The sequence below is a fragment of the [Leptolyngbya] sp. PCC 7376 genome, from assembly GCF_000316605.1.
Taxonomy (GTDB): domain Bacteria; phylum Cyanobacteriota; class Cyanobacteriia; order Cyanobacteriales; family MRBY01; genus MRBY01.
In genome coordinates this window covers 4,725,759-4,841,101 of record NC_019683.1, presented here as the reverse complement: position 1 = coordinate 4,841,101, position 115,343 = coordinate 4,725,759, and the positions used below count along the sequence as shown (strand labels likewise).

The 115,343-nt window shown below is 44.5% G+C and carries 98 protein-coding genes, 1 tRNA gene, 5 pseudogenes and 1 riboswitch (2 of these 105 cut by a window edge); of the genes and pseudogenes, 55 read left to right on the top strand and 49 right to left on the bottom strand.

All coding sequences use genetic code 11. The features are described from left to right. From psaB to LEPTO7376_RS21675, 5 genes are all read left to right on the top strand, one after another. Positions 1-279 carry the final stretch of a photosystem I core protein PsaB gene (gene psaB / locus LEPTO7376_RS21695; protein ID WP_015136157.1) on the top strand. It extends 1,923 nt beyond the left edge of the window, so 279 of the gene's 2,202 nt are visible here — the last part of the coding sequence; its start codon lies off the left edge, out of view; the stop codon is at positions 277-279. A gap of 163 nt (positions 280-442) precedes the next feature. After that, complete coding sequence (locus LEPTO7376_RS21690; RefSeq protein ID WP_015136156.1) at positions 443-1,093, top strand: YdcF family protein; 651 nt, start codon at positions 443-445, stop codon at positions 1,091-1,093. 36 nt (positions 1,094-1,129) lie between these two features. Then, positions 1,130-1,591, top strand: coding sequence for an NADAR family protein (locus LEPTO7376_RS21685; protein ID WP_015136155.1), 462 nt, complete (start codon positions 1,130-1,132; stop codon positions 1,589-1,591). A 99-nt stretch (positions 1,592-1,690) separates the two neighbouring features. Continuing rightward, positions 1,691-2,155, top strand: a complete 465-nt coding sequence (locus tag LEPTO7376_RS21680; protein ID WP_015136154.1) for a hypothetical protein — start codon at positions 1,691-1,693, stop codon at positions 2,153-2,155. A 176-nt stretch (positions 2,156-2,331) separates the two neighbouring features. Further along, on the top strand, positions 2,332-2,697 hold the full coding sequence (locus tag LEPTO7376_RS21675) for a DUF2237 family protein (RefSeq protein WP_015136153.1): 366 nt from the start codon (positions 2,332-2,334) through the stop codon (positions 2,695-2,697). An 83-nt stretch (positions 2,698-2,780) separates the two neighbouring features. On the opposite strand, the gene LEPTO7376_RS21670 is transcribed toward LEPTO7376_RS21675, so the two are convergent. Beyond that, positions 2,781-3,185, bottom strand: a complete 405-nt coding sequence (locus LEPTO7376_RS21670; protein ID WP_015136152.1) for an NIL domain-containing protein — start codon at positions 3,183-3,185, stop codon at positions 2,781-2,783. 217 nt (positions 3,186-3,402) lie between these two features. Between LEPTO7376_RS21670 and hemC the strand changes: the two genes are divergently transcribed. Further along, positions 3,403-4,368 (top strand): hydroxymethylbilane synthase, encoded by a 966-nt coding sequence (gene hemC / locus LEPTO7376_RS21665; RefSeq protein WP_015136151.1) that lies wholly within the window; start codon positions 3,403-3,405, stop codon positions 4,366-4,368. A gap of 86 nt (positions 4,369-4,454) precedes the next feature. Here hemC and LEPTO7376_RS21660 read toward each other — a convergent pair whose 3' ends face one another. Together LEPTO7376_RS21660 and LEPTO7376_RS21655 are read right to left on the bottom strand one after the other, a co-directional pair. Continuing rightward, a complete protein-coding gene (locus LEPTO7376_RS21660; RefSeq protein ID WP_015136150.1) occupies positions 4,455-4,640 on the bottom strand; it encodes a hypothetical protein in 186 nt (61 codons plus the stop codon). Positions 4,641-4,648: 8 nt separating this feature from the next. Then, positions 4,649-6,862, bottom strand: a complete 2,214-nt coding sequence (locus LEPTO7376_RS21655) for a GAF domain-containing protein (protein WP_015136149.1) — start codon at positions 6,860-6,862, stop codon at positions 4,649-4,651. A gap of 521 nt (positions 6,863-7,383) precedes the next feature. Here LEPTO7376_RS21655 and LEPTO7376_RS21650 point away from each other — a divergent pair. From LEPTO7376_RS21650 to LEPTO7376_RS21630, 5 genes are all read left to right on the top strand, one after another. Continuing rightward, complete coding sequence (locus tag LEPTO7376_RS21650; RefSeq protein WP_225901145.1) at positions 7,384-7,899, top strand: N-acetyltransferase; 516 nt, start codon at positions 7,384-7,386, stop codon at positions 7,897-7,899. Between the two features lie 78 nt (positions 7,900-7,977). After that, entirely contained in the window at positions 7,978-8,457 is a 480-nt protein-coding gene (locus tag LEPTO7376_RS21645) for a hypothetical protein (RefSeq protein WP_015136147.1), read from the top strand. Between the two features lie 53 nt (positions 8,458-8,510). Next, entirely contained in the window at positions 8,511-8,987 is a 477-nt protein-coding gene (locus LEPTO7376_RS24060; protein WP_015136146.1) for a hypothetical protein, read from the top strand. Positions 8,988-9,079: 92 nt separating this feature from the next. Beyond that, positions 9,080-9,853: an ABC transporter permease gene (locus LEPTO7376_RS21635; protein ID WP_041766306.1), complete on the top strand. Its 774-nt coding sequence runs from the start codon at positions 9,080-9,082 to the stop codon at positions 9,851-9,853. A gap of 226 nt (positions 9,854-10,079) precedes the next feature. Beyond that, positions 10,080-12,593, top strand: a complete 2,514-nt coding sequence (locus tag LEPTO7376_RS21630) for an ATP-binding protein (protein WP_015136144.1) — start codon at positions 10,080-10,082, stop codon at positions 12,591-12,593. Between the two features lie 128 nt (positions 12,594-12,721). Here the strand turns inward: LEPTO7376_RS21630 and typA are convergent, their stop codons facing one another. Further along, positions 12,722-14,515, bottom strand: a complete 1,794-nt coding sequence (typA, locus tag LEPTO7376_RS21625; RefSeq protein ID WP_015136143.1) for a translational GTPase TypA — start codon at positions 14,513-14,515, stop codon at positions 12,722-12,724. A gap of 389 nt (positions 14,516-14,904) precedes the next feature. After that, positions 14,905-15,776, bottom strand: a pseudogene (locus tag LEPTO7376_RS29340) (IS630 family transposase). 657 nt (positions 15,777-16,433) lie between these two features. Here LEPTO7376_RS29340 and LEPTO7376_RS24050 point away from each other — a divergent pair. Beyond that, positions 16,434-16,766, top strand: coding sequence for a hypothetical protein (locus tag LEPTO7376_RS24050; protein ID WP_051188841.1), 333 nt, complete (start codon positions 16,434-16,436; stop codon positions 16,764-16,766). A gap of 363 nt (positions 16,767-17,129) precedes the next feature. Here LEPTO7376_RS24050 and LEPTO7376_RS21605 read toward each other — a convergent pair whose 3' ends face one another. From LEPTO7376_RS21605 to LEPTO7376_RS21590, 4 genes are all read right to left on the bottom strand, one after another. Further along, positions 17,130-18,113 carry an IS630 family transposase gene (locus LEPTO7376_RS21605; RefSeq protein ID WP_015132345.1) on the bottom strand — a complete coding sequence of 328 codons (984 nt, stop codon included), beginning with the start codon at positions 18,111-18,113 and terminating at the stop codon, positions 17,130-17,132. 156 nt (positions 18,114-18,269) lie between these two features. Beyond that, positions 18,270-20,147 carry a hypothetical protein gene (locus tag LEPTO7376_RS21600; RefSeq protein ID WP_015136142.1) on the bottom strand — a complete coding sequence of 626 codons (1,878 nt, stop codon included), beginning with the start codon at positions 20,145-20,147 and terminating at the stop codon, positions 18,270-18,272. A 142-nt stretch (positions 20,148-20,289) separates the two neighbouring features. After that, positions 20,290-22,179: a hypothetical protein gene (locus tag LEPTO7376_RS21595; RefSeq protein ID WP_160148547.1), complete on the bottom strand. Its 1,890-nt coding sequence runs from the start codon at positions 22,177-22,179 to the stop codon at positions 20,290-20,292. A gap of 86 nt (positions 22,180-22,265) precedes the next feature. Then, the gene (locus LEPTO7376_RS21590; protein ID WP_015136140.1) at positions 22,266-27,692 is read right to left on the bottom strand and encodes a TIR domain-containing protein; all 5,427 of its coding nucleotides are present in this window, start codon (positions 27,690-27,692) and stop codon (positions 22,266-22,268) included. Between the two features lie 275 nt (positions 27,693-27,967). On the opposite strand from LEPTO7376_RS21590, the gene LEPTO7376_RS21585 reads away from it, so the two are divergent. After that, complete coding sequence (locus tag LEPTO7376_RS21585) at positions 27,968-28,465, top strand: PH domain-containing protein (protein WP_015136139.1); 498 nt, start codon at positions 27,968-27,970, stop codon at positions 28,463-28,465. A 4-nt stretch (positions 28,466-28,469) separates the two neighbouring features. On the opposite strand, the gene LEPTO7376_RS21580 is transcribed toward LEPTO7376_RS21585, so the two are convergent. The 6 genes from LEPTO7376_RS21580 to LEPTO7376_RS21555 form a co-directional block, all read right to left on the bottom strand. Next, complete coding sequence (locus LEPTO7376_RS21580; protein WP_015136138.1) at positions 28,470-29,735, bottom strand: FAD-binding oxidoreductase; 1,266 nt, start codon at positions 29,733-29,735, stop codon at positions 28,470-28,472. 18 nt (positions 29,736-29,753) lie between these two features. Continuing rightward, a complete protein-coding gene (locus tag LEPTO7376_RS21575) occupies positions 29,754-29,933 on the bottom strand; it encodes a hypothetical protein (RefSeq protein ID WP_015136137.1) in 180 nt (59 codons plus the stop codon). 114 nt (positions 29,934-30,047) lie between these two features. After that, positions 30,048-30,860, bottom strand: a complete 813-nt coding sequence (locus LEPTO7376_RS24045; protein ID WP_015136136.1) for an ankyrin repeat domain-containing protein — start codon at positions 30,858-30,860, stop codon at positions 30,048-30,050. A gap of 123 nt (positions 30,861-30,983) precedes the next feature. Beyond that, entirely contained in the window at positions 30,984-31,841 is an 858-nt protein-coding gene (locus LEPTO7376_RS21565) for a methyltransferase domain-containing protein (RefSeq protein WP_015136135.1), read from the bottom strand. A 45-nt stretch (positions 31,842-31,886) separates the two neighbouring features. Further along, positions 31,887-32,633 carry a DUF2232 domain-containing protein gene (locus LEPTO7376_RS21560; protein WP_015136134.1) on the bottom strand — a complete coding sequence of 249 codons (747 nt, stop codon included), beginning with the start codon at positions 32,631-32,633 and terminating at the stop codon, positions 31,887-31,889. A 9-nt stretch (positions 32,634-32,642) separates the two neighbouring features. After that, the gene (locus LEPTO7376_RS21555; protein ID WP_015136133.1) at positions 32,643-33,353 is read right to left on the bottom strand and encodes a Crp/Fnr family transcriptional regulator; all 711 of its coding nucleotides are present in this window, start codon (positions 33,351-33,353) and stop codon (positions 32,643-32,645) included. Between the two features lie 304 nt (positions 33,354-33,657). Here LEPTO7376_RS21555 and LEPTO7376_RS21550 point away from each other — a divergent pair, with 304 nt between their 5' ends. Both LEPTO7376_RS21550 and LEPTO7376_RS21545 read left to right on the top strand, forming a co-directional pair. After that, complete coding sequence (locus LEPTO7376_RS21550; protein WP_015136132.1) at positions 33,658-35,241, top strand: hypothetical protein; 1,584 nt, start codon at positions 33,658-33,660, stop codon at positions 35,239-35,241. A 17-nt stretch (positions 35,242-35,258) separates the two neighbouring features. Next, on the top strand, positions 35,259-36,929 hold the full coding sequence (locus LEPTO7376_RS21545) for a hypothetical protein (RefSeq protein WP_015136131.1): 1,671 nt from the start codon (positions 35,259-35,261) through the stop codon (positions 36,927-36,929). Here the strand turns inward: LEPTO7376_RS21545 and LEPTO7376_RS21540 are convergent, their stop codons facing one another. Further along, positions 36,930-39,197: a PP2C family serine/threonine-protein phosphatase gene (locus LEPTO7376_RS21540; protein WP_015136130.1), complete on the bottom strand. Its 2,268-nt coding sequence runs from the start codon at positions 39,195-39,197 to the stop codon at positions 36,930-36,932. It abuts the gene before it with no gap. A gap of 82 nt (positions 39,198-39,279) precedes the next feature. On the opposite strand from LEPTO7376_RS21540, the gene LEPTO7376_RS21535 reads away from it, so the two are divergent. After that, positions 39,280-39,918 (top strand): class I SAM-dependent methyltransferase, encoded by a 639-nt coding sequence (locus tag LEPTO7376_RS21535; RefSeq protein ID WP_015136129.1) that lies wholly within the window; start codon positions 39,280-39,282, stop codon positions 39,916-39,918. Positions 39,919-40,109: 191 nt separating this feature from the next. Beyond that, positions 40,110-40,685, top strand: a complete 576-nt coding sequence (locus LEPTO7376_RS21530; protein WP_015136128.1) for a late competence development ComFB family protein — start codon at positions 40,110-40,112, stop codon at positions 40,683-40,685. Between the two features lie 49 nt (positions 40,686-40,734). Here the strand turns inward: LEPTO7376_RS21530 and LEPTO7376_RS21525 are convergent, their stop codons facing one another. The 3 genes from LEPTO7376_RS21525 to LEPTO7376_RS28530 all read right to left on the bottom strand — a co-directional run bounded on the left by LEPTO7376_RS21525 (position 40,735) and on the right by LEPTO7376_RS28530 (position 42,016). After that, positions 40,735-41,349, bottom strand: a complete 615-nt coding sequence (locus LEPTO7376_RS21525; protein WP_015136127.1) for a hypothetical protein — start codon at positions 41,347-41,349, stop codon at positions 40,735-40,737. 42 nt (positions 41,350-41,391) lie between these two features. Beyond that, the gene (locus LEPTO7376_RS21520) at positions 41,392-41,805 is read right to left on the bottom strand and encodes an N-acetyltransferase (RefSeq protein ID WP_264308934.1); all 414 of its coding nucleotides are present in this window, start codon (positions 41,803-41,805) and stop codon (positions 41,392-41,394) included. Positions 41,806-41,881: 76 nt separating this feature from the next. Continuing rightward, a complete protein-coding gene (locus LEPTO7376_RS28530) occupies positions 41,882-42,016 on the bottom strand; it encodes a hypothetical protein (protein ID WP_015136125.1) in 135 nt (44 codons plus the stop codon). Between the two features lie 106 nt (positions 42,017-42,122). Here LEPTO7376_RS28530 and LEPTO7376_RS21515 point away from each other — a divergent pair, with 106 nt between their 5' ends. Next, on the top strand, positions 42,123-43,169 hold the full coding sequence (locus LEPTO7376_RS21515; protein WP_015136124.1) for a folate-binding protein YgfZ: 1,047 nt from the start codon (positions 42,123-42,125) through the stop codon (positions 43,167-43,169). On the opposite strand, the gene LEPTO7376_RS21510 is transcribed toward LEPTO7376_RS21515, so the two are convergent. The 6 genes from LEPTO7376_RS21510 to LEPTO7376_RS21485 form a co-directional block, all read right to left on the bottom strand. Continuing rightward, positions 43,166-43,837 carry a 4'-phosphopantetheinyl transferase superfamily protein gene (locus LEPTO7376_RS21510; RefSeq protein WP_015136123.1) on the bottom strand — a complete coding sequence of 224 codons (672 nt, stop codon included), beginning with the start codon at positions 43,835-43,837 and terminating at the stop codon, positions 43,166-43,168. The two genes, LEPTO7376_RS21515 and LEPTO7376_RS21510, sit on opposite strands and share 4 nt — an antisense overlap. A 100-nt stretch (positions 43,838-43,937) precedes the next feature. Then, positions 43,938-44,036 (bottom strand): hypothetical protein, encoded by a 99-nt coding sequence (gene petL, locus LEPTO7376_RS28790; protein WP_015136122.1) that lies wholly within the window; start codon positions 44,034-44,036, stop codon positions 43,938-43,940. A 90-nt stretch (positions 44,037-44,126) separates the two neighbouring features. Continuing rightward, positions 44,127-46,364, bottom strand: a complete 2,238-nt coding sequence (locus LEPTO7376_RS21500; RefSeq protein ID WP_015136121.1) for an FdhF/YdeP family oxidoreductase — start codon at positions 46,362-46,364, stop codon at positions 44,127-44,129. A gap of 153 nt (positions 46,365-46,517) precedes the next feature. Then, on the bottom strand, positions 46,518-48,407 hold the full coding sequence (gene ftsH2, locus LEPTO7376_RS21495) for an ATP-dependent zinc metalloprotease FtsH2 (RefSeq protein WP_015136120.1): 1,890 nt from the start codon (positions 48,405-48,407) through the stop codon (positions 46,518-46,520). 328 nt (positions 48,408-48,735) lie between these two features. Then, entirely contained in the window at positions 48,736-51,237 is a 2,502-nt protein-coding gene (locus LEPTO7376_RS21490; protein ID WP_051188840.1) for an EAL domain-containing protein, read from the bottom strand. Positions 51,238-51,538: 301 nt separating this feature from the next. Next, positions 51,539-52,663, bottom strand: coding sequence for a histidinol-phosphate transaminase (locus LEPTO7376_RS21485; RefSeq protein WP_015136118.1), 1,125 nt, complete (start codon positions 52,661-52,663; stop codon positions 51,539-51,541). A gap of 239 nt (positions 52,664-52,902) precedes the next feature. On the opposite strand from LEPTO7376_RS21485, the gene LEPTO7376_RS21480 reads away from it, so the two are divergent. The 6 genes from LEPTO7376_RS21480 (at position 52,903) to LEPTO7376_RS21455 (ending at position 58,601) form a co-directional block, all read left to right on the top strand. Beyond that, positions 52,903-54,066, top strand: a complete 1,164-nt coding sequence (locus tag LEPTO7376_RS21480) for a pyridoxal phosphate-dependent aminotransferase (RefSeq protein ID WP_015136117.1) — start codon at positions 52,903-52,905, stop codon at positions 54,064-54,066. A gap of 91 nt (positions 54,067-54,157) precedes the next feature. Then, entirely contained in the window at positions 54,158-55,042 is an 885-nt protein-coding gene (locus LEPTO7376_RS21475; RefSeq protein ID WP_015136116.1) for a septum site-determining protein MinC, read from the top strand. Between the two features lie 103 nt (positions 55,043-55,145). Continuing rightward, positions 55,146-55,946, top strand: a complete 801-nt coding sequence (gene minD, locus LEPTO7376_RS21470) for a septum site-determining protein MinD (protein WP_015136115.1) — start codon at positions 55,146-55,148, stop codon at positions 55,944-55,946. A gap of 42 nt (positions 55,947-55,988) precedes the next feature. Continuing rightward, positions 55,989-56,270, top strand: coding sequence for a cell division topological specificity factor MinE (gene minE / locus LEPTO7376_RS21465; protein WP_015136114.1), 282 nt, complete (start codon positions 55,989-55,991; stop codon positions 56,268-56,270). Positions 56,271-56,357: 87 nt separating this feature from the next. After that, positions 56,358-57,323, top strand: coding sequence for a Ycf66 family protein (locus LEPTO7376_RS21460; RefSeq protein ID WP_015136113.1), 966 nt, complete (start codon positions 56,358-56,360; stop codon positions 57,321-57,323). Positions 57,324-57,389: 66 nt separating this feature from the next. Further along, positions 57,390-58,601: a 4-hydroxy-3-methylbut-2-enyl diphosphate reductase gene (locus LEPTO7376_RS21455; RefSeq protein ID WP_015136112.1), complete on the top strand. Its 1,212-nt coding sequence runs from the start codon at positions 57,390-57,392 to the stop codon at positions 58,599-58,601. A 62-nt stretch (positions 58,602-58,663) separates the two neighbouring features. On the opposite strand, the gene LEPTO7376_RS21450 is transcribed toward LEPTO7376_RS21455, so the two are convergent. The 3 genes from LEPTO7376_RS21450 to LEPTO7376_RS25360 all read right to left on the bottom strand — a co-directional run bounded on the left by LEPTO7376_RS21450 (position 58,664) and on the right by LEPTO7376_RS25360 (position 60,226). Next, positions 58,664-58,735: transfer RNA gene (locus LEPTO7376_RS21450), tRNA-Gly, on the bottom strand. 37 nt (positions 58,736-58,772) lie between these two features. Then, positions 58,773-59,834: an acyl-CoA dehydrogenase family protein gene (locus tag LEPTO7376_RS21445; RefSeq protein WP_015136111.1), complete on the bottom strand. Its 1,062-nt coding sequence runs from the start codon at positions 59,832-59,834 to the stop codon at positions 58,773-58,775. A 218-nt stretch (positions 59,835-60,052) separates the two neighbouring features. Further along, positions 60,053-60,226: a DUF4278 domain-containing protein gene (locus LEPTO7376_RS25360; RefSeq protein WP_015136110.1), complete on the bottom strand. Its 174-nt coding sequence runs from the start codon at positions 60,224-60,226 to the stop codon at positions 60,053-60,055. A 38-nt stretch (positions 60,227-60,264) separates the two neighbouring features. Then, positions 60,265-60,345: riboswitch (Glutamine riboswitch) on the bottom strand. Between the two features lie 201 nt (positions 60,346-60,546). On the opposite strand from LEPTO7376_RS25360, the gene smpB reads away from it, so the two are divergent. The 5 genes from smpB to LEPTO7376_RS21415 all read left to right on the top strand — a co-directional run bounded on the left by smpB (position 60,547) and on the right by LEPTO7376_RS21415 (position 65,345). Beyond that, the gene (gene smpB / locus LEPTO7376_RS21440) at positions 60,547-61,014 is read left to right on the top strand and encodes an SsrA-binding protein SmpB (RefSeq protein ID WP_015136109.1); all 468 of its coding nucleotides are present in this window, start codon (positions 60,547-60,549) and stop codon (positions 61,012-61,014) included. Positions 61,015-61,045: 31 nt separating this feature from the next. Then, the gene (locus LEPTO7376_RS21435; protein WP_160148545.1) at positions 61,046-62,032 is read left to right on the top strand and encodes an energy transducer TonB; all 987 of its coding nucleotides are present in this window, start codon (positions 61,046-61,048) and stop codon (positions 62,030-62,032) included. A 163-nt stretch (positions 62,033-62,195) separates the two neighbouring features. Beyond that, a complete protein-coding gene (fba, locus tag LEPTO7376_RS21430) occupies positions 62,196-63,269 on the top strand; it encodes a class II fructose-bisphosphate aldolase (protein ID WP_015136107.1) in 1,074 nt (357 codons plus the stop codon). Between the two features lie 233 nt (positions 63,270-63,502). Beyond that, a protein-coding gene (locus LEPTO7376_RS26085; protein ID WP_015136106.1) for an IS1 family transposase occupies positions 63,503-64,227 on the top strand; the annotation gives its coding sequence in 2 pieces (ribosomal slippage) (positions 63,503-63,830 and positions 63,830-64,227; 726 coding nt in all). Between the two features lie 212 nt (positions 64,228-64,439). Then, positions 64,440-65,345, top strand: a complete 906-nt coding sequence (locus LEPTO7376_RS21415) for a formylglycine-generating enzyme family protein (RefSeq protein WP_015136105.1) — start codon at positions 64,440-64,442, stop codon at positions 65,343-65,345. Between the two features lie 28 nt (positions 65,346-65,373). Here the strand turns inward: LEPTO7376_RS21415 and LEPTO7376_RS21410 are convergent, their stop codons facing one another. After that, positions 65,374-66,891 carry a SagB/ThcOx family dehydrogenase gene (locus LEPTO7376_RS21410; protein ID WP_015136104.1) on the bottom strand — a complete coding sequence of 506 codons (1,518 nt, stop codon included), beginning with the start codon at positions 66,889-66,891 and terminating at the stop codon, positions 65,374-65,376. 207 nt (positions 66,892-67,098) lie between these two features. Here LEPTO7376_RS21410 and LEPTO7376_RS26685 point away from each other — a divergent pair, with 207 nt between their 5' ends. The 6 genes from LEPTO7376_RS26685 to nadB all read left to right on the top strand — a co-directional run bounded on the left by LEPTO7376_RS26685 (position 67,099) and on the right by nadB (position 74,494). After that, complete coding sequence (locus LEPTO7376_RS26685; RefSeq protein ID WP_160148544.1) at positions 67,099-67,332, top strand: hypothetical protein; 234 nt, start codon at positions 67,099-67,101, stop codon at positions 67,330-67,332. Between the two features lie 371 nt (positions 67,333-67,703). Next, the gene (locus tag LEPTO7376_RS21405; RefSeq protein ID WP_015136103.1) at positions 67,704-69,998 is read left to right on the top strand and encodes a ribonucleoside-diphosphate reductase subunit alpha; all 2,295 of its coding nucleotides are present in this window, start codon (positions 67,704-67,706) and stop codon (positions 69,996-69,998) included. An 89-nt stretch (positions 69,999-70,087) separates the two neighbouring features. Then, complete coding sequence (locus tag LEPTO7376_RS21400) at positions 70,088-71,068, top strand: NAD(P)/FAD-dependent oxidoreductase (protein WP_015136102.1); 981 nt, start codon at positions 70,088-70,090, stop codon at positions 71,066-71,068. A gap of 275 nt (positions 71,069-71,343) precedes the next feature. After that, positions 71,344-72,396 (top strand): class 1 fructose-bisphosphatase, encoded by a 1,053-nt coding sequence (fbp, locus tag LEPTO7376_RS21395; RefSeq protein WP_015136101.1) that lies wholly within the window; start codon positions 71,344-71,346, stop codon positions 72,394-72,396. 89 nt (positions 72,397-72,485) lie between these two features. Beyond that, on the top strand, positions 72,486-72,704 hold the full coding sequence (locus LEPTO7376_RS21390) for a hypothetical protein (protein WP_015136100.1): 219 nt from the start codon (positions 72,486-72,488) through the stop codon (positions 72,702-72,704). Positions 72,705-72,835: 131 nt separating this feature from the next. Continuing rightward, positions 72,836-74,494: an L-aspartate oxidase gene (nadB, locus tag LEPTO7376_RS21385; RefSeq protein ID WP_015136099.1), complete on the top strand. Its 1,659-nt coding sequence runs from the start codon at positions 72,836-72,838 to the stop codon at positions 74,492-74,494. Between the two features lie 103 nt (positions 74,495-74,597). On the opposite strand, the gene LEPTO7376_RS21380 is transcribed toward nadB, so the two are convergent. Next, the gene (locus LEPTO7376_RS21380) at positions 74,598-75,485 is read right to left on the bottom strand and encodes a LysR family transcriptional regulator (protein WP_015136098.1); all 888 of its coding nucleotides are present in this window, start codon (positions 75,483-75,485) and stop codon (positions 74,598-74,600) included. A 106-nt stretch (positions 75,486-75,591) separates the two neighbouring features. Between LEPTO7376_RS21380 and LEPTO7376_RS21375 the strand changes: the two genes are divergently transcribed. Beyond that, a complete protein-coding gene (locus LEPTO7376_RS21375) occupies positions 75,592-75,915 on the top strand; it encodes a cupin domain-containing protein (RefSeq protein ID WP_015136097.1) in 324 nt (107 codons plus the stop codon). Positions 75,916-76,171: 256 nt separating this feature from the next. On the opposite strand, the gene LEPTO7376_RS21370 is transcribed toward LEPTO7376_RS21375, so the two are convergent. The 4 genes from LEPTO7376_RS21370 to LEPTO7376_RS21355 form a co-directional block, all read right to left on the bottom strand. After that, the gene (locus tag LEPTO7376_RS21370) at positions 76,172-77,305 is read right to left on the bottom strand and encodes a beta-ketoacyl-ACP synthase (RefSeq protein ID WP_160148667.1); all 1,134 of its coding nucleotides are present in this window, start codon (positions 77,303-77,305) and stop codon (positions 76,172-76,174) included. Positions 77,306-77,411: 106 nt separating this feature from the next. Then, on the bottom strand, positions 77,412-78,137 hold the full coding sequence (locus tag LEPTO7376_RS21365; protein ID WP_015136095.1) for a peptidylprolyl isomerase: 726 nt from the start codon (positions 78,135-78,137) through the stop codon (positions 77,412-77,414). A 139-nt stretch (positions 78,138-78,276) separates the two neighbouring features. Further along, positions 78,277-78,849 (bottom strand): photosystem I assembly protein Ycf4, encoded by a 573-nt coding sequence (locus LEPTO7376_RS21360; protein ID WP_015136094.1) that lies wholly within the window; start codon positions 78,847-78,849, stop codon positions 78,277-78,279. 46 nt (positions 78,850-78,895) lie between these two features. Next, on the bottom strand, positions 78,896-79,897 hold the full coding sequence (locus tag LEPTO7376_RS21355) for a succinate dehydrogenase/fumarate reductase iron-sulfur subunit (protein ID WP_015136093.1): 1,002 nt from the start codon (positions 79,895-79,897) through the stop codon (positions 78,896-78,898). A gap of 263 nt (positions 79,898-80,160) precedes the next feature. On the opposite strand from LEPTO7376_RS21355, the gene LEPTO7376_RS21350 reads away from it, so the two are divergent. The 5 genes from LEPTO7376_RS21350 to LEPTO7376_RS24035 all read left to right on the top strand — a co-directional run bounded on the left by LEPTO7376_RS21350 (position 80,161) and on the right by LEPTO7376_RS24035 (position 84,925). Continuing rightward, the gene (locus LEPTO7376_RS21350) at positions 80,161-80,529 is read left to right on the top strand and encodes an AbrB family transcriptional regulator (RefSeq protein ID WP_015136092.1); all 369 of its coding nucleotides are present in this window, start codon (positions 80,161-80,163) and stop codon (positions 80,527-80,529) included. Positions 80,530-80,714: 185 nt separating this feature from the next. Further along, positions 80,715-81,557: an archaeosortase/exosortase family protein gene (locus LEPTO7376_RS24040; RefSeq protein ID WP_051188839.1), complete on the top strand. Its 843-nt coding sequence runs from the start codon at positions 80,715-80,717 to the stop codon at positions 81,555-81,557. Beyond that, the gene (locus tag LEPTO7376_RS21340; protein ID WP_041764316.1) at positions 81,542-82,177 is read left to right on the top strand and encodes a hypothetical protein; all 636 of its coding nucleotides are present in this window, start codon (positions 81,542-81,544) and stop codon (positions 82,175-82,177) included. Before LEPTO7376_RS24040 ends, LEPTO7376_RS21340 begins: the two co-directional genes overlap by 16 nt. Positions 82,178-82,419: 242 nt before the next feature. Then, positions 82,420-83,355, top strand: a complete 936-nt coding sequence (locus LEPTO7376_RS21335) for an NAD-dependent epimerase/dehydratase family protein (protein WP_015136089.1) — start codon at positions 82,420-82,422, stop codon at positions 83,353-83,355. Between the two features lie 205 nt (positions 83,356-83,560). After that, positions 83,561-84,925, top strand: coding sequence for a carbonic anhydrase (locus tag LEPTO7376_RS24035; protein WP_015136088.1), 1,365 nt, complete (start codon positions 83,561-83,563; stop codon positions 84,923-84,925). 144 nt (positions 84,926-85,069) lie between these two features. Here LEPTO7376_RS24035 and LEPTO7376_RS21325 read toward each other — a convergent pair whose 3' ends face one another. Beyond that, complete coding sequence (locus LEPTO7376_RS21325; RefSeq protein ID WP_041766265.1) at positions 85,070-85,672, bottom strand: chorismate lyase; 603 nt, start codon at positions 85,670-85,672, stop codon at positions 85,070-85,072. Between the two features lie 226 nt (positions 85,673-85,898). On the opposite strand from LEPTO7376_RS21325, the gene rpsP reads away from it, so the two are divergent. Both rpsP and LEPTO7376_RS21315 read left to right on the top strand, forming a co-directional pair. After that, positions 85,899-86,147 (top strand): 30S ribosomal protein S16, encoded by a 249-nt coding sequence (gene rpsP, locus LEPTO7376_RS21320; protein WP_015136086.1) that lies wholly within the window; start codon positions 85,899-85,901, stop codon positions 86,145-86,147. Continuing rightward, entirely contained in the window at positions 86,140-86,580 is a 441-nt protein-coding gene (locus LEPTO7376_RS21315) for a KH domain-containing protein (protein WP_015136085.1), read from the top strand. Before rpsP ends, LEPTO7376_RS21315 begins: the two co-directional genes overlap by 8 nt. Before the next feature lie 121 nt (positions 86,581-86,701). Here LEPTO7376_RS21315 and era read toward each other — a convergent pair whose 3' ends face one another. After that, a complete protein-coding gene (era, locus tag LEPTO7376_RS21310) occupies positions 86,702-87,643 on the bottom strand; it encodes a GTPase Era (RefSeq protein WP_015136084.1) in 942 nt (313 codons plus the stop codon). Positions 87,644-87,665: 22 nt separating this feature from the next. Further along, positions 87,666-88,499, bottom strand: coding sequence for a phosphatase PAP2 family protein (locus LEPTO7376_RS21305; protein ID WP_015136083.1), 834 nt, complete (start codon positions 88,497-88,499; stop codon positions 87,666-87,668). Between the two features lie 57 nt (positions 88,500-88,556). Here LEPTO7376_RS21305 and LEPTO7376_RS21300 point away from each other — a divergent pair, with 57 nt between their 5' ends. The 4 genes and pseudogenes from LEPTO7376_RS21300 (at position 88,557) to LEPTO7376_RS28120 (ending at position 91,834) form a co-directional block, all read left to right on the top strand. Next, positions 88,557-89,843 carry a pitrilysin family protein gene (locus LEPTO7376_RS21300; protein ID WP_015136082.1) on the top strand — a complete coding sequence of 429 codons (1,287 nt, stop codon included), beginning with the start codon at positions 88,557-88,559 and terminating at the stop codon, positions 89,841-89,843. Between the two features lie 295 nt (positions 89,844-90,138). After that, positions 90,139-91,010 (top strand): annotated as a pseudogene (locus LEPTO7376_RS29335) (IS630 family transposase). Positions 91,011-91,134: 124 nt separating this feature from the next. Then, entirely contained in the window at positions 91,135-91,572 is a 438-nt protein-coding gene (locus LEPTO7376_RS28125) for a transposase family protein (protein ID WP_225901144.1), read from the top strand. 34 nt (positions 91,573-91,606) lie between these two features. Beyond that, positions 91,607-91,834 carry a transposase family protein gene (locus LEPTO7376_RS28120; protein ID WP_315861597.1) on the top strand — a complete coding sequence of 76 codons (228 nt, stop codon included), beginning with the start codon at positions 91,607-91,609 and terminating at the stop codon, positions 91,832-91,834. 6 nt (positions 91,835-91,840) lie between these two features. On the opposite strand, the gene LEPTO7376_RS28115 is transcribed toward LEPTO7376_RS28120, so the two are convergent. After that, a complete protein-coding gene (locus tag LEPTO7376_RS28115) occupies positions 91,841-92,413 on the bottom strand; it encodes an IS630 family transposase (protein ID WP_041763060.1) in 573 nt (190 codons plus the stop codon). 13 nt (positions 92,414-92,426) lie between these two features. Beyond that, positions 92,427-92,825 (bottom strand): transposase, encoded by a 399-nt coding sequence (locus LEPTO7376_RS28110; protein ID WP_225901096.1) that lies wholly within the window; start codon positions 92,823-92,825, stop codon positions 92,427-92,429. 44 nt (positions 92,826-92,869) lie between these two features. Here LEPTO7376_RS28110 and LEPTO7376_RS26680 point away from each other — a divergent pair. The 6 genes and pseudogenes from LEPTO7376_RS26680 to LEPTO7376_RS24025 all read left to right on the top strand — a co-directional run. Continuing rightward, positions 92,870-92,986: pseudogene (locus tag LEPTO7376_RS26680) on the top strand (IS5/IS1182 family transposase); the annotation flags it as partial. An 18-nt stretch (positions 92,987-93,004) separates the two neighbouring features. Next, positions 93,005-93,223, top strand: coding sequence for a hypothetical protein (locus LEPTO7376_RS21265; RefSeq protein ID WP_015136081.1), 219 nt, complete (start codon positions 93,005-93,007; stop codon positions 93,221-93,223). A gap of 142 nt (positions 93,224-93,365) precedes the next feature. Beyond that, entirely contained in the window at positions 93,366-94,400 is a 1,035-nt protein-coding gene (locus LEPTO7376_RS21260; protein ID WP_041764309.1) for a TrkA family potassium uptake protein, read from the top strand. Between the two features lie 53 nt (positions 94,401-94,453). Further along, complete coding sequence (locus tag LEPTO7376_RS21255) at positions 94,454-96,145, top strand: ammonium transporter (protein WP_015136079.1); 1,692 nt, start codon at positions 94,454-94,456, stop codon at positions 96,143-96,145. A gap of 143 nt (positions 96,146-96,288) precedes the next feature. Next, positions 96,289-99,918, top strand: a complete 3,630-nt coding sequence (gene smc, locus LEPTO7376_RS21250; protein ID WP_015136078.1) for a chromosome segregation protein SMC — start codon at positions 96,289-96,291, stop codon at positions 99,916-99,918. 282 nt (positions 99,919-100,200) lie between these two features. Further along, a complete protein-coding gene (locus tag LEPTO7376_RS24025) occupies positions 100,201-102,369 on the top strand; it encodes a TolC family protein (protein WP_015136077.1) in 2,169 nt (722 codons plus the stop codon). Between the two features lie 20 nt (positions 102,370-102,389). On the opposite strand, the gene LEPTO7376_RS21240 is transcribed toward LEPTO7376_RS24025, so the two are convergent. From LEPTO7376_RS21240 to LEPTO7376_RS21205, 9 genes and pseudogenes are all read right to left on the bottom strand, one after another. Further along, on the bottom strand, positions 102,390-102,920 hold the full coding sequence (locus tag LEPTO7376_RS21240; RefSeq protein WP_015136076.1) for an FcoT family thioesterase: 531 nt from the start codon (positions 102,918-102,920) through the stop codon (positions 102,390-102,392). A 56-nt stretch (positions 102,921-102,976) separates the two neighbouring features. Further along, a complete protein-coding gene (locus tag LEPTO7376_RS21235) occupies positions 102,977-104,743 on the bottom strand; it encodes an N-acetylmuramoyl-L-alanine amidase (RefSeq protein WP_015136075.1) in 1,767 nt (588 codons plus the stop codon). 36 nt (positions 104,744-104,779) lie between these two features. Continuing rightward, the gene (locus LEPTO7376_RS21230) at positions 104,780-106,057 is read right to left on the bottom strand and encodes a glutamate-5-semialdehyde dehydrogenase (RefSeq protein ID WP_015136074.1); all 1,278 of its coding nucleotides are present in this window, start codon (positions 106,055-106,057) and stop codon (positions 104,780-104,782) included. Positions 106,058-106,222: 165 nt separating this feature from the next. Then, positions 106,223-107,422 (bottom strand): homocysteine biosynthesis protein, encoded by a 1,200-nt coding sequence (locus LEPTO7376_RS21225; protein ID WP_015136073.1) that lies wholly within the window; start codon positions 107,420-107,422, stop codon positions 106,223-106,225. A 79-nt stretch (positions 107,423-107,501) separates the two neighbouring features. After that, the gene (locus LEPTO7376_RS25330; protein WP_225901232.1) at positions 107,502-107,933 is read right to left on the bottom strand and encodes a transposase family protein; all 432 of its coding nucleotides are present in this window, start codon (positions 107,931-107,933) and stop codon (positions 107,502-107,504) included. 14 nt (positions 107,934-107,947) lie between these two features. Beyond that, a pseudogene (locus LEPTO7376_RS21220) lies at positions 107,948-108,160 on the bottom strand (transposase); the annotation flags it as partial. A gap of 17 nt (positions 108,161-108,177) precedes the next feature. Further along, positions 108,178-109,029 (bottom strand): caspase family protein, encoded by an 852-nt coding sequence (locus LEPTO7376_RS21215; RefSeq protein ID WP_015136072.1) that lies wholly within the window; start codon positions 109,027-109,029, stop codon positions 108,178-108,180. 52 nt (positions 109,030-109,081) lie between these two features. After that, positions 109,082-109,875 (bottom strand): annotated as a pseudogene (locus LEPTO7376_RS21210) (IS5 family transposase). Between the two features lie 93 nt (positions 109,876-109,968). Continuing rightward, the gene (locus tag LEPTO7376_RS21205) at positions 109,969-110,523 is read right to left on the bottom strand and encodes a PadR family transcriptional regulator (protein WP_015136071.1); all 555 of its coding nucleotides are present in this window, start codon (positions 110,521-110,523) and stop codon (positions 109,969-109,971) included. A 130-nt stretch (positions 110,524-110,653) separates the two neighbouring features. Here LEPTO7376_RS21205 and LEPTO7376_RS21200 point away from each other — a divergent pair, with 130 nt between their 5' ends. Together LEPTO7376_RS21200 and LEPTO7376_RS21195 are read left to right on the top strand one after the other, a co-directional pair. Beyond that, complete coding sequence (locus LEPTO7376_RS21200) at positions 110,654-112,018, top strand: efflux RND transporter periplasmic adaptor subunit (protein ID WP_015136070.1); 1,365 nt, start codon at positions 110,654-110,656, stop codon at positions 112,016-112,018. Between the two features lie 54 nt (positions 112,019-112,072). After that, positions 112,073-115,198 carry an efflux RND transporter permease subunit gene (locus LEPTO7376_RS21195; RefSeq protein ID WP_015136069.1) on the top strand — a complete coding sequence of 1,042 codons (3,126 nt, stop codon included), beginning with the start codon at positions 112,073-112,075 and terminating at the stop codon, positions 115,196-115,198. Positions 115,199-115,228: 30 nt separating this feature from the next. On the opposite strand, the gene LEPTO7376_RS21190 is transcribed toward LEPTO7376_RS21195, so the two are convergent. Beyond that, on the bottom strand, positions 115,229-115,343 hold the 3' end of the coding sequence (locus LEPTO7376_RS21190; protein ID WP_015136068.1) for an MASE1 domain-containing protein. 2,243 nt of this gene lie beyond the right edge of the window; only the last 115 of its 2,358 coding nucleotides appear in the window; its start codon lies beyond the right edge, outside the window — the gene reads right to left on this strand; its stop codon occupies positions 115,229-115,231.

Genomic DNA, 115,343 nt, shown 5'->3' with positions numbered 1-115,343 from the left:
CTCTCTGTTTGGGCTTGGATGTTCCTCTTTGGACACCTCGTCTGGGCAACTGGTTTCATGTTCCTCATCTCTTGGCGTGGTTACTGGCAAGAGCTGATCGAGACTATTGTTTGGGCTCACGAGCGCACTCCTCTTGCGAACATCGTTCGCTGGAAGGACAAGCCCGTTGCTCTCTCCATCGTCCAAGCTCGTGTCGTTGGTTTAGCTCACTTCACGGTGGGTTATATCCTGACCTATGCGGCCTTCCTGATTGCCTCGACGTCCGGGAAATTTGGTTAGTTATCTCTCTGAAATTGAGTCCTAACTAAATAAAAAAAGTAGAAGCCTCTAGCGATTAACTAGGGGCTTTTGCTTTAGGTCATGGTTTCAGTTGAAAAAATATACGCCCAATCTAAAAAATGCTTGTTATGATAAGCGATGTTTGATTGCCTTTGGTCTCGATATGACTCTCTCCAATGGTAAGTTTGCCAGAAAACAAACGACTCGAATTAGGCGATCGCCTAATCGAAAAAAGAAGCATAAACGTCGATGGCTTTTAGCTCTGAGCATCGGCACCGCAATTAGTGCAGGAAGTATTGTTTATTACAAAGTTAAACAGATCTTACTTAAACCAGAAGCTATTTTTGTGTTGGGAGGCCATGAAGAGCGAGAGAAATTCGCAGCCCAGCTAGCTCAAAATAATCCAGCTTTAGAAGTTTGGGTTTCTTCGGGTAGTCCACCCGACTATGCCAAACAGATTTTTGAGCATTACGATGTCAGCGGCGATCGCCTGCATTTAGACTATAAAGCCCAAGATACTGTCACCAATTTCACCAGCATCGTCAATGACTTTAAACAGCAGAATATCGATAGTGTTTATCTGATCACCTCAGAAAACCATATGCATCGTGCCCAAGTGATTGCTCAGATTGTCTTCGGTAGCCAAGGCATTGTCGTAAAACCCATGCCTGTACCTTCCCAAAATCCCCCAGAGTCTAGGATCAAATGTTTTCGGGATGGATTGCGCTCTATCTGGTGGGTTTTTACTGGGGAAACAGGTGCAGAGTGGATGAATAAAAAATCAGCAACGGTAGTGACAACCAAAAATTTATAATATTAAGGCATTAAATTTAGCCATCGAAGAATTGTAATGGAGTCAACAGCTGAGACGATCTATTTCTATAAAGCTTATGACCCCTATGGTTGCTTCTCTAATTTTTCCCCCCATCCCATACAGTGCAAAGGTTTTCACTGGTCAACTGTTGAACATTTTTACCAAGCGCAAAAATTTGTCACGACACCCGATGCTGCCATTATTCCGATTATTCAGAACGCACCAACTCCCGATGCTGCTGCTGCCCTTGGTCGAAATCCCCAATATTCCCCTCGCCATGACTGGGAGAGAGTTAAACAATCGGTTATGTGGGAAGGTGTGCTTCAGAAATTTACAACTCACCCTAAAATTGCCACAGTACTCCTAAATACTGTAGATGCAGAAATTATTGAAGATTCCCCTGTCGATTATTATTGGGGTTGTGGTGCAGATGGAACAGGATATAACCATTTAGGTAAACTACTGATGAAAGTGCGTCAACATCTCAGGGATTCGTAAAGTAAAACGTCCTGTAACGAGTAAATCAAGATACAATAACATCGGAAATTTTCAAGCAGAATTAGCCTAGCAGAGCCGAAATTTTCTAAGTCAAGCCTTATGTCGGAAAATGTATCAGACTTGAATAAAATCATTGAACTTCCGATAGACTCGCTTAGATCGTTTGATGTCGTCGAGAAGCAATTTTCTGATTTAGGAGTTTTGTTTGCTAATACAGTTGTTTTACAACCATCAAATTCTCTTTACTTGCCAGAAGTTGGCAAGATGGTTTTGATGGGAGCTCCCCAGAATGGCTGGATTGAAGTGACGTTTACTATTCCGGTTCTTTATTTTGCCTGTAGCTTAACGAGCTCTCAGCATGCAACTATCCGTGCTTTTGATGATGTTGGTGAAGCCTTATGTGTCTTTGAAACTGAAAAGTGCGACCATGAAAATTCAGACCCTTTGGTAAGTAGCCCGCCTCCAAATCTCCCTATTTCTCTGCAAGCTCAGAATATTCAAAAGGTACTTTTAAGTTCTTTAGATGGCCAGCTTGTGATTCATAATGTCATGTTTGGTTTTTAGTTGATTCGTTAGTGGATATTTTTTGTCGTAAAGATACTCATTCGATTTGGCAAAATTTTTCATAAGCCAGCCTGTAAGTGAGTATGTAGCAGACATCAGCGAGTTTCTTCTGCTTCCTCGCTAGAGTAATTGAGCATAATAGGGAAGGAAATAAGCGCCAACCGCAAATTGAGATGATGACTGCTGCAAAGAATGTTTTGGGTACTGAGTTACAAAGTTGCTCTACTGATCCGATGACTGGCTTTTATCGGGATGGTTGTTGTACGACGGGAGCGAATGATTTTGGTCGCCATGTGGTGTGTGCAAAGATGACGCCAGCTTTTTTGGAGTTTACGAAAAATCAGGGAAATGACCTCAGTACGCCGATGCCAATGCATAACTTTCCAGGTCTAAAGCCGGGCGATCGCTGGTGTTTGTGTGCGGCTCGTTGGCAAGAGGCTTTTGAGATCGGTGTTGCCCCATCTGTTGTGCTGGAAGCAACCCATACCAAGGCTCTAGAGATTGTCGCACTTGAGGATTTGCAGCGTCACGCTATTGATTGATGGAAGTTCTATAAATTGGAATAGAAGGACAATTCGCGTGTATTCTCATCCAGAGTTTTTTGTGACGATTTAAATAAACAAGATTAGAAATTGGTGGCGATCGCCTGCACCGGACAAGTCGGCAAACATTGCTCGCACACCACACATTTCGAGCGTGTGAACTGGAGTCGAAAGGTTTTCGGATCTAATGATAAAGCACCTGTTGGGCAAACTCCTGTACAGAGTCCGCAGTCTACGCAAATATCTTCATTGATTGTGATTTCCTTGCTCGCGAGAGACACCACAATGCCCTTTCCTTTCATCCATTCAAGGGACATTTCAATCGCGTCAATATCCCCTTGAAGCTCCACTACTAATTTGCCGACTTGGTTTGGGGCAACCTGAGCGCGAATAATATTGGCTGCAATATTAAAATCTTTTGCCAGACGATAGGTTACCGGCATTTGTACTGTGTCCTGAGGGAAAGTGAGCGTCACTCGTTTTTTCATGGCATGGCTCCAGCCTAATCGTGCTCAAAAAAGATATTGACCTATGTTCTCCTAATCCTAAGAATTGCTTCGGGAATGGGTGGCGATCGCCCCTAGAGTGTGAACAGTTGTAACATTTCCCCACAGCACATTAAAGAAAAGGACGAATAAGGTCGGCCGACGCGATACCCTAGTTTGAGTCAAAATTTTAAGATTACTTTTATAAAACCGAACTAATATGACCGCTGTGACCACCCCTAAACGTACTGTAAAAATTGGTTCCCGTAAGAGTCAACTGGCGTTGGTTCAGACCTATTGGGTACGTGACGAATTGCAAAAAGCTTACCCTGACATCAAGTTTGAAGTACAGACCATGGAAACCCAGGGCGACAAAGTACTTGATGTTGCTCTCTCGAAAATTGGTGATAAGGGACTGTTTACCCAAGAACTTGAAGATGGAATGCTCAAGCGGGAAACTGATTTTGCGGTACATTCCCTCAAAGATTTGCCAACAAATCTTCCCGAAGGTTTGATGCTGGGTTGTGTCACAGAGCGCGTTGATCCCGCTGATGCCCTTGTAGTTCATGAAAAGCATAAGGACAAGAAGTTAGCGACCTTACCCGAAGGCGCAATTATTGGTACGTCTTCTCTCCGTCGCCTCGCACAACTCCGGCACCATTATCCTCATCTCGAATTTAAGGATATCCGTGGTAATGTCAACACTCGTCTTGCGAAGCTTGATAGCGGTGACTATGACGCGATTATTTTGGCCGCAGCGGGCCTACAACGTCTTGATTTTGGCGATCGCATCCACCAGATTATTCCCAGCGATATTTCCCTCCACGCTGTAGGTCAAGGGGCACTCGGTATTGAATGTCGTGATGGCGATACTGAAATCCTTGAATTGTTACGTCCTGTTCTCGAACATATTGAAAGCCGTGATCGTTGCTATGCAGAGCGAGCATTTTTGCGTGAACTTGAAGGTGGTTGTCAGGTACCGATTGGCGTAAATACAACAATTGATGGCGATAATATACTTCTCGTTGGTATGGTTGCAAGTCTTGATGGCAAGACCCTACTTCGCGATGAAGTTAGTGGTAGTCGCGCTGATGCTGAAAAGTTAGGTGTTCAGCTTGCTGAGAAAGTTGTTGCTCAGGGCGCGGATAAAATTCTCGCTGAAATTAATGAAGTTAACCGCTCTTAATTGATTGGTGACGCTTCAATCTAGTCGATAAATTTAATAACCCATCCAGTTCATGCTGGAGATCAATCCCGCAACCAATGCACTGCTTACAGTTGTGGTTCGGGACGATCTACTGGGACATCGGGCGATCGCAGCTGGTTATGTTTACCATAGCCAAGCCAATTGAGCGTTTCGATGTCTCCTTTTTTTTCAGGTAATGGTGGTAAACCCGCTTCTTTTTCAGCTGATTTTTTGGCTTTGCGTTGCTTTTTGAGTTTAGATTTACGTCCCATATAGACTCCTATGTTCCGTTGTGCAGTGGGAAAGAATAAGCCCGAATACTCTCATCGATACCCTTCAGGTGGAGATCGTCATTAAGAGTGAGGTTGTGGCTATCGTCGAGGTGCTTTGCGACCGTTTCTGAAATATAAACATGCATCGGTGTTGCCGTTTCCTGTAAACGAGCGGCCATATTCACTGCTGGACCAATCGCTGTGTAGTCAGAGCGTTGTCCTCCCCCAAACATTCCAACAACAGCGTTGCCTTGGTGAATGCCACAACGAACTTGCATGAGAGGTGGACGGTCATCTGTTCCTAAAATCCCCCTTGTTTGCCATTCGCGGTTGAGTTGGTGTAGGTTTTCGCCCATCGCTTTGGCGACGGCGATCGCCCGTTCTGCTTGCTCCTGTGGTGCCAATTCTTCCGGTGAACCAAATAAGGCGAGAACAGCATCCCCAATAAATTTATCGACAGTGCCGCGGTTATCAAAAACAGCTTGGGTCATTGCTTCCAGATATTCATTGAGAAGCTCAGCAATCAGCTGAGGTCCTAACTTACTAGATAAGGGCGTAAAACCCACAATGTCGCTAAATAGGATCGTTACTAAGCGAGGCTCTGGACGAAGGTCTAGGGTCAGCTCACCAGCGGCAGCTTTATTGACCATCGTTTCTGGTAAAAAACGCTTGAGAACGGATTCGGTGAGATATTTGTTGAGTTGTTTAACCTTTTGCTCTCGCTCTCGTAATTGCTCTGCTTGCAAACGGGTTTTTTCGTAGAGGCGGGATTGTTGCACGGCGATCGCCGCCTGAGCCGCAACAGATTGAGCCAGTTCAATATCTGAATTGAGCCAAATGCGAGGCCCATCCGTTTGGCGAAGACTAATGGTGCCGATTAATTGGCCATCCGTAACCATTGGTACAAGTAATAAAGCCCGTGCCGGAATTCGTAGAGGCAAATCATATTTCTCAAGATTCTCTTCCTTCTTCATGTCGTTATAAACGACTGGCTGTAAACTGTCCAAAACATCTTGCAAGACCGGATTTTGAGCAATCGGTACAGATGATTGAGGCATTTCGAGTGGATCATCATCGTCATTTGCATGGGCATCATAAAGACCAACACAAGTGACGACATCATCATCCTCAGTCCAGAGAGAAAGCGCACAACCATCGACATCTAATGCTTGACCTAGTTGCTTTGTAATGGCACGGAAAATCTCTTCTGGTTCGAGGCTAGAGCGAATTGCTGTAGTAATTGTGTTAATCAGGGTTTCGCGCTGAGCAAGATCCTGGACTTTTTCGTAGGCTCGGGCTTGGGATATAGCCAGTACAGCTTGATCCGCCACCATTTTAACGAGCTGAACCTCATCTTCTTCCCAACGATGGGGAATGTCACAGTGGTGTAGCGCTAACAAGGCGGATGTTTCATCTTGAAACATAAGCGGCACAATCAACGTTGATTCGATATCTGATAGCTCAAATGCAGCTTGACGGATTGGAGTTGACTGGAATAGTTCGTCTTGAGTCTTAATGTCATTGAGAATAGTTGGCTCTGTAACTTCCCAAAGTGTTTCTCCCCAAGCAATGGATTTTTCCTGAAATCTCGCTGGCGATCGCTGATATAGAAAATAAGGCGATGAGACACTCACCTCTGCATCCAGCGGCTTTAATAGAGCCACATCGACTTCCATTGCTTCACCCAATGTATTGACGATACTTTGCAGTACATCCTGTAAAGGAGAAGACTCTGGATTATCAAAACGACGGTTCCGAATTGTATTAAGAACCGAGTTTAAAAGGGATTCTCGTCGCAGACTACGACTTAGTTCTCTCGTTCGAATTTTTAGGAGATTATGAGTCTCTAAAGCCTGCTCAACGATGCTTTTTAGTTCCTCTGCATCCCAAGGCTTCGTTACATACTTATAAACCCGACCTTCATTGATCGCATCAACTAAATCTTCAACATCCGTATAGCCCGTCAGCATGATCCGCATGGTGTTGGGATAGGATGTTGCTGCAATTTTCAAAAACTCTGTTCCGCTCATTTGTGGCATTCGCTGATCTGAAATGATTACGGCAATTTCAGGATCTTCCGCCAAAATATTGAGCGCTTCTGGTGCACTATCACTCCGCACAACACGATAAAGCCGACGAAACGTGCGATAAAGTAGGTCGAGATTATCCGGCTCGTCGTCAACAACTAGGATTTTTGGTTTTGACTTGCGCATCAAGCTCATTCACTCAGTCTCCAGCTGAGACGAAACTGGCATTTGATTAGATTTTCCTAGTCCATGCATGTTGAGGATCACTAGTCTGATAAGACACGAAATGTTTAATTGGGACTTTCTCTCTAAAAGTTTAACTTTCGTCTGGTGGTTGTTTCCGTACAATTTACAAAAAAATTTTGTAAATTGATGCAAATTTAGGCGCGGCTAAGACTCTTTTCCCTGCAAACTATGGTCATCATAGCAATTTCCCCTGGAAAATCTGATTTTTAGGGCAGTTTTTATGATTTCAGTCTGAATCTTATGTCAATTTTGCTTATTGCTGGTGAATTTCAAGATTTCTTCCTCGACATCTAACTTTGCTTGTTGGCAGAATAGAAATTAATGTTTCGAGCGTAATCACATCGCTTGCTTAGTGTGTTGCCGATGGAGGCTTGGTGAACCCAGAACTTTCTGTCCCTCAATCCTTTCCCCAGAAACAAATTGGCGGTTTTTTTTGTGATTGTGAAAATCTGTTGATACGGTCAGCGACTGTGGATGATGCTCCTGCACTAGCGACGGTGATTACTCAGAGCTTTCATCGTTATTCTGGTGTCCGTCAGTGGTTTGTGCCGCTCCTGCGTTTAGGTGTTTGCGAAGATTTTCGCTATCGATTGCGTTCGAGCGAAATACATCATGTTTGTTTTGTAGCCTGTCTCTCAACTGATGGTTCTGGTGGTTCAGTGATCGTTGGTACGGTTGAGTTGGCTGTTAAATATTTGCATTCGATGGCGATCGCCCCGATGAAGTCACCTTATATTTCCAATTTAGCTGTTGATCTGCAATATCGTCGACTAGGCATTGCCCGTAAGCTATTAAATCGTTGTGAAGTGCAAGTTCGACGGTGGAATTATGGCAGTATTGCCCTCCATGTACTGGACAATAACGAAGGTGCGAAGGAACTTTACCGTCAATGTGGGTATGAAATTAAGCATTCCGAAAAAAATATTGGTTCATTATTGTTTAAGCAGCCACATCGTTTGTTTTTGCAAAAAAATTTATCGCCCTGAACAATTGCAGATATGATTGAATCCAGTATGTCATGGTCGCAAAAGTTCCTATTTTTCGTCTTGTTCTAAGCTTTCTATATGGGCAGTATTGCTAACAATTCATCTGACACCAATTCACCGATAGCGACATCAGAAATTTTGGCTGAGCTGCAACAGGGTAAATTGTGGATGATTAATGCCCGTCGGAAAAATGGCCTAATTCTCCGTAAGCCTTACCATGTGGACTTTGCAGGCCCTGGAGCAATTATTGGTGGCGTGTTTGACTCTGATGTAATTGGAATTATTCCGGTTGGAAATTTGTCGTTACTTCAACCCGAAAAGTCAGCAGAACGACAAAAAGCTTATTTAATTCGTCGTCAGTGGGTAAAGCTTCTCAAGCAAATTACTGATAAGCCAATGCCAGAACAACGGGCGCAAGTAATTTTAAATCAGTTTGAAAATTGGTTTGATTTAGAGACCGCAGAAGAATTATCTGATGAAACGTTTGCATTACTAATTGGTGTGTTACCTCAGACGATTAGCCGTGTCCGGAATCGTGTTGATCGCTCTGAAATTTAGTTTATAGTGAGCTTGAAGGCCATTTCCGGTGAGGTCTTGGTTTGGAGGGTGATATGGCTGATGATTTTGCGGTGGATGAGGGTATCGCTAAGGTAATCGTACTTTTAAAGTATTACGGTTTTGAGCTGGCTCTGGATAATGCTGTGGATGTAGTGAATAACTGGCAACAAGTGTACCCTGCGTCATGGTTACGGACCGCCGTGATTGAAGCATTATATAGAGGGCGTTATAAGCAAATCTCTGTGGAAGAGATTCTCCGAAGTTGGCAAAAGTGGGGCAAGATTCGTCAAAATTTTGATTTGGAGTTTGAATCGATTATTTGTTCTAAAGTGGAATCTGAACTTTTGTCTTCCTCCTCTGAGCTATCTAATGAAAGCGATCAAGACATAGATGCAAATATTGTGGTCTCTGAATCTGCAATTGAGAAGGAGTCTCCGAAGTTAAATGTGGCTGTTTCGGAGACTTACCAGAAGCTGAAGGCGATCGCCGCAGATCCAACACCTCTTCCAGCGGAAGAGGAAGAAGAGTAGATTAGCTGTAAATTTGAATATTTTTTATCACAACAATATCTAATTACGACTACATTGAAGAGCAGATGTATCGGCGCTTCCGGATTTTTTTGATGAGATATTGGCAAGAGACTATTGCAGTGACCCAACGTATTTTGTTGGAGTTGTGGCGGCGGCGGCGGAGTTTGGTATTTTGGTGTCTGTTTCCAGTCTCTTTGCTGTTTCTCAATGGCTTTATCTTGGCAGAACGGGCAAGTTTAACGTTGGCTGAGGCGATGGAATTTGCTGCTCCTTCGACGCTTGTGGGAGCAGCTCTATTTTTCAGTTGTTTGGGTGGCAGTGTTGCGACAGTCGTTTCGGAACGGGAACAGCACACATTAAAACGTTTATTTATTTCGCCCCTCAGCGGTACAGCCTATTTTCTCGGAATTTTCTTAGCTCATTGTGTCATCGGCATTGGTCAATCTCTACTGGTGTTGGCGATCGCCATTTTTATGGGGTCAGAGTTTGAAGGTTCACCAGTGCTGGGTATGGCCATTATCTTGCTTAGCATAATTGCGTATGTGGGAGTCGGGTTTATTTTAGGGACACAACTCGCGAAGCGAACGGAGGATGTGAATGCTCTGGTCGCAACCTTTGGCGTGCCGTTACTTATTCTTGGGGGGGCGTTTTTGCCTACATCTTTATTTCCAGACCGACTATTAGAAATTGCGCAATATAATCCGATTTTTCATATGAATGAATCCCTTGTCGGACTTTGGGCTGAAGGGGAAGATTTGGGGGCGATCGCCAATCATTTGTGGTTTTTGGGGATTTTTGCGATCGCCATGATTATCGGTGGTTGGCTATCCTATCGACGTATGCTCCAGACAGAACGCCAATTGTAAGCCTATAGCTTTGCCTATAAAAGCTTTTGAAAATATCAAAAAACTTCTTTGAATCTTAAATAAAAAAGTGTGTGTTTTCACCAAAAATCAAGTGCTTTTACGTTTAAATTAAAGTTAGTGAACCATTCAGCTTTTTATTTAATACTCTGGGTGCTTAGTGTTTTTTTGAGTCAAAAATAACATTGCCTTTCTTGCGATTAAATGGACAAAGAAGATTGTTGCATTTATGAAATTAGCTAGTTCCCGCTCTCGCCTATGGCCATTAAATCTCGTATTAATCGTGCCATTTTTAGTGGAAATTAGTCTTGCCGTCGGTCTAACGGGTTATCTTTCTCTACGTAATGGACAACGGACAGTTCAAGAATTAGCGACTCAACTCCAAGAAGAAGTCGGTCAAAGAATTGATGAGCACCTCAATAACTATTTAGAAATTTGTTTTCAAGTAAATCAGATTAATCTCGAGGCACTTCGTCTAGGATTAATTGATTTAAATGACCCTGATTCGTTGTCACTACATTTTTGGCAGCAACTGAGAACTTTTCCAACGTTGAAATATATCTATTTTGCCGATGAAGATCAGGGCGGATTTGTTGGTGCTGGGCAAACATCAACTCAGTGGCCAAACATTGAAATGACAGAAAATTATCAAGCTGGAGACTTTTTGATTTATCGTACAAATGATCGAGGTAAAAAGCAGGAGTTAATTAGGCAGGATCCTGATTATGATCCTCGTCGGCGTGATTGGTACAAAGCCTCTTTGCGTCGACAAAGAATGAATTGGAGCGATATATATAGTTTTTTTCCGCGACTTGATTTAGGCATTACTGCCTCAGTACCGTTATACGACGAAAATAATAATGTGTTGGGTGCCTTTGGTACTGACATTAGTTTAGATGGCTTACATCATTTTTTATCGGAGCTAAAGCCCCTCGACATTGGGGAAAGCTTCATTCTTGATGAGGATGGCCGTTTAATTGCCAGCTCTCACACCCGCGATATTTTTGAGGAGCTAGAGGCTTCTTCTAAGCAACCTCAACCAACTCGCTCGTTATTACGCCAGACGGATGATCCGTTGTTAAGGGCGAGTGGTGAAGCGTTTCATCATCATCAAATGGCTTCTGCACATCCACATGTGCCACAACATGACTTTGTTTATGATGGACAGCGCTATTTTGTTTATTTTCATGATGTCACCAATGACATGGGCTTGAAATGGATTGTTGGTGTTATTCTGCCAGAATCAGCTTTTGCGGCAGATATTCAACGAAATACAAGAATTACAATCGGTTTATGTATTCTTGCTCTTGTGATTGCGGTATTTGCTAGCATCTGGACGTCTTCATGGATCAAAAAACAGATTATCCAACTGGTTGATGTGTCTGATGCGATCGCCCAAGGAGAATTAGATAAATCGATCCCTTTAACACGTTGGCAAGAGTTGGATCGTCTTGGTCAATCTCTCGGTTCCATGGCACTCCAGTTAAAGCGATTTATTACCGATCTGCAGCAAACAAATAATCGCTTAGAAGAGCAAGTTGATGAACTTGATGAGGCACGCAATATAGCAGAGATCGCTAGTCACCATAAGAGTGTTTTTCTGGCAAATATGAGCCATGAAATTCGTACACCGATGAATGGAGTCTTGGGGATGTTATCTTTGCTAAGCGAAGATCAAATGTTGAATGTCGAACAACGATCGCGCGTGGAGGTGGCTCAATCTAGTGCTCAATCTCTTCTATTTTTGATTAACGATATTCTTGATTTTTCTAAAATTGAAGCAGGGAAATTAGCTCTTGAACATCTTGATTTTGATCTACACCGATTCTTTGAGCGTTTTATTCCGGCGATCGCCTTCCGTGCAGAAAAAAAACATTTAAAACTCACTTTAAATCTAAAAGATCTTGAGCCAGCGTTAGTGCGAGGTGATGAAGGACGATTTCAACAAATTCTAAATAATTTGGTTGGTAATGCGCTCAAATTTACTGAGCAAGGTGAGATTTATATTCAAGGTGAACTAACTCATACTGAACAAAACATAGTGTTCCATGGATTAGTTCGTGATACTGGCATTGGCATTGCCCCCGATAAACTCAACAGTTTATTTGATGCCTTTACCCAAGAGGATCGAAGCACCACTCGTAAATATGGTGGTACGGGATTAGGTTTGGCAATCACAAAGCAGTTGTGCGACTTAATGGGTGGCGAGATTCACGTGAAGAGTGAAGTTGGAATTGGTAGCGAGTTTTTCTTTCACGTAAATTTCCAACATCCTGTTTCAGAAGTTTTACAAGCTGAACCATCTACACATGTTAAGCAGTCTAAAATTGCTGATTTATCATCAGCTAAAACAAAGCGATTTTTATTGGCTGAAGACAATCAAGTGAATCAATTGGTGATGAGAGGTTTGTTTAAGAAGCGAGGATTGACGATTGAGATCGCGAATAATGGCCAGGAAGCGCTAGAACAACTCCAGTCTTCTGCAATAGATAATAAGCCCTATGATTTGATTTTTATGGATTGTCAGATGCCTGTGATGGATGGCTATGAGGCAACTCAGTTAATTCGTAATGGGCAAGCTGGGGAACAGTATCAAGCTGTGCCGATTATTGCGATTACTGCAAATGCGATGAAGGGCGATCGCGAAAAATGTTTAAGCAGTGGCATGAATGACTACATTAGCAAACCCATTAATCCGCAGGAATTAGAGCGGGTTGTAAAGGAATGGCTTTGTTCCGAATAAGGCTTTGTTTCATGGTGACTGAGCGAAGAAAATAGGCAACAAAAAAGTAGAGGCTTATTAAAGCAACCTCTACTTCAATTTTTTATTTAGATCTTTATGAATCTAACGAATGCGATTTGCGCTGGGATTTAGCGCTTAGCCATTTTTTTTGTTTCAAGCTTACGGAGACGAATCGACTCAGGCGTAATCTCAACAAGTTCACCAGGCCCAATGTACTCAAGAGCACGCTCAAGGTTCATTTCCATGGGTGATTGTAGTTGCACAAGTTCGTCACCACTAGCTGCACGGTGGTTTGTAAGTTGCTTTGCCTTACAAACATTTAGCGCGAGATCCTGAGGACGGTTGTGCTCACCGACAATCATGCCCTTATAAACTTTGGTACCTGGAGTAATGAAGAATTGACCACGGTCTTCAGCATTCTTGAGGGCGTAGAAGGTTGCAGTTCCTTCCTCAAAGGCAGTAATGATACCGTTGTAGCGCATTTCCAATTCGCCACAGATAGGACGATACTCAAGGAAGCTGTGGTTCATGATGCCAGCACCGCGAGTGATGCGGATAAAGTCACCACGGAAACCGATCAGACCACGGGCAGGAACAACAAATTCGAGTTGGGAGCGACCGCCAGCACCAGCTTGCATGTCTTGCATTTCGCCTTTACGCTGTCCGAGGCGCTCGATACAGCTACCAACAGATTCTTCTGGAACGTCAAGAACGAGGTACTCATAAGGCTCGCAAGGCTTCCCATTGACTTCGCGGTAAATCACTTTAGGCTGTGCCACTTGGAATTCATAGCCTTCGCGACGCATGGTCTCGATCAAAATACCGAGGTGCAGCTCACCACGACCCGCTACTTCAAAACTGTCGGAAGTGTCGCCATCTTCAACGCGTAATGCCACGTTAGTTTCGAGCTCTCTTTCGAGGCGATCGCGAATCTGACGAGAGGTCACAAACTTACCTTCTTGACCAGCAAAAGGAGAGTTATTTACAGAGAAAGTCATCTGCAATGTTGGCTCGTCTACCTTGATCAGAGGCAATGCCTGAGGATCATCAGGAGATGTAATTGTTTCACCGATGTTTGCATCCGCAAATCCGGCGATCGCCACAATCTGACCAGCAGAAGCTTCTTTCAGCTCAACCCGTGCTAAACCTTCAAAACCGAGAAGCTTGGCAATTTTTGCCTTTACAATACTGCCATCTTCTTTAACAAGCGCAGCCTGTTGACCCGCTTGGATAGTGCCGTTATGAATACGACCAATCACAATACGTCCGAGATAATCGGAATAGTCAAGGGTTGTGACCTGAAGTTGAATTTGCTTCTCCGGATCACCTGCTGGTGGGGGAACATGCTGAAGAATCGCATGAAACAAAGGCTCCATGTCCTTATCTTCATCCTCTAGATTTTCCTTCGCGAAACCAGAGAGACCAGAAGCATAAAGCGTTGTGAAATCACACTGGTCGTCGTCAGCACCCAGCTCTACGAAAAGGTCAAATACTTTATCAACAGCAGTTTCGGGGTGAACATTAGGGCGATCAATCTTGTTAACAACAACGATTGGACGTAGACCTTTTTCAAGTGCTTTTTTTAGTACGAAACGCGTTTGAGGCATAGGGCCTTCGTTTGCGTCGACGATCAAGATACAGCCGTCAACCATGCCGAGGACTCGCTCTACTTCACCACCAAAGTCGGCGTGGCCAGGAGTATCAACTATATTGATGTGAATGCCGTCGTACTTAACCGCAGTGTTCTTTGAAAGGATAGTGATACCGCGTTCACGTTCAAGGTCATTGGAATCCATCACGCAATCAGGAATGTCTTCGCCTTCTCGGAAAATGCCAGACTGGTGCAACAAAGCATCGACTAGTGTCGTTTTACCGTGGTCAACGTGGGCAATAATCGCAACGTTACGAATGGGAAGAGACATAAATTTTTTGGATGGTTCCTAAGACCTGTAAATTTTCTTGACGATTTCTACACAATTGTAGCCTAACTAGCATCTTTCTTAATACTGAGATTGTTTTGGCCAGTTCTAGGCTGTGCGAGAAATCAAGGTTAGCATTCGTATTCTCAGATGGCAGTGTTTTAATGTCTGTGAATCTTGAAAATTAGGTTTAAAGGGTTGGCGATCGCCTCTAGAGTCAAGATTGAAATACATAAAAAAGAGGACTCGATTATCCAGTGCCACACTAAATGCTTATTTTGATGCTGTTATGTGGTGATCGCCCGATAATTGATTTTTTTGAAATATCCTTGTCTGGATAAATATTGGATACCAGCGATCAGAAATTGCTTATATAGCAGCGAAGGAGAAGGTTAGGACATAGAACAGAAGGCTATTCTGATGGCATCGAACAAATCCTCAGTCTTCTTGATGAGCTTACTTACCTCCTTCTTTAACCTCCCCCAAAACTTCTCTATCTTGTTCAGGTGTGGTGAGTAGGGTGGCAAAAATATCACTTCACATCCTGCCTTCGCCACCAATGTTTGTATTCTTTCCTTTGGATGAACACTGGCATTATCCAGAATAATAATTTGACCCGGAATCAACTCTGGCACTAAGCAATCCTCTACCCATTGGCAAACTAAGGCGCTGTTGGCATAGCCCTCAAATACCATCGGTGCTATCTGCTCTCCCTCTCGCCATCCTCCAATCACGCTAACTCGTTCTGTACGATGACCTAACTTCTCTGCGATAAACCTCTCTGACTTATGGCAGTAGCCATACCCATAATCTAAGGTATTATCAAATCCACTTTCATCGATATATACGAGTCGTTCTTGGACATACTGCTTCAGTTGTGCCACAAATGCTTTTTCTAATTCTTTATCTCTCTCTTGATATCGATAGGTCTTTTTTTTCGAGTAAATTCAATTTTCCGTAGAGCTTCACGTCTGGATGCATCACTAATAGACTCTGGCCATTTCTCCGCCATTTCCTTCTGGGTTAGATGCCCATATTTCTCTGCAAAAGCACGAAAAGCATCTAGATCATTAATCTTCGGTTGAGGGCCTCGACGGTAATCTGTCTTCGGAGCGACTGAACCGATTTTCTCTCGTCGTTTCAGCCACAGGTCTAGCGTATTTCGGCTAATACCAAAGAAGCGACAGATATCACTTTTTCGTTCACCTTTATCGAAGGCGGCAACAGCTTTTAGGCGTAAATCAAGACTATGGGGAGCAGGCATGGCATCTATGTTTATTGCTTCTATCCTATTCTGTCTTAACCCACTCCTTGCCTGCTATAGTCTCAAAGTTTATAAGCTCAGTTGTTTTGGCTGAGAATTTTAGTGCCAAAATTAAATATCAAACTTCATGGACATGGGTGACTATGAAAGGTACTAATTCCATCTACCAAGACAACAGTGATGATTTGCGTTTTGAGCTTTATCGAGGGCGTTTGGTAAGCCACTCAATTCCCAGTGGTATTAAAAGCAAGATTTGCTAATTCTTGTTTTTTAAATTGCAGCACTATTTCTCAATTAAAGAAGATCTCGAACTTACAACCCTATTCAATGTTGGGGTTCGTACAGGTTTGGATACGTCTCGCGTTCCGGATCTGATGGTCTGCCCACAAGAGCTATGGAAAACTGTTGGCGATCACCCGGGAGCCGCAGTATTTAATTTTGGTGAAACTCCCCGCTTGGCTATTGAGATCTTAGAAAATCGCGCTGATTATCTAATGAAAAAAAACAGAGTATGCGCTGATTGAAATTCCTGAAGTGTGGATGATTGAACCAAATCAGGAGCGAGTTAGGATTTTGACACATCCAATACGTGAAGATGGTTATATTCACGTTGATTACTTCGGTACAGACTATATTCACTAAGAACAATTTTCTAGCTTGAAACTAACTGCTAACGATATTCTGAATCCACCTTCCCATGTTCAATTAATTCAGGAAGCTCAACCAACTCAGAACACAGCTCAAACCGATTCTGAGCTAGAACAAGTACTAAATAAATCACGTAACGTGATAAATGCTCTACAAAGATTATTAGAAGAAAAAAATATTGACCTTGAAACAGAACTAACCTCTGAAGACTTTGCTCGTTTTCAGAATGATATCAGAGCCATCAAATCAGAAAGCCTTGGGGATTATACAGACTGTTTCTTTGATTATAAAACAGGCGAAACAACCTCCAAACGCGATGACGGAACAGTTAGTAAGTGTTAATCTCTATAATCCTGTAATCTCAGGAACAAGAACCAAAGGCCGTTAAAGTAAGCAACGTGAGTTCGGGATAAGAACAACAGGAAAAAAGTCTTTCCCAATCTGGGTTTGAGGCTTCTTGATTCTTTATTGAGCAGCGATTATTTTATGCAATATTCTACTGATTGAGCTCAATCAATACGATATTTTCAATTAGAATGCTTTGTTGCGAATCAGTACATAGATAAAATTCCAAACAAACTCTTGATTTATAGGAGTTTCAGGCTAACTTGTCGGAATTTCATCCTAATTCCTTAACCCGAACTCACGTTAAGCAGTGTTTGATATTTCCTTTTTTCTAAAAATGTTACTGACATATAGCAATTTCTAGTCGAGTGAGGTGCAATAGCAGCAATGTGTAAACCAGCATCGAATATCATCAAGGGTAATCTTGGAAAAAGCTACCTCAATTGCCTTGTCTAGAGCTAGATAAGTTCTTGCCCCGATACTTTTCAAGGTACTTTTCAACTTTGACCAGCAATTTTCAATGGGTGAAAAATCTGGAGAATAGGGAGGAAGGTAAATCAACTTAGCTCCCACGGCCTCAATCATTGTGCGTACTGACTCTCCTAAATGAATCGAACAGTTATCCATCACCACACATGCTCCCGCCCATAAGTTTGGTATTAACTTCTGGCTGATGAATGCTTCAAAGGTTAATCCATCCGTACTCCCCAGCAGATGATAATTAGCGACCATTCCCTTGAAGCCTAATGCTCCAATCAAAGAAACATTCTTGCCTCGTTTACTGGATTTCGGACTATAAGCTCGTTTCCCTTTCTCAGAACGTGCCCTCAGTCTTGTCATGGCTAAGTTCACGCCCGATTCATCGATAAAAATCAAGTTTTTCGCTAGAGTCGCTTGCATTTTCTGCCAAAAATCATATCTGGCTTGTTGCACTCGTTTTGTCGCCTTAAGGTCTGGATAGAATGTTTTTTTGAGGCTATATCCCATTCTTCTTAAGGTGCGATGCATGGTGCTATTGGCCACACGGAGACCAGTGCGTTTCTCCATCTCATCACATAGTTCCGCTAGCGTCGCATCGTTTTTCTTGGTGAGCAACTGGCGCAATATTGTTTGATGCTCTTCGTTTAATTTGGGAGGTGTTTGTTGGCTTCGTTTTTTCGGAGCAATCGACCCTGTCAGTCGTTTTTGGTCGAGGAGCTTTTGTACAAAACTTTTCGCCACTCCAAATTGTCGGGCAAGACTACTTTGACTCACACCACCCCTTTCGTAGGCATCCACTATTTTCTGTCTTAAGTCTAATGAGTAGGCTTTCGGCAAGATGCTACTTTCTTCCTCACCAGTCAACTCACCTATACTACTTCATACACCTTGCTAGGCTGAAATTTGCTGTAAATATTGGCCTTCTAGAATTAAAAGGCCAATATTTGCTGAATGAAAACGAGCAAGGAGATAATGATTTCCTGTTCTGAAAGATGAAATAGATGGAGAGCTAGAAGAATATTAGCGACCCTTACGTCTCGTTCCTCTAGTTACACGGTTCTCTGCTGTAGAAGCGTTTTGAGTGATATTTTGAAGCTTGTTAGTTTCAAAGCTCAAATAAGAAACTTTTGTGTTTTTTAAATCAGTTTGACTGACGAGATAAAAAGTTAAATTTTCACTGTCTTTTTCCCAGCTACCATAGTCAAAAATAAGGGCTTGATCTGCTGGAACTGTAATTTCAGCATAGATTTCTTCTTCGGAAGATTTGCTGTTGTTATCGTTAAGGCTGGTACGGGCTAAATCAATAATGTAGATATCTTCCTTGCCATTATCATCAGCTAAATAGATAAACTGTTCGGAAGAATCTACACGCATCAAGATACTATTATTCGGATTTAGTTCAATAGGTTCAACCAAAATGTCATAGCTTGTATTCGCTTCATCTAAGGCACTAAACATCGCTGGTGAGTCCCCACTTGTACTTGCTTGAAGTGTAAATTCTACTTGGTTAGTCGGTATGCTGTTTGTATTATTATTTTGACGGCTGTTTACAAAAATCTCTGCCTTTTCCCCAGTATCTAAATCGAGTTCTTCTGCACCAATAGAGATATTTGCTCCGGTTACAACCAGATCGCTACTGGATAAAAAATCTGTGTCGTTGTAGTAGCTTTCGCCTTCGAAGAATTCATCGATATTAGTTGCTGTTTTGCCAATTAAGCTGATCTGATATGAACCGTTAGCATTTAGAACATACAAAGGTGGCACATCGAGATCTAGTCCGCCTTTGAAGGGAATTGTATTGCTGTTATCGACAGGACGGTTTGTTGCTAGATTCTTCACTGTCATATTTGCAGAGCCGAGTAGATCAATTTCAAAAGCACCAATGCCGCTACGGCAGAATGCGCAGTCATGAAACCCACTGGCTGGATCTCGTTTAGAAAGTAGAGAAATGTCTAGGTTTTTTGTATTTTTATCACCACGATAGGCTGTTTTTAATCCTGGCGGTGCGTAACTCCACTGATTGCCATTGAACTCGATAAAGGTTGAGTTAGGGTCGGTTTGTTTTTTGCTGATGTCGTTACCGTAAGTGTAGTTACTGTCATAGACGAAAAGCTTGGCTATGCCGTCTCCTGTCTGTTCAATTTTGTAGGGTAGGAGGGTGTGCCCTTGAGAGAGTTTGTTGTCTGTATCAACTTTGTAGATCCCAATCGTGTAGAGAGGATCGCTCACTACATTGAAGGTGCTTTTGGTTGTGAAACTATTTTTGATTGCTGTCAAAAGTTGAGATGGAGTTTGGCTGGTGCGATTTGTGTTCGCATTTTTATAAACAGCCTTTAGGGATTGCATCGAAAAGAGTAAGGAGGTGTAAGTATGCAGGCTGGGATTAGTGAGTGCGATATCCTTAGCTCGGGATGTACCCTCTTTTCCATCGGTGAAAAGACCTGCCATTGGAATAATTACTGTATTTGGTCGATCCCAATTACTGGCGTCATTACGTCCCAGCCATAGAAATAGGCTGGAGAGGGCAATGCCTTCACAAACCCCATTTTTCATGCTGCCAATATTTTGGGAAAGCCATCGTTTGGCTGCAGCGGTGAGGACACAATTATCTGTACTGTTTTCTCTGATTGAGCCTGCTAAACAGACTTCAGGGCCAAACATGAAAATCATTGCTTCGGTATTAATCGCATTCTGAGCTGCTCTATCGGTTTTGTAAGTTTCTTTTATTTGTTGGGTCAGGGCCACATTCGTAAAAGAAAAGCCGTCGGTTACTGGGTTAAAGTTACCGAGGCTTTCAGATATTGCATTTTCGGATGTTTGGGCGATCGCCGCAGGTAGAGCGAAAATAAATGGCGTAATTGATAGAGCAGCAATGGTAGAACGCAAAAATAATTTCATAGGAATAAACGAAAAAAGAAAAAAATAGATCACCCGGAAAATGAACTGGGAAGTAAGACCCAAACTGGTTACGGGCTTTGGGCAAAAAGTAGAGGATTTTTTTGATGACGACCCAGTTCTTATTAGTGGTTAGTTCTGCGCCTTATCTCCCTTTCTTTCTTGTCCCTCTATGGGGACGCTGTTCATAATTAGGCTCAATGTCTTTTTCAAGTTCTGTTCTCCAATAATCACTTAAACGAACGTAGTTCAATGCATTCATATTAGGATCGTATTTATTCTCAGGAAAATACTTTAGTAAGTCAACGACGTCGATATTGATGTCGTGAGCTGTTACATCTTGAGCGAGTTTGTCCCAAGGCTGATTAACTAAACTAAATGAACTGAATTCTGTTACCTTGCGTTGTAAATTTTCGACGGCTAGTTGTGTTTTTGTGCCATCAGAGTTGATACGTGTAATTTCAATGTTGAAGAAAACATCAGCCTCATCCTCATACTCATTTTGACCCCCAAAATCTACTCGCATAGTACCTTTGTCAACTCTAAAATATTGATTACTCGATTTTTTCTTACTTTCCTCGTTACTCCAGTCGATATTTTCGCCGACAAAAGTGACTTGGTAGCTTACTTGATTAGTCTCGTCATCAACTGTGAATGAAACATCTTCATAATTTAAATTCTTAAATTTGAGAACTTTAGGGTTTGGATTATAAATGAGCTGCCGTCGGTGGGCATAGTCTAAGCTCGCCAAGAAAGGGACTACTTTTGATTTATTAAGCTGTGCTGTGATGCCGGGCTTAGTTAATGAGATATAGCCATCTAAACCACTTTCTGGCAGGCCAATGTAAGAAACTGAATAGCCTTCGAGATCTCCCGGGACAGTATAGTTACGGGCAACACTTTGCCCAAGTCCTCCTTGGGTTGCAATCATGGATGCACCAGGTAAAGTGTCAACATATTCCTTCTTGTCTGGATCAAAGCCAATTCCTTCAGTTTCTGACTCCCCATCAAATCCAAATGGAACGATAAATAATTCACCTACACCAACGAAAGAAACTTCGAGTTCGCTGTTTCCAGTTGCACAGAATGGACAGGAAGCGAAAGGTTCATCAATGTAGGGTATTGCACGTTCAGCAAGGCTGACAACTCCTAAGCTTTTGGTCTCTGCATTTCCTTCATACGCAGTATCTCCCTCTGGCTGATATCGCCATGTTTCTGCAGCAGCATCAATTTCGAGATATTGAGTTGTATTGGGATGGTTAACATCGTAAACGTGGACTCGGGCTAGGAGTTTTTCTGCGTCGATTATTTCTGCGGCAAAGGGAACAAGGGTATGGCCATCGATGAGGCGTCCGTCGGGGGCGATACGATTAATTCCAATTGTTAATAATCCTTGCCATTTGGAAGGATCTTCTGCGTAGTCCCCGATGCTATCTGCAATATTTTCAAGGAGTTCACTCGGAAGTTTTTGGCGACTAGCAGTAATACTTTCGTAAATTTCGTCAGCTGTTTGGCTAGCATAGGCTTCTAAAATTAATTCTTGTAGTCTGGAGTTACTCGGTGAGAGAGAGTTGGCTGCAATATCGGTTTGTCCACCGAGGAGATTACTCAGGTTTTGACTGCGATCGCTGAATGGGTTTTCATCTTGGTTCTCGATGAGCCAAAGTAGTTGGCTAGCGACAGCCATACCATCACAAACACCATAGTTTGCTGCTAGAAGAGCTTGGTCAGACATCCATTGGCGAGCTTGGAACGAGGTATAACATTCGCCATTTTCGTCGTACCCTTGGCAAACGGCTTTTTCTCCAAACAAAAACTTGAGGGTGTCAGCGTAGCCAGTGGCATAGTTGCGAATAATGCTTGACTTTAGATCGGCACTAGATTCTAGGCTATTTGCCATGGTTTGGTTAGAAAACTGAAAGCCGTCATCACTGGGGTCAAATCCCGGCAAGCTAACTGTTGTTTGACTCGAAGCTGGCTGGGAGATATTGAGACCTGCGGCGATCGCCATCGTGAGAACTGTTGTATTTTGCAAAAAAGACCGTTGATTAAAAAACATAGGTTTAGGTGTTGAGCTAAAAATAGTGTGAAAGAACAAAGAAGGGTAGTAGGTGCAAAAACTTAAAGGTCTGGCTCGCATAGAAGGCGATCACTATCGGAGACATCTGGGTTAAAGGTCAGATAATTTCGGGCAACACCGCATGCATGGTCTACTAAAGCATTCAGATCTAATTGCCAAATTTCCGTGGCTTTTTCCGACACTTTGGGTTGGTATGACCATAGTCGGGCTGTCGAGTCATAACTGCCAGTCACAAATTGTTTGCCATCAGAACTGAGGGCAAAACCGTAAATGATATCGTTATGGGCGGCGATTGTTTGGAGTAAACGTCCTTCTAGATCCCAAAACTTCACGGTTTGTCCCCCGACTGTAATCAGATTTTTGCCATCAGGACTGAGAGTTGCTTTATTGACTTCGGCTCCATGATTAACCGTTAAAGTCGGCGAGCCTGAAGCGCCATCTAATTGCCAAATTTGGGCAGTCTGATCGTTGCTGGCAGAAATGATTGTTTGAGCATCATTCCCAAAGGCCAAACCATTAATGGAATCAGGGTGTGCTTCCCAACTATTTAGGAGGTTACCCTCTAAATCCCAAAGGCTAATCATCTGATCCCAGCCACCAGAAATTAAAAATTCTCCATCTGGACTAAAGGCAATCGAGTTGGTCCAATCTGCCACCTCTGAGACGAATACGGATTCCCCATCAAGTGTCCACAATTGAACTGTGACACCATCTCCTGCCGTTGCTAGATATTTCCCTTCAGGGTGGAAGGCGATCGCCCGCATTTTCCCTGCATCCTCATTTTGGACGGTCTGTACAAGCTTAAAATTATCGCCAGTCCATTCCCAGATCTTCACGACACCATTTTCTTCGCCTGTCGCAAGATACCTACCATCCTGACTAAAGGCGAGATCACGCATTGCATTATTTTCCCCGTCGAGATCCGAAATTAAATTCCCTTCTAGATCCCAAATTCGCGCGCCACTATCTCCTGCGCTACCAATCCACTTTTCATCAGGGGAAAATTCTACTTCGAAAATATCGGCTGTTTGATCTTCAAAAGTTTTGACATTGGGTAAAGATGAAATGTCCCAAACCCTTGCTGTTCCGTCTAAGCTTGTTGTTTTAACTGTGGAAGAATCCTTACTAATTGCGACACCTAAAACGCCATCTTCATGGCCACGAATTGTATGAAGTAACTCACCTTCACGTGACCAAACTTTGGCGAGATTATCGTAGCTTGTCGTGACTAAAAATTCACCGTCGTCACTAAAGAAAAGATGATTAACCTCGTCAGTATGGCCTTGGAGTGTAACAACTGATTCACCATCAATTGTCCAGAGTTTTGCGGTCTGATCCCAGCTACCCGTTGCGACTAAATCTCCCTTGGGACTAAAAGCAACGGTGCTAATGCCATTTTCATGGGCTTCGACTTCATTTCGCAATTCTCCTTCTAAATCCCAAAACCGTAAAATACCATCTTCGCTAGCTGTGGCGATCGCCGATCCATCAGCATTAAAACTGACATCATAATTTTCAAGATCTATCTCTAAAGTTTGTAAGAGCTGACCTTCGACTGAATATATGTTGACGGTTCCATCAACGCTGGCAGTAGCAATTATCTGACTGTCTGGACTGAAACTGACACCATAAATCGAATTGTCATGATCTTCAAAAGTCCGCAACAGTTCTCCTGTCTCAGGATCCCAAAGCCTTGCCGTAAAATCTTCACTACCAGAGAGTAAAAACTTGCCATTAGGACTAAACTCCATTTCGTAAATTGGAGCCTCATGGTCTTCCAGGGTGCGTATAGACTCACCTTCAGCAGACCAGAGACGAATATTTCCATCGGCACCACCTGTTGCAACCATGGATTCGTCAGGACTATAGGCCACTGCGTTAATCCCTTGAGCTGAAGGGTGTCCTGTAATCCGATTTACTTCTTCAATATTGAGTAAGGCATCGCGCAAAGTCGTCGTGACGGCATCAACGGTCGATTGGTCTACCGTTTTAAGCTGGAGTTGTAGTTGTCGGCCAGCACGAATCGCCTCAATCAAACTCTGTAGATCTTGATGGTTTTCGAGGAGAGAAACCGAATAATCGCTCAAGGCGTTGATCTGTCCTTCCTGAACTCTTTCTGCCCGTTTACGTTGAAAATTCGCTTGGCGGTATTGGATAAATGCAATCACGCAAGCCACACTTACGACTCCGAGTAATGTTCGAATAATCATCGAAATGCGTTTTTCTCGGCGGATTGCAGCTTCTATGGCTTCTTTACTCGCGATTAAAAAGTCCCGCTGTAGAGTTGTCGGCTTTGGTGTTTTCTTGCCGTCATCTGCTTCTTTTAGCCAGTTTTCGGCGATCGCAAACTCATTACCTCTCAGCAATAGATCTTTACCACGTTTTTTATTGACCCAATCTAGAGCACGCTGCGACCATTTTGTGTGGCTGCGGACATGTTCACGATCTGTGTCGAGAGTACGAATTAATTCACTAAAGTTTGCGTAGAAATCACCATCATTTTTGTTGAAATCAATCCACTGCACTTTCTCAAGTTCTGGATGGAGCGATGCTGAACTGACTGACTGGTGAAGCACTGTCACAAAACGCTTACCGAGTTTCGCTGCGTGCTCTACTTCCCCAGCGCAGTAAGGCGAATTAACAGAATTTGGAGAAATCACAAACAGAAAGTTATCGCAGGTTTCAATTCCTTGGAAAATTTCTGCCTGAAAATCAGTCCCTGACGCAATATTTTCTTGATCAAACCAAGTCGTTTTCCCTTGAACTTGTAGCGCATCATTGAGTTGGCGCACAAAGTCTGAGTCTGAGCGGGAATAGGATACAAATACATCAAGAGCAACATCTTCTAGTTGGTCTAGACTCGCCTGAATAAATTCTTGGTGGAGGGGAGTTGCAGCATATTCTGATCGTTTGGCTGCAAGCTTGAGCCATGCTTCTGCTTCCCGGAGATTGTGCCCACGTAATAAAATACTGTTGTTTTTTTGTTGGGCTTGCCATTTGAGACCTCGTACCAAAATCGCTTTGTGTTCTTCAAAGTACGCTTTGTCTTGGTTGAGGATTTTCAGCAACTCATTAAGACGAGCTTGATAAGTTTCGTCTTCAATGCCATTGGTTAAATCAATGTATTGCAATGATTGAATGGCTGCTGGAAGATTAGTTTCATCGACGGCCGCAATATTTAACGGGATAATTCGTTTATTTAGCGATAGAGCGTAGTCAATTTCTTTTTGACAATATTCCGAAGCAAGAGAATTTGGAGAGAGCAAATAGACGATATTATCAGTCGTTTCAATGCCTCGGTTAATCGCGGCGTTAAAATCGACTCCAGCCTCAATATCTCTTTGACTGCTCCAGACTGTGTAACCTTCCCGCATTAAACTGCGGCGCACTTTGTCTTCAATTTCTTGATCCTCATCCGAATGGGAGAGGAACACTTGAGTCATCAAATTATTCGCATTTTTGATGCTTTCGGTGATGTATTCGCAGTGAAGATCGGTCGGAAAGCAAGGTGCTTGGGTTTCCGTGAAGCGAGTGAGGAGCCATTTTTCAGCTTCGATCCGATTCTCACCAACTAATAAATATTGAGATTGTTTTTGATGGCTCTCCCAAGACAGAGCCTTCGCCAAGATTTCGGTGTGCTGTTTGACGTAGTCTTCATGCTGACGACATAGGGTCATCAACCCTTCAAAGGAAGCCTCAAAATCGTCCTGTTCGCGGCAATAAACCCAATTAATCTTGCCGATCTCTGGGTTCATGTTGTTGAAGCTGGAATGTGCGCCTTGTTTCTGTGCTTCTTCCCAATCTGATTCTTCAGTTTTGTAAGGGTTGCGCTGTTGCCATGTTTCTTTGCTAATTTCCTCGACATGCAAGATGGGGATAATGCGTTTGTTGAGGTCAAGTGCGAGATCGACTTCTTTGCCACAGTAGGGAGAATTGACAGAGTGGGGCGCAATGATGAAAAGGAAGTTGTGGGCTTTTTCGATACCGGCATTAATCTGCTCCTGAAAGTCAACGCCTAGAGGAATATCGTTTTGATCGAACCAAACATTAAAGCCCTGTTCTACTAGCCGATCATGGAGAATGGTCGCAAAGTCTTTACTGTCAGCGCGTCCGTAGGAAATGAAGACATCAAAAAATTGGTTCATCTCCTGGCTAGCTTTGATGTAGATTTGCTGGAGATCCGTGGCGCGGGAACTCTGCTCTGTCTTACTGAGGGCAAGCCATTGTTCCGCGAGGGTAAAGTCCTGCCCCTGTAGGAGCAATGATTTGGGTCGTTTTTGGCGATCCCAGCTTAGAGCTTTTACTAAAATTTGGCGGTGTTGTTCGTAAAAGCTGGATTCTTCTTTAATTGCTTTTAAGACTTGGGCAATCGCCAACTGTTTGCTGGCAGCCTCATCACTAGTGCAATCAATCCACGAAAATTTTTGTTGATTAGCTGGGAGTGTATCAGACCCTATGGACTCTAGCCTGATGGGAATAATCCGTTTTTTGAGGGTTTGGGCATACTGTAGCTGTGACTGACAGTCCGATGATTCAAGAGATTGGGATGACATCAAATAAATAAAACTATCTGCCCCTTCGATGCCTCGCAATATTTCTGCTTGCACATCTTGCCCTGACTGAATATCCGCTTCCGGAGTCCAAACGCTATAACCTGCCCGCCGCATTTGCTGCCGCAGAGATTGCATCGTTTCAGTATCCGAATTCGCATGGGCAAAAAAGAGCTGCGACATGCCATTCGGTAATCGTTTCAAGCTCTCCGTAATGAATTCGCAGTGGAGATCCGTTGGCACACAAGGGGGCTGTTCTCCGTGAAATTTAGTTTGGAGCCAATGTTGTGCCCGGAGAGTTTGTTCCTCATCCAGCAATAGTTGCGATTGTTTTTGCCCCCGCTCCCATTTCAGGGCACCATCAAGAAATTCGGTGTGCTGGCGGACATAGTTACTCTGTCGTTCGAAGATATCGACGAGTGCCTGAAAAGACTGCTCGTAGTCGTTAACGCCTTCTTTAAAACTGACTTGGTTCCAATTAATCTTGCCCAGCTCAGGATGTAGATTCGTAAAACAAGAATGGAGTCCCTCTGTTTTGTAAGCTTCCCACTGTTCGTCGGTGCCATTAGGATTTCGTCCCTGCCAAGTTTCTCGCGAAATTTCTTCCACATGCATGATCGGCACAAGGCGTTTATTCAGGGCGATCGCCAACTCAACTTCTTTGCGACAGTAGGGAGAATTTGTGGCGTGGGGCGCGATTACAAAAATGAAATTGTCAGCATTTTCGATGCCCGCATCAATTTGCTTCTGGTAATCGACACCCTGAGGAATATTTTCAAAATCAAACCAAATGTCATAGCCTTGGTCGACAAGTTTGTCGTTGAGCCATTTTGCAAAGTCTAGGCTGTCCGCTCGTCCATAGGATATAAAAGCATTTTTGAAAGATTTACTAGCCGAAGGAGAGACTGTGTTGGACATTGGGAAAAAAATCCAAAGGATGACACTTACTTCACAGAATTATAGATTCTGAATTCTAGAGTAAATGCAAAGTTTTGATATGAATTTCCTGAAATTTCTTGAAGAATTAATAGTCTTAAAAAAGTACTGAGTATATATTCTGCTTCACCACTCAAATAGCTATATTCTTAGGCTTAGACTTTTTATTGACAGTTATTATTTTATTAAATTGGGCAAAATTTTAGAGCCTATTTACTAAAGCTTAGCTACCGTGAAAGTAGCATTTGGAAAAAGCAATGACAAAGGCATTATTTTTTAAAGCTCCGTGGTGTCAGGCCCTGACTTATATAACTGCAGGAACAGGGGTTTTGCTGGTGGCAGCAGTCATTGTTTTACTCGTGGTGGCGCAGCTGAACCCGAATCCTTTTTTCTATTTTACGGCTGCTCTCTTGATTGTAGTGATTGTGCTGTCAGCGGCATTTATGGTGCGAGGCTATGAGATAGCAGGCGATCGCCTCGTCATTCAGCGATTGGGTTGGCAGACTGAAATTGCTCTTAATGATTTAACCAGTGCGACCTATGATCCAGAAGCCATGGATAAGTCATTACGACTGTTTGGGAATGGTGGTTTCTTTGCATTTGTCGGCAAGTTCCGGAATAAAAAATTGGGGAACTATGATGCTTATGCCACTGCGCCACGTCTATCGGTTGTGCTAGAAATTGGCGACAAAAAAACGGTTGTCATTACTCCTGAAAAGCCAGAGCAGTTTGTTGAAAATTTGCCTGTAACCTAAAGCTCTAAATCCCGCCGACAAAACGCCCAGGACTGAAAAGTTGTTGTGGATCAAATTGCGCTTTGATTTTTTTCATAAGAGGTAGAGCATTGCCGCCATAACCCCAAGGATCAAATTGTATTTTTGTACTGTAGGGGGCATCGAGCATCGTTAAAAAGCCTTGATGTTGTTCACAATAACGACGTAGATCCTGGAATTGTCGCAGAAATTTTTCGTGAGGAAATGCGACTAATCCTAAGCCGCTTTTGCAATGGATGCTGGCGATCGCCTGGCCATCAGTTAAACGTTCAACAGTCGCTAAAAAATTACAGGCTTGATGCGGTAAAAGACCTATTTTGCAAGACACCGGATAACTATAAATCTGTTCAGTCAAGGTGTCCCAAAGTGTTTCGGGGTGATGTTCTATGCCAAGTCCACAATCGTTGGCGATCGCCCCAAGCTCTGCAATTTGTGCGTCAACACTTTCTGGAATAGCTGCAAATCGGACGAGCATCCCGAAATTCTCTGTGAGATCCAGTTTTTGCATCAGTGCCGGGGCCAAAAGATCGGCGCGACTTGGAGTCAACACAGAATTTAAAAGTCGGCGTTGGGCTGTGTCGATTTGAGTTTGGTTGCCCGTCAGTAAGACCGTTTTAATGAGTTGCTGTTGCGGGTAAAGGCGAAACGTGAGTTCGGTGGCGATCGCCAAACTGCCGTATGAACCTGTAAAAAGTTTCATGAGGTCATAGCCCGCCACATTTTTGACGACTTTGCCTCCTGCTTTGGCTAGTTGACCATCGGCACGAACTACCGTGATGCCGAGCAATAAATCTTTGACACCGCCATACCGTTGTCGCCAACTACCTGCATTCGCGGTGGCGACAATGCCACCCATTGTTGCCTCGTCGGGGAAAGCTGGATCAAAGGGTAAGAACTGATTGTGTTGGCGGAGATGAGTTTGTAAGGTTTTGAGAGTGACCCCAGCCTCTACGGTAATCGTCAAATCATCGACGGCATGATCCACAATGCGATTGAGTTTTTGAGTGCTGACCAGCCAGTCAATCTGTTTTGCGACGCCGCCCCACGCTAATTTTGTACCGTTGCCGCAGGGGATGAGACGTTTCTGTTTCTGCTGGGCATCCTGGATTATGCGACACAGAGCCCCTTGGTTATGGGGTACCAGTAGAGCTTCTGGCTCCAGACGAGAAACCCGCTGAAACGTTTCGTGCCAGCGGGGATGACAATCTTGCCATTGTTTAATATCGATGTCGGGAGCTGCGGTCAAGGTCATAGTTACGTGTTTACGCGCTTATGCTTCGGTGTCAGCAGTGACGGCGATCGCCTCGACAGTGGCTTTATCGTCTTTTACGTCGGTAATAGCCCAACGAAGTGTTTCGCCGCGTTTTTCGAGTTCTTTTTCGATTTCTTTTTGGAGTTCTGCCGGGTTTTCCTGAAGATCAATCTCAGCAGTGATGAAGTGAGTCGTCATGGGCGATCGCCTCTCTAAACTTTGAATTGCTACATCATACCAAGGCTTGGGTTGCCTCCGCTCACCCCGTTTTATCTCTTAAATTCTGTCTCGAACTTGGGCTAGATCTGGCAATTATAGCGATTCCAAAAAGCTCACAATAGTGTCATAGTTTTTAGATTTCGCAATGTCCAGGGGCGTTTCGTCAAATTCGGATTTAAGGTCTATCTTTGCGCCAGCTTCTACTAAAGTTTCGGCGATCGCCAGAATTTCGGCCTCATCAGTATTCTCAATATTGCCTTCCCGATAACTCAGTAAATGGTGCAGAGCGGTTCGTTCATAATCATCTTGGACATTTACATCCACCCCTTGCCCAATCAAAAAATCAGTCGCCGTTGACGGAAAATACAGTACAGCACTTTGTAAAAGCGTCGTATTAAATTCACCGCGTCGATGTTCTAAATCTGCACCTTTGGCCACCATCGCTTTGGTCAACTCAAAATCCTCATATTTGAGCGACCAGTAAATCAAATCATTCAGCACTTCCGCTGGATAATCACGCTGTTCCAAAAGCTCCATCGCTTTTTCTTCATCGCTACTCTGGACGGCTAATTCTAATGGTAAATGCGGCGCAAAATTTGCGAGGCTAATCACACTTGCGGCGATCGCCACCACAACTCCTGCAAACACTGGCCAACGATATTTTTTGAGAAATGCCCCTGTGCGTTTGAGATCTGCAATGGCGTAAAAGAATCCACTGAGTAAAAGTAGGGCGATCGCCAATGCGATAACCGTGGTGAAATCGTCAGGGAGAGCCATTGTCGGTACCGTTGACCTCACACTAATGGCTAAATTCCAACCAAAAAGCGCATTTAGGCCACCTGTAATCACGACGAGGATAGCCATAAATAGGAGCGAAATACTGATTAGATCCAGAAAAACTTGCATGGGCGACGCGACGAATTCAACTCAGACAACCATCAGTATTGCGCCTACTGAGACGAATTCTGACGCCAGATCAAAATTTGAAACGCGGCTAATTTTTCCATGCTCAGCTCTTATTGGCTGGGATTATTTGAAAGGCTTGGTCGCTTGCAATAGGCCGTATCGAATTAAGCCACGTCGAAATCCACTCTTCATCAGATCAAGCGCCAAGGCTCCCTGGACTGTTTTCCAGCCTGCCTTGAGCACTCCAAAAATAGCATCGGGTTTTACCGCAGAGTCAATTACTTGATCCCAAAATGGTGCAACCGCCGTTGACCAATCCGCCGTAACAATATTTTCTAAACCGCACTCTGTGGCGATCGCCGCATAATCTGGCAGCGAAATCACGTAAGGCAGACAATACACCCGATAGAGATCTTCGAGCTGTTTTTGTTCTTGAGGAGTGAGACTGCCCGCCACAGAATCAGTCGGACGATGACACCAAGTCGCCATAAGCAATTTGCCACCCGGCTTCAGGACGCGAGTACATTCCTGCAAAAACTGGCGCTTATTGGGCATATGTTCCCCACTTTCGAGCGTCCAAACCAAATCAAATTCCCCGTCCCGAAACGGCATATTGAGGGCATCTGCCACTTTAAATTCTGCTTGAGTTTGTAGATTCTGCTCCGTTGCCCTTTCTGTTGCACGATTGGCTTGCACTGGCGAGAGCGTAATCCCAACTCCTTTTGCGCCAAATTTATCTGCTAGATACAGAGTGCTACCGCCGATACCGCAGCCAACATCGACAAAATTTTCGACTGCTTTGACATTGCCCCAAGCTAAAAACTCTTCGATGAGATCAATTTGAGCTTGCCGACGGTTAACCTGAATTGTGCCGCCCTGACCGTAATAGCCGTGGTGCATATGCTCTCCCCAGATTGATTCCCAAAGCCCACTGGACTCATCATAAAATTCGCGGATCTGTTGATAAAGCTTTGAGGACATAGCCAAAACCACTCACATTTAAAAATTATTGGAGCAAATAAAAAATTATTCTTCGTACTCAATCAAAACCTGCACCCAGTAGGGAGGCCGCGGAATCGGATTTCCAAGACGATCTAGCATTACTAGCGCCACCAGATGCACCACGAAGAGATACAACACACTGTTTAAAAGCAACATGGCGATCGCCAAGAGCTGAATAAACATCAAATTTGGTTGTACTAATAACCCTAGATGTAAAAATATCCAGTCTGCCAACTCCGAAATTTGAGAGATGACGTAAACCCATAAATCCTCGCCGAGTAGAAAAGACAGTAGCCAAACCCGAAAGAAAAAGCCAATTGTGCCCAATACTGTTCCGAGGGCGATCGACCATTCCCAGCCGACCTGTTTACGCCACATCCACCCCAGCTGCACACCCATAATTCCATAGGGAATTACGTAAATAATGCTGCGGGTTGGCCCCATCAAAATCGAGAGTAGTAACCCTGATACGAGCGTTGCCATCCATGCTGCCCGTGATCCCCACCGTAAAAAGACAAGGGCGATCGGCAACGGAAAAAATAACCTCAACAGTGGCCCGATCGGAAAATAAAAATTAATCAGCCAAATTAGACTTGCTGTACTCGCCAAAAAAGCCGTTTCCACTAGCACAAGGGTACGGCGATGCTTCGATGAAGATGCCGGTGTTGGTGGCGAAATAACTTCTGTCGGGCTACCGGGAGCTAATTCATCTAAGTCAACCCAATTAATCTCTTCGGGAGTTCCTGTCGCTTCAGAAGAATACTCAGTCACAACACACCGTTAGTTGATCATGTCATCAAGGGCATTAATGTCAGGGATGCAGAGAGTATCTGCCGTGCGCTTAATGAGATTTTTCTTTTCAAGCTTGGTTAGCACTCGGGTTACTGTTTCTCGTGCAAGACCACTAAGGCTACTGAGTTCACGGTGAGGTAAGTTCGGCATTTCTAGACCTTCTTTGCCAATAGGCTTACCTTGACCATCTGCGAGGAAGAGTAATGTATCAGCCACTCGCGAAACACTATCAGCTTCTCGTAGACGTAATCTTCTGTTAACTTGGCGCAAACGTTTTGCCATCAGCTGAGCTAGGCGCACTCCAGCAATCGGCTCTCCATAAATGAGGTCAACAAAGTCCTGAGCTGGAATACTACTAATTTTTGTGGGAGTCAGGGTGATAACGTCGGTAGAACGGGGAACTTCATCTAAGGCTGCCATTTCACCAAAGACTTCGCCACGCCCCAAAATGTTGAGCGTAATTTCTTTTCCGTCGATATTATAAGTTCGAATTTTCGCCCAGCCATCGAGGATGAAATACACAGATCCACCCCAATCATTTTCAAGTAAAATTACTTGGTTTGCAGGGTGGGTACGGGTCACAACGTGACTAGCAGCCTTCTTTAGGCTCTCTGCAGGTAATCCTTGAAAAAAGAGAGCGGATGCAATGAGATCCTGAAAATCGCTGTCGAGTTCTCGATTACCGTAGCGGTCGTCCATAGTTCTGTCTGTGCAAAATCTTCTAATAAATAGGCTGTAAACAGCAGTGTCGTCAGTTCAAATTACCAGCTTTACTATAGTCTGTTCTAAATGAAACGGAAATACTTTTAACTGATGTGTTGGTAACTTGTAATCAAGTTATCTGGTTTCAGCGGCGATAATCTAACAAATTTAGCCATTTTGACACATAGATTAACAGTTTCATGATGTTTTGGTGCTCTTCTCAGGGTTAAACTTTATGATAAAAATGCCCATCTTGTTTTGGGCTAGTTGATGGTTCTGAATTTTGGACAGGTTACCCATTGTGAACTTTGCTACCGATTTACCGCCTTTAATTAGTGATTTGGAAAGGGTTTGTGATCTACCAGAGACAGATCAACTGGCTGAACTTCAGCAGAATCTAAATCATCAGCAGGAAGTGCTGCTTAAGGTTAAGGATTATTTGGTTTATCTCTACGACCAACGAGATAAGGAGGGTGGTGGTGACCTTGTCGTCAGTGGTGGTGATGCTGGGGCGATCGCCGCAGCAGTGATCCAGGAGCTACAGCTGAAGAAAACGGAATGGGTCGCTCCGATTAGCCAAGAGCTTGATCAGTTAACGGCACAAAAACAAATTTTAGAGCGAGAAATTTATCGACTTAACCAGCAATATGAAGCAGCGCTTGGAGAGTTCCCTCAGCAGTTGCTCTCACGTTTTCAAGGACTATTACAGACCCATCTGGGTAAAGCTGTTGAGTTATTTGAGCAGCGACTCCGCTATATCAGTTCGGTCACTCATCCAATGCAAGGTTTGGAGGATGCAGGTTTTGCAGCGAGTGAAGCGCAAACGGATCCCGGGCGATCGCCAACGGAACATCTCCAAGCAGTGCAAAACAATTTAGATAAGTCTGTTTCAGATTTAGATAGCACCATTCACACAGTATTTACAGCCCTTGAACAAGACATTGCAGCCTATGGCATAAGTTTGACGGGAAATTTAAGGCAGCTCAATGGCGTGCAAGCCGTGATGGATAAAGCTGATCTTTCGACCTCGACGATTCCTCGCAGTCCCGATCCAGTAGAACCAAAAGATAATATTCCAGCGGAGCCAGACTCCCCCGAGTTAGATTCTTTGATGAATTTGACGAGAGACGAAGCTGAGGATGTTGCTCCAGATTCCCAAGAACCACCAGAAACGGCATCTCTGTTTGGTGCGGATAGTTTCGATTACCAAGCAGAACAGGCAGCAGGTGAATCGAATGATTCGGACAATACTGCTCAAACTCCAGAAGAGAGAGGGTCTGAATCCTATCTGGATTTTGCGGCATCGGTAGCTGAAGAAGGTCTATTTGGTGATGGTGATGACTCGTCATCTTCAACGACAGATAATGAGGCTGGTTCAGAGGCGATCGCTGCCGAAACATTTCTCTTTGGTGATGCGGTAGCGTCTACGGATTCCCCAGAGTCGCAGGCACAGACCCCTGACTTGAAATCTGTGATTGCAACGCCACCACCAACCACTTCAGAAACAAGTGGCGAGGGCACAGAAAAGACTACAGTGAAAACGATTCAGCTACTGACAGACTTGCTCGAAGATGGTGCGCTGAATGTTCAGGAAACTGAGGCTGAGCAAGGGGAAGAGGTTGCTGATGTTGATGCTGATGCAGAGCCGACAACGACAGAAGATCTCAATCCTGATTTAGATACGGATGAAGGCTCAGTAACGCCCGTGGATGTGACTGTGCTCGACCCGGAAAAGATGAATCAGCTAGCTGAGGATTTGGTGCAATTTGAAACGACAACAGACACTTCAGAGTCTTCTGGAGAAGCCATTGAAGTCGACGTAGTGGCGAATGAAACGCCTGATAATCCTTGGGATGATAACAACGACACATCACAAGGGACTTAGACTAGGGCTAGATATATATGAATCAACAGTGGTATCTAGGCTTAGATATTAGTACGTCCCATTTGAGCGCGGTACTGATTAATGGCGATCGCCAGCAACAATACCCGTTATTTTGGCAGAACGGTGATCAGCAACAATTTTCTTTGCCGATGACAGTTACCGCTTCTGATAGCCTCTCTCAACCTTGGCAAATTGCTGTAGAGAGTGGACTCGTTTCTGGTAAAACACTTAACGGTTGGCTCCCTTTTTTACGATTGGCTCCTACCTACCAAGCTGAGGTGGATGGGACATGGCTGCCCACTTTGCCTTGGTCAACGCCACCTGAATTGCCTTTAAAGTCATTGAGCGATGCCCTCGTCTTTTTGCTCTGTGTTTTGCGGGATCGAAGTGTCGTGTCTGAACTTTCGCCAACGCGGGTGCGAGATATCTTCGGCCGTTTAGCTGGAGTGATTGTAAGTCTGCCCAGTAATTGGGGAGATACCTACCGCCTCAATATTCGTGAGGTACTGCGCCAAGTTTCCTTGGTGAATCGAGGTGAGCAAGTGCTGTTTGTCTCTGGGGCGATCGCCACATTATTGGGTTTTCAGGCTCAGTTGCCCCACACCGAAGGCGGCACGCTGATTATCCATAGTGATGAGAGCCATACTGATTTAGCTGTTGTGGATTTGCCTTCCTATTTACCGCAGCTCAAAGCCTCACAAATCCATAGCCACAGCTTTGATTATGGTGGGAGCGCGCTTCAGCAAGATATTTTATGTCAACTTATTTATCCGCAATGGTTGCCGCAATTGCAGGATGCTCTGAGTAAGCTCGCGAAAATTATGCCCCGCGCCGGTGAAATCGATTTAGAGCGTCGACTGTTGGCGGCATGGCAATGGCGAAATTCTCCAGTGGGGCGATCGCTCCTACAGGCGGCTAATCAAACAAAAATGCTGCTCCAGCAACGTGCAGAGTTTGCAGCCCATCTTGGTCAACAGGAATGGCGAGTTATCCGCCCGGAACTAGAGCGAAAAGTGATTTATCCGTTTCAGCAGCAGCTCAATCAACAGATTAATCACCTCTTTGCGAAAGCTGGAGTAATGTCCCAAGGCATTCAGCAAATTATTTGTAGCGGTTCAAATTTTGAATATTGTGACCAATGGCTGACGGCATCACTCCAACAAAAATTTCCCCAAGCTGAGCTGATTCGTAATACTGCCCCCTCTCAGATTAGTCGGATTGCAGTGGGATTGGGTCTTGTACCTTTGATGCCTCAAGTTATTGATAATGATCGCCACCGGTACCATGATTATTTTCTGCTCGGCATTTTGCTCAAGATTTTGCCCAGTGAGCCTTTTCGCCTTGATACCCTCCATCGTCTATTCCAAGCTGAAGGAATTAATGACCGTAATTTTGGCGATCGCCTACAAGGATTACTGTTTAGTCAACGTCCAGCGGGATTAGCACCAGAACTGGACGAACAGCAAGGTAATGTTTTTCGGCAATATCCTATGGGAAATACACCTGCTACAGCTCTTTGTTGGCAAGATGATGACGGTTTTTACCATCTCAACGAAGCCCAGCGCGATCATTTTTTAGAATTTTGGGGTTATCTACAGCAGAGCTACGATATTGAGATTCTTGAGCCCTACGGTCTGCCCTTTGGGCGATCGCCGCTACAACTGAGTTCTCCAGATGTCCCTCGATAATTAATTTGCGAGTACTGGAGCTTCTTGAGTTTGGCAGAGGGTTTCTATATCTGAAGTGACTACAAAATTTAGATCTTGCTGGGTTTCTACTTGATCGGGTTGGCTCCAACCTCGGTTACCCTTCGCCAAAATCTTCGTGCTTGTATCAGGTGGTGTTTGTTCTCCTACTAAACAGACCTCTAAAAGCAAATTGCCATCAGTGTTGACCTGTTTAATCTGTGCCACACTACCGCCGGGAATCCAAACTGTTGGAGCTTCCGTATCGGCGATCGCCTGAGGAGTATAAGTCGCAATAACGGGAGCTGTGGATTGGAGACGCACAATTTGATTTTTGGTGAGCGCATCCGCTGTTTCTTCTTCTGGTTCCAGCTCATCAGGATCTGGAATGGCAATAGTGGGCGTTTCGACTGGCTCCTCAGAAATCGGTTTGGGTTCAATAATGGGCGTATCTGGCTCTGGAGGCGTGACAATAATATCGGTACTTTGCAGTCGTCGCCACATCTCATAGGACAACAACCCAATTCCCCCAATACCTAATAGACCAATACATAGCAATAGCCAATTTGCTTTCTGTTTCCGGCGAGGTGCCACAGAAGGTTGGGTTTGTGGAGGAGGTGCATTATTACTTTTGTTGCTGGTCTCGTAGGGCGCATTTTGCTGCTGTGAGGTGACAGGCAAATTTAAGATGCCCTCGAGATCTTCAGGGAAACTTATCGGTACAGCTTTTTGTCGTTTCAGTTGAATATGCAAAAGGGCAATAGTCGAATTGTCATGTCCATTTTTTGTGTTGGCAATTTCGATGAGATTTTCACCAACGTCGTTAATGGCTTTGTTACCGGAGAGCAAAGGAACAATTTCAGACTGCCAATACTGTTCGACCTTGCCATAATCACTAAGACCGTCGGAACATAGCAGATAAACAGTATCGCAATCGACCGCAAAGGTTTGGGTTGTTGGGTGGAGCGATTGCGAAGGATTCATACCTAGTGCCTGTACTAAAGCACCAGCAGAAGGATAGGACAATACATCTTGATATAAGGCATAGCCGAGGCGCACTTCGCGGGAACCGAGATCATCGTCGTAGGTTACTTGGTGGCAACTCTCAGATGTGACGCGATAAATACGAGAGTCGCCCACATGGCAGAGGTGAATATTTGGTTTTTGGGTCAGAGCAAGAACAACGGTGGTTCCCATTCGTTCGCGTTCACGGCGATTCTCCTCGTCATTGCAAGCCGTAATGGCATCGTTGGCTGCATAGACTGCTTCTGTAATTCCGGCGGGGTTAAGAGTGCTGGGATCTTCTATGAGTAGCTGTTCTGCAAGGGTTGAGATGGCGATCGCCGACGCGACTTCCCCTTTATCATGGCCTCCAATCCCGTCACAGACGATGGCTAATGGAAAATTGCTATGTACTTTCCCTGATTCTGGAAAACAAGCATCTTCATTGTGATCGCGAGTTGGCCCAGAATCGGTTTGGGTGTAAAGACTGTATTTGTATTTGTAGTGCGATCGCCCTAGCTCCTCGATACCAGCGGTCAAAATATTTTGGAGCTGTTGCGGTTTGTTGATTTTGCCTTGGATTAGCTCTTTGTATAAACGGCGGCAAAATTTCTCAATACTTTTGTCAGCAGTGCCTAATAACTCTTGCCAAGCTTGTGCCAACTCTTGAAAATCAAGTTTGCGATTCCGGTCAAAGAGTAGCTGACGGATTTGAACAACGCCACCATTCACTCCAAGCAAAGACAAATCATCGAAAGTTCCAGCGACTCCTTCTGTTAAAAAAGTGGGCAACATACCAGCCATTTGCCCGAGCCAATTTAGTTGCTGTAGTGGTTCTGCTGAGGGCCAAGCTTCTCTGATCGATAGAAATAATGCGGGATATTGTGGTAAACCCTCTGCTGTGAGGGTAACAGAGGGATATTCGAGGAGCCAGTGGCCGTTTTCTTTTTGGGTCAGTCCGAAGACCTTAGGGCAGTGCAGAAGATGGGTCGATAATTTGAGATATGTCTCAATTTCAGCAGGTAGATTATCGGTGACAACTGGCAAATAATGGGGTTGGGTGTCTAGAACGATATTAGGGATGTCCGTGACCAAATATCGGTCTGCCAAAAATGTTTGGGGGGCTAATAAATCCTCTGGTGCAGCGAGAACATGGAGATAACGCTTTAAGACAGGTGTCTGACAAATATTGCAGTGAGAGTGGTGTAGAGGGGACCTGCCTGAACAGTCGCTTTTCGTGCAAGAAATCGTTACCTTAGAAATATCCATATCTGTGCCTGATTGGGGCAGATAGCGTGGGTAAATGCCCTGATTATTCCCAATTTAACTTATTCTCTGTACTTCATTGCCGATGATTCTCGCTGCTGAGCAACGCCAAAAATTAGATATCAGTGATGATGTCTTTTTCTATGACTATCCAAGGTTTGTCACCCATGTTGATGATGGTTTTATTGAACAGTTAACGGCTCTGTATGAAGAGCTTTTAACGCCAGATAGTCGGATCTTGGATTTGATGAGTAGTTGGGTCTCTCATTTGCCGGATATGACGTTTAGCCACGTGGAAGGTCATGGCATGAATGAGGATGAACTGGCCAAAAATCCCCGTTTAGACCATTTTTTTGTGCAGAACCTCAATGAAAATCTGAAGTTGCCCCTTGATGATCAGAGTTTCGATGCAGTGTTAATTGCAGTGTCAGTACAGTACTTGCAAAATCCTGAGGCGATTTTTTCCGAGATTCAACGGATCTTGGCTCCAGGTGGGCTCTGTATTGTCAGTTTCTCGAATCGTATGTTTTATCAGAAGGCGATCGCCGCGTGGCGAGACAGTTCAGATTCGGATCATATCCGACTAGTAAAGCGTTATTTTTCGAGTACCGAGGGCTTTTCTGATCCTCAGGCGATCGCCAAATCTGCTCAGCCCAATATTTTGCAGATGATCGGTATGGGCAATCGTGATCCGTTTTATGCTGTCGTTGCCCAGAAAAACTAAATTAAGTTAGACGAATAGTAACTAAACACAACGTTTTCTGTGACTAATGTACGGAATTCCTAAGTAAGCACAGTAAGATAAAAAATATGTCTGGCATCCGTAAGTTCCCCGGAACCCTTTTAGCCATGCCTGACTTCTGAGCTGGGATACACGCATCCGCACTTTTAAACCTTTCTCTGTCTGAATCGATCATGGGTCAACCAAAAAAATCCTCCCCCGGCAAAGGCAATCTCCGCGCCTACCAAAATATTATGGAGACCTTGGTGCATCAAGAGATTCATCGACAGCTGAAGGCGATGCCCGCTAAGTTGGTGAAATATATTGATATCTCTGAAGTCGCAACTTTTGCACTGAATCGGTTGCCCCCTCTATATGCCTCTAGCGAGCAAGGGAAAGAAAGACAGGCTGCGAAAGGCCAATTGAAATTAAAACAAGAAGTAGCGACGTCAGTACGACAGGCTTTAGCTGCGGTACAACGGGATCCACTACGGAATTCAACACCACTCCCCCCTGACCGTGATCCGCGCTACCAAACGGCAGAAAGCACTCTAGTTCAGCTAGAAGAATTGCTCCGTCGGGCTCATCTCCTAGATCCTGAAACTCCTACATTGAGTTGGGATAACTTGCAGTTGGTGATTGCAAAAGCGCTAAAACGTACCGCTGAACGAGGGATTGTTGATCGTCGAATCGAGCAAATTCTCTCTGAAAATGATTACGGACGATATACTTCTTCGGTACATGATTGGACTGATCACCAGTACCATTAAGACTTTTAAGTTGATTTAGCCGTATTTTAATTGCGGTGCTTTATTAGAATTACTGTGCTTGAATCGGCGGATCAATCTGTTTGCCAGAGGGTTCTGATACGGTTTGCTCTGAAGGATTGCTGGAGTATATAACCTCAGCTGCAAGGATTGGTGGTTCGCTCTCGTCTTGAGTCGGGGTGGCGATCGCCGCGTTATCAGTTTGTAAAGATTGCGCCATGATTGGTGGATCGATTTTTTTCCCTGTTGGAATAGAAATCTTAAGCTCGGGTGGCTCCTCAAGGGACTGAATGTCAGCAGCTAGCTTCGGTGGGTCAAGGGTTAAAGATTGGCTCGATGATTTCGGTATGGCGAAATCGAGCTTCGGGATTTCTTCAGTGGGAGCAACTTTTCGTAGTTTTGCTTTGAGCAATTGGATTTTTTCATTAAAGTCGAGGGTTAGGGACTGAACCTCTAACTCTCGTTTTTGTTGATAGTTCGTCTGTAGTTCGGCGATCGCCTGTTTAAGTCTAGCCTCGTGATCTGCTTCCGCATCGACAAGGGCACGACGGGACTTTTTGAGTTCAAATTCAGCCTCATCTAATCGGTCTAAATCTTTCATTTGCATGAGATACAGCGCTGCTGCCCCCAAGATAAAACCAATGATGATAAAGATGACAATATTCACTGCATTACACTCCAAAAGCCCAACTAAACCTAGTGACTGATCTTACCCTGACTTCGGAGGGGAGGACTTGTCGGATAAAGATTTTGACATCAGTAGTGAATGGGGCTGAAAATCGCGGTTTTCATATAAGGTTTGGGCTATTTTATTGACCGTGAAAACTTGCAGCGTAATCTGGCGATCGCCCCTAGCCTTGGCATATTCCTCTGCCGTTTGCATCAGGGTGGAACCGATTCCCTGACGACGATAATCTGGCAATACATAAATCAAAAAAATATGGCTGTGGCGATCGCCTGTAATTTGATCAATACTTGTGCCTAGCCAGAGACAACCCACTGCAACTCCAGCTTGATTGCGCGCCCACCATAAAGGCGTTTCAGTAGTGAAATAACTCTGGAGTGTTTTTTGTAAATGTTCGAAGCCCGCATCCGGATAAGATTCTCGGTAACTGCGGTGCAAAAATTTGAGGAGTATAGCCCGATCTGTTGTGCTCCCGCGATCTAACCTAAACCCCTCTGGCAACATCAAAAATGCCTTAACCTAAAAAGCCAATTGGTGCGGGTGCCATCATATCCATCGGCAAAAAGATTCTCGCGCTCACGATGCCTAGGGCAAGTAAGAAAATGAGCAAAATGAGGAACGGTAAAATCTGCTGACGAAATAAATCCATGGGTGGCGATCGCAAATAAAATACGGCAAAAAAGAATTTATGACAGTGTAACCTCTCTTCTTGTCATAATGTAAGCTTGTGACGCTTTCCCCTCCGTGCAACCAATATGACTCCACTGCTCACCTATCACCAACAGCAAGGTGCAACTCTCAATGACGCTGGCAATGCGGTTCTTAGTTTTGGCGCTGATGATCAAATTACTGCGGCTCTAAAAACAGGTTGTGTTGTGGGCGATCGCAGCCATTGGGGATTGATTAAATTTACCGGAGCCGACCGCCAAAGATATCTGCATAATCAGAGCACCAATCAAATCCAGCAACTCCAGCCCGGACAGAGTTGCGATACGGTTCTGGTGAATTCCACTGCCCGCACGATTGATCTCGCCACAGTTCATATTTTCAAAGACGAATTGTGGGTATCCGTATCCCCCAGCAAAACTGAATTTTTAATGGAGTGGTTTGATCGATTTCTTTTCCCAATGGATAAGGTGGAAATTAGTGATATCACTGGGCAATTTAGTATCTTGACGCTTTATGGATCTGAGTCGCGAAAAACGCTAGAACAGCTCACCGAAACACCATTACAAATATTCCCCGATAAAGGACATCAGGCGATCGCCATCGGTGAGGCAGAAATTATTTGCGCGACGGGTACTGACCTTGGCTTTGAAGGCTTCACCCTATTTGTGCCGATTGAAAATGCCGTTGAACTTTGGCAAAAAATCATTGATTTAGGCGCTGTACCGATGGGCGAAACTGCTTGGGAAAAGCAGCGTATCCATCAGGGGAGACCTGCCCCTGATACTGAATTGGCAGACGATTATAATCCCCTTGAAGCTGGCCTTTGGCACTGTATTTCTTTCGATAAAGGCTGTTATATCGGTCAAGAGACTATTGCGCGACTTAATACTTATAAAGGTGTCAAACAACGATTATTCGGACTCAAATTAGCTGAAGCTGTCGAACCAGGTACAAAACTGACGGTGGATGGCGAACGGGCTGGGATTGTTACTAGTGTTGACGCTGAGAATAAATTCGCGATTGGTTATGTACGTACCAAAAGCGGTGATGTTGGCGATGTGGTAACTGCCGGAGATGTTATGGCTGAAGTTGTTGCTTTGCCCTATGTAAGCCACGAATATCCAGAGCTTTAGGTTGCTCCCCAAATACCCCGATCAATATGGTGGCACTGAGCAGAATTTACGGCGATCGCCCCCTGATGATTTGTATTGATCTGAAACATTTTTAGTGACCAATTTTCTGCATCAGAGCAAATGATGTGTGGAGTTGATTCGAGCTGAATTTGAAATTGATCTAAGCCACCTTGCAAACCAATACCCTTCGCTTTTAAATAAGCTTCTTTCGCTGTCCAGAATTGCAGAAAAATATCCTGCTGTTTATCGACTGGCACAGTTTGAAGGTAGCTATATTCGTCGGGATGAAAAAAGCGTTGAGCTAAAGCTAAAGCCTGTGTGCCGCGATCTTGTGTTTCGATGTCAACACCAACGGCGATCGCCTCTTCCTGGGAGACAACACAAAGGGCATATTCTTTTGTGTGGGAAAAATTGAAAGAGAGTTTTTCGACAAAAGGTTTGCCATACTCACCATAGGAAAACTCGATCTCTGCGGGATGTTGCTGGAGGTAAGAGCCTAAAATTTGTCGTAAACTGCCGCGACCGACAATAAATCGATCCTGTAATTCCGTAAACTTAAATCGTTTTGCCCGTTCTTGTTCATCTACGGATAAAAGCGTAATAAGCTCTTTGGATTTCTGAGCCGTATCTTGAAAAGAAATGAGCCAGCGTTCCACAGAAAAAGACATTGACGGTGATTTTCCCTAACCTTTTTTGCCAATAAAAAAGCTGCCAACCCATTGCAGAAAGAACGAGGTTAAACAGCTCAAGAAAATAAATATTTTTTTCTTAGATGATGTTCGCAGCGCGGAGACCAAGAAAGCCACCGAGGGCAAGTCCTGTGAAAACAAGAATATAGCCAGCGAAAGGAATAATTGCGGACGCCATAATATTAAACTCTGATAAAAACGCTCTCGTCATTATAAGTGAAAGGGCTGTCACTGTCAGTAAAACAGGCAGTGCTCAACCTCTAGATGCTTAGGGAGCATAAACGGCAATGGGAACGCGCTTAAAGGCCGGAATCCCACTTTTGGGATCTGTGTTGGCACCAAATAGGCAATTCGATTCTGGATAAAACATAAATGTTGCTCCCTCTCGAATAGCTCCAGGAATGATTTCAATATTTTCTAGTTCGTGGCGATCGCCCTGCACTGTCACCTTTTGATTGGGCGTAAAACCCGCTTTTTTTATGTCATCCATATTCATCAAAATGCAATGACGATGGGGCATGCCACGATACTTATCTCCCTCTTGGTAAACCACTGTATTATGTTGTCCGTAGCTTCGGCCTGATCCTAAAATCAAGGCGATCGCCGGAGTATTTTCGGGTATTTGAAAATCTTGAAGTGTTGGCTCTGTCAATGTTGGCAGGGCGATCGCCTCCATCTGAGCCAAACCAGATTCTGTCGCAAACTTTGGCTCCTCGAAAATGCGGTTTTCAATCAGAAATTCTGTGCTGGGCTGATTCTCTTTTTTTAGAGGATGATAATCAGAAATCGTTTGGGCAATGAGTTCCCGCACGTATTCTGTATCCTTCAATTTTCGCCAAGCAATCGTCCCTTCCCCGTGGATACGATGGGCAATTTCAGTGATTAAATCCACCTCGGAAATTAAATCTCCCTTGAGATGGGTTTTGCCCACATCATTCAACCGCACAAAATTATTGCCCGATTCTGTGGTGGTTTTATGGGGATTTTCAAAGCGATTAAAAACTGGCAAAATTAACGTTTGCTTACTGCCTAAACCGTGAAAATGGCCTTGATTGGGCTTCGTTGAAACATAAAAAATTGTCTCCACTTTACCCAAAGCTCTTTTCCCCTGAAGATGATCTGGATTTGCCCCATAAAAATTTCCCCCCAGACAAAACAAACTATCAACTTTTCCTGCATCGGCAGCTTCCATCAAGCCCCGCGCATCATAACCCTCGTTCAATTTCAGCGGACGATCCAACAATTTTTCGAGAGCTGCTTTCAATTCTTTGCTTAAGCGAATCGTCACCCCCATCGATCCAAAACCTTGCACATTGGAATGGCCACGAATCGGCATTGTTCCTGCCCCTTCTCGGCCAGCATTACCTGTCATCAACGCCGTGTTGGCGATCACCTTGACGTTATCTGTACCATTTTTCTGCTGAGTGATACCCATTGCCCAAGCAAACACCACATTTTTTGCACTGCCAATGGTATAAGCGACCTCTTCTATTTCTTCACGAGATAAACCGCATACCTCGGTTAATGTTTCCCAGCTTGTTGTCTTTGCAAAACTGATGACATCCTGCCAGCCTTCTGTATATTTTTTGAGATAATCAAACTCAACAAGATCTTGTTCAATTAAAGATTTTTGAATGGCAATTAATAACACAGCATCACTACCAGGAATTGGCTGTAAATAAAGATTAGAAATATCTGATCCTTTTTTGAGCATCGATTTAATCGGAAAAGCTGGCGATGCAAATTTCACTAAACCAATTTCAATTTGAGGATTAATAATAATTACTTGGCCACCTCGCTCACGAATTTCAATCAATTCATTCATTAAACGAGGATGATTTGCAGGCGCATTAGAACCAATTAAAACAACACAGTCACTTTTCTTTAAATTCTCCAAGCTCACCATCGAAGTTCCAGACCCAAAAACCTGCTTTAAAGCCACACTGGAAGGGACATGGCAGAGGTCGGAACAATCGGCTAAATTATTACTATCCATTGCTCGCATCATCAGTTGCAGTAGGTAAGCTGCTTCATTGGATGAACGACCAGAACTATAGCTGGCGACCCGCTCCGGAGGTTGTTTGAAAGCTACCTCTGTAACCTCAAAAACCTCTTTCCAAGAAATTCTTTCGTAATGTTCAGAACCTTTTCGCAGAATCATTGGGTATTGCAAACGTCCCAATTTATCGCATTCTTTAGAGGTTAATTGTTGCAACTCAGAAATTGTTTTTTGTTTAAAAATATCTTCTTTAATTCCTGACTGCAATTCTGCGGCGATCGCCTCAACACTTTTTGCACAGCGTTGTAAATATTCCCCTGCTTCGTTTACAAAGCCACCATTCTGACCACCTGTTCCCCAGGCACAGGATAAACAGGCACTTTTATGATTTAGAGTTTGCCAAAGCTTGATCCCATTCGGCGCTACACTCTTTCTCGCCCAATAATCAATGATTGGTAAACCACCGCCAGACTCAGGCAAATTCGTATCAGAGGGAAGTTGCGACATTGATTGATTGGGGTTGAGAGAGCTTGTCTAAATTGTAATGGGATTAGACTGGCAATAAGGTTTGAAATTCAGATGAAACCAATAAAAAAGAGTAGGCGATCGCCTACTCTTAGGAATTTAGAGATTAAATTTGTGCAGCAGATTTAAAGAGCCTTAAAACTGAGGTACAAACTGTTCTTTTTCAGGAACTTCAGTGTATTCAGAAACAATCTGACGTAACTCTTCACCACCGATTGTTTCACGCTCGATTAAGAGATCGACGAGGCGGTCAACGACTTCACGGTTATCACGAACAATCTGGCGTGCAATGCCGTGAGCTTGCTCAGCAATAACACGCACCTGATCATCAATGCGAGAAGCCACTTCTTCAGAATACTCAGAACGACTGGTCAAACCACCACCAAGGAAAACTTCACCTTGCTGACTTTCGAGGGAAAGAGGGCCAAGGTCACTCATTCCGAAGCGAGTTACCATTTGGCGGGCCATGCCACTGACTTGTTGTAAGTCGCCACCAGCACCCGTTGTCACTTCATCATGACCAAAGATTTCTTCCTCAGCTGCACGACCACCGAGCGCGCCGGCGATACGAGCCATCAATTCAGATTTTGTTGTGAGACCTTGCTCTTCGTTAGGGGTAAACCAGGTTAAACCTTGAGCTTGGCCGCGAGGAATCAAGGTGACCTTCTGGACAGGATCATGATCTTTGAGCATTGTGCCGACGATTGCGTGACCAATTTCGTGATACGCAATTAGGCGCTTACTCTTACTGTCAACAAGGGGAGTCCCTTCCATACCAGCGATAACGCGATCAACCGCATCATCAATCTCAAACATTGTGATCGCTTCTTTGCGGCGGCGAGCTGTAAGAATAGCAGCTTCATTAAGAAGGTTTGCAAGATCAGCACCACTGAAACCGGGAGTACGGCGGGCAATAACTTCGAGAGAAATCTCTTCAGCTAGCTTTTTGTTGCGAGCGTGAACTTCAAGAATTTCTAGACGGCCGTTAATGTCAGGGGTATCAACGGTAACTTGACGGTCAAAACGACCAGGACGCATGAGTGCAGAGTCGAGAACATCAGGACGGTTAGTTGCCGCGATGATGATGATACCTGTGTTGCCTTCGAAACCATCCATCTCAGTGAGGAGTTGGTTCAAAGTTTGTTCACGCTCATCATTACCGCCACCAATACCAGCGCCACGCTGACGACCAACGGCATCAATCTCATCAATAAAGATTAGGCAAGGCGCATTTTCTTTTGCTTTTTTGAAAAGGTCGCGGACGCGGGATGCACCAACACCGACGAACATCTCAACAAATTCAGAACCAGAAATACTGAAGAACGGTACACCCGCTTCACCGGCGATCGCCTTAGCGAGGAGAGTCTTACCGGTTCCGGGAGGGCCCACAAGAAGGACACCCTTAGGAATACGCGCACCAACAGCAGTGAACTTTTCAGGCTGCTTGAGGAAAGTCACAACCTCTTGCAGTTCTTCCTTCGCTTCTTCAATACCAGCGACATCATCGAACATAATGCCAGTCTCAGCTTCCATCATGAACTTCGCCTTGGACTTACCAAAGTTCATTGCTTGACCAGGTCCACCGGGCATATTGCTGGAGCGGCGGAACAGAAGGAATAGAGCGGAAATTAAAAGAACAGGGAAGATTAAATTACCCAAAATGCCCCACACAGCACCATTATTGCTAACGGGGTGAGAATCAAAGTCAACCCTTGCGTCACGAAGCTTCGTGATCAATTCAGGCGAATTCCCTGGGAGATCGACACGGAGTTGCTGAGCACGATTATCGAGATCAGGATCAACAGCCGAAACAATTGCCGTACGTCCACCTTCGTACAAATCAACACTTGTCACACGACCAGCATCGAGATATTCCAAGAAGCGACCATAGCTCATGCGGATATTCGCAGTATTGCCGTTAGAGAGATTCGCAGGATTTGATGAGAAAGCCCCCTGCCAGACAAAAAAGCCGATGACAAGCAGCGGCAATGCCCATAGGACAATGGTTTTCCAAGATGATTTCATGGGTTAATCTTCGCTATTTTTTATTCAATACTTCGTATCTAAAATTTAGCCAACTGTCCGTACTATATTTAATGGCAAATGACTTTGCCTAATACACTAAACAATTGCTGTCAAGGTTTTGATTAAAGATTACGCTTTTTATGACGATGTCTTAACTAAATTTAACTTAGTTCTCATTTTTATCGCAACTCTTTCTTGTGCAAGCTGCGGATATTGATCAATATGTTCCTTCGGGCAGCCTGAAATGAAACGAACTAGTCTGTCTTTAGGATGAGTCTAAAGTTAATCCTTGTCGCTAGCCGCAATAAAGAATTCTAGTCAAAAAAACCTATTTGCTGTTTGTGACAAAAATATCGGGGTCAAAAGGGTGATTATTCCATTTTTTGAGGAATGGCGTTACTGCTTTTCGCTCTAATGGTTTAGCGAAGAAGAAACCCTGACCATATTCACAATTCAGGCTTTTAAGGATTTGAAACTGCGAGATATTTTCGATGCCTTCTGCCACGATATCCATCCCTAAGTTATGGCCGAGGGCGATAACTGCACTTGGGATAGCAAGACTACTCGCTTTTTCTGAAATCTTACTAACGAAGGAGCGGTCTATTTTTAAGGTGTCAACTGGAAAGTCGTTGAGGTAACTCAATGAAGAATAGCCTGTTCCAAAATCGTCAATGCTCAATTTTACATTTAGAGTCTTGAGCTCATTCAGCGTTTTAATCGTTTCTTTTATGTCATCCATCACCATGCTTTCGGTGACTTCTAGTTTGAGCGAGGAGGCATCTAACCCTGTGTTTTTCAGGATGGTTTCGACGCTTTTTTTTAGATTGCTTTGACTAAATTGTCGACTGGAGAGGTTGATGCTCAAGACTAATCTTTCATCGAGATTGAGTGTTTCTTGCCATTCTTTAAATTGTCGACAACCTTCTTCGAGTACCCACTGGCCGATAGGAAGAATAAGGTCTGTTTCTTCGGCGATGGAAATAAAGCGATTGGGTGAGACGAGCCCTCTGGTGGGGCTATGCCATCGTACTAAGGCTTCAAATCCTTGTAGAAGTCCAGTGTCCATAGCAAAGATGGGTTGATAAACAAGCTGGAATTCATCTTGTTCAATTGCTTGGCGAAGATCACTTTCAAGGGTGAGGCGATTTAATGATTGGGTTTGCATCCCTGCCGCAAAAATCTCGTAGTTGCCACGTCTTGATGTTTTGGCGCGATTCATGGCTGTGTGTGCCTGTAGCCATAAATCTTCAGCTGTAATGCAAGTTTCGCTGGTGTGGAGCGCAACACCTGTGCTGCAAGTTAGATAGAGTTTTTGCTCGTTGATCTGAAACGGCTCTTTGAGTTTGCGCTTAATGTTGTCAACGATATCGATAACGGCAGTGTCTGTGGTGAGATTGGAGACGAGAATACCGAATTCATTTGCTCCCATCCGAGCCAATTGGCGATCTTGAGGAAGCTGTGAGCGAAGGCGTTGGACAACTTGTTTGAGGATCGCGTCGCCATGGTAATGACCGTAGCTCTCATTAATGGATTTAAATCGGTCAATGTCTACGGATAAGACGGCGATCGCCCCTGTATTAGATGGGTCTGTAAGGCTTGCATTACTGAGAGATACTTGTTGCAAAAAGGAATCGCGGTTCTGCAGTCCAGTGAGGACATCATATTTTTCTTCATAAAATAAACGATATGCGAGGACACTACTCCAGCTGACAAATAAGGCAATTATTGGTGCTGCCACTGGAATCCAAACATTACTTAAAAAGAGCAAGTAGCTACTGCCGCAGAGGATAGTTACATTCCCAATACTGACTCCCACAAACAGTTTGGTGCGGTAAAACAGCCAAGTTGTTGCTCCGCCAATGGATGCCCAGATAAAAATCCAAACAAATTCTTGACCTTCAGTCCAGTAAGAGAAAAAATGATCGCCGTCCGTCGCCGTATCTAAAATTTTCTGAATGGCTTGAGCATGGAGAAAGACACCCGGCGTGAGATGACCATCCGTCTTGCTGACGCTGTAGGGGGTCATAAAGGTATCTTTCTGGGTTTTTGCTGTGCTGCCAATTAAGACAATACGATCTTGAACAAGCTCTGGGTCAAAAGTTTCAGCAACAATGTCGCTGATGGTGACACTTTGAGCGATTTGTTGTTGAGCAGAAAATTGAAGCAAAGTTTGCCAGCCGCGAGCTTCTGATGCTGGTAAACGATATCCTCCAGAATGTTGATTGATGGCAGGAATATAATGGCTACCTAGTTTCAAGCCATTGTCTTCGAGCTCGATCGGATGATCGGATTCGCCTAGATAAACTTGGCTGACTAGTAAACCGAAAGAGTATAGAGGACGATTTTCACTACGGAGAGCTAGTAATTTGCGACGCTGGATATTATCTGAATCGATGATGACAAGATTAAATCCTTGGTTTTCTTGAATATTTTCTCCAGATGAGTCCAGCGGTAAACCATGTTGGGGATTGTAAATTGCAATCAGGTTCTCTTTGGCGAGCTGTGTGGCGAGACGTTTAGTGCCAGGAGGGTTGGGAATATTGCGATAGATATCGAGTCCGATAACTTTAGGGTCATGCTTCTGCAAGTTTTCGAGGGCAGTCGCAACAATGTCATCGGTTAGGGGAATTTGTTGGAAATTTTGTAGGTCTTGATCATCAATTTCGACAATTAGAAAACGATCATCGAGAGTTGTTGGGCGATCGCCAACCATTGCTTGCAAGCGGATCATCCGATCAAGGGCATTCAGCTCAATGGTCTGGAGCCAACCCAAATATTTCGCGCCAAGTACACCTCCGGTAATACTCAGACTTGCCACCAGAGCCGGCATAATTAAACGCGGCAGAAGGTGGTCAGACCATTTCAGAGAGGGCTTCGAAATCATTACGGGGTGATGGCAGATTAATGCTGATACTCAAAACTACACTGAGAAAACATAATTCCTCAATATCCACACGAGAAAATGTGTGGGCATCAAAGAGTGATGTTAAAAGATGCTTGTTAATGCTATACGCAGCAGCAGCAGAGCAATCCGCAAGAAATACGCACGTGTCTCCTGTAATGTAAAGCGATAGATACAGTATGCTGACCCGGAGCAATCATGCTTATGCTTTTTCTGGTGTGAGATGAGGTTACGAGAGCAGCTCTATTGACTTCGTTAGACGCACCAACGTCCGTTGATTTTCCTGTACAGCACCCACGCTGATCCGTAATCCCCCTCCAGTATGCCGAATTAATGTGCCTTGTGTCTTCAGTGTTTCTACGAGTTGGGCTAATTTCTCATCTTGGGGTTGCCTAATTGGCTGTAGACGAGCATGGATAAAGTTAGCATCGCTATGCCAAAGTTTGAGCTTGTCTACATTTCGGAGTTGGGTAAAGAGTTTTTCTCGCTCTGCTTGAATTTCGGGAACTGTGGCCAGTAAATAATCTTTATGTTCAAGGGCAAGAATCGCAGCTGCTTGGGAAAAACTCGGTAGGTTATAAGGCAGTCGGACTTTCTCTAGAGCCGTAATCACTTCTGGTTGGGCGATCGCATATCCCACTCGCAAAGCAGCTAATCGAAAAGCTTTAGAGAAGGTGCGCATAATCAACCAGTTCGGACGATTTAAGACCTCGGCGAGAAGAGTCTGCTGACTAAATTCGTAATAAGCTTCGTCGACAACCACCAAAATATCTTCAGGGAGCGATCGCAGCCAATCGATTTCGGCTGGTGTGAGGCATTGTCCAGTGGGAGAGTTCGGGTGAACGACAAATACAACTCTGACGGGTGGTCGTTTTGTTTGGGCGATCGCCTGTTGCGCTGCGTCGAGATCCATCGAAAAATCACTGAGGTGACGATTGACTGTGATGGTCGGAATCCCGAGGGTGGTCGCCAAAATGCGATACATCGAAAACGTTGGGTCTGCAACAAGAATTGACCCTTCGCCTCCGAGACAAGTGGCGATTAAAATTGACCGAATTAATTCATCAGAGCCATTACCCACAGAAACATTTTGGGTTCCCAAACTCGCAGTTAATCTCGCCGACTGCTGGACGTAGGAGGCTATTAACGTTTTGAGGTGGTGCTGGCTGCCATCTGGATAGCGATTTGTGGCGATCGCATTGACATAATGATCCGCCAGTTTCTCTTTAAGTTCCGTAGGCAGGTCATAAGGACTTTCATTGGTATCGAGGATGTCGACTTGCTGCGTTGTTGCGCCACCAGGGTGTGAAACGTAGGCTTTTAGTTGGTCAAGATCGGCACGAAGAAAAGACATATAACCACCACAAAAAGAGTGTTAGAGCGAAATGTATGGAGAACTGAAAAAAGCCGCCAAAAGGTAAATAGTAATCTAGTTCAAATCGAGCATAAGTTTAAGATTGCATTATGTAAAAATAACGGCTGTGCGATCTAGCTGCGCTCTACTGTTAAAGGTTAATGCGAGCGGTAGGTACGCGCTACGGTTGGCACCTTACCCCTAAATTTTAGTCTCACCTAATTTACAGAAACATCACCATGAATTTGGCATCAAGAGTTGGTCAAGTAAAGCCCTCTATCACTTTAACAATTTCAGCAAAAGCAAAGGCAATGAAGGCTGATGGGATCGATGTCTGTAGCTTTAGTGCTGGAGAACCAGATTTTGCAACGCCAGCTCATATTGTTGCCGCAGCGAAACAGGCGCTGGATGATGGAAAAACTCGTTATGGTGCAGCTGCAGGAGAACCTTTATTACGGCAGGCGATCGCCCGTAAATTTAACGAAGAAAATAATCTCCCTTACGAAAAAGAAAATATTATCGTCACCAACGGGGGCAAACATTCTCTGTACAACCTGATGATGGCGCTCATTGAGCCAGGGGATGAGGTGATTATTCCGGCGCCCTATTGGGTGAGTTATCCCGAGATGGTGATCCTTGCTGGTGGGACACCCGTTTATATTGATGCGACGGCGGAAAATCAATACAAAATTACGCCTGATCAGTTGCGCGCTGCGATTACGGACAAGACAAAATTATTTGTTTTTAATTCGCCGTCTAATCCCACAGGTTCTGTCTATAACCCTGCTGAAGTGGCGGTGATCGCCGAGGTTTTAGTGGAACATCAGCTCTTAGTTGTTTCCGATGAAATCTACGAAAAAATTCTGTATGACGGGACTGTTCATCAGAGTATTGGGTCTGTCAGTGACGCAATCTTTCCGCTAACGATTACTTGTAATGGCTTTGCAAAAGCGTTTTCGATGACGGGTTGGCGACTAGGTTATATTGGTGCGCCCCTCGAAATTATTAAGGCGATGACCACGATCCAGAGCCACAGCACCTCTAATGTTTGTACCTTTGCGCAATTTGGGGCGATCGCCGCGTTAGAGGGTGGTTTAGATTGTGTGAATGAAATGCTCTCGGCATTCGCGAAACGTCGGACATTTGTGCTCGATGCTGTGCGCAGTATTGATGGCCTGAGTTGCCCAGCTCCCGATGGCGCCTTTTATATTTTTGTCGATGTCAGTAAAAGCGGCTTAGATTCATTGACCTTCTGCAAAAGATTTCTTGATGAGCAAAAAGTTGCCACAATTCCGGGCGTCGCCTTTGGCAATGACAACTGTATTCGTCTCTCCTATGCCACTGATCTCGCAACTTTGGAGAAAGGTATGGAACGTCTCAATCAATTTATGGGAAGCCTGTAAAGCATCTCAATTTACTCATCACAGCCACGATTTTTTTGGCGCAATCCCCAAAGTGCTGCTATAAATCAGTGAAGACTGCCGGATGTCACGAATGGATGAGCAACAGAACCAACCCGCCTCAAAATCTAAACAAACCCCTGATGACCCTGGACAGAATATAGAGTCAGAGTCGACTTCTGCTGAGAATGTTATCGTCGAAGATACTTCCCCCCTCGAAATTCAACTGGGTTTAGAGGAGGAACAGCTGACCCTTGTGTTACCGACAACAGCGCGGCGACCGATTGAGGACTGGGATGCCACTTGGGAGTTATTAGCCCAACACCTCGATCAGCACCAAGAATTTCCGGTGTTAAATGTGAGTTTACTGGCCCAAAATCAGCTGCTTGGTGGTCGTCAGCTCCAACAGTTAGCTGAGCTACTCGCGCAACATCAATTGCAGTTAAAACGAGTTCGCACAAGCCGCAGACAAACGGCGATCGCCGCCGCCACCGCTGGTTATGGTGTCGAACAAGAACCCCTGGCCAAATTGCTCGCGGATATTCCGAGTAAATTGGAGCCGATTAAGCCTGTGAGTGATGGTAGTGATGCGTTGTATGTGTCGCAAACGATTCGCTCTGGTGTGGAAATTCGCCATAAAGGATCGATTGTGGTGGTCGGTGATGTGAATCCAGGTGGTGTCATTATTGCGGAGCGAAATATCATAATTTGGGGCTGTCTGCGTGGGGTTGCCCATGCTGGATCTGATGGCGATCGCTCCTGCCGGATTATGGCGCTACAGATGCAACCGACCCAATTACGAATTGCGGATATGGTGGCACGATCTTCACTGAAAAACCCTGATCATTTACAACCAGAGACTGCCTATCTCACAACAGAAGGGATTCGCCTTGCCTCAGCCTTAAAATTTTCTAAAAATTATTTTTACGAAGAAGATGGGCAAATTTGGGAGGAAATGCCAGATCCCCTTAATCTATAAACTACATTGGCACACCTTTCCCACTGCATCACAGGCTAAGATTTTGGAATCTGTGCTTTGCATTTAATTTTTTATAAATCCAGTTTATTTATCCGAGAACTATATGAGTCGCGTTATCGTTGTAACCTCCGGCAAAGGGGGCGTTGGCAAAACTACCTGTACGGCAAACTTAGGTTCAGCCCTCGTTAAGTTGGGGAAGAAAGTTGCCCTTGTTGATGCGGATTTTGGTCTCCGAAATCTCGATCTACTCCTCGGTTTAGAAAATCGTGTAGTTTATACTGCTGTGGAGGCGATCGCCGGAGAATGTCGCCTAGAGCAGGCCCTCGTGAAGGATAAGCGACAAAATGGATTGGTTCTTTTACCCGCCGCCCAGAACCGTAACAAAGAATCCGTTACGCCGACCCAGATGAAGCAGCTCATTATGAAGCTGAACAAAGCATTTGACTATATTTTGGTGGATAGCCCTGCTGGGATTGAAATGGGTTTCCGCAATGCGATTTCTGCGGCCCGTGAGGCTTTGGTTGTTACAACGCCTGAGATTACCGCTGTGCGTGACGCAGATCGGGTTGTTGGGTTACTCGAAGCCTATGGCATCAAACGCACTCGCCTGATTGTGAACCGTCTGAAGCCAGACATGATTAAGCAGAATGAGATGATGAGTGTTGAGGATGTCCTAGAAATTCTCGCGATTCCGCTGTTGGGAATTGTCCCAGACGATAAAAATGTGATTGTTGCGAGTAATAAGGGTGAACCCCTTGTTCTCGGTGAGAAAAAGACATCGGTGCCTGCTACTGCGTTCCTCAATATTGCCCGTCGTCTCGAAGGAGAAAAAGTACCACTTCTTGATCTGATGTCTGATCAAGAGGGGCTTCTTTCTAAAATCCGTCGGTTTTTTGCCGGCTAACCCGAAAATATTATTACTAGCAAAGTAAACACCGCAGAACCCATGATTCAGGATTTACTGGAAAAACTGCTGAACTGGCAGGGAAATGATAGCAGTAGTGATGAGGCGAAACGTCGCCTGAAGCTTGTGATTGCTCATGATCGGGTTGGTCTCAGTGCTGAGAAGGTTGAGGAAATGCGCCAAGAGATTTTGGCTGTAGTCGCAAAATATGTCGAGATTGATCCGTCAGAGATGGAATTCGATCTATCGAGTAGCGATCGCATGACAGCCTTAGTTGCAAATCTGCCAATTCGACGCATCAAAGACGACAATGCCCCAGAGTAGTTTTTTGTTTTTTAACTAACTGGCTCGAAGACTCAACAAGTCTGGCACAATAGGTCAAGCACTTAGCATCACAGGAGTAGAGATTTCATGTTGGCACAGGGTTTGGCGATCGCCGTTGCCATTGGGAGTACATTTCTGTTTTTGACGGCCTTTATTTTCCCGAAGCTCCACCGCCAAGATGACTTTTTTTGGAGTGCTGTGGGGTTATTTTATGCGCTTATCCTTTGGGTTTGTGCAGGACAAATGGCGGGTGCTGTGCTCTTGGGTCAACTAGCCAGTGTGATTTTATTAGGTTGGTTTGCGTGGGAAACGCTTCGTCTTCGTCAAGCGATTATTGACCCGACAAAAATTCCAAATCTCGATCAGGTTTCGCTTGTGGGCTATGTGAAAGAGCAACTTAATCGATCGCCTGCCCCTCCAAAAGCAAAACAGCCTGTTGCTGCTGACCCCAGATCTGAAGTCACACCCGAAGAAGCAACTCAAACTGCTGACGATCCTGAAGTAACGGAAACAGAAGCATCTCCCGAATCTGAGGCCATTATTGAACCGGTGCAACCTGAAACTGAAGAGGAGGTTACAACACCTGAAGTGACTGCTGAATCTGATGTTGCAGTTGCAGAAGCCACAGATGCTGAAACTGAGCCTGAAGAAGCATCAGAAGCAATATCAGGTGAACCTGAATCTGAGGTGATCGCCACTCCCGAAACAACGGAAGCTGAACCGGAAACTGCTGAGCTAGAGGCAGAACAGACAGAGTCTGAGCCTGAAGTTCCCGCTGACAAAATTGATAAAAAGGGTTTTTCCTTTGGTCGTTTGTTTGGCCGCAAAGAAAAAACGACTGAAGAAGCTGTAAATCCCCAGAATCTCGATGATATTTTTGAAGGTGATGGAGAAGAGGAAAGCTCCACAAATTCTGATGCTGAATCTGCATCTGTAACAACGGATGAGCTTGAAACTGTCTCAATTGATGAAATCGAAGTGTCATTAGATGTTATTGATGAAGCCTCGACAGAAGATTCTGACGTAGAGACAGAAAAGGAAGCTGACAAGTAAATATTACGGATAGGGTCGAGAATTCGTTATGATCTTTTCTGAAAGTTTGTAGTTGATTGTTGCCCTATGGATACCAGAGCCTTTAAACGTTCCCTTAACCATTCCGATAATTATCACCGTCGTGGCTTTGGGCATGAAGATGAAGTCGCTGACATGATGAACAGCGAGTATCAAAGTGGCTTAATCCAAGAAATTCGAGACAATAATTACAGTCTTACGCGTGGTGATGCAACGATTTACCTTGCTGAAGCTTTTGGCTTTTGCTGGGGTGTGGAACGAGCAGTGGCAATGGCCTATGAAACACGCAAACATTTCCCCACGGAGAAAATTTGGGTCACAAATGAAATCATTCATAATCCCTCCGTTAATAACCGTCTGCGGGATATGAATGTGCATTTTATTGATGTGATCAATGGCGAAAAAGATTTTAGTGGTGTGACGCAGGGTGATGTCGTGATTCTGCCTGCTTTCGGTGCAACGGTTCAGGAAATGGAACTGCTTAATAACCGTGGTTGTACGATTGTCGATACAACTTGTCCTTGGGTATCCAAGGTTTGGACTTCTGTCGAAAAGCATAAAAAACAAGACTATACGTCTCTCATCCATGGTAAATACAAGCATGAAGAAACGGTTGCTACCAGCTCTTTTGCTGGAAAATATCTCGTTTTGCTTAATCTCGACGAAGCCAATTATGTGCGTGATTACATCCTGAATGGCGGCGATCGCCAAGCGTTTTTAGACAAATTCAAAAATGCCTATTCTGAAGGCTTTGACCCTGAGATTGATTTAGAACGTGTGGGCGTAGCGAATCAAACGACGATGCTCAAGAGCGAAACTGAGCAGATGGGTAAACTTTTTGAACAGACAATGCTTGAAAAGTTTGGGCCAACGGAATTGAATCAACATTTTATGAGCTTTAATACGATCTGTGATGCCACCCAAGAGCGTCAGGATGCGATGTTCGATCTCGTTAAAGAAGACCTTGATCTGATGGTTGTGATCGGTGGTTTTAATTCTTCTAATACAACTCACCTCCAGGAAATTGCCGTTGACTACAAAATTCCGTCCTATCACATCGATAGTGGCGATCGCCTCCTCGCGGATAATCGCATTGAGCACAAACCGTTAGGCGAAGACATTACGACCCAAGATAATTGGTTACCTTCTGGCAAGCTCAAAATTGGTATCACCTCTGGTGCGTCAACCCCCGACAAAGTGGTTGAAGATGTCATTGCTCATATCTTTACAGAGAAAGCTGAACCTGCTGTTCTTGCCTAAAACCAGCTCAGCTGTAGGAATTCTCTCCTTGAATTTCTACGGGAGCAATAAAGAATTTTGGAAGCGGATGATGGGATTCGAACCCACGACATTCAGCTTGGGAAGCTGACGTTCTACCACTGAACTACACCCGCGTTAATTTGCTGGATACTCAGTATATCGTGGGATTTTTTAGCCGATCAATGTTTGTAATGTTGCGTTGCGAATTGTTGAAGTTTGCCCAAAAACACTAAACATTAGGGCTTCTCGGTACAGTCGTTGTGCGGGATGACTCAGGAGATTTCCGGCTCCCCCAGAACTAATGAGAGCAATCTGGGCATATTCTTGGGCGATTGCCACCACCTGAATTCTCAGTGCCAGTTGTTGTTCAAAATTAGAGTCTAATTCTTGACTCGCTTTAACCATCTCGTCTCGTAGTTGAGTTAGGCGAGTTTTTAAAGGATTGAATTGGGAAGGTTCTAATTTTTGTTGAAGGAAATCTAAGCAGCCATAGGCACAGCCGAGGGCAAAAAAGCCATGCTTTAATACATTTTTGCGATCGCCTTTCTGGATACTGCCAGCAGGTTTAATGACTAAAATCTCATCTTTAGTGAGTTGCCATTGGTCTAGCATTACCACCACTGTTTGGCTCATCCCCATCGCCGCTAAAGGTAATGGTTCACCGCAGTCGATTTTTCCGCCAGTGTTTTGTTTTGTTTGTTTGAGAGGGATAAAGCCGTATAGTTCATCGCCGTTCGGTAAAGTGGCTCCGGCGATCGCCCTTTCAAAGAAACCATATCCTGTAATCCATGGAATTGTGCCCGTAAGCAGGTAGCCATCATCAGTTGGGATTGCCTGTACCATTGGTTCTCCCGAACGACGTAGATGGGAAAATCCAACCCCAATTTTTATCGCTCCAGTAACTAATTGCGGCAACCATTGCCGTTGGGAATCTGATCCGAATCGAGCAATCATGCCAGCGGCACTTTGATGTTGCGTTTGCAAAAAAGCCAGCATCCCCGATGCTCTTGCAATTTCAGTGACAGCTAATCCATATTCGAGTGAGGAAAATCCCGACCCACCAAATTCCGTCGTTACTTTTAACCCAAGGAGGTGGCGATCGCCTAATCTCTGTAAACATTCCCCGAGCACCTGAGGATTTTGATCAAGCTCTTCTGCTATAGGGGTGACGACATTATGTAGATATGTTTGTAACTTTAGCCAATCCTTTTGATTCTCAAACGTTTGACCCAACAGAATATCCCTTAAAAATCAGAAAGATTTATTGTATAAAAAAGCTGAACGATAGCGGAAAAAAATAAACTGCGGCGATCGCCATGATTCCTAAACTTTCGCTTCCATCATAAATCACTAAATTCGCATAAAAAATGAGAGCAAGAATTTATCTTCCTACTCTCTAAAACTTAAATTTTCTCTTTTTTTCTAAACGTCTTTCGAGACTGCTTCAGAATCTAGTAGCTTGCGCCACGGTACTTGAGATTTTTGTGGTGAACAACATTCAAGCGCTTCTTCGGAGTGTGAGCATGGAGTTCAGAACCACGGTATTTGCCGATAGTCTTGCCTTCTTCCGCTTCAACAGTCACTGGGTTACGGTCGAAATGAATGCCTCTGTAAGAGAATTTCATGATATTAGCTCCTCAAAATTATGTTTAGTTGTTGATGAGGTGCGTTCCTTCGGGATGTTTCCTTACTTCCGTCTCTTCTCGCGAATTCAAAAAATCATTAGCAAAGAGAGATGAACGTCTTATTTTGCTTTCTGTATAAAATAATACAAAATAAAATTGAATATGTCAAATATGCAACTGTTTGATGCTTTGCTTTTTTGTCTTCAGGGTTCTTGTGAATCTACAAAGTCTTGTATTGGCGATAGAGTCCTAGCAAAGGAATTTGTTAGGATTGATAATCGCGTATTTTTTTTGCGTCGTTGTCCATTTTCCGAGTACCTATGGCAGAGTCGAAAAAAGCAATTAAATTAGTCAGTGATAATCGCCAGGCTCGGTTCAGATACGAAATTCTCGAAACGCTAGAGGCTGGTATTAGCTTAGTGGGGACAGAGGTAAAGTCTATTCGCGCTGGGAAAGTTAATTTACGAGATGGCTATGTCCTCATTCGTAATAGTGAGGCTTGGTTACTGAATGTGCATATTTCGCCCTACAACATGAGTGCGCAATATTTTAATCATGAGCCGAAGCGTGATCGGAAGTTGTTATTACATAAGAAAGAAATTCGGCGTCTGATTGGTCAGCTGGAGCAGAAAGGTTTATCTTTGATTCCTTTAAAGATGTATATGAAGGGAAGCTTGGTCAAACTGAGTTTAGGTTTAGGACGTGGTAAAAAGCTCCACGATAAGCGCGAAACCATTAAGCGTCGTCAGGATAAGCGGGATATGGCACGAGCTCTTAAACATCGTTAGGGTCTTCTTTTGTCTGATATAAAGGGTGCTGGTGCTTAGAGCTAAAAAGAAAGAGCTGACTGCAATGGGGGAATTTCGCCATCCTTTTGGGCTGGTGGGTGGTTTGGCGTTTTCTTTTATTGTCCATGGTGGATTGATTGGTCTCTATGTGGCGATCGCTTCAACTCGACAAGAACTAAAACAAAAACAAGTGGAGCTACAACCTATTGAGGTGGTGTTGTGGCAGGAAGAAGTTTTGACCCCTTCTCCTTCGCCAGTTCCACCAGACTCTCCCCTCGCTCCGACATCTCAACCGCAGCAGGCGATCGCCGAACCACAATCCTCGCCAACTCCTTCCCGACAAACATCTCAGAACTCCAGCTCTGCTCGCTCTAAATCTCCTGCGACACAGACACCTAGTACCACTCAGAATCGGCGATCTCCATCCCCGCAGCCATTCCCTAATCCAGCTCCAACAAAAAAACAGACTGTTAGTCCTAGCCCCTCACCATCCCGAGTGCCAACGCCAACACCTCCCTCGGTACCGACTCCATCACCTCCAGCCTCAGCCACTCCGACCCCTTCACCAAAACCAGCTTCTCCATCTCCAAGACCCAGTCCTCCCTCGCCTAAGCCTGTTCCTGCTTCGCCAGTACCAAGTCCACCAGCACCATCACCGAAGCCCTCTCCATCACCACGTCCTCCAAGTTCAGCTTCTCCGCCTGCGCCTAGACCCGCTCCACCAGCACCTCGTCCTGCTCCTCCGCCACCAGCTCCACCTCCACCGGCTCCCGCACCAATTAATTGCGTTCAAGGTTGTGGCGATCGCCGTGGTGATCTCAATGGCCAAAGTGGCGTGGTGATCGTGCGTGTGGAAATTAGTCAGTCCGGCTCAGTTGTTGCAGCCAGTATTGTCTCTTCCAGTGGGAATGGCGCTCTCGATAATAAGGCGATCGCTGCCGCTCGACAGATGCGATTTAGCGCCCATAATTTGGCTGGAAATCAATCTCGCCAAGTCAGAATTAATCTTGGGTCTTGAAATAACCAAAATTTATGGACTTGAGGCGATCGCTAACAAATCTACCAAACTGTATAAATCCATTCGTCAAAAAGGTAAATGTATCTTAATATTGACAAATAAGAGAATTAACTTTCTTGACAATAAAAAGCCAAAAATAAGCAAGTAATATAGGAGGACATCTATGGCACTCGTCCCAATGCGTCTGCTCTTAGATCACGCGGCAGAGAACGGCTACGGCATTCCTGCATTCAACGTCAACAACATGGAACAGATTCTGTCCATCATGCAGGCTGCTGATGAGACAAATAGCCCTGTTATTCTCCAAGCTTCCCGTGGTGCGCGTAAGTATGCTGGCGAAAACTTCCTCCGCCACCTCGTTCTCGCAGCAGTAGAAAGCTACCCCCACATCCCCGTAGCAATGCACCAGGATCACGGCAACAGCCCTGCGACTTGCTACTCTGCTATCCGTAACGGTTTTACTTCCGTAATGATGGATGGTTCTCTCGAAGCAGATGCGAAGACTCCCGCAAGCTTCGACTACAACGTTAGCGTTACCGCTGAAGTTGTGAAGGTTGCTCACTCCGTTGGTGCATCTGTAGAAGGTGAACTCGGTTGTCTCGGCTCCCTCGAAACTGGCATGGGTGAAGCAGAAGACGGCCATGGTTTTGAAGGCGCACTCAGCAAAGACCAACTTCTCACTGATCCTGATGAAGCTGTTGAATTCGTAGAGCGTACTCAGGTTGATGCCCTTGCGGTTGCAATTGGTACTAGCCACGGTGCATACAAGTTTACTCGTAAGCCTACTGGTGAAATTCTTGCTATCAGCCGTATCGCTGAGATTCACGATCGTCTCCCCAACACTCACTTGGTAATGCACGGTTCTTCTTCCGTACCCCAAGAGTGGTTGGACATGATCAATGCTCATGGCGGTGCAATCCCTGAAACTTATGGTGTACCTGTAGAAGAAATCCAAAAGGGTATCAAGAGCGGTGTTCGCAAAGTTAACATCGACACTGACAACCGTTTGGCAATCACTGCTGCAATTCGTGAAGCTGCTACTAAGGATCCTAAGAACTTCGATCCTCGCCACTTCCTCAAGCCTTCTATCAAGTACATGCAACAAGTTTGTAGCGATCGCTATCAACAGTTCTGGTGTGCTGGTCAAGGTACTAAGATCAAGCAAATCGCTCTTGATGACTTTGCTGCGAAGTATGCAAGCGGTGAACTCACTGCTAAAGCTGCTGTTAAAGCGTAATTAAGAATTATGTTGAACTGAAGCTATTAATCTTCAGCTTCTTTTGGAAATTACATGATTATGTTGAGCCGAGGAATTAAATTCCTCGGTTTTTTATTTATCTGAGCGATCCTTTCTGTAGCAGTGGCCGGATAGTTTTAGAATGAAGAGAGAAGTCTATATCTAGATTAGAGAGTTTCAAGTAGGTAATGCTATAGCAAAATGGGGGGAGTCGTTTCCTTAAAATTCTCTCTATGACAATTCATTGTCCTCAATGTAACGCTCAAAACATTATCAAAAGTGGATTTGCTAAAAATCGTCAACGATTTAAGTGTAAGCAGTGTAATTATCAATTTACGAACTTCTCGAAAGAACGAGGGAAGCCTCTCTGGATGAAATTAGAAGCTGTATTGATGTATATGAGTGGTATGTCCATGAATGCGACAGCCAAGATTCTCGGTGTATCAGCTCAATCAGTGCTCAATTGGGTAAGAGATTTCGGTGAAGCCAATTATGAAAAGCCCACTCCTGAGTCTGCTGTCGTGGTGGAGCTAGATGAGCTATGGCATTTTATCCAAGAGAAAAAAACAAACTTTGGGTCTGGAAAGCATATGACCGTAATACTGGGCGACTCATTGACTGGGAATTGGGAAGTCGTGATAGTCGAACTTTAGGTCATTTACTAGAGCGGTTCTCGCAATGGCAAATCACTGTCTATTGCACCGATAATTGGAAACCCTATCAACAGCTATTAGAGAATCACCCAGATGCTTTTCATGTCATTAGCAAGAAAGAGACAATAGCAATTGAGAGAAACAATTCAGATAATCGCCATTGGTTCGCTAGGTTTCATCGCAGGACGAAAGTTGTCTCAAAATCGAGACAGATGGTTGACTTGACTATGGCATTGTTTGCAAAATTCAGAGTCAATGGAAGCATTAATTTACTGCGCAACTGGCGTATAGCATTACTGAATTGAAACTCTCCTAGATTAAAAGGCATGGTCAACTTAAGTGAAAACCTTTCACTTAAGTTGACCATGCCCTTAGACAAACATTTGTTTAACCAAAACTGCATAAGCTTGCTGATCAAGAAAGCAAATTTATGTAAAGTCACTCATTACATTTTCTTGATTACAGCACTGAAGAGTTCGATATGCTGAGAGAGTATGCTTGTTACTTCTGAGACTCCATGTTAGAAATCATCCACTACAAAGAAATCCTCGTAGAGGAGCCAGAGGAAATCGCCATTGATATGACAAAGATCGATGGAGGTGGATTCTGGATGGGCACCTCAGAAGCCGAAATAGACAGACTTCGGAAAGAATATGGCAATGACTGGTACCAAAACGAATCTCCCCAGCACTGGGTTGAAGTGCCTGAATTTTTTCTTGGTAAGTACCCAATAACCCAAGCTCAGTGGAAAGTTGTGGCAGGCTGGAGACCGATTGAGCGAGAACTTGACGCAAAGCCATCAAAGTTTGAGGGAGATAATCTACCCGTTGAACAAGTGTCATGGCTAGATGCGAAGGAATTTTGTGCGCGCTTAAGTAAAGAATCCAAAATCCAATATCGTTTACCGACCGAGGCGGAGTGGGAATACTCCTGTCGTGGGGTTGTAGGCAAACATATGGCTGCGGAAATGACCCCAGAAAACTGGAACAAGCATTACTATAAATCTTTCCATTTCGGCCAAACGATAAATGGCGAAATTGCGAACTTCAATGCGAACGAAGTTTACGGTAATAACACTATAGAAAAATTTCGCGGACGAACAACACCCGTAGGATCTTTCGACTCAAACAATTTTCAACTCTACGATATGCACGGTAATGTCTGGGAGTGGTGTGAAGACGATTATCACAGAAATTATGAAGAGGCTCCACAGGACGCTAGCGCATGGCAACACTCAGAAAATCAAGAGGCAAAAGTGCTCCGTGGCGGCTCCTGGTTCAATCACCCTAGATATTGTCGGTCAGCATTTCGATACGTTATCGATCTCGACTTTCAGGTAGATTCGGTTGGTTTTCGAATTGCTTGTGCGCCACCTCAGGTCTCTGTCAACACCTATTCTTTAAATATTCCACGACTTTTTTAGACTTCAATGGATGCCCACATCCTATGTTTTACTGATCACGTGGAACGCCCAAAGTCGTGATATATAGCACCGCTTCATCATCAGGAATGCCCAACACATCATTCACTTGATCATCAAAGAAACCCGCAATGCCACTCACACCTAAGCCCAACTGAATCGCAGCCAGATTAAACCTTTGTCCGAGTTGACCTGCATCAAGATGAAGATATCGATACGCGCGATCGCCATACCGAGAGACAGCCAAGGCAAGATCTGCTGTATGGAAAACTAAGGCGCCAGCATCCCGCCCAAGATTTTGGCCGAGACAAAGATAATGCAACTCTTCGCGGAAGTTTTTAAACCGAATTTGCCTTAATTCTTGAGCCTTTGGCGCGTAATAATAACAACCCGAATCGAGCCCTTCCACACCGGAAACTGCCACAAATGTTTCGATTAAACTCAGGTCAAAATAATCTGGGTCATCCATCAAACCCTGCTCACCATAATCTTCAGGGTGGTAAGTAAAGTTCAGAAGTTGTTTTAGTTCATCAAAGGTTAATGCTTCTCCGGTATAACCTCGCGTCGAACGGCGTTTGAGTATTGTTTCCTCAAGCTCTTCTAAGTCCTCTCCCCAATCAATGCGAGTACTGTAGCGAGTCTCAGCAGAGATACTGGCGAGGGAAACCTTTAATCCAAAGGGAAAATTATATTTATCTTCGAGGGCATCAGGTTGCCGGGGCGGGACAGATGCCTTGGTGATAATTTTTGAGGCTTGGTGAAGCGCAGATAATAACTCCCCATCATCCAACTCTGGATAATCCAGCATGGCGGGTGACGGCAAAGTTGTGCGACCAAAACTAGAGTTTTGGGGATTGGTATTCAAGGCGAGCACACTAGTAACCGATTCCGCTTCACCGTCGAGATATAACAACTCATCCATGAGGCGATCGCTAAACCCACCGATGAGATGGGGTCGAAATCCATGAATCGACGCTGCCAGATTGAAATTACCGAGGAGATGACCCGTATCAAGAAAAACGCGACGATAGGCTCGATCTTCATAACGCCAAGCTGACCGATAAAAGATTGCAGTGGTCACCAGAGCCAATTGTGTTTTTTCGAGAGCTGGATGAAGAAAACAGGCTTCCCGGAGTTCTGCCCAGCAGTGATCATCCCAAAACCGCAAGAGATTATGGGTTTGGGGTTGGTAATGATAAAGACCAGCGGGTAAAAGCTCAGTCCCTCTGGAGATGAGATAAACCTCAGCGGGATACAGTCCCCCAGCAGAGGGAGCCGACCGGAGATACATGGATTGGCCGCCACCTGTCGCAATTTTGGCAGTCAGTCCGTAGCTGAGCAGAAGAAAAAATGACAGGGCTTCCCACTCTGGTTCGTTCTTATCGAGTTCTAAGTAAGGCTTGAGATCGTAGCTTGTACCAATTTTGTAAGCTTTAAATGGGCTGGGTTGCTTTGACCAATCCAGTTGTTTGCCACGCTGGGCGATCGTTTCGGGGTCGTATTTTGTACGTTGGTGATAATAAGCGGAGATTGGCAGCGAACGGCTCATATTGTCCCCAAAGCGAATAAAACGTCTCTATCTTACAGTTTAGACAAGTAAATATATAGAACTCATTTGAGAGCTCTGAGAAAGGCTAGAATGGGAAGAAACGCCATATTCTAGTAGCTTGACGGACAGTGAGCGAGATATAGCAATGGACGGCATTGTCAACTTAAGTGAAAGGTTCTCATTGCGAAGATTCTGTAGGATGAGCTAATGAATCATTTCTACAAAAGACATCGCTATCCGAGCGAGATAATCTGCCATTGCATCTGGCTCTACTACACATTTTCCTTGAGCTACTGCGATATCCAAAAGATGATGCAATACCGCGGCATTGATATCACTTATGAAACTATCCGCCAATGGTGTCATAAGTTTGCTCAAACCTCTGCCAACCACCTTCGTCGTAGGCAAGTTAAGCCAGCAGATATAGCAGTAGCCATTTAGTTTGATACGTCATGTGAATCTCAATTCTGAGCCTGTCTGCAAAACCATTATGGAGTGTCTTAATCTATCTGGCGACTGAGCCAACGGATAGAGAGTTGGCAGGAAGTAACACGCTTAGAGAGAGCTGCCTAAATGAGAAACAGCCGCTCTTACAGAAAAATAGTAGCTACATTCCTAGCATCTTCAGTTAAGTTGACAATGCCGTATGGCGTTTAATATCGGGACTTTTTATTAGAATATTTACTAATCTTATCAGTACAGGATTATTGATACTTTATGTAGGGGCAAAGAATAAAAAATCTGTTCATTTAGCACTACCAATATGGTATTTTCCGCTAAACTGATTACTGGAATCACTAACAGTCAGTTTTATGCTTAAGACCACGCAACCCTACACTAGCGAGAGCGTAACCCATTCACCACAGCCTTCTACCCCCGCTAAAGAGGCTACTATTTACGTTGTCAAGCGCAATGGGAAGCGATCGCCCCTCGATGTGTCTCGAATTCGCGATGTTGTGGAATGGGCTTGTCAAGGTCTTGATGCGAATACGATTGAATTAGAAGCTGGCCTCAAAACGCGTCTCAAGGATGGGGTTACCACCAGAGAAATTCAAGAAAATTTGATCCAATGTGCGTTGGAAATGTGTAGCCCAGAAGAACCAGATTGGCGATACGTTGCAGGCCGTTTGCATATCTGGAGTTTGTGGAAAGATACTTTAGTTGAGCGCGGCTATCAATATGGCAACTACGCTCAGTTGGTCACGGATAAAGTGGCAGAAGGTGCTTATGATGACCGCCTGTTGCAATATTCCGCCACAGAATTAGAGGAAGCGAATAGTTGGCTAAAATCCGATTGGGATATGGACTATGACTATGCGGGCGCGGTACTCCTCACGAAGCGTTATCTGCTGGATCATGAGTTGCCTCAGGAAGCATTTTTAACCTGTGCATTGCTTCTTGCACTGCCTGAAAAGCCAGAGAATCGATTGAAGTGGGCGAAGAAATTTTATGAGGCGATCGCCACTCGGAAGGTTTCTCTAGCGACGCCAATCTTAGCGAATTTACGCGTTCCGAATGGTTCTCTATCGAGCTGTTTCATCATTGCGATGGAGGACAACCTCGAAAGTATTTTCCGCGAAATCACCAATGCTGCCCGCATCTCTAAAAATGGTGGTGGCGTTGGCTGTAATGTCAGTCGAATTCGCGCGACTGGCAGTAAAGTGATGGGCAAAGAGAATGCCTCTGGCGGTGTGATTCCTTGGATTAAGTTACTCAATGACACGGCGATCGCCGTCAATCAGGGTGGCAGACGAGCAGGGGCGATTACAGTCTCTCTCGATGTTTGGCATTTAGATGTGCCGGAATTTTTGGAGATGCAGACCGAAAATGGTGATCAGCGTCGCAAAGCCTATGATGTCTTCCCACAGATTGTCGCGACTGATGAATTTATGCGTCGCGTCGAAAATGAAGAATCTTGGACACTAGTGGATCCCTTCGAAGTTCAGCAAAAACTAGGCATTGAGTTAGCAGAGCTTTGGGGTGAAAAATTTGATGCGGCCTACCGTCAGATCGAGGCCAGTCTCGACAAAGAAATTAAGCTCTACAAACGTATTGATGCCCGTCACCTGTTTAAAGAAATCATGCGATCGCAGATCGAGACAGGGATGCCCTATGTTGCCTTTAAGGACACAATCAATCGCGCTAACCCGAACCAACATGAAGGCTATATTCCCGGCGTTAACCTCTGTGTCGAATCTTTTTCTAATGTTGTCCCCGGTAAATTTGCCCATACCTGTAATTTAGATTCTCTAAATCTCGCCAATATTAGCGATGAGGAACTAGGTGAAGTCTGTGAAATTGCGGTACGGCTCCTCGATAACACCATCGAAATTACCAATACGCCTTTCGAAGACAGCAGTATTCACAACAAGCGTTACCGCACAATCGGTGTTGGTGCGATGGGTCTAGCGGATTGGCTCGCAAAACGGAAACTCCGTTACAGCAACATTGATGAAATTGACCGTTTATTTGAAGATATTGGTTACTATTGCACTCGTACTTCTGTAGACCTGGCGAAAGAGCGGGGTGCTTATGCCGCATTTGAGGGGAGCGAATGGAGTAAGGGCAATTTGATTGGAGCAAAACCAATCGAATGGTATCGCGAAAATACTTACAAGACTGACCGTTGGGAAGCCCTCAGCGTTGATGTCAAAGAATATGGTATTCGTAATTCTCACATTACGGCGATCGCCCCGAATACTTCTTCTTCTCTAGTGCAGGGTTGTACCGCAAGTATTTTGCCAGCCTACAGCAAATTCTTTTATGACAAATGGGCGAAGGGCACTGTACCTATTGCACCGCCTTATATTGCCGATTCTTTCTGGTTCTATCAAGAGAATAAGAGTCTTGATCAAAAGACCGTTGTAAAAGCTGTTGCCACGATGCAAAAGTGGATTGATACCGGTATTTCGATGGAGTTAATTTTCAACCTCAACCAAGGTGTTTATTTTGCTGATGAGCCCGAGCGATCACTTAAAGCAAAAGATATTTTCGACACACTGGTTATGGCTTGGAAAGAAGGCTGTAAGGCAATTTACTATATTCGCACCGTCCAAAAAGATGACTTCAAAGAAGGTTCTGATGGCTGTGTTGCTTGTGCAAACTAAGCAGAAATTTCATACCTTATAAAATTGTTGGCGGCTTTTTGAAGAAGTCGCTTTTTTATTGCTCAAAATTGTGAGAGCTTGTGAAACCTATGTTGGATGTGGCGGTTATTGGTGTTGGTTTAGCCGGAATTTCTGCGGCAGTGGAATGTCAGAAAAAGGGTCTCAAGATCGGGTTATTTGATAAGTCTCGCGGTGTCGGCGGTCGTTTGGCGACGCGACGAGTGAATGATATTCGGCTCGATCATGGTCTCCCCAGTTGGAATATTCAAGGGCCACATACGCAAGCACTAACTGAAAAGCTTCTGGCAGAACAAATCATCTCACCTTGGAAAGTGGCGCATAGTGATTCTAATTCTGTTGATGCTTGGCAGACTTTAGAGACTGAAAATTTTTATGCTGCCCCAAATGGTATGACGGCGATCGCCAAATATCTTGCTCGTGACCTAACGATTAATCGTTCATTCCATCTCGACAAAATTATTCCAGCAGAAAACCATTGGCAGCTTCACTTTAAAAATAATGAAACAGTAGAAGCGAAAGCTATTATTCTTGCGATTCCAGCATCTCAAGCCGTACCCTTAGTCGAAAATTTCGTGACAAGAGAGTTGGGCGATCGCCTCCAGTCTGTCACCTATGAACCAGCCATATCCCTAATGCTCGGTTTTGAAGAATTGAATTTAAACTTTCCATGGCAAGAATTATGTTTAAGTGATCACCCTAGTTTTAAGAAAATTATTCTCGATGGCAAGAAGCGATCGCCCCAAGCCCAGACCCTCGTACTCCAAACGAATGCCACTTTTACCGAAAAATATTTAGATGCCGATAATCTTCAGCCAATCGCCCAAACTTTAATCAGAGAAATCCGACAATTACTCAACCTGTCCCAACCAAGTTGGCATCAAATTCATCGTTGGCGATATGCTCTCCCTGACAAAACATTCAGTGAAAGTCATCTCTATCTCCCATTAGAGTTACCGCTTATTCTTTGTGGAGACTGGTGTTTAGGTAATGGTGCCGAAGGGGCGATCGCCTCAGGACTTGCTGCTGCCACTTATTTTGATGGGCGTTAGTCGCCAACAAAAATAGACTTTTATTGAGCAGAATTAAAGATAGTTTTTATATTTGTTATTTTCATGCTTTTGGCATCTCTCTTTTGCTGAGAGAGAGCCAGGTGAAATTAGAAAGAGATTCTGAATAACGATATATTTTTTATTCTTTTTAAACGTAAATTACTATGCTCAAACTGTTAATAAATTCTCCAAACTGTTAACTAATCCCGTCTCCTAACCTAATTGATAAATCCGCTCGTTAGCATGGAGATTGCAGGCACAGGAGCAGAATGCATATGACAGTACCATCCACAAGCTTTGTTGAAAGTCCCAGCCTTAATCGCGATTGCATGACCCTCTCGCGCCATATCCTCCAACAACTTCAGAGTTTTGATGCTGAGGCACAAGATATCAGTGCCATCATGAATCGCATCGCCCTCGCTGGAAAATTGATCGCTCGCCGTCTCAGTCGTGCTGGTCTGATGGAAGGGGTTTTAGGCTTTACTGGGGAGGAAAATGTCCAAGGTGAATCCGTTAAAAAAATGGATGTTTATGCCAATGATGTTTTTATTTCTGTCTTTAAAGAAAGTGGATTAGTTTGTCGCCTTGCTTCCGAAGAAATGGAGAAGCCTTACTATATTCCTGAGAATTGTCCCGTTGGCCGCTACACGCTACTTTACGATCCGATTGATGGCTCTTCAAATGTTGATATTAATCTCAATGTTGGGTCAATTTTTGCGATTCGACAGCAAGAAGGAGAAGACCTTAATGGCGAGGCTGATGACCTACTTCAGAATGGCCACAAACAGTTAGCGGCTGGCTATATTCTCTATGGCCCTTCGACCATGTTGGTCTATTCCATCGGGAAAGGAGTACATTCATTTATTCTCGACCCGAGTTTGGGAGAATTCATTCTTGCTGAAGAAAATATTGTGATGCCAAAACACGGCAAGATTTACAGCGTTAATGAAGGGAATTTCTGGCAGTGGGAAGAATCTATTCGTGAATATATTCGCTACATGCACCGCCATGAAGGTTATACGGCTCGCTACAGTGGTGCTTTAGTGGGAGATTTACATCGGATTTTGACTCAAGGTGGTGTGTTTCTCTATCCCGGCACGCAGAAAAAACCTGAGGGTAAATTGCGCTTGCTTTATGAAACTGCACCGTTGGCATGGCTTGTGGAGCAGGCTGGTGGAAAAGCGAGTACTGGTACAAAACCTTTGCTCGATTTTATTCCGACAAAGCTACACCAAAGAACGCCAGCAATTCTTGGTAGTACTGAAGATGTGGAGCTGGTGGAATCGTTTATTAGTGAAGGCCAACGGCAATTACTGGAAGTGGTTTAGCCGGATGAGAATTGCATAAATTTAAGAGGAAGGGGCGATCACCTCTTTCTTTTCTTGTTTTGCTAAGTAGGAATGGAGCATAAATAACGATGGCAGAACTTACTGGAAAAATTGAAAAGCGAAATGTTGGTGTTGGTACGTGGGCATTGGTGGCGACGGACTCCCAAGTTTATGAATTGCGGAAGTTGTCTTCAGAATTTCAGCAGCCAGACTTAAATGTGACGGTTACGGGTCAAGTGTTAGAAAATGCGATGTCTATTGCCATGATTGGCCCTATCTTCGAGGTGCAAAGTTGCACCAAAATTTAGACTGAGTCTCTGCTGATTTTTTCTGGTCGAGGGGTGATCGCCTATCCGAGAGGAGTAGAGCATTAACGGAACTTTAAGGCTATAGTGATTAGAATTTATGCCCTAAACTGCCCTACCGCCCCCGCAAACGCATGACCAGTGAGACAACTTTGCCGAACCAATTTGATGTTGTGGTGATTGGGAGTGGTGCGGCTGGTCTGTATGCGGCATTATCATTACCCAGTCATTTACGGGTCGGTTTAATCACAAAGGCGAAGCTCCGCACGGGATCGAGTAAATGGGCACAAGGTGGCATTGCGGCGGCGATCGCCCCAACAGATTCACCAGACCTACATTTTAAGGATACGCTTACCGCTGGCGCTGGTCTTTGTGACCCCGCAGCGGTGAGGTTTCTAGTTGATAATGCCAAGGATGCTATTCATCACTTGGTGCAGATGGGAGTGGACTTTGATCGGAAAAATGGTCAGTTGGCGATGACCCTTGAAGCTGCCCATTCTCGACCACGGGTGTTGCACTCGAAGGACACGACAGGTAAAGCGATTATTACCACCCTGATTGAGCAAGTGCTTGATCGCCCCAATATTCACGTGGTGCCCCAAGCTTTTGCGTTGCAGTTACGCCGAGATGAAGACGGCAAATGCCAAGGGGTCAGTGTTTTACATGATGGTCAAATCCGCTGGATTGCCTCGGGATCGATAATTTTAGCAACCGGTGGTGGCGGACAGGTTTTTGCCCAAACCACGAATCCGACCGTCAGTACAGGGGATGGCGTCGCTCTGGCATGGCGTTTGGGGGCGCAATTACGAGATCTTGAATTTTTCCAATTTCATCCGACAGCATTATCGAAACCCGGTGCACCCAGATTTTTAATTAGTGAAGCAGTGCGGGGCGAAGGAGCACATCTGCTCGGTTTTAATGGTGATCGCTTTGCCTTTGATTACCATCCAGACGGGGAATTAGCGCCGCGAGATGTGGTGAGCCGTGCCATTTTTAGTTATCTCGCTGAAAATGCAGGCGATCCAGCCAATGCCAATGTTTATCTTGATTTAAGCGTTATTCCCGAAGAAAAAGTGCGGCGACGTTTTCCCAATATCATTCGATTTTGTGCAGAGTATGGCGTAGATGTTTTTTCGGAACCGATTCCTGTTGCTCCGGCGGCGCACTATTGGATGGGTGGCATTAAAACTGACGCAATCTGTGAGACCTCCATTTCAGGACTGTATGCTATTGGCGAAACGTCGAGCACTGGGGTGCATGGCGCGAATCGATTAGCGAGTAATTCTTTGTTGGAATGTTTGGTTTTTGCGGCACAGTTACAGAATTTTGAACCTGCAGCTCCCAGTGAGCTTACAGAGAATATAGTACCTAAGGTGATAACAGAGCATTGGCGACGAGAGACTGTTAAAGCCCAAACCATTCGGGCAGATTTACCTTTTTTACTGTGGCAAAGTGCAGGGATTTGTCGTGATCAGCAAACCCTCGATGAGGCGATCGCCCAGGTGTCGGCATGGCGTGATCAGTTGCATAGGATGCCTTTTGCGCAATTTTTGAATTTGGCAGAAGATGCTGAAATTCAATTGGAACATCCCGATGCAGAAACGGAGATTCGCCTCTATGCAGAAACATGTAACTTGGCAGATGTTGCTTTTCTCATCCTCAAAAGTGCAGCATGGCGAACTGAGAGTCGAGGAGGCCATTACCGCCTAGATTATGCGGCGACTCAACCGGATTGGCAGGTGCATACTTTGATCGAAAATGATCAGTTTCGGCGATCGCCATTACTTGAGTAACGTGAGTTCAAGTTGAGCAAATTCTCTTAAACAGACGTAGGCTAAAAGTTCTAGCTAATCTAAGCACTGATGACTTCGAGCAAATCATCTTGAGTGGCATCTATCAAGCTATATTAAAATGATTTTTTATAGCGGTGGCCAAAGATGCGAGAGCTGAACCTGGCACAACAATATCTGGATTTATTGCTAAGCCGATAGAGAGATACAAGTCCAGATCACTTAAATGACGCTCAACAGTTTTATTTGGTAATGGATTGATCGCTGCTGTTGGTAAAATACCAATACCAAGCCCATGACAAACCATCTGCTTGAGAGCACCCGAACTCATACTCTCAACACCTGAATATGGATTGATATTATGAGAAAGCAATGCTTTTTCTAAGACATCACGGTAGGGACAGTGCTCTTCAGTTAAGATCAAACGTTCTTCTGAAAGATCAGTGATGGCAATATTTTGACTTGTAGTAAGCATGTGAGATTTTGGCAAAAGTAAAGAGATTGGGTCTTGGAATAACATATGGAAGTCTAAACCTAGGTTTGCTGCTGGTGGCGAGCAAATCGCCAAATCTAACTTCCCAGAAGCAACCCTACGACTAATGGTTCGTGTCACACCGACTTCGAGTGTAAGCCTCACTTTCGGGTATTGACGACAAAACTCAACTAGGACAGTCGGTAGATGAACACTAGCTACAGGTTCGACAGAACCAATTCGTAGCTGCCCGGCTTCACCTGTGACTAATCCAGTCATTGTTTGTTGAAGCTGTTCTGCCCTATAGAGCAGGTGCTCAGCATGACTCTGTAGTGTTCTCCCTGCAACTGTCAGCTCGGTTCGTCTATTTTGGCGAGAGAAGAGTTGAACACCCAATTCTTTTTCTAGCTTTTGAATGTGCAGCGTAATCGTAGATTGTGCGTATTTCAACTTTTCAGCAGCTTTGAGAAAACTACCTTCAGTTGCAACTGCTTGGAAAGTTTGGAGATGCTTAAATTCCATTTTGATTGATATCGAAGAAAATGAATTAATAGTTCACATAATTCATTTTAATAAATAAGCCATGAATGATAATCTCCAAATGTAGTGAGAAAAAGAACCTTAATTCATGACAGAAATTGTTTGGAAGCGCTTAGAAGATGTCACTCCCCAATATGTGACAGAAGGAATATCTGTTTGTCTTTTGTGGCAAGGCAAGTCAAATTCACAAGCAATGGTTGTTGAGATTGCTCCCGGTGCGAAATGGAATGGCATCGACTCTCATGATGACAACTCAGAGGAGATTTTTGTCATTAGTGGCATCTTCAATGATGGTCTGAGAGACTACCCTGCAGGCACATTCATCCACCATCCAATTGGCTCAAGCCATATTCCTCAATCTATGACAGGCTGTAAGCTATTCATTTTCTATCCTGCAAAACTCTCTAAATAACGTGAGTTCGGGTTAAGCAATTGGGATGAAGCTTATAGAAGTTAGGCTGTAATTCTTATAAATCAAGAGTTTGTTTAGAGTCTTGTATCTTTTTTGATTTGCAACAAGGCATTTTGATTGAAAGTATTTTGCTTTATTTAGCTTAATCGCTAGAGGATTGCATAAAATAATTGCTGGTTAATAGAAAAAATAAGCCTTAACCCTAGATTAGGAACAACTTTTGCATATTTTTCTTATCCCGAACTCATGTTAATAATTAGTTCGTCAAGGATTTGAAGGCGATCGCCCCATTTTGTCCACCGAACCCAAAACTTAAACAGAGGGCATGACGGAGAGATTGGGGTTGAGATTGCCAGACAAAATTGAGATCAAACTCAGGATTTCTAAGACCCACGCAAGGAAATAACCGTTGCGATCGCAACATCATTAGCGAAAAAGCAGCGCTGAGAATACCTGATGCACCAAGGCTATGACCCGTTGCTCCTTTACTGCCACTTACCCATGGACGATGGGAAAATGAATCTGTGATCATCGCGGCTTCGGCTTGGTCATTGAGTGTCGTGCTCGTGCCGTGGGGATGAATATGATCAATGTCATCTGGACTTAAACTTGACCGTTCCAAACATTGGGCGATCGCCCGTAATGCAGGTTGATGGGACTTTTGGGGCGCGCTGACATGGTGAGCATCACAAGTGAAACTCCAACCGAGAACTTCCCCATAAATTTTGGCTTGCCGCTTTTTCGCTGAATCCAAATTTTCGAGCATCATCATCGCGCCGTTTTCCCCGAGCACTAACCCTTCGCGATGTTTATCAAACGGAAAACAACCTTGTTCTGCCATCGCACCCATTTTCTGAAACCCAGCAATACTTAGCTGTGTAATGGGTGATTCAATGGCTCCAACCAAAACTTGCGGACATTCGCCTCGCTGTAATAGTTCAAATCCCTGACATAGCGACCATAAACCCGTTGTACAAGCACCCATCGGCGCAAGTAAACCGCTTTGCGAGCCAATTTGCTTGGCGGTGGCGATCGCCAACTGTTGCGGTAAAAGCTCTAACCAGTTTGATAAATACCCATCACCTTGATGAAAACGCTGATTGAGGGTTTCAATTCTGCCCTGAAAACCGCGGCTTGAACCCACTACCACGGCACAATTTTTTAATGGCCCAGTTAATTTCGCATCTGCCAAAACTTCAGTCACGAGTTGTGATCGCCAAGCCTCCAGATCGAGAGGATATTTCCCGAGCATCGCCACTGGAATAACAGGCAATTCAAGAAAAGGTTGTCGCAACTGAATCGCCGTTTGACCATCAAGTAGACTTTGCCATGACTGGGCAAGATTTCCTAGACCCGAACACAAACTAATGCCAGTGACGACAACGCGCACCATGAGCTAACTCCAACGACTCCCAACAAATAAAAAAGGGCAATCTCTTTCAGATTACCCCGACATTTCGGTCTATTTAATTAACCTAAATAAAATTCAGCAAGACTTATTTAATGAGGTTGTCTAGACCTTCAATAATTGTTGCTGATTCGATGCGATCGCCCATTTGGATATTATCAACCACATCAATTCCTTCGACGACTTTACCGAAGACTGCATAATTGCCATCAAGGAAAGCAAGTTCAGCCAACGTGAAATAAAACTGTGCCGATGCCGAATTAGGCGCTTGGGAACGGGCCATGGCGATCGTCCCCTTTTCGTGTTTGAGGACAACCTTAGTTGGATCAAGACTAGCGCGGCCATACACAGGCTCTTCACTATCCTTCAGCTTGATTTCTAGCGGTAAATCCCGACGAACTCCTGTTTCTGGCTCGGTATAGCCACCTCGTCCTAACTGAGCGATAGGTACATCTGGATCCTTACCAACTGGATCCCCACCCTGTGCGACAAAAGGCTCAGGATCACGAATGACGCGGTGGAAAGCGAGGCCATCATAGACGCCGCGTTCTACCAAATCCGCAAAATTACCCGCTGTAATCGGTGCTTCTTCACCATTTAGCTCAATGATAATTGACTCACCATTGACGAGCATTTCCACCTTAGCCATACCTTCTAAACGGGGCGTATACTCAGCAAACGGGTTAACCGTTGTGGTTGATTCAGTCGTTGTCGTAGAGTCACTACTCTCAGAAGTTGGAGTCGGTGCACAACCTACTAGCGTTAAACTTCCGACCAAAATGGCGATGCACAAAACTTGCCACGGATGTCTCATTTGGATTTTTTTCCTCTGTAAACTTAAAAACGGCAACAATAAAAAAAAGGAGGGAACTCGACGTGACGTGTCGATCACATCATAAAGTTCCCAAAAATAGCTTTCGAACTAAAACACTAAGGGTGTAAACATCACTGTTTTAGAGTCCTTCGAGAGGTAGGCTTAAAAATCTCGCTAATTCAGCACCTTGATTTTCGAGCTTAGAAAGGGCAATGGGTTCACCCACGCGAGTAATCGGAATATCGCCTTTATTTTTAACGCGTAGATAAAGGACACGGCGGGGATTTAAACCCTCTTTAATTTCGGCTCGAATTGCGACAATATCGGAGAGTTTATAGTTCAAATCAATGATGCGATTTTTGCCGACAAAACCATAGCGAAAGATTGTCACTTTGCCAGTGTCTTTATTAAATTCGTTGTAGCCACCGCCGACGTTTAAAAACGAAACGAACCAAAGGTAAAGGGAGAGAGAAGTTCCAGCTAGACCATAAAAACTGAGGGCAGCGCCCTGAGGAATAAACTGGAGAGCGCTCGGATCACTAACAATTAAAAAATTAGTATGGAAATAGCTCGATAAACCAGCTAAAAGAAAACCAACGCCACCAATTGCGGAGACTGTTGCCCAGAGGAAATTACTAAAACGGCGGGAACCGAGAATAGATTGACGCAAAACTGCATCCGTGTCAGTCGAAGCCATTGCCTTTGCTGCCATAGGATTTATATCTAAGAATTTTTAGAAGATGTTTATTTTAGAATCCTTATTTTACTGGATTATCAGAACTGGACTCGATAAGGGTTTCCACTTGTTTAATTAAACTTTTTACTTCTGCTGTTCCTTCCGATGCTTCGAAAGATACAGGGAGTTTTCCGTGGGTGAGCATCCGCCAACCGAGCGGGAAAATTTCACTAACATTCTGTAGACCCATTACAAGAAAGGCAAAGCGTCGTTCATCAATCCAACCGCCTTGTTTAACGAGGTTAATCAATGTTTTACGGTGACGGATTGTCCGGTTTGTATTAGGGTTTTGGCGTTGAAGTAGTTGACTTTTTATCTTGGTAATCTGATCCATCGGTGCTACGTCTTGGGGACAAACGCTATTGCATTGATAGCAACGGGTACAGGCCCAGACGCCAGATTCAGAATCGTGATAATTTTCGAGTCGTTCATCGGTGCGGCGATCGCGGGAATCGGCAACCATTCGCTGAGCTTTAGCAAGGGCATGGGGACCGGCAAATTTCGGATTAACGGCAACGGCATTACATTCCGAATAACAAGCGCCACAAAGAATACAATTACCAGTTTGATTTAATTGTTCGCGTTCCGCTGGCGTCTGTAAAAATTCGCGTTCTGGAATTTGGCGAGCTCCGGTACTGACATAGGGTTCAACGTTTTCGAGGTTATCCCAAAACCCTTTCATATCAACGACTAAATCTTTGATAATCGGCATATTTTTTAATGGGGCGATCGCCAAAATAGGATCTTTGGCCGCATCAGGATCAATTTTCTGTAAACGTTTGATCTCTGACCCAACATTTTCTTTACAAGCCAAAGCAGAGCGACCATTAATCGTTATCGCACAACTTCCACAGATGGTATTGCGACAGTTTTTACGAAAAGCAAGGCTCCCATCCTGTTGCCATTTAATCTGATTTAAACAATCTAAAATTGTTGTGCTCTCAGGTACAGATAATCGATAAGACTTAAATTTTGGCGCTATATTTCTCTCTGACTGACGCTGGATTTGTAATGTAATATCCATTGTGCTTGCCTAATTTTGTGGCGATTCTCTTCAACCCTAGTTTAAAATGCCCGCTTAAAAGATCGGACTCTAAGCAGTAAAGTTCAATAAACTTGACATTTATTTCAGTATTGCTTAGTGATTATAAAAAAATAGAAAATGATTTTTTGAAAAAGATTTTTATTTTTTTGATCAAAATTATTTTTTTGCGGTTATATTTACATATGTGATAAATTTATCACTGAGAAAAACGTCGACACAAAACATAAAAAGTTCGAGAGATTATGAGCGAAACAGCAACAGCTCCCCTAAAAGGGAAAGCGCTTCTTAGTAAAGTAAAAGAATTATCTCATTTGCCTCGTCGCGAAACAGCAAAACTTTGTGGCTATAGCACTACAAAAAATGGTCAAACTCGTGTGAATTTGACAGGCTTCTATGATGCCGTTCTTGAGGCAAAAGGTTTACCTTTGGATCCCGGTGGTAGCCAAGATGGTCGCGGGCGCGAACCAACTTATCGCGTTAGTGTTCACAAAAATGGTCAGATTGTAATTGGTTCAACTTATACGAATCAAATGAATCTTAAACCCGGCGATGAGTTTGAAATCAAAATTGGTTACAAGCATATTCACTTGAAGCAAATTAGTGAAGGGTAAATTGCTTAAATGAACTAGAGTGCTGTATTGGGTTTAAGTCAATCTTAATGTGAGACTTAACTGTATCTATCGCTAGTTCTGACCCCTTTGACACTTTTAATTAGCTATTACATTTTCCGTAAAAAGCTTTATTTATATTGGAGTTGTGAGAGATTCATGACTCTTTTTTTGTTGTTTGAAATTTGTTGTCCCAAACCTGTACTGATGCTGTGGCACTTTCTCTGAAACGATTAAAACAGAATATGCCATTGTTCCTTGGCAGTAGCTATCTTGCTCTTTTATTCGTCCTGCTACGACAGAGCGATCGCCCAGAAGTTAGTAGTGTGACAGGTCTATTTTTAGTTACACTACTCTATTGCTGGTGGGACACTGGACAATTAACGAATAATCCTAAATCTGAAATTGGAGCGATCGCCACTGCAATTGGGATTAATTTATGGCTAATTCTGAAAGCATGGGGATATGGCGAAGATGAAGCCTTTTTACGGCTACTGCCATTTTTAAGTCTTACGAATTGGGGATTACTTTGCTATGGTTGGCAAAGTTTTCGAATCTTCAGGTCAGGCTTCTTTTTATTAGGATTTTTAGCATTTCCCTGGGAAATTATTTATGTAATTGTTGATTTATCATTATTGACAGCAAAATTCACCCATCTAATTCTCTTCTCTGTTGGTTTACAAGCAGAAAGAATTGGTACTTTGATTCGTCTAGGGACTGGAACAATCGAAGTTTATCATGGCTGTTCTGGTCTAAAAATGATCTTGCAGTTAGTCGGTTTTAGTCTGATTTATCTTGTACTAAATCCATTTCACTGGCGCAAAACTAGCATTTTTCTAGGTGGGGCGATCGCCATTGGTTTTCTGCTAAATGGGATGCGAGTTGCAATGATGGCGGTTTTGGTTTCCCTTGGAGATGAAGCTGCATTTGACTATTGGCATTTAGGAACCGGATCACTGATTTTTAGTGTGATTGGTTTGGGTGCTTTAGCATTATGGGGATGGCAAGTCCAGCAATGGCAAAACGTTTAAATCTGTGGCATCAAAAATTTATCTTTTTACAGGTGATCGCCCTTTGCGCTGTGAGCTTAAAACTTCTCTTAAATTCTTTGAGTGAGGTTCATACACTTTCTGCTATTAACTATGATCCAAAGCAGATTGATGGATGGCAAAATATTGCGACTCATGTGCTCACCGAAGCGGAAATAAACCAGATTATTCCCGGGTATTTTCAAGATGGAATGAAACAAACACTAACTCAGCAGGCATTTACCTTAACGCTTCAACGAGCAACTATATCGCAATCGAATGGAGATTTGAAAAAATATCTAAAAAATTATAGTGATGATCTCTCCTCTACTCTGAAATACCATGCAGATATTGGCCATTACAGTGTGTTTACTCAAGATGATCACCTCACTATGATGGCTTGTTTAACTGCATCCCACCGAGCAACGGTTACCGCAGATCAATTTAAAGTTGCACAAATTAAAGCCAGTTTCAGCCTCACTCAGTTGGGGCAATGGTTTATAAACCAAGAGAATTTGATTCCCCATACCTGTCAGTGGCGATCGCTCAGTCTTTTTCCCGTTACCTCTGACTCCACTGAAACGCTATTGGCAATTTGGCAAACCCTGGATTTGGAGGAATGATCAACTCATCACAAATGGAGAATCTGAATTTGCTGCAAAAATGTCAACCTTGTATTCCCTAGATGAAGCTGAGAATTGAAGAGACGATATTTTTATTCAATCAACTTTGCTGGAACTTAGATTTTCCTTAACTTTGAACACAATGTTTTGTTAGGCTACTCACCCTGGAAATTGAACTGTCAGGGCTTGATACGACTAGGAATAGTTTGTCCCCCTCAATTTTTTTGAAACAGATTTATCGTATGAATATTTTGGTCGTTGGTGGCGCTGGTTTTATCGGCTCTCATTTGGTAGATCTTCTGATTCAGAATGAGTGTGATGTGACTGTTGTTGATAATTTAGCGACTGGGAATTTGAAAAATCTTCCTGAACACCCTCGACTCAAGTTCATTTACAAGGATATTTTAGAATGTGATTTAAAGGATTTTCCTGATTCTTTTGATGGAGTTGTACATTTGGTGGCAAATGCCTCCATTAGTGCTTCATGGGAAAAACCTTTGTCGGCTCACAACGCTAATCTTTCTAGCACGATAAAGATTATTGAGTTCTGCAAAAAGCTTCGTATTCCTAGATTAGTGTATGCAAGTTCGGCTGCAGTATATGGTGAATCGAAAGAAACACCGATTAATGAACGCTTTGAGGTAAACCCTTTATCTCCCTATGGTCTGCAAAAGTTGAGTGGAGAAAAATATGGCGCTTTATTTGCTAAAGAATTTGGGTTTTCTTTTGTTGCATTAAGGTTTTTTAATGTTTTTGGAGAAAGACAAAGCCCAGACTCTGATTATTCTGGGGTTATCTCTATTTTTTCAAATGCGATGAAGTCGAATCTGCCAATCACTATCTATGGTGATGGTAGGCAGACAAGGGATTTTATCTATGTGAGGGATGTGGCTAGGGCGATATATAAAAGTTTAGTTGTCACTTTGAAAGTTGGATCAACATCAATTATCAATGTTGGTTCTGGCAATCAGACCTCTTTACTGAAATTGATTGATCTGTTGAAACGTCAATTTCCAGATTGGCAACAGGAAAAAATCTTTAAGGATCCTAGAATTGGCGATGTCTTACATTCTCAAGCTGATATCGCTAAAGCATCTCAAGAGCTAGACTTTATCTCAAAATGGCCTATCGATATTGCATTTGAGACAATGCTGAAGACACATGATGTTGGCAAATAACGAAGAAGGAAAAATAAGTTGCTTCTAATGCTGAATGTCGACTTTCCAGGATGTAAGTCATAGTACTCCACACCCAATTATCTTGGCATGAATACAAAATAGCTCCACAAGCTGTTTTGTATGGATTTTTATTTAAACTTGTCTCTCTCGCAAAATCTTTTTCATAATTTGGGTGTGGTATTAGCTCAAACTTAAGTTTTCTCTCATGATGAAAAAAACACTGGCGATCGCAACTCTGTCTCTAATTGGTCTTTCTGCTCTCGCTCCCTTTGCAAACGCAGCAGAAGAAGATGTAATCAATGATCTTGAGAATATGCTGTCCACAGATGCAGAAGAAGAGGTAATACCCGAACCGTCTGTAACGTCTGATGACGCAATGGTTCTGGATGCGGATGTTGAACCTGAGATGGTATCTGATGATATCGAAGATATGACAACATCTGAGATCGACATGGAAACACCAGAAATAATATCTGACGATGTTGCGGAAGATGCCATAACCTCTGAAATGGAAGTGGAAGAATTGGAAATGACTGCTGGTGACTCTGAGGAAGAGATGACTTCTGAGGAAGAGATGGCTTCTGAGGAAGAGTTGGAAATGATCTCCGAAGATACCGATGATGCTGTGGAAGAGGTGATGGCACCTGAAATGGAAGTGGAAGAATTGGAAATGACTGCTGGTGACTCTGAGGAAGAGATGGCTTCTGAGGAAGAGCTGGAAGTGATCTCCGAAGATACCGAAAACATGACAACATCCGAAATTGAGATGGAAGAAACCGACATGATGTCTGATGATCCTGAAGACATGATGATGACAGATATGGACGATCCTGTAATAGAAGAAGATGAGGATATATCCTCTTCATCGTCTTGGGATTATAGTGGCTCTGAATCCCCTGATAGTTGGGATGATTTGAGTGAAGATTCCAAGCTTTGTAAGACAGGCGAGATGCAGTCCGCAATGGATTTTGAGATGTCAGATTTTGATTCTGATGTATCTGTCAGCCTGAATTATGCAACGACCACATTTGAAGTTGTTAATAATGAACATTCTGTTCAGGTCAACTATCCGAAAGGAAGTACCGCAACCATTGGTGACGAAATCTATAATCTGTTGCAATTCCATTTCCATACTCCGAGCGAACATACGGTTGATGGTGAGTATGCTGAGATGGAAGTTCACTTCATACATTCCAATGACGACGGAGACATTGCTGTTATTAGCTCAATGATTGAAGCTGGAGCGGAAAATTACGATGTCAGTAAAATTTGGCGCAATATACCAGCGATGGGAGAAAGTCGTCGTAGTGGATTAGCGGTAAATCCAGAAAGTCTACTCCCGGAATCTATGACACATGCAACTTATTCGAGAGCTCTAACGACGCCTCCCTGCGACGAAAATGTGAGTTGGATTGTGATGGCTGAACCAATCACATTATCTCAGGAGCAAATTGAGACATTTCAAGGGTTATATCCAATGGATGTCCGTTCAGGTCAAGGATATGGAGAATCTTCCTACGAAGACTACGATGCTCAGCCCAAAACTGATGATGCTCGTTGGTTTTATTAAGTCGATTTGGATTCTGAAATAGCTCCAGGGCGATCATGGTTTGGCGATCGCCCCACTTCTAACAAATCAAAAATCTTGCATATAAATCAAACATCGCTATCCTTTCCGTATTAATCGAGAGGGTAGCTTTTTTCTTTTTGAAAATTAAGACTGCAATTCTCCGAGATACTTGCAGAGATAGGGAGAAAAGACTTCATAGATCAAAGTGAGAGGTTTCCCATCATGCCAAAAGAGATAATGCCTACCCCAAAATGGCCCTTTCTGTTGGAATGCTGTTTCTAGCTCAGGCGATCGCCCATAATAAATACCTTGAATATCCCGATAAAGTTCTGTATGAAGACGCGTCAAACTTTCCCAAATCGGTAGATTCCTATTTTGCAAATAGTCATCCACATGGTTCGCATCCCACCAAGATGTAGCATAGGCAAGCCTTTGACCGGAAGCCGTACGCAGCCAAACCTGACGACGTAAATGAGGATTTGGAATTGCTGAGATCAAACTAGGTGCCCCATCATCCCCCGCACCAATCGGCGACATATCAATGACATCTACCTCGATTTTTTCCCGAGTCAATAATCCCAGATGCCTTGTCGGAGAGCCGTCTCCCAACAGTAAAATCTGCCATGCAGGCGGAAGTTGGCTGTGAGGTAAACCAGCTTGCACCTGTTCAACACCACCCTGCCAAATTGGCGCAAGACGATGCCATTGATGCTGAATAGAAGTCGGCGGTGTAAGTGCTGTAGTCAAGGTTCTTAAACAAACTTCAACAATAATTAACATGGATCATAAACAATTCTGGAAAACCTTGCCGTTTCAATGCTGTCAGATATGGATCCCTGTCACCTCAAGACCACCAACATACGCAAACCATAATTACATTGACAGCCCTATACGCCTGTGCTTAGATTGTATATTGGCTATATAGTCAAATATTTTTATCTTTAGTCACTATAGACATTTCTTAGAAATCCCAATGGTAAAGCTACGTTTAAAGCGTTTCGGTAAAAAAAGAGAAGTTAGCTATCGTATTGTCGCTGCTCAAAGTACAAGCCGTCGCGATGGTCGTCCCCTCGAAGAACTTGGTTTCTACAACCCCCGCACTGACGAGACTCGCCTCAACGTTCCTGCAATTGTTAAGCGTCTTAAAGACGGTGCTCAGCCTACAGATACAGTTCGCAGTATCCTAGAGAAAGCTAAAGTATTCGACCAAGTTAATGCCTAATTCCGATAATTCCTCTGATTCCGCAGCGCAATTGACACCTGATTACGGAAAGATCGTTAAATTCCTGCTTGAGCCTTTGGTTGACGATCCCTCTTCTTTAAAGGTTGATTGTGAACTACTCAGCAGTAGTAACAAAGTTTGGGTGCGTGTTGCGTTTGAGCAAGAGGATAAAGGAAAAGTGTTTGGCCGGGGCGGTCGTAATTTAAAAGCGATTCAAACCGTCCTCAATACCTCCGCTGCTGAGACAGAGCATCAGGTTTATCTTGATGTATATGGCAGTAGTCGTGATGATGGGTCTGGTTCGAGAGGCGGCCGTTCTGGTGGCTCGCGTGGCAGAAATGGTGATGGTCGCCGTAGTCGTTCATCGTCCTCATCCCGTCGTCCCCGCTCTCGTAAGCCTTCTCCGCAATTACGTTCTAGTAATGATGGTTAGAGATTTAGAAAAATCCTAATCCTCAAAACAAAATTTTAATGAATTCGAATATGATGAAAGACCTTGCTGAGACAAGGTTTTTTTATTGGCAAAGTTAAGTCGCCCTATTGTTTGATTTGCTTTAGCCTTCTTCAACGCGATATCCAAGTTCAGCTAGGCTCGCACGGGATTGCCGCCATTTCGGTTGGACTTTCACGAAAAGCTCTAGGTAAACTTTTCCTGCGATCAGTTTTTGGATTTGCTGACGAGCGGCGGTGCCAATGGTTTTGAGCATGGAACCTTTTTTGCCAATCAGAATGCCTTTTTGGGATGAGCGTTCGACATTAATCGCAGCTCGGACTTCGGTGATGTCTGGGGTTTCGTTGACTTGTTCAATGGCGATCGCCACAGAGTGAGGAATTTCTTGGCGGGTGTGGAGCAAAATTTGTTCGCGGATGAGTTCAGCCATGATGAATCGTTCGGGCTGATCTGTGACGAGGTCTGGCGGGTAATAGTAAGGGCCAGGTTCGAGGGTAGTAATGAGAGAGTTTTCGAGAGTATTGAGGCGATCGCCTTCCAGCGCTGAAAATTCTTGCAGCTGCCAGTTATTCTCGGTGGCGAGATCTTGATAAGACTGGAGAATATGGGGTTTATTATCAGGACGTTGATCGATTTTATTGACGCCGAGAATTACAGAGGCTTGGGTTTTCTGGAGAAAGTCTGCGATAAATCGATCACCTTTACCCAGTGGCACTGAGCCATCCACAATAAACACAACTAAATCAACTGCACCGACAGTACTACGGGCATTTTTAACGAGAATTTTGCCAAGTTCATGATGGGGTTTATGAATACCTGGTGTGTCCACAAAAATAATCTGCGATCGCTCATTTGTGAAAATACCTCGCAGGCGATTACGAGTCGTTTGGGCAACGGGGGAAGTGATCGCAATTTTCTGACCAATCAACTGATTCATCAACGTCGATTTGCCCACATTCGGGCGACCCAGTAAGGCAACAAAGCCAGAGCGAAAGCCTTCTGGGGCGACAGGAATCGTTGAAGTGAGGGGGATATCGTCGGTCATAAAATTGTTGATAGGTATTTATCTATCTTACTGGCTGAATGCGTCGCCATAGCCACGGTACACCTTCTGTAATGCAGAGTGCGATCGCCAGATAACGTGTGTAATCAATGAGAGAAATTTCTGGCAGTAGTAGGCTTATTTTGCTTAGTAAAGTATGCAGTGTAAGAACGATGATAATGCCGAGCATTCCAAGGATAGTTTTGCTTAGCCAAGTTGTTGGAACTAGATGATTTTTTGTTGTGACAGTGAAAAAGCCACAGAACACACCCAGTACTGCCGCAAACTCTGGAAAGGCGATCGCCAACATCCCGCCTGTAATCCAAATTAAAATTTTTTGTTCGAGCTGATAACAAAAGCTGTCTGCGTTATCGTTACTCCAGAAGCCGAGAGTTGCCCAAATGATGCCGACAAAAATCCCAGCGATTACATCAATTGGAAAATGAACCCCCAGATAAACTCGCGAGAGAGCCACTAAAAAAATCAAGGCGATCGCCACTGTCCAAACCCATGTTTTTTGTTGGTAGTGAGCAATTGTCACCCATACTGTTGTGATACCTTGGGCATGACCGCTTGGAAAACTAAAACTACTTTGTTTTTCGAAGGCGGCTGGTGTTGCCACATCTGGGTTGAGTAGGTAGGGACGAGGCAAACTAAACGCATCTTTCAATAAAAAATTACTAATAATGCTGAGGCTCAATACCAAACCGAGCTGACGGCCTTGTACTGGACTAACCAACCAAAAATATAAACTCAGCAGCACAATGTAAGACGGTTGGTCTCCCAGATGAGTGATCGTCAGGAAGAATGACAGCCAGCGATCGCCGAGAAAAGCCTGTAGAAACTCGATGACTAACATTGCGTTAAAGTATAGAAACTCCAAATTGTCAGCTGAAAAAACCTATCTGCCTTTCATATGACCTCCATCCTAGTGTCTCCGCCACGTCTCAACCAACCAACCGTCAAGACATTACCGAATGGTTTAACTGTGGTCGCAGAACAGGTACCGGTTGATGTTGTCAGTCTCAATGTCTGGATGAATCTGGGGTCTGCCGTCGAAGCCGATAGTATTAATGGCATGGCTCACTTTTTAGAGCACATGATTTTTAAAGGCACACCTCGTATTGCTAGTGGTGAATTTGAGCAGCGCATCGAAGCAAAAGGCGCAGTCACCAATGCCGCCACGAGCCAAGAATATACCCACTATTACGTCACCTGTGCACCCCAAGATTTTGCAGAGTTGGCACCGTTGCAACTGGATGTTTTACTCAATCCCAGTATTCCCGATGATGCTTTTGAGCGAGAACGTCATGTGGTTCTCGAAGAAATTCGGCGGTCGGAAGATAATCCCCGTCGTCGCACTTATTTTCGGGCAATTGAAACAGGATTTGAAACATTACCCTATCGTCGCCCTGTCCTTGGTCCTGCCTCTGTAATTGAAGGACTGCAAGCGCAACAAATGCGTGATTTTCATGGATTTTGGTATCAGCCCCAACGGATGACTGCTGCTGTCGTGGGAAATCTTCCCGGCGATCGCCTGATTGAATTAGTCGCAGAGGCCTTTGATAATCTATATCAACCAAAAACGGTTGCTGCGGTACCGACTCTCTCCAACCTCAAACCAGAGCAAGCTTTCACTGAAATTGTTCGCCGTGAATATGAAGATGACAGTATCCAGCAAGCACGACTAGTCATGATGTGGCGAGTACCCGGTCTAAACCAGCTCGAAAATACCTATAGTCTTGATTTGCTGGCGATGATTTTAGGTCAGGGGAAAGTATCCCGCCTCTATCGTGATCTTCGTGAACAACGGGGTTCAGTTTCACAAATCAGCGTGAGTAACTTCACGCAAAAGCATCAAGGGGTACTATATCTCTCCGCAAAATTACCCGCTGAAAATATACCCGAGGTAGAGGCTGCAATTGTCGATCACATCAGAACTATTCAACGAGAATCTGTTTTAGAGCAAGAGCTTGAAAGGGTTAAAACTCAAGTAGCAAATCGCTTTATTTTTGGGAATGAGCGTCCCGGCGATCGAACGAATCTTTATGGCTATTATCAGTCTTTATTTGGATCTCTGGAACCTGCTTTAAATTACGTTGAACGTATTCAGAAAATCACTGCTGATGATATTCAAGCTGCGGCTCGTCAATACCTAGACCCAAGTGCTTATGCTGTCGTGTCGATTAAACCAAAATTCTAAAACACCATTATTGATTTTGTCTTCATGAGCGAAATTGCGATAGATATAGGCATTAGAATTTCACCTCTCCCCAAAAAACGATTCAGAGGCTGGAGGCGATCGCCCTAGTTGCATCCCTTACTATTGTGCTCACTGCAAGCATGATCAATTTTGCCAAGAAATTAATTCTAAATTTGGTATTGCAGACAGGCTCAGGATTGAGGTTCGCATGACGTATCAAATTAAATGATCACTGCTATAGCAAGCAAGGAGTGGGTTAAGACAGAATAGGATAGAAGCAATAAACATAGATGCCATGCCTGCTCCCCATAGTCTTGATTTACGCCTAAAAGCTGTTGCCGCCTTCGATAAAGGTGAACGAAAAAGTGATATCTGTCGCTTCTTTGGTATTAGCCGAAATACGCTAGACCTGTGGCTGAAACGACGAGAGAAAATCGGTTCAGTCGCTCCGAAGACAGATTACCGTCGAGGCCCTCAACCGAAGATTAATGATCTAGATGCTTTTCGTGCTTTTGCAGAGAAATATGGGCATCTAACCCAGAAGGAAATGGCGGAGAAATGGCCAGAGTCTATTAGTGATGCATCCAGACGTGAAGCTCTACGGAAAATTGAATTTACTCGAAAAAAAAGACCTATCGATATCAAGAGAGAGATAAAGAATTAGAAAAAGCATTTGTGGCACAACTGAAGCAGTATGTCCAAGAACGACTCGTATATATCGATGAAAGTGGATTTGATAATACCTTAGATTATGGGTATGGCTACTGCCATAAGTCAGAGAGGTTTATCGCAGAGAAGTTAGGTCATCGTATAGAACGAGTTAGCGTGATTGGAGGATGGCGAGAGGGAGAGCAGATAGCACCGATGGTATTTGAGGGCTATGCCAACAGCGCCTTAGTTTGCCAATGGGTAGAGGATTGCTTAGTGCCAGAGTTGATTCCGGGTCAAATTATTATTCTGGATAATGCCAGTGTTCATCCAAAGGAAAGAATACAAACATTGGTGGCGAAGGCAGGATGTGAAGTGATATTTTTGCCACCCTACTCACCACACCTGAACAAGATAGAGAAGTTTTGGGGGAGGTTAAAGAAGGAGGTAAGTAAGCTCATCAAGAAGACTGAGGATTTGTTCGATGCCATCAGAATAGCCTTCTGTTCTATGTCCTAACCTTCTCCTTCGCTGCTATATATTAGAGAATCACCCTGATGCTTTTCATGTCATCAGTTGACCTCTTGCAAAAGGGGTGAGAGTAGGTAAAAAAGAGGAAAGTATCAGAGTCATAGCGATAGAAATGCTGACTTACGAACAGCTCCAACATTTATCTCCAGAACAATTCAGGAGAGCCTGTGGAGTTAAACTTCAGACCTTCAATCGTCTGGTAGAAGTCCTAGCAGAAGCTAAAGCAAAGCAAAAACCCGGTCGTCCCAGTGTTTTATCCCTGGAAAATCAGCTACTCTTCACCTTGGAATATCCGAGGGAATATCGCACTTATTTTCCTATCGTTCAATCATGGGGCATTCATGAATCAACAGTTTGTCGCATGGTGCAAAAAACAGAGAATACACTCATCAAAGAAACCGATTGCCACTTACCCGGCATGAAACAGCTCCATGGTTCAGAAGAGTTATCTCTAACAGTAGTGGTGATGGATGCCACAGAACAGGCGATTGAAAAGCCCCAAAAAACAACGTCTTTACTACTCAGAGAAAAAGAAGCATCATTCCCTTAAAGCTCAAATAGTTATTGCTTGGCAGTAGGCACAGATTATCTGTTGTGACTGTGAGAAAGGTAGCACCCATGACTTCAAACTACTCAAAAAGAGTAGAGTGCATTTTCAGCAGGGACAACTCTGCCTTGCCGATGCCGGATATCAAGGTCTACACAAGCGACATCAGCGGAGTCACACTCCTCACAAGAAGCCTAAAGGTGCGGAGCAGAAACAGAAGAATCAGTTCTTAGCAGCTCAAAGAATCATCATTGAGATGGTATAGCAATTTCTAGTCGAGTGAGGTGCAATAGCAGCAATGTGTAAACCAGCATCGAATATCATCAAGGGTAATCTTGGAAAAAGCTACCTCAATTGCCTTGTCTAGAGCTAGATAAGTTCTTGCCCCGATACTTTTCAAGGTACTTTTCAACTTTGACCAGCAATTTTCAATGGGTGAAAAATCTGGAGAATAGGGAGGAAGGTAAATCAACTTAGCTCCCACGGCCTCAATCATTGTGCGTACTGACTCTCCTAAATGAATCGAACAGTTATCCATCACCACACATGCTCCCGCCCATAAGTTTGGTATTAACTTCTGGCTGATGAATGCTTCAAAGGTTAATCCATCCGTACTCCCCAGCAGATGATAATTAGCGACCATTCCCTTGAAGCCTAATGCTCCAATCAAAGAAACATTCTTGCCTCGTTTACTGGATTTCGGACTATAAGCTCGTTTCCCTTTCTCAGAACGTGCCCTCAGTCTTGTCATGGCTAAGTTCACGCCCGATTCATCGATAAAAATCAAGTTTTTCGCTAGAGTCGCTTGCATTTTCTGCCAAAAATCATATCTGGCTTGTTGCACTCGTTTTGTCGCCTTAAGGTCTGGATAGAATGTTTTTTTTGAGGCTATATCCCATTCTTCTTAAGGTGCGATGCATGGTGCTATTGGCCACACGGAGACCAGTGCGTTTCTCCATCTCATCACATAGTTCCGCTAGCGTCGCATCGTTTTTCTTGGTGAGCAACTGGCGCAATATTGTTTGATGCTCTTCGTTTAATTTGGGAGGTGTTTGTTGGCTTCGTTTTTTCGGAGCAATCGACCCTGTCAGTCGTTTTTGGTCGAGGAGCTTTTGTACAAAACTTTTCGCCACTCCAAATTGTCGGGCAAGACTACTTTGACTCACACCACCCCTTTCGTAGGCATCCACTATTTTCTGTCTTAAGTCTAATGAGTAGGCTTTCGGCAAGATGCTACTTTCTTCCTCACCAGTCAACTCACCTATACTACTTCATACACCTTGCTAGGCTGAAATTTGCTGTATTCAGAATGCTCAAAAGATTTCGTATATTATCCAGTCGATATCGTAACCGCCGTCGGAGATGGGGATTAAGACTTAATCTCATTGCTGGTCTTTACAATTTTGAATTGCCATAACCTTTTGCAAGAGGTCAAATGTCAAAAGATGAAACCTTTGCGGAGTCGATAGAGCGTTCCCTTGTGGTGGTGTCGGAGGATGTTGCGTTCAAAAAAATATTGAGTCAGGCAGATTTAGAGCATGAATATTGGTCGTCTCAACCCTTGAGTGTGGAGCAGTTTAAAGAGCCATCTCAAACAGAAAATCCAGCGGCAAAAAAGCCTTTAAAAGTTTCGCAACCTTCCTCGGAGCGATAGGTTGTTCTCTCGCATTTTGCTCTGGCAATACAAAATACGAAGTTGCAAGATTAGATACAAGTTTCGGCAGCAGAAGCCTTCATAATCAAAGGCTGTTTTTACAATTGCGTTGATGAGCCGTTCCCGTACTGCCAATCTGTTTATGCAAAAACCGTTTCAGAAAATTGCGACTGGGTCGTTTTTTTTTGTGGCGACGATTATTTTTGCTGTGCTGGGCTATATGGTGTTCGGCTGGACGATCCTCGAATCGTTTTACATGGTGGTGATTACGATTTTTGGGGTCGGCTATGGGGAAGTGAAACCTTTAGAAACAACACCCGAAAAACTGTTTACAATTTTTGTGATTTTGGCGGGGACATCAGCGGCTATTTATGGGGTGGGAGGATTTGTTCAGATGGTGACGGAGGGTGAAATTAATCGCGCTTTTGAGGCGGAACGGCAGCGGCAAAATATTTCTAATTTAGAAAATCATGTGTTGATTTGTGGGTTTGGATATATCGGACAGATTTTGGCGCAAAAGCTAGAGGATACAGAACAGCAATTTGTTGTGATTGGGATTGATCCAGAGCAGATGGCGATCGCCGAACAACGAGGCTATTTAACTCAAGAAGGTGATCCGGCAGATGAACGAATTTTGCATGAGTCGGGTATCGAGAAAGCGAAGGCTTTGGCGACGGTTTTAGAGAGTGATGCGAGTAATGTTTTTATTGCTTTGACGGCGCGGGAGCTGAATGCCGATTTAATGATTTTGGCGCGAGGAGAAGTGCCGAGTACAGAGAAAAAATTACGGTTGGCAGGGGCTGATCATGTCATTTTGCCAGCGAGTGTGAGTGGGGCAAGGATTGCGAATTTAATCACGACACCACCAGCGACAGATTTTTTCACTCAGCCTACAGAACAGGAACATTTAAATGATCTGCTTCAACAAATTCAGGTGCAAATGATTGAGTTGGCGATCGCCCCCCAATCTTCTCTGGTGGGCAAAACGGTGCGAGAACTGGAAATTCGGGGTAAAGGGGCTTTTATTGTGGTGGCCTTAAAACGGTTTCAAGGAGAATTTTTTACTCATCCGAGTCCAACTTTAATGTTGAATTCTGGTGATCTCTTGACTGTTCTGGGTCATGAGGAAGATATCCCGAAATTTGCTCGTTTTTATCAGCTTCACCGAGCAAAATAATTCGCGCACAAAACTCATACTTAATGTTTGGAAAACAAGGATTTTAAAGATAAATGATTGACCAGTTGTGGCTGTTAATTTGTTCTGGGTTGGTGTTGCTAATGCAGGCGGGATTTATGTGCCTAGAATCTGGCCTAACTCGCTCAAAAAATAGCATTAATGTCGCGGTAAAAAACCTCTCTGATTTTGGGGTGTCGGTCAGTCTATTTTGGCTAATGGGCTATGGGGTTATGTTCGGCTTATCCCGCGTCGGTGCCATTGGTTCAACAGACTTTTTTTTTAATGCCACCACCAATCCTGAGACCGCAACATTTTTTCTCTACCAAGCGATGTTTTGTGGCACTGCTACGACAATTATTTCGGGGGCGATCGCCGAGCGTCTGAAATTTAGTGCGTATATGTTGATTGTCGTGCTGGTTTCGGGTTTAATTTATCCGCTGTATGGTCATTGGGCGTGGAATGAAGGTGGTTGGTTATACGAGCTGGGGTTCCTGGATTTTGCAGGAAGCACTGTGGTGCATGGCATGGGTGCATGGATTAGTCTGGCTGCCTTGATTGTGGTGGGGGCAAGGCGAGGCAAATTTACAGAGGATGGCGAACAGAAAATCCAAGGCTCTAATTTGCCCTTTGCAGTACTCGGGACATTACTGCTCTGGGTGGGCTGGATTGGCTTTAATGGCGGCAGTACTTTCGCTCTTAATGAAGAAGTTCCAAATATTATTGTCAACACGATTCTCGCAGGCGTGGCGGGGATGGTTGCGGCGATGATCCTCAGTCAAATTCAGACGCAGCGAGTCGAGGTGGAAGATTTAATTAATGGGTCTCTCGCGGGACTTGTGGCGATTACTGCCTGTTGTAATGTCGTCTCAAATCCTCTCGCAGTAATCATTGGCATTACAGCAGCAGCTGTGGCAAAAGGGGTTTCGGTATTATTACGACGTCAAAAAATTGATGATGCGGTGGATGCGATCGCCGTCCATGGTGGTGCAGGAATGTGGGGAACTTTATGCGTCGGATTATTTGGCAATATCGATAATCGCTATGAGCAAATTTTGATTCAATTGCTCGGTATTGGTGTGGCGTTGCTGTGGGGGGCAGGATTAACTTGGGTGATTTTGGTTGTTCTCAATCGGTGGCGATCGCTGCGGGTCTTGCCAGAAGAAGAAAATATTGGTCTCAATATTTCTGAACATGGCGCGAAAACTGATGCCTACGATCTCTTTCAAGTAATGGATCACCAGGCGAATACCCAAGATTTAACTCTTCGTGTTCCCGTTGAACCCTTTACTGAAGTCGGACATATCGCTACCCGCTATAACCAAGTGATGGATTCTCTCGAACGCAACCATCGCACCAATGCCGAATCCCTCGAAGAACTCTACACGCTCACTGCCTCCCTCATCGCCGTGATCGAAAACCAAAATTACAATCCTGATGCCTTTGATGAATTTGGCGATCGCCCTGATGAGTTAGGCGTTTTGGCGCGATCGCTCCAGCAACTTTTAGAATTAATTAGCCACCAAGAAAAAGAAGCCAAAGAATATAAATTCAAACAGCAGAATTACTTGAAAGTTATACTCAGCGAAATTTTTCATAATCGTTTCGATAAGCCTGTTGGTTTCTATGAAGCTCAATTAGAAAAGTTGCAGATCGATGAAATGTCGGGAATGTTAGCTAATGCAATCACTGTTGAAACTTTCGAAGAATTTACCAATGCACTAACTAGAGAACTTGAGAAGTGGTAATGCACATAATAAAAACGTTCGATATTCAAGATTTCTTTCCCAGGAATGATTCTTGTAATATCCACCAGAGCATCCGTTCCATGTTGGCGGTATAACGCTAAAATTCTTACTCACCCCGTTTTAGATTTGGTTTCTCTGCGCCTATGGTGCATATCAAGCAAATTGAGCTAACCCACTTCAAATCCTTTGGTGGTACGGTTGCAGTTCCTCTGTTACCGGGTTTTACCGTTGTTTCAGGGCCGAATGGATCGGGTAAGTCTAATATTCTTGATGGCATTTTATTTTGTTTGGGTTTAGCGAGTTCGCGGGGAATGCGCGCAGAACGTCTCCCCGATCTGATTAACAACAAGCAAGCCTCTGGAAAAGGAGCCTCAGAAACTACTGTTTCGGTGACGTTTGATCTTGAGGATTTAGCGCAGCAGTACGACACAGAAGAAAAAGATGAATCGGAATTAAAGGAACTGCTTAGTCAGTTTCGGAGTACTGATTGGACAGTGACGCGGAAGCTACGGGTCACGAAAAGTGGTAGCTATTCTTCGATCTACTTGATTAATGGCGAAGTTTGTACGGCGACACAACTCCATGAACAGCTAAATCGCCTCCGCATCTATCCCGAAGGTTATAACGTGGTGCTTCAGGGTGATGTGACGCGCATTATCACGATGAACTCGCGGGAGCGACGGGAAATTATTGATGAGCTGGCAGGTGTCGCGGAATTCGACCGGAAAATCAATCAAACGCGTTCGACGCTAGGAGAAGTAAAAGAGCGGGAAGATAAGTGCAATATTATTCGCACAGAGTTGGAACGCACTCTTGAAAAGCTGGCAGATGATCGGGTTAAGGCAGAAAAGTATCAGCGTTTAAAAATTGACCTCGCGCGGCAACAGCAACAGGAAGTTTTATTGGTCTGGCGATCGCTGCAATTACAAGAGCAAAAATTACAATCAGATATCGCGTCTGGTGCAAGGGAACGGGCAGAATTAAATCAACGGATTAATAATCTCGATACGGAAATTTTTGAGACTAATAAAGAATTAGAAACCCTTAATGCCAAGGTGAAAGCTCTCGGCGAAGATGAGCAGCTTTCTGTTGCGTCGAAATTGGCAACCCAAAAAGCAAAGCGTAGTCAGTGGGAACAACGGCAAGGTGAACTCAAAACGCAACAGGGGCGATCGCAGTCCATTCAGACGCAGCTTTTAGAGGAAATTCAATCGAATCAACAGACCTTGTTGCGGTTAGAAGAAGAGAAGTTGACTTTGCAGGAAGAGGCGCTTCCTAAACTTGAGGCAGACCGTCAAAAAGCTTTAGAAACGGTTGAGCAAAGTCGTGAACAGGCGGATGAATTGGCAAGTTCCTCCGAAGCTTGGGTGCAGGAGCAAGCTGGATTATCGCGGCAGGTGCAGGATTTGCAACGGACTCTAACGCCGCAACGGACGGAACAAGCTCAATTGCGCGAACGGACGAATCAGCTTGACCAAAAGATTGCTGAGCAAGGGAAACAGCTTGCCGAAACGAATATCGAGATTGCTCAAAAGGAAACTGACCTCGAACAATATCAAGCGCAACTTGCTCAAACTCAAACAGATATTCAAACTCTCGCGCAAAAGTTTGCCAATTCTGAAGAGAATCTACGACTTGAAAAAGAAACGGGCGATCGCCTCCAGCGGGAATTACGCGATAAACAACGGCAACTCGATAAGCTCGAAGCCCGTTCCCAAGCACAACAGGAAGCTCAAGGAACTTACGCGACCAAAGCGATTTTGAATGCAAAATTGCCCGGTGTGCATGGTTTGGTTGCGCAGCTCGGTCAGGTGGAGAAAAATTATCAACTTGCCCTCGAAATTGCGGCGGGTGGTCGCCTCGGCTTTGTGATTGTGGAAGATGACCTCACTGCATCAGCAGGTATTAATCTCCTTAAAAATCAACGGGCTGGACGAGCCACATTTTTGCCTTTAAATAAAGTTCGCGCCCCCAAACTCCAAACCAATAGTATTCCTCGTTATGCCCAGGGATTTGTTGATTTTGCAGTGAATTTGATTCAGTGTGACCCGCGATATGAAGACGTTTTTCGGTATGTGTTTGGCAGCACCGCCGTCTTCCAAAGTCTTAATCAAGCTCGTAGTTTTATGGGCAAAACCCGCATTGTTACCCTCGATGGTGAACTGCTCGAAACCTCTGGCGCAATGACGGGCGGTAGCGTCTCGAAGCGCTCAACATTGCATTTTGGCAGCATGGCGATAGGAGAATCCGCTGAAATCACAGCTCTGCGCGATCGCCTCGAAGAGATTAATGATTTGCTGCGCTACACCGAAAATACCCTCCTCGACAAAGAAGATCGCGTTAAGGAATTATCCAGTCAGCTAAATGAAGCTCGCCAAAAAGAACGGGAGCAGAGATTACGGGTAGAACAAATCGAACGGGAATTAAATCGCCTCAGACCTATTGCACAACAATTACAAAAGTCCCTTGAACTTAATCGCGCAGAGTTACAAAAAGAGGGCAATCGCCTCCAAGAACTTGATGCCAACTTGCCCGAACTCGAAGCACAATTAACAACCTTGCAAGAGCAACTCTCTCAGCTTGAAGAATCGGGAACCCATAGTGAATGGCAGACCATCCAAAAGACCATCAAAACCCAAGAAGTTGATCTGCAAAATCGTATTCAGGCTCTCGCTGAAACCAATCAAAAAATCACCGATTTAACCTCTCAAATTACGCGCCTGACCGACAAACTCAATACCGATGAAACTCGTCTGAAGGAAGTTAGTGAACAGCTCGAAGAATTCACTGGGCAAATTGAAGTCATTCAAACCCAACTCGATCAGGTGACTGCTGAGATTAAATCGACGGAGACGTTGTTGACAGAATTATCTGAACAAATGGGTGATGCGAAGAAACAACGAGATGCGAAGGAAGTTTCTCTTAAGCAACTGCAAAAATCCCAACAGGAGGCCAACTGGAAACTCGAAAAACTCAAAGAAACCCAGACAGAACGTACAGAATCTCTCCAACATCTTCAGCAGCAAATTCAAGACCATGAAGCAGAACTCCCTGAGGATTTAGACGAGTCATTTTTACAGCTTGATGAAATTCCTGATGACCTTAAGCAAGCTCTCACCGCAATTACTGAGCAAGTCGAAAAGCTTCAACGCACCATTCGTCGTACTCAAAAGAAAATTGAAGAGTTGGAACCAGTAAATATGCTGGCGCTCAAAGAATATGAGAAAACCCAAGAGCGTTTAGAAGAGCTATCCCAAAAACTGGATACGCTTCAAGAAGAGCGGATGGAAGTGTTGGCGAGAATTGAACGATTTACAACGCGCCGTTTTCAGGAGTTTAAAAAATCGTTCGATGCAGTCAATGAAAACTTTAAAGCGATTTTTGCAACATTATCCGATGGTGACGGCTATCTCCAACTGGATAATGCCGAAGATCCGTTTGCTGGCGGTTTGAATTTGGTGGCGCACCCGAAGGGTAAACCTGTACAGCGTTTGAGCTCGATGTCTGGTGGAGAAAAATCCTTGACGGCTTTGTCTTTTATTTTTTCGCTACAAAAGTACCGCCCATCTCCTTTCTATGCCTTTGATGAGGTAGATATGTTCCTCGACGGTGCGAACGTTGAACGCCTCTCAAAAATGGTGAAACTACAAGCGGAAGGGGCGCAATTTTTAGTTGTTAGTTTGCGTCGTCCGATGATTGAGGCCTCTCAGAGAACAATTGGTGTCACCCAAGCGCGTGGTGCTTATACGCAGGTTCTCGGCATTGAATTGTAATTAGCAATGATTCTGGATTGTGAGTTTTGTGTGAATTCGCGCTGGAATGTTCCATTAACTTTGGGCAATCTTAAAAAAAATGCCAGAAATCTTAAGCTGTTTTACCAAAAATCTCGTTACACTTCAGTTAATGTTCTGTAACTTAGTGATATTTGATGTCGATAGTCGTTTTGAGTTTTTTTGGCTTAAACTATGACATTAGTTTCCTTTTTTGCCTGCATTGAGCCTGTGCAATGTTACGGAATCGCTTGATCTTCAGCTCCTGATCCCCCAAAGAAATTAATGCTTGCCTACCGCCAACTCCTCACAATCAGTACTAGCAGCGTTGTAATTTTTGGCTCAGGAGGTTTGGCGATCGCCGAAGAATTTCCTGTAGCTCCAGCCTCAGTTTCTCTGGAACAGTCTCAGCTCGAACTGCCGATGAGCATGATTCCCCATCGAGGTACGTTAATTTCGAAAACGATCGAAACTGCTCCTGAAGTTGTAACGGTCACACCCGCAGCACCTGCCCGCCGGAAAGCTTATATGCATCTCGGCTCTCTCTCCACCACGGCGATCGCCCCACCGAAAATTTCTGGCACGGCTGTTGTTACCCCGGAAACAGTTGTTTTTGAGCAACCTCAGCCTGACACCGAAGTGACATTTATTGCTCAGACACCTGAACAACGAGATACGGTGCCGACTTTGCCCACTGAAACGCCAGTGGAGGAAGTCGAGGAATCGGCCACAGAGATAGAAGAATCGGCTACAGAGCCAGAAGTTATTGACAGCCCCACCGTTACCTCAACAGACGAGGTTATTGATGAGGCTGTGACTATTACCGAAGAAACGGAGTCTACATCCCCTCTCCCCACTGAAACAGCTGTTGATGAGTCTGCGACGACAGAAGTAGTTGAGACGACGGAAGTAGTTGAGACGACGGAAGTAGTTGAAGAGTCGGCGATCGCCCCAGCAGAAGAGGAAGAGATAGAAGCCACCGCTGACTTACCCAGCGAAAATATTGAAGCAGAAATTGCTCCCGAAGTTATTGAAGTACCTTCGACTGCGAGCTCTGAGAATTCCCGTAGATTGCCCCGCGTTAGTGAAATTCCGGAAGAGTTGCGGATAAATGAAGAGCTACAAATGCTCCTCGACCCAGTGCGTGATGAGCTTCTCCTTCCTCCCATCGATATTGAAGATGTTCAGGCGAGCAATATTGTTGACCTCACTTTGACCGAAGTGATTGATCAAGCTCTCGATGCTAACCAAGATCTTCGTGAGGCGCAGTTAAATTATGAGCGCTCGAAATTCCAACTCCGGGAGGCGATCGCCGCTGAATATCCGACCCTTACGAGTCAAACCGATTTTACGAATGCTGAAACAGCTAGTGCTGAGTTACAAGCAGAACAATTTGGGAACGACGAATCTGACTTTATTACCTCCCTCACCAGTCGCCTTGAACTAAACTACGACATTTACACTGGCGGGCGACGCTCTGGGCAAATTGACGCCGCTTCAACCCAACTCAAAATTACAGAATTAGATATTGATCGAATCACTAAAGAAACGCGGTTAGCGGCGGCTACCACCTATTACGACTTGCAGAGTGCCGATGCCCAAACTGCCATTGAGGAAAGCGCCGTTGTGGATGCCTCTCAGAGTTTGCGAGATGCAGAATTGTTGGAGCAAGCTGGACTCGGTACAAAGTTTGATGTGTTGCGAGCCCAAGTGGAAGTGGCTAATGCTCAACAGCGATTAACGCGTGCTTATGCGAACCAAAGCACTGTACGTCGGCAATTGGCACAACTCCTCAATCTGCAAAGTAATATTGATCCTCGTGCAGCTGATGAAATTGATATCGCTGGGCGTTGGGATTTGTCCCTCGAAGATAGTATTTTATTGGCGCTCCAACAGCGAGAAGAATTACGCCAACAACTTTTGCAGCGAGAAATTGATGGGTTCCAACAGCAAGTTGCCCTCGCGAATATTCGTCCACAAATTAGTGTGTTTGCGAATTACGATGTGCTAGATGTCTACGATGATGATCTTGACCTTGCCGATGGTTTTACTGTTGGGGCAAGGGTACGCTGGAATTTGTTTGATGGTGGAGCTGCCACTGCTAGTGCGGATCAAGAGGAAGTTGATAAGGCGATCGCCGAGAACCGGTTTACCAATCAAAGCGACCAAATTAGGTTTGCCGTTGAAACCGCCTACTACAATCTCGCTGCTAGCGATCGCAACATTGAGACAGCCTCTATTGCAGTGGAGTTGGCAGAAGAAAGTTTGCGGTTAGCGAGAATGCGATTTAAAGCTGGGGTCGGTACTCAAACCGATGTTATTTCGGCTCAGACAGAGTTAACCACGGCTCGCAATAACCTTGAACAAGCCATTACCGATTACAACCGCGCTTATGCCCAGCTCAAACGGGAAGTGAGTGTTGGGGAAGAACTAGAGGTTATCCCCACCAATTAAAATCACAAGAGTTTTAGTACTTAGGTGATCACAACATCTACTTCTCCGTAAGCTAATCCTTCGTTATGATCTGTGAAATCTATTTGTGTTCTAAAAAAAATAACATCTCTGATTTTTCTGGCTTTTTTTATACTTAAGATGCCTTCAAAATTTTTTGGAGAAATTGTCTTTTTATAGTGGCTTTCAAGACGGGTAATATAAATGTTAGGAAGCTGTTTTTTATAAAATTCTTCTAATGTCATGTCTCGTAAATACTGAAACGATTGATCGAAACAGGCATTAGCTATGGCGACATAAAAAATTTGGTTATAGCAAATATTAAATTCAACAGCGTTGAAATGACCAGTGTCATCGATATAACAAGACTCAGTAATCTCAAAATCCCCTTGAATTACATAATCATTGCTACCTTTTGTTTGATCTTGATCTAAATCAGAGCTCCTAGAAATAATATTAGCGGCTTTAAGATAGGCTGTATTCTTTGATTCATATGGAATAAGGATTTGTTGAATGAGAGTTGGACTGATTTTTTCTGATACTTTAGTTTTCATCTTAAGGAATTATTCAACGACTAGAAATGCTTAGCTTCAAAAGGAAATACCCAATTTCAAAATTCTGTTTTTTGCTGTAACCACACTTCAATAGCTGTGGCGATCGCCTGAGCGAGTTGATCTTGCGCTTGGGGATCGGTAATCCATTCAAACTCAGTGGGATTAATCATAAATCCCAATTCGAGCAAGACACTGGGTGCTTCATGGGGTCGAGTTAATGCCAAATTATTCCAAAACACACCGTAGGAAGGGCGATTTAAGTTTTGGACTAACTCGTCATGGAGAAATTGCGCCAAATCATGGGCATGGGCGTTATACCAAAACATGCCAATACCTGCCGTGTTTTCTGCGTCCCCTGCATCGGGAAGGGCATTGTAATGGACAGATAGAGCTAGGGTTGGTTTTTGCTCACGAATGGCTTTTTGGCGATCGCCTAAAGACACATCGATATCAGTGGTACGCGTAAGATTAACCGTTGCTCCCTTTGCCTCTAGAGCCGCTTGAATTTTTTGAGAAATCACTAAATTAACCGCTTTTTCTGGGTAGCCCGTCGAACCCGCTGCGCCAGATTCATTACCACCATGCCCCGGATCGAGCAGAATCGTTGCCCCAGTGAGGGAATTAGCGCTGAGTTTGGGAGGATGTCTAAGGGACAGAATTAAATTGGTGCCTTCATATCGCAGTTCGTAACCCCATTGCTGACTTTGCTTGAGGCGAAAATCATAGCGAATTGTGTCCGTATCGACAGGATGCCAGTCGAGGCGACGAATTACAGGGCTTTGGGAGAGATAAATGGTGTCTGTTTGGGCGACGGTATTGTGCAGAATCAAGCTAAAGGTGTCGTCATTTTGCTGCACAGTTACTGGGACTAGCGTTTGCAATGGGAAAATTACGTCGGTTCGATCCGCAAAGGTTTGCGATCGTACACTACGAATCAGGGAGCGTGGCGGCACTGTCGTCGATAGGGTGGTTGTTTCAGCTGCTTTAATCCAAGCGCCATAGTCCAAACGTAACCATGCGCCTTCTTTTCCGGTGACGCTGGCTTGGGTGCCCTGAGGTAAAGGTGTTAATCGCGAAAAATTCGTGCTGGCTCCCGTCCGTGCAACCCCAGCTAATGATGTTACGGCGATCGCCTCAGGAGCTTGAGTATTGAGAATTTCGACACCACCTTCACTTGTCGCGCTTGTTGTGACGCCATTGAGGGTCATGGTGTAGGTCGCCTTGCCGAGGTTTCCGATTTTTTCAAAAGCGACACAACCCTTATGTTGCCCCGAAAAACCCGTAACTAAAGCATCATTGGTGAGGGTCAATACAGCAGAATTTGGTGGCAAACTCACTGAGTCCTGTGGCTGAAGTGAGACTGTTTGGTTAGCGAGGGAGATACTGACCTGCGCTTCAGCAGGAGCCTGGGCTTGAAAGCAAATTAGCTCATCTGGTTGGCGAGCAATATTAACGGCAGGATAGAGATTTTTAAGGCTATTAGAAACTGGAGGAGTACTCGCTTTGCGGGTAATGGTGCGGCGTAGTTGGGTCGTTTGGCCCGATGCGTTGCGGAACTCTATCGTAAATTCATTGGTGCCGACTTGTAGCGGCAAACTAGGGGCAAAATGTCCGAGGTTACTACGGTTGATGCTTTGCCCATTAATTGTCACTGTGCCGTTGCTAGGAGCGGAGCCAATAAAAAAGATTTGTTCGGCAGTAGTTTGATGGGTGGCGGGCGGATAGCTGAGGTGGAGGCGATCGCTCGTGCGAATATTTTGGGCGAGAAGAGGCGAGCTTAAGGATAAACTTGCAACAAAACCCAGCGTGACAGGCTTAAACACGGGCGACTTTACTCCCAAAAACAAAAAGGCGATCGCTTAAATTCTGCCATCTCCTTGGACAACCTGCTTCACCGTCGTAAAGCTTTCTAAACCAATCAAACCGCGATGGTTGCCTTTTTGGTTAGACATGCCCAGAAAAACGGAGTCACTGCCTTGCGGATGGCGCGAAAATCTGGGGGAAGAGTTGACGTAGACTAAAGCGCTATCAATCTCCGTCGCAAACTGCCGACTCTCTTGGTAGGATTCCGTCACAATGCAATCTGCATGGCCCCCAGACGAGCGGTTAATCAGGGCGATCGCCGCTGAGAGATCGTCCACCATCCGAAAAGCCACAACTCGGTCAAGGTATGAGGAACGCCATTCTGTACCGCGGGTGGGGTCAAGGTGTTCGGGATATTCAGAAACCAGTTCACTATCCCCCTTTAATCGAAATCCTTGGTCTTGGAGTGACTTAAAAAGGCCAATCAAAGTTGAAGATTTTTGGTCGGGACTAATCAAAATCTTTTCGATGGCGTTGACTGCATCAGGTTCATAGCGATGACTATCTGCGACAATCCAATGGGCTAAATCTGGGTCACCTGTAGGAGAGAGATAAAGATAACAATTCCCCATAGTGGTGCGTAAAACTGGAGCTGTGGCTTGTTGTACCACTTGCTGAATTAAGCTAGGGCGTCCATAGGGAATCACTAAATTGAGGTAGCGATCCTGCGTGACGAGCGTTTGAATGGTGCAACCTTGCTCGGATGAAACTAACTCAATACAGCCTTTTGGAAATCCCGCTTCCTCAAGGGCAATCTGCATAATTTGGGTGATAAGAATATTGGAATTGCTGCCGTCACCACAACCGCGCACCACTAAGCTATTACCTGTTTTTAGGCAAAGTCCGGCGGCGATCGCCCCCAACTCTGGAAAGGCCTCATGAATGAGCGTAATCACACCGAGGGGCATCCTCTGGTAATAGCTCTGATAGCTGCTGAGTTGGTAGGGGGCATTGCTCACCCGTTGGAGCGGATCGGTGAGGTCTACTAGTTGTCGCAGAAGCTCTACTGTTTCGGTCAGTCGCTCTGGTGTGAGTTTGAGCCAATTCAAAATTAATTCTGAAACGGCCATTTCCCGGCTGGCTTCGAGGTCGAGGGTATTGGCCTCTAGGATGGCAGGGATTTGGGCCTCAAGGGCATCGGCGATCGCCTGAATACCACGATTGCGTTCACTGCCTTTGAGTAGCTCTAGCTCAAACGAAGCCGCGTAAGCACGCTGCAATGTCTGAATAATCGGATCACTACTACTACCCGTGTCTGGTGCTGTGTCAGTCATAATACGTCGTGACCCAATTCTCCCGGTTTGGCACAGGGTTGACAAAAAAACTTCATCAAATCATACTGATTCAATTCTGGGAGCGCAAGGGATAGCATCACTGACTGTTCCTATAAGACATCTCAATATTTCGGCAGATCAGCCCTGAAAACGAGTGTCGAATAACTACATTGTTGGGGTCCACTGCTCTTGACTTAGGAAAGGGCGATCGCCAGTAATTGGGGCAACAGGTTCTGTGAGAGTAAAATCTCCTGCCTCAATCCATTCTTTAAGGGTAACTGCCACTTGGTCGGATAAATATAAGCTAGTCACCGGTGCAACTTTGACCGTTCTGCCATCGATGGTGAGATGCCCTGTTTTCAGTTGGCCATAGCTAACCAAACCAAACGTGGGCCTTACTCGCCGTGGAATCGAAAAGTCTATTACTGGTGCCACTACTTCTTTGTCCTGTACCGCACATTTTTCAATTACCGTTTCATTGAGCACAGGCAAAGGCACACCCACACCTAACATCAGTGATGGCCCATATTTTGTGAAATAACAGCCCCGCACCCACCGAGTATCCATTTGTTTGGCGTCGCCGATCAGAGCTAACGTGGCGGCTGGCCCTAGAGGCGTGCCATTTGGTAGCCGTTTTTGGAGCGGAAAATGTTGGGTTCCTTCCCAAGCGACGTATCCGATTCCTCCTCCTAAAAAGATTTTTGTGCCAACACCAATTAGATTTAAATCTGGATCATTTAATAAGGGTGAAATAGCTCCGGAACAGGCATAGACAGCATTCCCGAGGCGCGGTTGTAAAGGCCCCAGATAAGTATGTAGCGTGTGATCGCCACCATTAACGCCCACAATGAAATTTTGGTAGAGATTGCGAGGATTAAACAAATAAAACTGATTGATTTGATCCTTGGTGATGTTGTTGTCCCAACTGCTACGAGGATAACAGTCTGTCACCTGACCAATCGCCCGTAGATGAACAGGTTTGCCAGCGATAAGGGATTCGATGACATGACCTCCCCCTCGTTGCGGAATGAGGCGATCGCCACTTTCGTTGATGCTGATTTCCTGCTCACTTAAATCTTCTGGCATCGTTGCCCCAAGATAAATATCTACAGCTCCGAGGCCAGGATAGGCTGGCACACCATCTAACCAACATTTTCGAATTTTGATCGGTGGGTCAGTATGCCCAAGATTGAGCATTGCTCCCGAGGATTCCATTGGCTCGAAAGTCCCTGTTGTAACGACATCAACCGTTTCGGCAATTTTTTTGATTCCCCACTCTGCGACCTTTGCCTTTACTTCTGCCACAGTCCAGACCACAGCCTGTTTCGTAAGAATTTTTTCGTTGATGGCGGCAATTGTGCGCATGGCTATCCTGAGTTATTGACCCACCCCACATCGTAAAGGAATTTTCCTGGTCTCTTTGCATTTGACCTCTTGCAAAAGGTTATGGCAATTCAAAATTGTAGAGACCCGCAATGAGATTAAGTCTTAATCCCCATCTCCGACGGCGGTTACGATATCGACTGGATAATATACGAAATCTTTTGAGCATTCTGAATACCATCTCAATGATGATTCTTTGAGCTGCTAAGAGCTGATTTTCCTGTTTCTGCTCCGCAGTCAACTCTCCTCCTCTAGGCTTTTTTTGAGGAGTGTGACTCCACTGATGCCGTTTGTGTAGACCTTGATATCCAGCGTCGGCAAGGCAGAATTGTCCCTGCTGAAAATGGACTCTACTCTTTTTGAGTAGTTTGAAGTCATGGGTGCTACCTTTCTCACAGTCACAACAGATAATCTGTGCCCACTGCCAAGCAATAACTATTTGAGCTTTAAGGGAATGATGCTTCTTTTTCCCTGAGTAACGTGAGTTCGGGATAGGAAAAGAAGCTTCTAATCAAGTTTTAGAGAAGGTTTATTGGGCTGATGACAATAGGCAATGAGACCGCAAAGTAGATTGACACAAAAGTTGGCAGGACTGCGGTGGCGGGAATGCTCAATCTGAGAAATATTCTTCAGTTGGTCAATGACTGTCTCAATCAAAGCTCGCTTGCGGGCCAAAACTTTGTCACGCCAAAGCATCAGGTGATTCTTCATATTGCGACGAGGCTTAGCTAGAAGCCTCACATCATAATAAAATAATAAAGTGGGTGTTGCTTCGTGCTAGAGATACGATTAGTCCCTAAGCCCACGCCTCGCATTACCGTAAAGAGTGGATCTCGGCCTGTCGCCTGCCACAAATATTGCGTTAATGCATAGGTAAATGCGCCAGCAGGATAACCGACATTGGTGCCATCTGCCGCCAGTTCATATTCTTGAGCCGAGGCTAAAACCATCCCCTTCGCGACGGTTTCTTCGTATCCCCGTTTAAATTCCTCGCGGCTCATCCCTAATTTATTGAGCCAATAATCTTGGTACGCCAATTCTTTCGGGCTAGGTGAAACATTCATTTCTTCGAGATCCCGTTCAATAGATCGAATTTTTGTGTTGCCCCTAGTGCCACCACCGGAATAGCAGGAATCTAATACTGCTGTGAAATGTTCTGTTTGGATTGCGGACATCAACAAATAAAGGGTGTGCCCCATGATGTCGTCAACGGTGATTTCTTTTGCACTACGCCCACTTTTCCATTGACTATCGAGCGGCACAAAGGTGCTATTTTCGTCTTCTGCTCGGACTTTGGAGCCATGCCCTGAGTAGTGATAGACGACTACATCACCAGGTTTCGCTTGCTTGATTAAATGTTCTTCAAAGGCGCGGAGAATATTTTCTCTGGTCGGTTTATTAATGGTTTCATCGGTCACCGTCAAAATATCTTTAGGGTTAAAGCCAAAGCGATGAATCAGCAGCTCTTGCTGAAGTTGTACATCATTAACGCAACCATCTAATTTATCTGCGCCAGGATATCCATTAATGCCAATCAACAAAGCGAGTTTTCGCGATGTGCTCTGGGTAAGGACTCTGCCATACTGCATTCCCTGTCGCTGGATAATGCCATTACTTAGAGAATGTCTGAAAAGTCTGGTTTCAGGCTAATCGTCTTAATAGTAGAAGCATAGAGGCAATGTAAATCCAAGCTTCTGCACTTTCGGTTGAACATTCATAATCACGACTCAAACGCCTGCACCAATAAAACCAGCCAAAGGTTCTTTCTACAACCCATCGCCTTGGTAGAGGAGTAAAACTCTTTTGTTCTTTTGGACGTAACACAACCTCCAATATCCAACCGAAGCTATTCATCACCCAGCGCACGAGATTCGCGCCATGATAGCCTCCATCGACATAGAGCAAATAGAGGCGCTCTAAATTTAAATCTAGATGTTGAACTCACTCTAGTAGGAATCGCAATCCTTTGATATCAGAGATATGAGCTGCGGTGACTACCACTGCTAGAGGGATGCCCAAGCTATCAACCATCACATGGCGTTTACGACCTTTGATGCGTTTGTTGCCATCCACACCGACATCTTGGTGAATCATTGTTGCGGTATCCACCGATTGAGAATCCACCACCCCATAGCTTGGAGAAGAGGGAGGTCATGACTCATCGTTCTCTCCCACTGATGAAGCTGAGGGTTAATCCTTTGCCAAGTGCCGTCGTTACGCCATTGGCGAAAGTAGTGGTAAACCGTTTGCCACTTAGGAAAATCATGAGGCAACAACCGCCATGCGATACCACCCCTCAAAACGTAGAGTATGGCATTGAGAACACAGCGTAGATTAATAGAACGAGGACGACCGCCGGATTTCGCTGGAGGTAATAAGGTTTCGATAAGAGACCATTGTTCATCGGTAAGGTCTGTTGGATAGGATAGAGGCATCTTTTTCGGTTAGGGATTTGAGTACTCTTTCAGACTAAATCTCTAACTTTTTCTTTCCCCAATAGCCTTTTTAGACATCCTCTTAGAGACTCTTTAGTCTGTTTCAGCCTGCAAAATTTCTAGTACTTCATTACACCAAGCTACCCAACTTTCTTCAAAACGAATGCCCCGTAACAAAGTCAAATAACGATATTTATCTAATTTTGTCGGTTCTTCCTCAAAGAAGTATCCTTGTTCGAGATAGAAGTTTTTACTTTCTGTATAACATGCCAATTGCTCGATATGGAGCTGCCGTCGTCGCTGGAGTTCCACGAGAGTTCGCTCCTTCGGGACATGTGGAGTCAATAAAATCCTAACCATCAAATCTTCGCGAATGACGGTTGGTTCAGTGGGTTGCAAACACCAATCCAATACTTTTTGATGCCCCTCTTCGGTGATGGAATAAATTTTTTTGTCTGGCTTACCCTGCTGTAGCACCACTTTCCGTTCCACTAAGCCTGCTTTATCCATCTTGGTTAGTTCACGGTAAATCTGCTGCTGGCTGGCATTCCAATAACAACTGATCCCATCCTCAAAGCGTTTGCTGATGTCGTAGCCACTAGATGGGTTCTCCAGCAGGAGAGTCAAAATTGTGTGAACTAAAGCCATTGGTGTTTTGGGGGAGATTATCGCAGGAAATAAAGTTGACATATTCAATAAGTTGAGTATAGATTACAGGGGATATATTCAACAAGTTGAATAACATTTTGTTGTATACAAACATTTTGGATATCAGGTCATGCTTGCAGAAGAACCCAAAAATGCTGGAATGCTAGCCGCACAGGTTTCAGAGATGGATGATAATCCTCCGAAGGTAACGCCAGCTAATGCGAAAAAAAGTTGGAATCGTTGGTGGTTGATCGGGTTGCTTCCGCTTGGGGCGATCGCCTTCAGTTTTTTGCAAGTAGGACAAACGGCATCTGATGCAGAGCCGAATTCCTCAGGCATTGTTGAGGTCGAAAACGCATTGCCTGTAAGTGTGGCAAAGGTTGAGTCTGTTAATAGTTTTCAGGCAGAGCGGGTTTATACAGGCGAAATTGTGTCGGGGCGGAGTAGTGACCTGGGGTTTGAACAGGGTGGCACAGTAACCGAATTGTTTGTGGATGAAGGGACAAGGGTAACGCGAGGTCAGCTTTTGGGTCAGCTTGATACACGCAGTTTACAAGCTCAAAAAGAACAACTTATTGCCCAGAAAATGCAGGCTCAGGCAAGATTAACGGAGCTGGAGAACGGGGCAAGATCTGAGGATATCGTGGCAGCACAGGGTCAAATTTCGGATTTAGAGCATCAGATTGAACTGGCAAAGTTAAAAACACAACGTCGTGCAGAGCTCTATGAATCTGGGGCGATTTCGTTAGAGGTTTTTGATCAGGAGCGATTCACAGAAGCTTCTTTGCAGAGTCGGTTAGATGTCGCTAAAAGTAATCTGGAACGCTTGGTGAATGGCACTAGACCAGAACAAATCGCCGCGCAAAAAGCACAGGTTCAACAGCTCACTGCCCAGATAAAACAAGTTGATATTCAAGTTTCAAAGAGTCAGCTTTTTGCGCCCTTTAGCGGTACGGTAGGCGATCGCCTGATTGATCAAGGCACGGTTGTCGGGGTAGGAAGCCCTGTTTTTCGGTTAATTGAAGCAGGGTTACCGGAATCTCATATTGGCATTTCGCCAGAAGTTGCTCAGACATTATCAGAAGGTTCGAGACGACAAGTGCAGGTAGGTAGTCAGATTTTTGATGCAACCATTGTCAGCTTATTGCCGGAGCTGGATGAAACTAGTCGCACAGTAACGGCAATTTTACAGATTCAGAATGCCAGTCAGGATTTACGAGTTGGCGAAACGGCAAAGCTGAATATAACTGAGACCCAACAGATGGAAGGTTTTTGGGTCTCTTCGACTGCGCTAATTCCCAGTGAAAAAGGTCTTTGGTCAATCTTTGCTTTGGATAGTTCCTCAGAAAATTATGCAGCTTCTCGGCGAGATGTTGAGGTGCTCCACACAGAGGGCGATCGCAGTTTAGTGCGAGGCCTACTTCAAGAGGGCGATCGCATTATCACCAGCGGTACCCATCGCATCGTGAATGGCCAAGCTGTCGAAATTCAATAATTCCCAACCCATTAACCGTAGGGGCGTTTCGCGAAACGCCCCTACAAATACGCTATGTTCAATCTTTTCTACCGCAATACTCAACTTCTCATTCTGACCCTTGTGCTGATTGTGGTTTGGGGGATGTCTGCGTTTCTGACTTTGCCGCGCATGGAAGACCCAGAGTTGGTGCAACGCTTTGGTACTGTGACGACGCTTTTTCCCGGTGCGACTCCTGAACGTGTGGAAGCATTGGTCACCGAAAAGATTGAAGAAGAACTATTTGAGCTAGAAGAAATTACGAGTTTGGTTTCCACCTCCAGCCGTAATATTTCGATTGTGCAGGTGGAATTAGCAGAAAGTATTATCGATGTTGACCCGGTGTGGTCGGAGGTGCGGAGCAAGCTGAATGATATTGTGCCATTGTTGCCTAGCGATGCCCAAGAGCCTGAGTATGAGGATGGTACAGCTTCAGCGAATGCGTTGATTTTAGGTTTGACTTGGGAGTTGGATAGCGAGCCTAATTACAATATTTTGCGGCGAGTGGGGGAAAATCTCTCGGATCGAATGCGAGCCTTGCCGGGAACCAAAGAGGTTGAGCTATTTGGAGATGTACCTGAGGAAATTCGCATTAATATTACCTCCTCAGAATTGGCTCGGTTGGGTTTAACACCTCAGGGTTTAGCCCAACAAATTCGGGCGAGTGATGCAAAAGTGGCAGCGGGACAACTGCGCAGTGACGACACAGAATTGCTCATTGAAATTGATAGTGCCTTAGATTCTTTGGCGCGGATTCGGGATATTCCTATCAAAATTGACCGTACTGGCCAAACTCAAACTCTCGGCAACATTGCCCAAATCGAAAAAGGCATTGAAGACCCTGCCTCAGAAATTACGTTTATTAATGGTCGTCCGGCGATCGCCCTCGCGGCGACAGTGGAATCTAATTATCGGGTGGACTTATGGGCAGAAACAGCAAAAAAAGTAGTGAGTGAATTTGAGGCGAATTTATCCGATGGCATTGAGCTACAGACCGTTCTTGATCAAAGTATCTATGTGAAACAACGGCTTGATGGCGTAATCGACAACTTGATCTTGAGTTCGAGTTTGGTTGTGCTGATTTCGTTGATTATGCTCGGTTGGCAATCGGCTCTAATCGTTGGGGCGGCGCTACCTTTGGCCACTTTGATGGTATTTGGCTTTATGGGGATGCTCAAAATCCCACTGCATCAGATGTCAGTAACGGGCATTATTATCGCGCTGGGATTGTTGATTGATAATGCGATCGTGGCAGTGGATGAGGTACAACATCGTCTCGCAAAAGGCTCGAGCCCTGCCGAAGCTGTCCATCAAACCGTTAAACATTTATTTGTGCCGCTCTTAGCTTCAACTCTGACCACCGTTTTGGCTTTTTGTCCTATCGCACTTTCTCCAGGCGCAACAGGAGAATTTATTGGAGCGATTGGTTCAACCGTAATCTTGGCAGTGATTAGTTCATTATTTTTGTCGTTGACCGTGATTGTGGCGCTCATCGCCAAGCTCAATGTATGGTTACCGAGGCGTGCTCCTTGGCAATGGTTGCAATCAGGTTTTGCGAATAAGGATCTCACAAAAGCCTATGGTTGGAGTTTAAATCAATTATTTCGTCGTCCATGGTTAACCGTTGGAATTTGCTTGATTTTGCCCATTTTGGGATTTAGTCAGTTCGGTAAGCTCGATCAACAATTTTTCCCGCCCACTAACCGCGACCAATTCCAAATTGAGTTCACTATGCCAGCCTCAACGGCGATCGCCGAAACCCAAAAACAAGCGATGGCTGCAAGAGAACTAATTCGCGACCATGACGATGTAGATGATGTGCATTGGTTCTTTGGGAAGAGTGCACCCGCATTTTTCTATAACGTGATCGAAGATCGCGATAATGCGCCCAATTATGCCCAAGGCGTGGTGCAGATGAATTCGACCGAGACATTACAACAAACGATTCAGGAGTTGCAGATAGAGCTAGATGCGGCATTTCCCCAATCTCAAGTTTTAGTGCGCCAACTCGAACAAGGGCCACCCTTTGAAGCGCCGATCGAATTGCGGTTGTACGGCTCCGACTTTAATCAATTGCGAGAAATCGGGAATGAACTACGGGGCGAACTAGCCAAAATGGATCAAGTGATTCATACCCAAGCAGATTTGTCGGAAGTTGTGCCGAAATTATCATTACAGGTGGATGAGGTACAGGCGCGACGGGTGGGATTAGACTATGCAACCATCGCCAACCAATTGCAGACATTGCTCGAAGGTTCCGTTGGCGGTTCCATCCTCGAAGATACTGAAGAATTACCCATCCGAGTGCGCGTAACAGACGGTGATCGCCAAAACCTCGATAAAATTCAATCCCTTAATCTAGTGTCTCCTACCACGGGAGATATTGTTCCTCTGGGGGCGATCACCACAGTTGATTTTGTACCGAGTTTGGCTCAGATTAACCGCTATGACGGCGAGCGAGTCAACACAGTCTTGGGCTATCTCGAAGCCGGAGCGTTACCGGCTACAGTTCTCGGCAAATTTAATCAACATCTCGAAGACATTAGCTTTGAATTGCCCCAAGGATATCGATTGGCTTATGGTGGCGAAGCCGATGCCCAAGGTTCTGCGGTCAGTGGCTTGCTGGGAACTGTCGGTGTGTTATTTGTGATGATGGCTGCCACCCTGATTTTGTCGTTTAACTCCTTTGGTTTTGCCGCGTTAATCGGGACTGTTGCTATTTGCACCATTGGTCTTGGCGCTTTGGCATTACTCATGTTCAATTCTCTCTTTGGCTTCACCGCAATCCTAGGAAGCCTTGGTCTGATGGGACTCGCCATTAACGACTCCATTGTTGTGCTGGCCGCCCTCCGCGAAGATCCAGAAGCCAAACAGGGAAATTATCGCGCCACTGCAAAAGTGGTTCTACAAGCGACTCGCCATGTCCTTGCCACCACCTTCACCACCATTGTTGGTTTTACGCCATTAGTGCTTGACCCCACAGGATTTTGGCCACCTTTGGCGATCGCCCTTGCAGGAGGTTTAGGCGGTGCAACATTGCTCGCACTTTACTATATTCCGGCCGCTCATATTTTGATACTTCGTCGCAAGAGTTCAAAGAACAATCGACCTCAACTTGTAACTGAATCCTTGCCACAAAAAGAATATATCGCCATGGATTGAGTCAGCCAGTCACAAAATTAACTTTCATTATTACTTTTTACTTTCTTGACTGACTCGTCTACCCATCGGCGATCGCCATAGAGCTTCGACCAACAACTCAATATTGATTGGTTTACTCAGATAATCGTTCATTCCTGCCGCTAAA

What these genes read in the sequence shown, in the direction of transcription:
- LEPTO7376_RS21400 (WP_015136102.1), top strand. Translation starts at nt 70,088, where the DNA reads ATGTTGGATGTGGCGGTTATTGGTGTTGGTTTAGCCGGAATTTCTGCG.
- LEPTO7376_RS24025 (WP_015136077.1), top strand. Translation starts at nt 100,201, where the DNA reads ATGCTTGCCTACCGCCAACTCCTCACAATCAGTACTAGCAGCGTTGTA.
- LEPTO7376_RS21535 (WP_015136129.1), top strand. Translation starts at nt 39,280, where the DNA reads ATGATTCTCGCTGCTGAGCAACGCCAAAAATTAGATATCAGTGATGAT.
- LEPTO7376_RS21670 (WP_015136152.1), bottom strand. Translation starts at nt 3,185, where the DNA reads ATGAAAAAACGAGTGACGCTCACTTTCCCTCAGGACACAGTACAAATG.
- LEPTO7376_RS21635 (WP_041766306.1), top strand. Translation starts at nt 9,080, where the DNA reads ATGAGATATTGGCAAGAGACTATTGCAGTGACCCAACGTATTTTGTTG.
- LEPTO7376_RS21515 (WP_015136124.1), top strand. Translation starts at nt 42,123, where the DNA reads ATGACTCCACTGCTCACCTATCACCAACAGCAAGGTGCAACTCTCAAT.
- LEPTO7376_RS21305 (WP_015136083.1), bottom strand. Translation starts at nt 88,499, where the DNA reads ATGTTAGTCATCGAGTTTCTACAGGCTTTTCTCGGCGATCGCTGGCTG.
- LEPTO7376_RS21205 (WP_015136071.1), bottom strand. Translation starts at nt 110,523, where the DNA reads ATGGCTTTAGTTCACACAATTTTGACTCTCCTGCTGGAGAACCCATCT.
- LEPTO7376_RS21575 (WP_015136137.1), bottom strand. Translation starts at nt 29,933, where the DNA reads ATGACGACTCACTTCATCACTGCTGAGATTGATCTTCAGGAAAACCCG.
- era (WP_015136084.1), bottom strand. Translation starts at nt 87,643, where the DNA reads ATGACCGACGATATCCCCCTCACTTCAACGATTCCTGTCGCCCCAGAA.
- LEPTO7376_RS21215 (WP_015136072.1), bottom strand. Translation starts at nt 109,029, where the DNA reads ATGCAGTATGGCAGAGTCCTTACCCAGAGCACATCGCGAAAACTCGCT.
- LEPTO7376_RS21660 (WP_015136150.1), bottom strand. Translation starts at nt 4,640, where the DNA reads ATGGGACGTAAATCTAAACTCAAAAAGCAACGCAAAGCCAAAAAATCA.
- LEPTO7376_RS21380 (WP_015136098.1), bottom strand. Translation starts at nt 75,485, where the DNA reads ATGGAATTTAAGCATCTCCAAACTTTCCAAGCAGTTGCAACTGAAGGT.
- LEPTO7376_RS21580 (WP_015136138.1), bottom strand. Translation starts at nt 29,735, where the DNA reads ATGACCTTGACCGCAGCTCCCGACATCGATATTAAACAATGGCAAGAT.
- LEPTO7376_RS21500 (WP_015136121.1), bottom strand. Translation starts at nt 46,364, where the DNA reads ATGTCGCAACTTCCCTCTGATACGAATTTGCCTGAGTCTGGCGGTGGT.
- fba (WP_015136107.1), top strand. Translation starts at nt 62,196, where the DNA reads ATGGCACTCGTCCCAATGCGTCTGCTCTTAGATCACGCGGCAGAGAAC.
- LEPTO7376_RS21260 (WP_041764309.1), top strand. Translation starts at nt 93,366, where the DNA reads ATGCAAAAACCGTTTCAGAAAATTGCGACTGGGTCGTTTTTTTTTGTG.
- smpB (WP_015136109.1), top strand. Translation starts at nt 60,547, where the DNA reads ATGGCAGAGTCGAAAAAAGCAATTAAATTAGTCAGTGATAATCGCCAG.
- LEPTO7376_RS21355 (WP_015136093.1), bottom strand. Translation starts at nt 79,897, where the DNA reads ATGGATATTACATTACAAATCCAGCGTCAGTCAGAGAGAAATATAGCG.
- LEPTO7376_RS21230 (WP_015136074.1), bottom strand. Translation starts at nt 106,057, where the DNA reads ATGACTGACACAGCACCAGACACGGGTAGTAGTAGTGATCCGATTATT.
- LEPTO7376_RS21480 (WP_015136117.1), top strand. Translation starts at nt 52,903, where the DNA reads ATGAATTTGGCATCAAGAGTTGGTCAAGTAAAGCCCTCTATCACTTTA.
- minE (WP_015136114.1), top strand. Translation starts at nt 55,989, where the DNA reads ATGATTCAGGATTTACTGGAAAAACTGCTGAACTGGCAGGGAAATGAT.
- LEPTO7376_RS21195 (WP_015136069.1), top strand. Translation starts at nt 112,073, where the DNA reads ATGTTCAATCTTTTCTACCGCAATACTCAACTTCTCATTCTGACCCTT.
- LEPTO7376_RS21375 (WP_015136097.1), top strand. Translation starts at nt 75,592, where the DNA reads ATGACAGAAATTGTTTGGAAGCGCTTAGAAGATGTCACTCCCCAATAT.
- LEPTO7376_RS21365 (WP_015136095.1), bottom strand. Translation starts at nt 78,137, where the DNA reads ATGAGACATCCGTGGCAAGTTTTGTGCATCGCCATTTTGGTCGGAAGT.
- LEPTO7376_RS21240 (WP_015136076.1), bottom strand. Translation starts at nt 102,920, where the DNA reads ATGAAAACTAAAGTATCAGAAAAAATCAGTCCAACTCTCATTCAACAA.
- LEPTO7376_RS26685 (WP_160148544.1), top strand. Translation starts at nt 67,099, where the DNA reads ATGAATCATTTCTACAAAAGACATCGCTATCCGAGCGAGATAATCTGC.
- smc (WP_015136078.1), top strand. Translation starts at nt 96,289, where the DNA reads ATGGTGCATATCAAGCAAATTGAGCTAACCCACTTCAAATCCTTTGGT.
- LEPTO7376_RS21475 (WP_015136116.1), top strand. Translation starts at nt 54,158, where the DNA reads ATGGATGAGCAACAGAACCAACCCGCCTCAAAATCTAAACAAACCCCT.
- LEPTO7376_RS21585 (WP_015136139.1), top strand. Translation starts at nt 27,968, where the DNA reads ATGACAAAGGCATTATTTTTTAAAGCTCCGTGGTGTCAGGCCCTGACT.
- LEPTO7376_RS21540 (WP_015136130.1), bottom strand. Translation starts at nt 39,197, where the DNA reads ATGGATATTTCTAAGGTAACGATTTCTTGCACGAAAAGCGACTGTTCA.
- LEPTO7376_RS21460 (WP_015136113.1), top strand. Translation starts at nt 56,358, where the DNA reads ATGTTGGCACAGGGTTTGGCGATCGCCGTTGCCATTGGGAGTACATTT.
- ftsH2 (WP_015136120.1), bottom strand. Translation starts at nt 48,407, where the DNA reads ATGAAATCATCTTGGAAAACCATTGTCCTATGGGCATTGCCGCTGCTT.
- LEPTO7376_RS28125 (WP_225901144.1), top strand. Translation starts at nt 91,135, where the DNA reads ATGCTGACTTACGAACAGCTCCAACATTTATCTCCAGAACAATTCAGG.
- LEPTO7376_RS24035 (WP_015136088.1), top strand. Translation starts at nt 83,561, where the DNA reads ATGATGAAAAAAACACTGGCGATCGCAACTCTGTCTCTAATTGGTCTT.
- rpsP (WP_015136086.1), top strand. Translation starts at nt 85,899, where the DNA reads ATGGTAAAGCTACGTTTAAAGCGTTTCGGTAAAAAAAGAGAAGTTAGC.
- LEPTO7376_RS21510 (WP_015136123.1), bottom strand. Translation starts at nt 43,837, where the DNA reads ATGTCTTTTTCTGTGGAACGCTGGCTCATTTCTTTTCAAGATACGGCT.
- LEPTO7376_RS21390 (WP_015136100.1), top strand. Translation starts at nt 72,486, where the DNA reads ATGGCAGAACTTACTGGAAAAATTGAAAAGCGAAATGTTGGTGTTGGT.
- LEPTO7376_RS21655 (WP_015136149.1), bottom strand. Translation starts at nt 6,862, where the DNA reads ATGAGCTTGATGCGCAAGTCAAAACCAAAAATCCTAGTTGTTGACGAC.
- LEPTO7376_RS21255 (WP_015136079.1), top strand. Translation starts at nt 94,454, where the DNA reads ATGATTGACCAGTTGTGGCTGTTAATTTGTTCTGGGTTGGTGTTGCTA.
- minD (WP_015136115.1), top strand. Translation starts at nt 55,146, where the DNA reads ATGAGTCGCGTTATCGTTGTAACCTCCGGCAAAGGGGGCGTTGGCAAA.
- LEPTO7376_RS21675 (WP_015136153.1), top strand. Translation starts at nt 2,332, where the DNA reads ATGACTGCTGCAAAGAATGTTTTGGGTACTGAGTTACAAAGTTGCTCT.
- LEPTO7376_RS24045 (WP_015136136.1), bottom strand. Translation starts at nt 30,860, where the DNA reads ATGCAAGTTTTTCTGGATCTAATCAGTATTTCGCTCCTATTTATGGCT.
- LEPTO7376_RS21685 (WP_015136155.1), top strand. Translation starts at nt 1,130, where the DNA reads ATGGAGTCAACAGCTGAGACGATCTATTTCTATAAAGCTTATGACCCC.
- fbp (WP_015136101.1), top strand. Translation starts at nt 71,344, where the DNA reads ATGACAGTACCATCCACAAGCTTTGTTGAAAGTCCCAGCCTTAATCGC.
- LEPTO7376_RS21630 (WP_015136144.1), top strand. Translation starts at nt 10,080, where the DNA reads ATGAAATTAGCTAGTTCCCGCTCTCGCCTATGGCCATTAAATCTCGTA.
- nadB (WP_015136099.1), top strand. Translation starts at nt 72,836, where the DNA reads ATGACCAGTGAGACAACTTTGCCGAACCAATTTGATGTTGTGGTGATT.
- LEPTO7376_RS21340 (WP_041764316.1), top strand. Translation starts at nt 81,542, where the DNA reads ATGGCAAAACGTTTAAATCTGTGGCATCAAAAATTTATCTTTTTACAG.
- LEPTO7376_RS21565 (WP_015136135.1), bottom strand. Translation starts at nt 31,841, where the DNA reads ATGTCCTCAAAGCTTTATCAACAGATCCGCGAATTTTATGATGAGTCC.
- hemC (WP_015136151.1), top strand. Translation starts at nt 3,403, where the DNA reads ATGACCGCTGTGACCACCCCTAAACGTACTGTAAAAATTGGTTCCCGT.
- LEPTO7376_RS21455 (WP_015136112.1), top strand. Translation starts at nt 57,390, where the DNA reads ATGGATACCAGAGCCTTTAAACGTTCCCTTAACCATTCCGATAATTAT.
- LEPTO7376_RS25360 (WP_015136110.1), bottom strand. Translation starts at nt 60,226, where the DNA reads ATGAAATTCTCTTACAGAGGCATTCATTTCGACCGTAACCCAGTGACT.
- LEPTO7376_RS21410 (WP_015136104.1), bottom strand. Translation starts at nt 66,891, where the DNA reads ATGAGCCGTTCGCTGCCAATCTCCGCTTATTATCACCAACGTACAAAA.
- LEPTO7376_RS21405 (WP_015136103.1), top strand. Translation starts at nt 67,704, where the DNA reads ATGCTTAAGACCACGCAACCCTACACTAGCGAGAGCGTAACCCATTCA.
- LEPTO7376_RS21530 (WP_015136128.1), top strand. Translation starts at nt 40,110, where the DNA reads ATGGGTCAACCAAAAAAATCCTCCCCCGGCAAAGGCAATCTCCGCGCC.
- LEPTO7376_RS21600 (WP_015136142.1), bottom strand. Translation starts at nt 20,147, where the DNA reads ATGAAATTATTTTTGCGTTCTACCATTGCTGCTCTATCAATTACGCCA.
- LEPTO7376_RS21690 (WP_015136156.1), top strand. Translation starts at nt 443, where the DNA reads ATGACTCTCTCCAATGGTAAGTTTGCCAGAAAACAAACGACTCGAATT.
- LEPTO7376_RS21415 (WP_015136105.1), top strand. Translation starts at nt 64,440, where the DNA reads ATGTTAGAAATCATCCACTACAAAGAAATCCTCGTAGAGGAGCCAGAG.
- LEPTO7376_RS28530 (WP_015136125.1), bottom strand. Translation starts at nt 42,016, where the DNA reads ATGGATTTATTTCGTCAGCAGATTTTACCGTTCCTCATTTTGCTCATT.
- LEPTO7376_RS21485 (WP_015136118.1), bottom strand. Translation starts at nt 52,663, where the DNA reads ATGTCTTTTCTTCGTGCCGATCTTGACCAACTAAAAGCCTACGTTTCA.
- typA (WP_015136143.1), bottom strand. Translation starts at nt 14,515, where the DNA reads ATGTCTCTTCCCATTCGTAACGTTGCGATTATTGCCCACGTTGACCAC.
- LEPTO7376_RS21200 (WP_015136070.1), top strand. Translation starts at nt 110,654, where the DNA reads ATGCTTGCAGAAGAACCCAAAAATGCTGGAATGCTAGCCGCACAGGTT.
- LEPTO7376_RS21360 (WP_015136094.1), bottom strand. Translation starts at nt 78,849, where the DNA reads ATGGCAGCAAAGGCAATGGCTTCGACTGACACGGATGCAGTTTTGCGT.
- LEPTO7376_RS21350 (WP_015136092.1), top strand. Translation starts at nt 80,161, where the DNA reads ATGAGCGAAACAGCAACAGCTCCCCTAAAAGGGAAAGCGCTTCTTAGT.
- LEPTO7376_RS21315 (WP_015136085.1), top strand. Translation starts at nt 86,140, where the DNA reads ATGCCTAATTCCGATAATTCCTCTGATTCCGCAGCGCAATTGACACCT.
- LEPTO7376_RS21265 (WP_015136081.1), top strand. Translation starts at nt 93,005, where the DNA reads ATGTCAAAAGATGAAACCTTTGCGGAGTCGATAGAGCGTTCCCTTGTG.
- LEPTO7376_RS21300 (WP_015136082.1), top strand. Translation starts at nt 88,557, where the DNA reads ATGACCTCCATCCTAGTGTCTCCGCCACGTCTCAACCAACCAACCGTC.
- LEPTO7376_RS21225 (WP_015136073.1), bottom strand. Translation starts at nt 107,422, where the DNA reads ATGCGCACAATTGCCGCCATCAACGAAAAAATTCTTACGAAACAGGCT.
- LEPTO7376_RS21555 (WP_015136133.1), bottom strand. Translation starts at nt 33,353, where the DNA reads ATGGACGACCGCTACGGTAATCGAGAACTCGACAGCGATTTTCAGGAT.
- LEPTO7376_RS21490 (WP_051188840.1), bottom strand. Translation starts at nt 51,237, where the DNA reads ATGCCGGCTCTGGTGGCAAGTCTGAGTATTACCGGAGGTGTACTTGGC.
- LEPTO7376_RS21645 (WP_015136147.1), top strand. Translation starts at nt 7,978, where the DNA reads ATGGGCAGTATTGCTAACAATTCATCTGACACCAATTCACCGATAGCG.
- LEPTO7376_RS21590 (WP_015136140.1), bottom strand. Translation starts at nt 27,692, where the DNA reads ATGTCCAACACAGTCTCTCCTTCGGCTAGTAAATCTTTCAAAAATGCT.
- LEPTO7376_RS21545 (WP_015136131.1), top strand. Translation starts at nt 35,259, where the DNA reads ATGAATCAACAGTGGTATCTAGGCTTAGATATTAGTACGTCCCATTTG.
- LEPTO7376_RS21335 (WP_015136089.1), top strand. Translation starts at nt 82,420, where the DNA reads ATGAATATTTTGGTCGTTGGTGGCGCTGGTTTTATCGGCTCTCATTTG.
- LEPTO7376_RS21680 (WP_015136154.1), top strand. Translation starts at nt 1,691, where the DNA reads ATGTCGGAAAATGTATCAGACTTGAATAAAATCATTGAACTTCCGATA.
- LEPTO7376_RS24060 (WP_015136146.1), top strand. Translation starts at nt 8,511, where the DNA reads ATGGCTGATGATTTTGCGGTGGATGAGGGTATCGCTAAGGTAATCGTA.
- petL (WP_015136122.1), bottom strand. Translation starts at nt 44,036, where the DNA reads ATGGCGTCCGCAATTATTCCTTTCGCTGGCTATATTCTTGTTTTCACA.